At 59.0% G+C, this 114,661-nt stretch carries 108 protein-coding genes and 3 pseudogenes (2 of these 111 cut by a window edge); 70 read left to right on the forward strand and 41 right to left on the reverse strand.

Features of this window, described 5'->3' with window-relative positions:
* The 4 genes from IWW33_RS10860 to prlC all read right to left on the reverse strand — a co-directional run.
* Nucleotides 1-500 carry the start of a PA0069 family radical SAM protein gene (locus tag IWW33_RS10860; RefSeq protein WP_174141089.1) on the reverse strand. The gene continues 559 nt to the left of window position 1, outside the view, so only the first 500 of its 1,059 coding nucleotides appear in the window; the start codon lies at nt 498-500; its stop codon lies off the left edge, out of view.
* Between the two features lie 65 nt (nt 501-565).
* Nucleotides 566-2,560, reverse strand: coding sequence for a M3 family metallopeptidase (locus IWW33_RS10865; protein WP_174141090.1), 1,995 nt, complete (start codon nt 2,558-2,560; stop codon nt 566-568).
* A gap of 100 nt (nt 2,561-2,660) precedes the next feature.
* Complete coding sequence (locus IWW33_RS10870) at nt 2,661-2,942, reverse strand: YheV family putative zinc ribbon protein (RefSeq protein ID WP_046786820.1); 282 nt, start codon at nt 2,940-2,942, stop codon at nt 2,661-2,663.
* Nucleotides 2,939-4,990 carry an oligopeptidase A gene (prlC, locus tag IWW33_RS10875; RefSeq protein WP_196997265.1) on the reverse strand — a complete coding sequence of 684 codons (2,052 nt, stop codon included), beginning with the start codon at nt 4,988-4,990 and terminating at the stop codon, nt 2,939-2,941. Before prlC ends, IWW33_RS10870 begins: the two co-directional genes overlap by 4 nt.
* 102 nt (nt 4,991-5,092) lie before the next feature.
* Here prlC and IWW33_RS10880 point away from each other — a divergent pair, with 102 nt between their 5' ends.
* On the forward strand, nt 5,093-5,641 hold the full coding sequence (locus IWW33_RS10880) for a gamma carbonic anhydrase family protein (protein ID WP_039603776.1): 549 nt from the start codon (nt 5,093-5,095) through the stop codon (nt 5,639-5,641).
* 20 nt (nt 5,642-5,661) lie between these two features.
* Nucleotides 5,662-6,312 (forward strand): HAD family hydrolase, encoded by a 651-nt coding sequence (locus IWW33_RS10885; RefSeq protein ID WP_174141117.1) that lies wholly within the window; start codon nt 5,662-5,664, stop codon nt 6,310-6,312.
* A 54-nt stretch (nt 6,313-6,366) separates the two neighbouring features.
* On the opposite strand, the gene IWW33_RS10890 is transcribed toward IWW33_RS10885, so the two are convergent.
* Nucleotides 6,367-7,440 (reverse strand): aminopeptidase, encoded by a 1,074-nt coding sequence (locus tag IWW33_RS10890; protein ID WP_119689104.1) that lies wholly within the window; start codon nt 7,438-7,440, stop codon nt 6,367-6,369.
* Between the two features lie 84 nt (nt 7,441-7,524).
* Here IWW33_RS10890 and IWW33_RS10895 point away from each other — a divergent pair, with 84 nt between their 5' ends.
* A complete protein-coding gene (locus tag IWW33_RS10895) occupies nt 7,525-7,938 on the forward strand; it encodes a hypothetical protein (protein WP_046786819.1) in 414 nt (137 codons plus the stop codon).
* Nucleotides 7,939-7,993: 55 nt separating this feature from the next.
* On the forward strand, nt 7,994-8,407 hold the full coding sequence (locus tag IWW33_RS10900) for a lipoprotein (RefSeq protein ID WP_046786818.1): 414 nt from the start codon (nt 7,994-7,996) through the stop codon (nt 8,405-8,407).
* A 40-nt stretch (nt 8,408-8,447) separates the two neighbouring features.
* Here the strand turns inward: IWW33_RS10900 and IWW33_RS10905 are convergent, their stop codons facing one another.
* Together IWW33_RS10905 and IWW33_RS10910 are read right to left on the reverse strand one after the other, a co-directional pair.
* On the reverse strand, nt 8,448-8,678 hold the full coding sequence (locus tag IWW33_RS10905) for a DUF1161 domain-containing protein (RefSeq protein ID WP_046786817.1): 231 nt from the start codon (nt 8,676-8,678) through the stop codon (nt 8,448-8,450).
* Between the two features lie 73 nt (nt 8,679-8,751).
* Entirely contained in the window at nt 8,752-9,177 is a 426-nt protein-coding gene (locus tag IWW33_RS10910; RefSeq protein WP_012312059.1) for an OsmC family protein, read from the reverse strand.
* Nucleotides 9,178-9,331: 154 nt separating this feature from the next.
* On the opposite strand from IWW33_RS10910, the gene IWW33_RS10915 reads away from it, so the two are divergent.
* The gene (locus tag IWW33_RS10915) at nt 9,332-10,336 is read left to right on the forward strand and encodes an LLM class flavin-dependent oxidoreductase (protein WP_125924435.1); all 1,005 of its coding nucleotides are present in this window, start codon (nt 9,332-9,334) and stop codon (nt 10,334-10,336) included.
* Between the two features lie 97 nt (nt 10,337-10,433).
* Here the strand turns inward: IWW33_RS10915 and IWW33_RS10920 are convergent, their stop codons facing one another.
* The gene (locus IWW33_RS10920; RefSeq protein WP_046786815.1) at nt 10,434-10,655 is read right to left on the reverse strand and encodes a DUF1161 domain-containing protein; all 222 of its coding nucleotides are present in this window, start codon (nt 10,653-10,655) and stop codon (nt 10,434-10,436) included.
* Between the two features lie 102 nt (nt 10,656-10,757).
* The gene (locus tag IWW33_RS10925) at nt 10,758-10,973 is read right to left on the reverse strand and encodes a dodecin (protein WP_012312056.1); all 216 of its coding nucleotides are present in this window, start codon (nt 10,971-10,973) and stop codon (nt 10,758-10,760) included.
* Nucleotides 10,974-11,123: 150 nt separating this feature from the next.
* Between IWW33_RS10925 and IWW33_RS10930 the strand changes: the two genes are divergently transcribed.
* The gene (locus IWW33_RS10930) at nt 11,124-11,447 is read left to right on the forward strand and encodes a DUF883 family protein (RefSeq protein WP_012312055.1); all 324 of its coding nucleotides are present in this window, start codon (nt 11,124-11,126) and stop codon (nt 11,445-11,447) included.
* Here IWW33_RS10930 and IWW33_RS10935 read toward each other — a convergent pair.
* Nucleotides 11,444-12,340, reverse strand: a complete 897-nt coding sequence (locus tag IWW33_RS10935; RefSeq protein ID WP_046786814.1) for a LysR family transcriptional regulator — start codon at nt 12,338-12,340, stop codon at nt 11,444-11,446. The genes IWW33_RS10930 and IWW33_RS10935 overlap by 4 nt on opposite strands.
* 110 nt (nt 12,341-12,450) lie before the next feature.
* Between IWW33_RS10935 and trpB the strand changes: the two genes are divergently transcribed.
* Nucleotides 12,451-13,668, forward strand: a complete 1,218-nt coding sequence (gene trpB / locus IWW33_RS10940) for a tryptophan synthase subunit beta (protein WP_174141091.1) — start codon at nt 12,451-12,453, stop codon at nt 13,666-13,668.
* Nucleotides 13,665-14,474 carry a tryptophan synthase subunit alpha gene (gene trpA, locus IWW33_RS10945; RefSeq protein ID WP_115273221.1) on the forward strand — a complete coding sequence of 270 codons (810 nt, stop codon included), beginning with the start codon at nt 13,665-13,667 and terminating at the stop codon, nt 14,472-14,474. Before trpB ends, trpA begins: the two co-directional genes overlap by 4 nt.
* 48 nt (nt 14,475-14,522) lie before the next feature.
* Here trpA and IWW33_RS10950 read toward each other — a convergent pair whose 3' ends face one another.
* On the reverse strand, nt 14,523-14,855 hold the full coding sequence (locus IWW33_RS10950; RefSeq protein ID WP_012312051.1) for a DOPA 4,5-dioxygenase family protein: 333 nt from the start codon (nt 14,853-14,855) through the stop codon (nt 14,523-14,525).
* Nucleotides 14,856-14,908: 53 nt separating this feature from the next.
* Between IWW33_RS10950 and IWW33_RS10955 the strand changes: the two genes are divergently transcribed.
* Entirely contained in the window at nt 14,909-15,457 is a 549-nt protein-coding gene (locus IWW33_RS10955) for an NAD(P)H-binding protein (RefSeq protein WP_046786812.1), read from the forward strand.
* Between the two features lie 93 nt (nt 15,458-15,550).
* On the opposite strand, the gene IWW33_RS10960 is transcribed toward IWW33_RS10955, so the two are convergent.
* Entirely contained in the window at nt 15,551-16,450 is a 900-nt protein-coding gene (locus IWW33_RS10960) for a LysR family transcriptional regulator (RefSeq protein ID WP_115273220.1), read from the reverse strand.
* Nucleotides 16,451-16,559: 109 nt separating this feature from the next.
* Between IWW33_RS10960 and betC the strand changes: the two genes are divergently transcribed.
* From betC to IWW33_RS10975, 3 genes are all read left to right on the forward strand, one after another.
* Nucleotides 16,560-18,077, forward strand: a complete 1,518-nt coding sequence (betC, locus tag IWW33_RS10965) for a choline-sulfatase (RefSeq protein WP_196914266.1) — start codon at nt 16,560-16,562, stop codon at nt 18,075-18,077.
* Nucleotides 18,078-18,091: 14 nt separating this feature from the next.
* Nucleotides 18,092-19,015, forward strand: a complete 924-nt coding sequence (gene choX / locus IWW33_RS10970; protein ID WP_115273218.1) for a choline ABC transporter substrate-binding protein — start codon at nt 18,092-18,094, stop codon at nt 19,013-19,015.
* 153 nt (nt 19,016-19,168) lie between these two features.
* Complete coding sequence (locus IWW33_RS10975) at nt 19,169-20,734, forward strand: SulP family inorganic anion transporter (protein ID WP_196914267.1); 1,566 nt, start codon at nt 19,169-19,171, stop codon at nt 20,732-20,734.
* Between the two features lie 91 nt (nt 20,735-20,825).
* Here the strand turns inward: IWW33_RS10975 and aroE are convergent, their stop codons facing one another.
* Together aroE and hemF are read right to left on the reverse strand one after the other, a co-directional pair.
* Nucleotides 20,826-21,650: a shikimate dehydrogenase gene (gene aroE / locus IWW33_RS10980; protein ID WP_046786807.1), complete on the reverse strand. Its 825-nt coding sequence runs from the start codon at nt 21,648-21,650 to the stop codon at nt 20,826-20,828.
* Nucleotides 21,651-21,675: 25 nt separating this feature from the next.
* The gene (gene hemF / locus IWW33_RS10985; RefSeq protein ID WP_046786806.1) at nt 21,676-22,587 is read right to left on the reverse strand and encodes an oxygen-dependent coproporphyrinogen oxidase; all 912 of its coding nucleotides are present in this window, start codon (nt 22,585-22,587) and stop codon (nt 21,676-21,678) included.
* A 134-nt stretch (nt 22,588-22,721) separates the two neighbouring features.
* On the opposite strand from hemF, the gene IWW33_RS10990 reads away from it, so the two are divergent.
* Nucleotides 22,722-23,699, forward strand: a complete 978-nt coding sequence (locus tag IWW33_RS10990; RefSeq protein ID WP_174141094.1) for an NADPH:quinone reductase — start codon at nt 22,722-22,724, stop codon at nt 23,697-23,699.
* A 107-nt stretch (nt 23,700-23,806) separates the two neighbouring features.
* Here IWW33_RS10990 and IWW33_RS10995 read toward each other — a convergent pair whose 3' ends face one another.
* The 3 genes from IWW33_RS10995 to dprA form a co-directional block, all read right to left on the reverse strand.
* Nucleotides 23,807-24,109, reverse strand: coding sequence for a hypothetical protein (locus IWW33_RS10995; protein WP_046786804.1), 303 nt, complete (start codon nt 24,107-24,109; stop codon nt 23,807-23,809).
* Between the two features lie 383 nt (nt 24,110-24,492).
* The gene (locus tag IWW33_RS11000) at nt 24,493-25,050 is read right to left on the reverse strand and encodes an L-threonylcarbamoyladenylate synthase (protein WP_012312041.1); all 558 of its coding nucleotides are present in this window, start codon (nt 25,048-25,050) and stop codon (nt 24,493-24,495) included.
* 38 nt (nt 25,051-25,088) lie between these two features.
* Nucleotides 25,089-26,186, reverse strand: coding sequence for a DNA-processing protein DprA (gene dprA, locus IWW33_RS11005; RefSeq protein WP_174141095.1), 1,098 nt, complete (start codon nt 26,184-26,186; stop codon nt 25,089-25,091).
* A 206-nt stretch (nt 26,187-26,392) separates the two neighbouring features.
* Between dprA and def the strand changes: the two genes are divergently transcribed.
* Genes def through IWW33_RS11030 form a run of 5 tightly spaced genes read left to right on the forward strand, consistent with a single transcriptional unit; the run spans nt 26,393 to nt 30,915 of the window.
* Nucleotides 26,393-26,899, forward strand: a complete 507-nt coding sequence (def, locus tag IWW33_RS11010; RefSeq protein WP_012312039.1) for a peptide deformylase — start codon at nt 26,393-26,395, stop codon at nt 26,897-26,899.
* A 59-nt stretch (nt 26,900-26,958) separates the two neighbouring features.
* Nucleotides 26,959-27,891, forward strand: a complete 933-nt coding sequence (gene fmt / locus IWW33_RS11015) for a methionyl-tRNA formyltransferase (RefSeq protein WP_039603240.1) — start codon at nt 26,959-26,961, stop codon at nt 27,889-27,891.
* Entirely contained in the window at nt 27,888-29,198 is a 1,311-nt protein-coding gene (gene rsmB / locus IWW33_RS11020) for a 16S rRNA (cytosine(967)-C(5))-methyltransferase RsmB (RefSeq protein ID WP_125925171.1), read from the forward strand. Before fmt ends, rsmB begins: the two co-directional genes overlap by 4 nt.
* Before the next feature lie 23 nt (nt 29,199-29,221).
* Nucleotides 29,222-30,595 carry a Trk system potassium transporter TrkA gene (gene trkA, locus IWW33_RS11025; protein WP_012312036.1) on the forward strand — a complete coding sequence of 458 codons (1,374 nt, stop codon included), beginning with the start codon at nt 29,222-29,224 and terminating at the stop codon, nt 30,593-30,595.
* A gap of 11 nt (nt 30,596-30,606) precedes the next feature.
* Nucleotides 30,607-30,915, forward strand: coding sequence for a tetratricopeptide repeat protein (locus tag IWW33_RS11030; RefSeq protein WP_046786802.1), 309 nt, complete (start codon nt 30,607-30,609; stop codon nt 30,913-30,915).
* A gap of 332 nt (nt 30,916-31,247) precedes the next feature.
* On the opposite strand, the gene IWW33_RS11035 is transcribed toward IWW33_RS11030, so the two are convergent.
* A complete protein-coding gene (locus IWW33_RS11035) occupies nt 31,248-32,135 on the reverse strand; it encodes a lysophospholipid acyltransferase (protein WP_012312034.1) in 888 nt (295 codons plus the stop codon).
* A 41-nt stretch (nt 32,136-32,176) separates the two neighbouring features.
* Nucleotides 32,177-32,728, reverse strand: a complete 552-nt coding sequence (locus tag IWW33_RS11040; protein ID WP_115273214.1) for a DNA-3-methyladenine glycosylase I — start codon at nt 32,726-32,728, stop codon at nt 32,177-32,179.
* 83 nt (nt 32,729-32,811) lie between these two features.
* Between IWW33_RS11040 and glyQ the strand changes: the two genes are divergently transcribed.
* Genes glyQ through IWW33_RS11060 form a run of 4 tightly spaced genes read left to right on the forward strand, consistent with a single transcriptional unit; the run spans nt 32,812 to nt 37,169 of the window.
* Nucleotides 32,812-33,759, forward strand: coding sequence for a glycine--tRNA ligase subunit alpha (gene glyQ / locus IWW33_RS11045; RefSeq protein WP_012312032.1), 948 nt, complete (start codon nt 32,812-32,814; stop codon nt 33,757-33,759).
* On the forward strand, nt 33,756-35,807 hold the full coding sequence (gene glyS, locus IWW33_RS11050) for a glycine--tRNA ligase subunit beta (protein WP_039604196.1): 2,052 nt from the start codon (nt 33,756-33,758) through the stop codon (nt 35,805-35,807). The genes glyQ and glyS overlap by 4 nt, the downstream gene beginning before the upstream one ends.
* Nucleotides 35,808-35,810: 3 nt before the next feature.
* Entirely contained in the window at nt 35,811-36,338 is a 528-nt protein-coding gene (gene gmhB, locus IWW33_RS11055; RefSeq protein WP_046786800.1) for a D-glycero-beta-D-manno-heptose 1,7-bisphosphate 7-phosphatase, read from the forward strand.
* Between the two features lie 60 nt (nt 36,339-36,398).
* The gene (locus IWW33_RS11060; RefSeq protein WP_046786799.1) at nt 36,399-37,169 is read left to right on the forward strand and encodes a lysophospholipid acyltransferase family protein; all 771 of its coding nucleotides are present in this window, start codon (nt 36,399-36,401) and stop codon (nt 37,167-37,169) included.
* A 177-nt stretch (nt 37,170-37,346) separates the two neighbouring features.
* On the opposite strand, the gene IWW33_RS11065 is transcribed toward IWW33_RS11060, so the two are convergent.
* Together IWW33_RS11065 and IWW33_RS11070 are read right to left on the reverse strand one after the other, a co-directional pair.
* The gene (locus IWW33_RS11065) at nt 37,347-38,966 is read right to left on the reverse strand and encodes an MFS transporter (RefSeq protein WP_046786798.1); all 1,620 of its coding nucleotides are present in this window, start codon (nt 38,964-38,966) and stop codon (nt 37,347-37,349) included.
* Between the two features lie 97 nt (nt 38,967-39,063).
* Nucleotides 39,064-40,710, reverse strand: coding sequence for a GMC family oxidoreductase N-terminal domain-containing protein (locus IWW33_RS11070; RefSeq protein ID WP_174141096.1), 1,647 nt, complete (start codon nt 40,708-40,710; stop codon nt 39,064-39,066).
* A 126-nt stretch (nt 40,711-40,836) separates the two neighbouring features.
* Here IWW33_RS11070 and IWW33_RS11075 point away from each other — a divergent pair, with 126 nt between their 5' ends.
* Nucleotides 40,837-41,724, forward strand: a complete 888-nt coding sequence (locus tag IWW33_RS11075) for a LysR family transcriptional regulator (protein ID WP_046786796.1) — start codon at nt 40,837-40,839, stop codon at nt 41,722-41,724.
* On the opposite strand, the gene IWW33_RS11080 is transcribed toward IWW33_RS11075, so the two are convergent.
* The 3 genes from IWW33_RS11080 to IWW33_RS11090 are packed head-to-tail and all read right to left on the reverse strand — an operon-like array spanning nt 41,713 to nt 44,723.
* Nucleotides 41,713-42,531, reverse strand: a complete 819-nt coding sequence (locus tag IWW33_RS11080; protein WP_119689102.1) for a sulfite exporter TauE/SafE family protein — start codon at nt 42,529-42,531, stop codon at nt 41,713-41,715. The genes IWW33_RS11075 and IWW33_RS11080 overlap by 12 nt on opposite strands.
* The gene (locus IWW33_RS11085) at nt 42,528-43,799 is read right to left on the reverse strand and encodes an FAD/NAD(P)-binding oxidoreductase (RefSeq protein ID WP_174141097.1); all 1,272 of its coding nucleotides are present in this window, start codon (nt 43,797-43,799) and stop codon (nt 42,528-42,530) included. The genes IWW33_RS11080 and IWW33_RS11085 overlap by 4 nt, the downstream gene beginning before the upstream one ends.
* A gap of 39 nt (nt 43,800-43,838) precedes the next feature.
* Complete coding sequence (locus IWW33_RS11090) at nt 43,839-44,723, reverse strand: MBL fold metallo-hydrolase (protein ID WP_046786793.1); 885 nt, start codon at nt 44,721-44,723, stop codon at nt 43,839-43,841.
* Nucleotides 44,724-44,946: 223 nt separating this feature from the next.
* Between IWW33_RS11090 and IWW33_RS11095 the strand changes: the two genes are divergently transcribed.
* From IWW33_RS11095 to IWW33_RS11105, 3 genes are all read left to right on the forward strand, one after another.
* The gene (locus IWW33_RS11095; protein ID WP_174141098.1) at nt 44,947-46,251 is read left to right on the forward strand and encodes a sigma 54-interacting transcriptional regulator; all 1,305 of its coding nucleotides are present in this window, start codon (nt 44,947-44,949) and stop codon (nt 46,249-46,251) included.
* A gap of 134 nt (nt 46,252-46,385) precedes the next feature.
* Nucleotides 46,386-46,811, forward strand: coding sequence for an RcnB family protein (locus IWW33_RS11100; RefSeq protein WP_115273209.1), 426 nt, complete (start codon nt 46,386-46,388; stop codon nt 46,809-46,811).
* Nucleotides 46,812-46,926: 115 nt separating this feature from the next.
* A complete protein-coding gene (locus IWW33_RS11105) occupies nt 46,927-48,204 on the forward strand; it encodes a DUF2254 domain-containing protein (protein WP_174141099.1) in 1,278 nt (425 codons plus the stop codon).
* A 53-nt stretch (nt 48,205-48,257) separates the two neighbouring features.
* Here the strand turns inward: IWW33_RS11105 and gyrB are convergent, their stop codons facing one another.
* From gyrB to dnaA, 4 genes are read right to left on the reverse strand one after another with little or no spacing between them, the layout of a single operon-like run.
* Nucleotides 48,258-50,678, reverse strand: coding sequence for a DNA topoisomerase (ATP-hydrolyzing) subunit B (gene gyrB, locus IWW33_RS11110; protein WP_046786790.1), 2,421 nt, complete (start codon nt 50,676-50,678; stop codon nt 48,258-48,260).
* A gap of 4 nt (nt 50,679-50,682) precedes the next feature.
* Nucleotides 50,683-51,786: a DNA replication/repair protein RecF gene (recF, locus tag IWW33_RS11115; RefSeq protein WP_115273207.1), complete on the reverse strand. Its 1,104-nt coding sequence runs from the start codon at nt 51,784-51,786 to the stop codon at nt 50,683-50,685.
* 15 nt (nt 51,787-51,801) lie between these two features.
* A complete protein-coding gene (dnaN, locus tag IWW33_RS11120; RefSeq protein WP_012312006.1) occupies nt 51,802-52,905 on the reverse strand; it encodes a DNA polymerase III subunit beta in 1,104 nt (367 codons plus the stop codon).
* A gap of 40 nt (nt 52,906-52,945) precedes the next feature.
* Complete coding sequence (dnaA, locus tag IWW33_RS11125) at nt 52,946-54,481, reverse strand: chromosomal replication initiator protein DnaA (protein ID WP_046786788.1); 1,536 nt, start codon at nt 54,479-54,481, stop codon at nt 52,946-52,948.
* A 583-nt stretch (nt 54,482-55,064) separates the two neighbouring features.
* On the opposite strand from dnaA, the gene rpmH reads away from it, so the two are divergent.
* The 25 genes from rpmH to IWW33_RS11250 all read left to right on the forward strand — a co-directional run bounded on the left by rpmH (nt 55,065) and on the right by IWW33_RS11250 (nt 81,600).
* Nucleotides 55,065-55,199, forward strand: a complete 135-nt coding sequence (gene rpmH, locus IWW33_RS11130; protein WP_003253163.1) for a 50S ribosomal protein L34 — start codon at nt 55,065-55,067, stop codon at nt 55,197-55,199.
* 13 nt (nt 55,200-55,212) lie between these two features.
* Nucleotides 55,213-55,617, forward strand: coding sequence for a ribonuclease P protein component (rnpA, locus tag IWW33_RS11135; RefSeq protein WP_080516507.1), 405 nt, complete (start codon nt 55,213-55,215; stop codon nt 55,615-55,617).
* Nucleotides 55,610-55,855: a membrane protein insertion efficiency factor YidD gene (yidD, locus tag IWW33_RS11140; RefSeq protein WP_174141100.1), complete on the forward strand. Its 246-nt coding sequence runs from the start codon at nt 55,610-55,612 to the stop codon at nt 55,853-55,855. The genes rnpA and yidD overlap by 8 nt, the downstream gene beginning before the upstream one ends.
* A 2-nt stretch (nt 55,856-55,857) precedes the next feature.
* Complete coding sequence (gene yidC / locus IWW33_RS11145; RefSeq protein ID WP_012316956.1) at nt 55,858-57,540, forward strand: membrane protein insertase YidC; 1,683 nt, start codon at nt 55,858-55,860, stop codon at nt 57,538-57,540.
* 86 nt (nt 57,541-57,626) lie between these two features.
* Nucleotides 57,627-58,997: a tRNA uridine-5-carboxymethylaminomethyl(34) synthesis GTPase MnmE gene (gene mnmE, locus IWW33_RS11150; RefSeq protein WP_115273205.1), complete on the forward strand. Its 1,371-nt coding sequence runs from the start codon at nt 57,627-57,629 to the stop codon at nt 58,995-58,997.
* A gap of 514 nt (nt 58,998-59,511) precedes the next feature.
* Nucleotides 59,512-61,404, forward strand: a complete 1,893-nt coding sequence (gene mnmG, locus IWW33_RS11155) for a tRNA uridine-5-carboxymethylaminomethyl(34) synthesis enzyme MnmG (RefSeq protein WP_174141101.1) — start codon at nt 59,512-59,514, stop codon at nt 61,402-61,404.
* The gene (gene rsmG / locus IWW33_RS11160) at nt 61,401-62,051 is read left to right on the forward strand and encodes a 16S rRNA (guanine(527)-N(7))-methyltransferase RsmG (protein WP_119688003.1); all 651 of its coding nucleotides are present in this window, start codon (nt 61,401-61,403) and stop codon (nt 62,049-62,051) included. The genes mnmG and rsmG overlap by 4 nt, the downstream gene beginning before the upstream one ends.
* 18 nt (nt 62,052-62,069) lie before the next feature.
* Nucleotides 62,070-62,861, forward strand: coding sequence for a ParA family protein (locus IWW33_RS11165; protein WP_012316952.1), 792 nt, complete (start codon nt 62,070-62,072; stop codon nt 62,859-62,861).
* Nucleotides 62,862-62,870: 9 nt separating this feature from the next.
* Entirely contained in the window at nt 62,871-63,743 is an 873-nt protein-coding gene (locus IWW33_RS11170; protein WP_046786784.1) for a ParB/RepB/Spo0J family partition protein, read from the forward strand.
* 149 nt (nt 63,744-63,892) lie between these two features.
* Nucleotides 63,893-64,300, forward strand: a complete 408-nt coding sequence (locus tag IWW33_RS11175; RefSeq protein ID WP_012316950.1) for a F0F1 ATP synthase subunit I — start codon at nt 63,893-63,895, stop codon at nt 64,298-64,300.
* Between the two features lie 16 nt (nt 64,301-64,316).
* On the forward strand, nt 64,317-65,186 hold the full coding sequence (gene atpB / locus IWW33_RS11180) for a F0F1 ATP synthase subunit A (protein WP_003260030.1): 870 nt from the start codon (nt 64,317-64,319) through the stop codon (nt 65,184-65,186).
* A gap of 143 nt (nt 65,187-65,329) precedes the next feature.
* Nucleotides 65,330-65,587: a F0F1 ATP synthase subunit C gene (gene atpE, locus IWW33_RS11185; RefSeq protein ID WP_003097235.1), complete on the forward strand. Its 258-nt coding sequence runs from the start codon at nt 65,330-65,332 to the stop codon at nt 65,585-65,587.
* A gap of 56 nt (nt 65,588-65,643) precedes the next feature.
* Nucleotides 65,644-66,114, forward strand: coding sequence for a F0F1 ATP synthase subunit B (locus IWW33_RS11190; protein WP_003253189.1), 471 nt, complete (start codon nt 65,644-65,646; stop codon nt 66,112-66,114).
* Between the two features lie 12 nt (nt 66,115-66,126).
* Nucleotides 66,127-66,663, forward strand: coding sequence for a F0F1 ATP synthase subunit delta (locus IWW33_RS11195; protein WP_003253191.1), 537 nt, complete (start codon nt 66,127-66,129; stop codon nt 66,661-66,663).
* Between the two features lie 21 nt (nt 66,664-66,684).
* Nucleotides 66,685-68,229: a F0F1 ATP synthase subunit alpha gene (atpA, locus tag IWW33_RS11200; RefSeq protein WP_021785310.1), complete on the forward strand. Its 1,545-nt coding sequence runs from the start codon at nt 66,685-66,687 to the stop codon at nt 68,227-68,229.
* Nucleotides 68,230-68,277: 48 nt separating this feature from the next.
* On the forward strand, nt 68,278-69,138 hold the full coding sequence (gene atpG, locus IWW33_RS11205; protein ID WP_046786783.1) for a F0F1 ATP synthase subunit gamma: 861 nt from the start codon (nt 68,278-68,280) through the stop codon (nt 69,136-69,138).
* A gap of 27 nt (nt 69,139-69,165) precedes the next feature.
* Nucleotides 69,166-70,542 (forward strand): F0F1 ATP synthase subunit beta, encoded by a 1,377-nt coding sequence (gene atpD / locus IWW33_RS11210; RefSeq protein ID WP_016489910.1) that lies wholly within the window; start codon nt 69,166-69,168, stop codon nt 70,540-70,542.
* A gap of 43 nt (nt 70,543-70,585) precedes the next feature.
* Complete coding sequence (locus tag IWW33_RS11215; RefSeq protein WP_012316945.1) at nt 70,586-71,005, forward strand: F0F1 ATP synthase subunit epsilon; 420 nt, start codon at nt 70,586-70,588, stop codon at nt 71,003-71,005.
* A 120-nt stretch (nt 71,006-71,125) separates the two neighbouring features.
* Nucleotides 71,126-72,493 carry a bifunctional UDP-N-acetylglucosamine diphosphorylase/glucosamine-1-phosphate N-acetyltransferase GlmU gene (gene glmU / locus IWW33_RS11220; RefSeq protein ID WP_174141102.1) on the forward strand — a complete coding sequence of 456 codons (1,368 nt, stop codon included), beginning with the start codon at nt 71,126-71,128 and terminating at the stop codon, nt 72,491-72,493.
* 214 nt (nt 72,494-72,707) lie between these two features.
* A complete protein-coding gene (locus tag IWW33_RS11225) occupies nt 72,708-73,484 on the forward strand; it encodes a DeoR family transcriptional regulator (RefSeq protein WP_039602579.1) in 777 nt (258 codons plus the stop codon).
* 2 nt (nt 73,485-73,486) lie between these two features.
* Nucleotides 73,487-75,322, forward strand: coding sequence for a glutamine--fructose-6-phosphate transaminase (isomerizing) (glmS, locus tag IWW33_RS11230; RefSeq protein ID WP_046786781.1), 1,836 nt, complete (start codon nt 73,487-73,489; stop codon nt 75,320-75,322).
* A 269-nt stretch (nt 75,323-75,591) separates the two neighbouring features.
* Nucleotides 75,592-76,491, forward strand: coding sequence for a TnsA endonuclease N-terminal domain-containing protein (locus IWW33_RS11235; protein WP_049798467.1), 900 nt, complete (start codon nt 75,592-75,594; stop codon nt 76,489-76,491).
* Nucleotides 76,484-78,652 carry a Mu transposase C-terminal domain-containing protein gene (locus IWW33_RS11240; protein WP_196914268.1) on the forward strand — a complete coding sequence of 723 codons (2,169 nt, stop codon included), beginning with the start codon at nt 76,484-76,486 and terminating at the stop codon, nt 78,650-78,652. Before IWW33_RS11235 ends, IWW33_RS11240 begins: the two co-directional genes overlap by 8 nt.
* Nucleotides 78,649-80,097: an ATP-binding protein gene (locus IWW33_RS11245; RefSeq protein WP_104886850.1), complete on the forward strand. Its 1,449-nt coding sequence runs from the start codon at nt 78,649-78,651 to the stop codon at nt 80,095-80,097. Before IWW33_RS11240 ends, IWW33_RS11245 begins: the two co-directional genes overlap by 4 nt.
* A 24-nt stretch (nt 80,098-80,121) precedes the next feature.
* On the forward strand, nt 80,122-81,600 hold the full coding sequence (locus IWW33_RS11250; protein ID WP_013974897.1) for a TniQ family protein: 1,479 nt from the start codon (nt 80,122-80,124) through the stop codon (nt 81,598-81,600).
* Here the strand turns inward: IWW33_RS11250 and IWW33_RS11255 are convergent.
* Nucleotides 81,572-82,495 (reverse strand): TniQ family protein, encoded by a 924-nt coding sequence (locus IWW33_RS11255; protein ID WP_196914269.1) that lies wholly within the window; start codon nt 82,493-82,495, stop codon nt 81,572-81,574. The two genes, IWW33_RS11250 and IWW33_RS11255, sit on opposite strands and share 29 nt — an antisense overlap.
* A 173-nt stretch (nt 82,496-82,668) precedes the next feature.
* On the opposite strand from IWW33_RS11255, the gene IWW33_RS11260 reads away from it, so the two are divergent.
* The 3 genes from IWW33_RS11260 to IWW33_RS11270 all read left to right on the forward strand — a co-directional run bounded on the left by IWW33_RS11260 (nt 82,669) and on the right by IWW33_RS11270 (nt 83,940).
* Nucleotides 82,669-83,139 (forward strand): antitoxin Xre/MbcA/ParS toxin-binding domain-containing protein, encoded by a 471-nt coding sequence (locus IWW33_RS11260; protein WP_044047197.1) that lies wholly within the window; start codon nt 82,669-82,671, stop codon nt 83,137-83,139.
* A gap of 143 nt (nt 83,140-83,282) precedes the next feature.
* Nucleotides 83,283-83,615, forward strand: a complete 333-nt coding sequence (locus tag IWW33_RS11265) for a DUF2790 domain-containing protein (protein ID WP_044047196.1) — start codon at nt 83,283-83,285, stop codon at nt 83,613-83,615.
* A 136-nt stretch (nt 83,616-83,751) separates the two neighbouring features.
* Nucleotides 83,752-83,940, forward strand: a complete 189-nt coding sequence (locus IWW33_RS11270) for an AbrB/MazE/SpoVT family DNA-binding domain-containing protein (RefSeq protein WP_016489899.1) — start codon at nt 83,752-83,754, stop codon at nt 83,938-83,940.
* Between the two features lie 105 nt (nt 83,941-84,045).
* Here the strand turns inward: IWW33_RS11270 and IWW33_RS11275 are convergent, their stop codons facing one another.
* The 6 genes from IWW33_RS11275 to IWW33_RS11300 all read right to left on the reverse strand — a co-directional run bounded on the left by IWW33_RS11275 (nt 84,046) and on the right by IWW33_RS11300 (nt 89,220).
* Entirely contained in the window at nt 84,046-84,501 is a 456-nt protein-coding gene (locus IWW33_RS11275; protein WP_196914270.1) for a DUF411 domain-containing protein, read from the reverse strand.
* Nucleotides 84,491-85,273, reverse strand: coding sequence for a cytochrome c (locus tag IWW33_RS11280; RefSeq protein ID WP_129931852.1), 783 nt, complete (start codon nt 85,271-85,273; stop codon nt 84,491-84,493). The genes IWW33_RS11275 and IWW33_RS11280 overlap by 11 nt, the downstream gene beginning before the upstream one ends.
* A 10-nt stretch (nt 85,274-85,283) precedes the next feature.
* Nucleotides 85,284-86,399, reverse strand: coding sequence for a copper resistance protein B (locus IWW33_RS11285; protein WP_129931851.1), 1,116 nt, complete (start codon nt 86,397-86,399; stop codon nt 85,284-85,286).
* Nucleotides 86,389-86,712, reverse strand: a complete 324-nt coding sequence (locus tag IWW33_RS11290; protein ID WP_196914271.1) for a hypothetical protein — start codon at nt 86,710-86,712, stop codon at nt 86,389-86,391. The genes IWW33_RS11285 and IWW33_RS11290 overlap by 11 nt, the downstream gene beginning before the upstream one ends.
* Before the next feature lie 14 nt (nt 86,713-86,726).
* Nucleotides 86,727-88,832 carry a copper resistance system multicopper oxidase gene (locus IWW33_RS11295; protein WP_196914272.1) on the reverse strand — a complete coding sequence of 702 codons (2,106 nt, stop codon included), beginning with the start codon at nt 88,830-88,832 and terminating at the stop codon, nt 86,727-86,729.
* Nucleotides 88,833-89,013: 181 nt separating this feature from the next.
* Nucleotides 89,014-89,220 carry a co-regulatory protein PtrA N-terminal domain-containing protein gene (locus tag IWW33_RS11300; RefSeq protein WP_060519770.1) on the reverse strand — a complete coding sequence of 69 codons (207 nt, stop codon included), beginning with the start codon at nt 89,218-89,220 and terminating at the stop codon, nt 89,014-89,016.
* A gap of 165 nt (nt 89,221-89,385) precedes the next feature.
* Between IWW33_RS11300 and IWW33_RS11305 the strand changes: the two genes are divergently transcribed.
* From IWW33_RS11305 to IWW33_RS11335, 7 genes are all read left to right on the forward strand, one after another.
* On the forward strand, nt 89,386-90,063 hold the full coding sequence (locus IWW33_RS11305) for a heavy metal response regulator transcription factor (protein WP_129931848.1): 678 nt from the start codon (nt 89,386-89,388) through the stop codon (nt 90,061-90,063).
* On the forward strand, nt 90,063-91,469 hold the full coding sequence (locus IWW33_RS11310) for a heavy metal sensor histidine kinase (protein WP_196914446.1): 1,407 nt from the start codon (nt 90,063-90,065) through the stop codon (nt 91,467-91,469). Before IWW33_RS11305 ends, IWW33_RS11310 begins: the two co-directional genes overlap by 1 nt.
* Nucleotides 91,470-91,938: 469 nt before the next feature.
* The gene (locus IWW33_RS11315) at nt 91,939-93,189 is read left to right on the forward strand and encodes a TolC family protein (protein WP_129931846.1); all 1,251 of its coding nucleotides are present in this window, start codon (nt 91,939-91,941) and stop codon (nt 93,187-93,189) included.
* Entirely contained in the window at nt 93,186-94,649 is a 1,464-nt protein-coding gene (locus tag IWW33_RS11320) for an efflux RND transporter periplasmic adaptor subunit (RefSeq protein WP_129931845.1), read from the forward strand. The genes IWW33_RS11315 and IWW33_RS11320 overlap by 4 nt, the downstream gene beginning before the upstream one ends.
* Nucleotides 94,646-97,804 (forward strand): efflux RND transporter permease subunit, encoded by a 3,159-nt coding sequence (locus IWW33_RS11325; RefSeq protein ID WP_196914273.1) that lies wholly within the window; start codon nt 94,646-94,648, stop codon nt 97,802-97,804. Before IWW33_RS11320 ends, IWW33_RS11325 begins: the two co-directional genes overlap by 4 nt.
* Complete coding sequence (locus IWW33_RS11330; RefSeq protein WP_129931843.1) at nt 97,801-98,154, forward strand: copper-binding protein; 354 nt, start codon at nt 97,801-97,803, stop codon at nt 98,152-98,154. The genes IWW33_RS11325 and IWW33_RS11330 overlap by 4 nt, the downstream gene beginning before the upstream one ends.
* A 160-nt stretch (nt 98,155-98,314) precedes the next feature.
* On the forward strand, nt 98,315-98,641 hold the full coding sequence (locus tag IWW33_RS11335) for a four-helix bundle copper-binding protein (RefSeq protein WP_196914274.1): 327 nt from the start codon (nt 98,315-98,317) through the stop codon (nt 98,639-98,641).
* A gap of 1,321 nt (nt 98,642-99,962) precedes the next feature.
* Here the strand turns inward: IWW33_RS11335 and IWW33_RS11340 are convergent.
* The gene (locus tag IWW33_RS11340; protein ID WP_129931841.1) at nt 99,963-100,637 is read right to left on the reverse strand and encodes a heavy metal response regulator transcription factor; all 675 of its coding nucleotides are present in this window, start codon (nt 100,635-100,637) and stop codon (nt 99,963-99,965) included.
* Between the two features lie 490 nt (nt 100,638-101,127).
* Entirely contained in the window at nt 101,128-102,471 is a 1,344-nt protein-coding gene (locus IWW33_RS11345) for an OprD family porin (protein WP_013974881.1), read from the reverse strand.
* A 402-nt stretch (nt 102,472-102,873) separates the two neighbouring features.
* On the opposite strand from IWW33_RS11345, the gene IWW33_RS11350 reads away from it, so the two are divergent.
* The 6 genes and pseudogenes from IWW33_RS11350 to IWW33_RS26890 form a co-directional block, all read left to right on the forward strand.
* Entirely contained in the window at nt 102,874-104,145 is a 1,272-nt protein-coding gene (locus IWW33_RS11350; RefSeq protein WP_080563836.1) for a TolC family protein, read from the forward strand.
* 69 nt (nt 104,146-104,214) lie between these two features.
* The gene (locus IWW33_RS11355; protein ID WP_129931840.1) at nt 104,215-105,495 is read left to right on the forward strand and encodes an efflux RND transporter periplasmic adaptor subunit; all 1,281 of its coding nucleotides are present in this window, start codon (nt 104,215-104,217) and stop codon (nt 105,493-105,495) included.
* Nucleotides 105,496-105,519: 24 nt separating this feature from the next.
* On the forward strand, nt 105,520-108,681 hold the full coding sequence (locus tag IWW33_RS11360) for a CusA/CzcA family heavy metal efflux RND transporter (RefSeq protein ID WP_196914275.1): 3,162 nt from the start codon (nt 105,520-105,522) through the stop codon (nt 108,679-108,681).
* Nucleotides 108,682-108,841: 160 nt separating this feature from the next.
* Entirely contained in the window at nt 108,842-109,165 is a 324-nt protein-coding gene (locus IWW33_RS11365) for a DUF2790 domain-containing protein (protein ID WP_196914276.1), read from the forward strand.
* A gap of 206 nt (nt 109,166-109,371) precedes the next feature.
* Nucleotides 109,372-109,560, forward strand: a pseudogene (locus tag IWW33_RS11370) (hypothetical protein); the annotation flags it as partial.
* Nucleotides 109,548-110,019: pseudogene (locus IWW33_RS26890) on the forward strand (phospholipid carrier-dependent glycosyltransferase); the annotation flags it as partial. The pseudogenes IWW33_RS11370 and IWW33_RS26890, both read left to right, overlap by 13 nt.
* 86 nt (nt 110,020-110,105) lie before the next feature.
* Here the strand turns inward: IWW33_RS26890 and IWW33_RS11380 are convergent.
* A complete protein-coding gene (locus IWW33_RS11380) occupies nt 110,106-110,327 on the reverse strand; it encodes a hypothetical protein (protein WP_104886864.1) in 222 nt (73 codons plus the stop codon).
* A gap of 258 nt (nt 110,328-110,585) precedes the next feature.
* Here IWW33_RS11380 and IWW33_RS11385 point away from each other — a divergent pair, with 258 nt between their 5' ends.
* Nucleotides 110,586-110,909 (forward strand): hypothetical protein, encoded by a 324-nt coding sequence (locus IWW33_RS11385; protein WP_177410001.1) that lies wholly within the window; start codon nt 110,586-110,588, stop codon nt 110,907-110,909.
* A gap of 2 nt (nt 110,910-110,911) precedes the next feature.
* Nucleotides 110,912-111,061: a hypothetical protein gene (locus IWW33_RS11390; protein ID WP_177410002.1), complete on the forward strand. Its 150-nt coding sequence runs from the start codon at nt 110,912-110,914 to the stop codon at nt 111,059-111,061.
* Nucleotides 111,062-111,228: 167 nt separating this feature from the next.
* On the opposite strand, the gene IWW33_RS11395 is transcribed toward IWW33_RS11390, so the two are convergent.
* Both IWW33_RS11395 and IWW33_RS11400 read right to left on the reverse strand, forming a co-directional pair.
* Nucleotides 111,229-112,620, reverse strand: a complete 1,392-nt coding sequence (locus IWW33_RS11395) for a heavy metal sensor histidine kinase (protein WP_129931837.1) — start codon at nt 112,618-112,620, stop codon at nt 111,229-111,231.
* Nucleotides 112,617-113,291, reverse strand: coding sequence for a heavy metal response regulator transcription factor (locus IWW33_RS11400; RefSeq protein WP_104886866.1), 675 nt, complete (start codon nt 113,289-113,291; stop codon nt 112,617-112,619). Before IWW33_RS11400 ends, IWW33_RS11395 begins: the two co-directional genes overlap by 4 nt.
* 698 nt (nt 113,292-113,989) lie before the next feature.
* On the opposite strand from IWW33_RS11400, the pseudogene IWW33_RS26895 reads away from it, so the two are divergent.
* A pseudogene (locus tag IWW33_RS26895) lies at nt 113,990-114,322 on the forward strand (DUF2790 domain-containing protein).
* Between the two features lie 27 nt (nt 114,323-114,349).
* On the opposite strand, the gene IWW33_RS11410 reads toward IWW33_RS26895, so the two are convergent.
* On the reverse strand, nt 114,350-114,661 hold the 3' portion of the coding sequence (locus tag IWW33_RS11410) for a DUF3147 family protein (protein ID WP_129931836.1). 39 nt of this gene lie beyond the right edge of the window; 312 of the gene's 351 nt are visible here — the last part of the coding sequence; its start codon lies off the right edge, out of view — the gene reads right to left on this strand; its stop codon occupies nt 114,350-114,352.

Here is a 114,661-nt window from a genome sequence, read left to right on the forward strand (position 1 = left end):
ACCAGCGAACCTTTGGTGACGATGGTCACCGGGTGGCGAAAACGCAACAACACTTCCAGCAAGCGCCGGGTCAATAGGTGCTCACGTTCGATCGGCTGGTAGGGGTCTGTGTTGGCACCCAGGTTGATGGGGGCGCACACATAGCCCGGCTTGCTGAGTTGCTCGGCAAGCACCTCGGCGGCATTGGTCTTGGCGATCAGTTTGGTTTCGAAATCCAGCCCTGGGGACAAGTCCCAATAGGCGTGCGAGGGGCGGGCATAGCAGTAGATGCAACCATGCTCGCAGCCTCGGTAGGGATTGATGGAGCGATCGAAGGGCAGGTCGGGTGAGGTGTTGCGGCTGATGATCGTCTTGGCCGTTTCAACCCGCACCTCGGTGCCTTGGGTCAATGGAACCTCCTGATGCCAGCCGTCATCCTCAGCCACCGAATGGCTCGGGGCGAAGCGGTTGTGTGGATTATGCGCCGTCCCACGGCCTTTCTGTGGTGCTGGAGGATTCATCGCCAAGCCCTATGCTGTATATATGAACAGTATAGGGGCAAGGCTCATCTTGCCAGCACCTCCGGTCAGGCCAGCCCGTGCCAACTCAGGTAGGGGGCATGGCTTGGGGCGCGCCCAAGGAAGGCTTCAAGGCCCTCGCGCAGTGGCCGCGAAGCGCCGGGCTCGAACAATGCCTGCGCAAGCGCCTGGCCCGTTGCGCGGTCAAGCAAACCGTTCGTTTCAAAACGGGTAAACAGGTCAAACGCGTGCACATCGGCCCACAGGTAAGCGTAATAGCCAGCATCGTATCCGCTGACCAGATGGTCGAAGGCATGCGCGGGGTGCTCGAAATCTGCCAATGGCCAATAGCCGCATCGCTCCCGGGCATCGTCGAGCCGCTGCTCGAGCGTTCTGCCGTCATACGGCGTGCCGTGCAGGTCCAGGTCGAACAGCGCCAGGCTCAGGTCGCGGCCAATTTCCTCGATCCCCTGCTGCTTGAACTGTTTCAGGTACGCTGCAGCGCCAGCCGTGCTCAGTCTACTGCCAGACTGGTCCGGCACGGCGATGCTGGCCAGGTAGCCTGCATCCCACACCCAGCGCTCCACCAACTTGCCGAACAGTTCCATGCCATCGGTGCCCAGCTCCGAAACATTGGACATGACATTGTTGCTGGTGCGGACCAGCAAGTGATGCAAGGCATGGCCAAACTCGTGATAAAGCTTGCGCAATGCCAGGTGGTCCAAAAGCGGCTCACTCTCGCCCAACGCTGCGGGGATGTCACTGTTCACCACCACCACCGCTGCATGGTAGATACCCTCGGCATCAATACGCCGGTTGCGCACGTACGTGGTGAACACGGCGTCAGCCTGTTTCCCGGCGTGTTGCACGGCGTCCAGATAGAACAGGCCGATAGGCGCTTGGTCTTGCCAGACTTCGAAGGTCTGCACGCTGGCATCCCAGGCAGGCATTCGGGCTGGACGCAGCTCAAGCCCAAACAGCTGCTGCGCCAGCCGGGCCAGTGCAGTGACCACGGCACTCAAGGGGAAGTGCTCGCGAAACACCTCACTCGGTTGCGCATGCGCCGGCAATGCCTGCAGGTGAATGACATCCCAAGGCTGCACGCGCGTGAGGCCCTGCACGAGCGCCTTCTGCCCAACGCCCTCACGCCATCGTTGCAGGGCGGGTCGTACGCTGGCTGCGAGGGTTTGCAGAAAACCCCGAACAGCGCTGACCGAGCCGGCACTTTTGGTACTCAGGCTCAGCTCGAGGTGGCTGGCAAAGCCGAGCAGGCGGGCTTTGTCATCCAGCAGTTCGGCCAAACGCTGCAAACGCGTACCGTTGTCCTCCTGCAGGTCATTATCGACCCCACGGGTGTGGAAGGCGCGGTAGAGCTTTTCGCGCAGGGGGCGGTGCTTCGCTTGCCGAAGCACCGCCTCGGTTGGGGCGCTTTCACAGGCAACCAGCCAACCTTGCAAACCAGCCTCGCTGGCCCGGGCGGCCAGCTCATCTCGCAACCGTTGCGAAAGACCAATCAGTTCGCCCTCGTCCTCGATCAGCAACCCCGGCCGGTCGATATCGCGCACAAAGGCCTCCCGCAACGTACCGATCTGCGCTTGCAGCTCGGCGAGGCGGGCTTTGTCGTGTTCGTCCAACGCTGCGCCACTGGTTGCAAACCTGTCGAGATGCCAGCGCAAGGTAGCGCGCTTCATCGCGGCCAGGTTGATGCCGATGTCACTGCGCGCCAACCGTTCATACAAGGCATGCAGCCTGCTGTCGGTATCTTTCTGCTCGAAACGCGCAACTGTTCTGCCATAGAACCCCAGAATGGATTCGGCCCAGTCCTGGTCCCGGCCCACGAGCGGGATGACGGTATACAACGTGCCCGACAACTGCGCGTCCAGCTCATCCACGGCGAGCACCAGGTCGTCCCAGGTGGGCTGTGCCTGCTGTCGTTCGATGATGCGCGCGATACCTTGCTCATGCGCCGAAAGCACATGGTCGAAAGCAGCGGCCATGTTTTGCAGGGTTATCGAAGGGAAATCAATAGGGGCGTTGCTGCTTTGCAGGAGGGGATTGTTCATGGTGCATCGCCTTGCTCAGGTTCATGAGCGGGCGAGCATGCCTGCCTGGCGGAGCGGTAGAGGCTTGAATATCTACCACCCCGACGCAGGCGGGCAGGCCTTACTCGGCCGGTTTCTTGAGCTTCGGGTTGGGGAAGAACTGCACCGTCTGCACCTTGGCCGGCGCCGCCTTGGGCGCCAGGTGGTTGACCCGCGTCCCAAGTTCCTTGGGTACCGACAGGCCCTGTTCATTCAAGGTGTCGGTGAAGCCGCAGGCTACGCACTCACGGTGCGGCACGTCGTCTTCGCTCCACATCATCAGCTTGTCCGGCTCACTGCACGCCGGGCAGACCGCGCCGGCGATGAAGCGCTTCTTGGTTTTGTTCACAGCTACCTCGCTCATGCCGCCGCGTCCTCACTCAGCCCACAGTGGCGCAGCAATGCATCGATGGAAGGCTCACGGCCACGGAAGTCGACGAACAGCACCATCGGCTCGCGCGAACCGCCACGGGCCAGAATGGCCTCGCGGAAGGCGCGGCCTGTCTCGGCGTTGAGCACGCCTTCTTCCTCGAACCGTGAGAAGGCATCAGCCGACAGTACTTCGGCCCATTTGTAGCTGTAGTAGCCCGCCGCGTAACCGCCAGCGAAGATGTGCGCAAAGCTGTTCGGGAAGCGGTTGTACGCCGGTGGGCGCATGACCGTCACCTCGTCGCGCACGCCTTCAAGCACCTGCAGCACACTGCGGCCGTCGCCGTGGCTGGCGTGCAGCTCGAAGTCGAACAGCGAGAACTCCAGCTGGCGCACCATCATCATGCCGGACTGGAAGTTCTTCGCCGCCAGCATCTTGTCCAGCAGGTCCTGGGGCAGGGCAGCCCCCGTTTCGTAATGGCCGGAGATCAGTGCCAGGCCTTCCGGCTCCCAGCACCAGTTTTCCATGAACTGGCTCGGCAACTCGACCGCATCCCAAGCCACGCCATTGATGCCAGACACGCCAGCATGCTCGATACGGGTCAGCAGGTGGTGCAGGCCGTGGCCGAATTCGTGGAACAGGGTCGTGACTTCGTCGTGGGTCAGCAACGCAGGCTTGCCAGGCGCAGCGGGCGTGAAGTTGCACACCAGATTGGCCACCGGGCTTTGCAGCTCACCACCAGCGGTACGGCGACGGTCGCGGGCACCATCCATCCAGGCACCGCCACGCTTGTTGGCGCGGGCATAGAGGTCGAAGAAGAAGCGGCCGACGTGCTGGCCGTTTTCCTTGATTTCGAACAGGCGTACGTCCGGGTGCCAGCTGTCGAAACCCTTGAGCTCGGCGATTTCGATGCCGTACAGGCGCTGGACGATGCTGAACAGGCCGGACAGCACCTTGTCGATCGGGAAGTAGGCGCGCAGGGTTTCCTGGGACACGCTGTAGCGCTGCTCGCGCAGCTTCTCACCGAAGTAACCGGCGTCCCAACTGGCCAGCTCGGGGCAACCTTGCTCGGCGGCATAGGCCTTGAGCTGCGCCAGGTCCTGGGCGGCAAACGGCCTGGAACGCTTGGCCAGGTCGCGCAGGAAGCTCAGCACCTGATCGCTGGACTCAGCCATCTTGGTGGCCAGGCTCAGCTCGGCGTAGTTCTTGTAGCCCAGCAGCCCGGCCAGTTCCTGGCGCAGGTCGAGGATCTCGCGCATCACCGGGCCGTTGTCGAACTGGCCGGCATTCGGGCCCTGGTCGGAGGCGCGGGTGCAGTAGGCCGCGTACAGCTCTTCACGCAGGGCGCGGTCACTGGCGTAGGTCATCACCGCATAGTAGCTGGGGAATTCCAGGGTGATCAGCCAGCCATCGAGGCCTTTGGCCTGGGCGGCAGCAGCCATCTGCGCCTTGGCCGAATCGGTCAGGCCGGCAAGCGCGGCTTCGTCGGTAACGTGCTTGGTCCAGGCCTGGGTGGCGTCGAGCAGTTGGTTGGAGAAACGGCTGCCCAACTCGCTGAGCTTGCTCTGCACTTCGGCGTAACGCTGCTGCTGGGCGGGTGGCAGGTCGATGCCCGACAGGCGGAAGTCACGCAATGCATGCTCGAGGATGGTTTTTTGCGCCACATCGAAACCTGCGGCCTCAGGGCTGTTGGCCAGTGCCTCATAGGCCTCGAACAGCGCACGGTTCTGGCCCAGTTCGGTAGAGTAGGCACTGAGCGCCGGCAGGCAGGACTCGTAGGCCTCACGCAGCTCCTTGCTGTTGCACACCGCATTGAGGTGGCTGACCGGGCTCCAGGCAGCGCCCAGGCGGTCATTGAGCTCGTCCATGGCCAGCACCAGGCCGGCCCAGGTGGGGTTCTTGCCTTGCTTTTCGAGGATCTGGGCAATGGCTTTACGGTTATCGGCCAGGATCTCTTCGATCGCCGGCAGCACGTGTTCGGCACGGATCGCCGAGAAGGGCGGCAGATCATAAGACTGCAGAAGCGGGTTGTTCGCACTCACGGTTTGGCTACCTTGGCAGAAGAAACACTGCCCCATCTTAATTACAATCGACGCCGACCGCAGCAGGCAGCCTGCCTATCGGCACAGATGAGAGACCCTATCATGGCCATTCGTAGCTTCCAGCAACACACTCCGAAAGTTGGCCCACGGGCCTTCGTCGACCGTTCGGCAGTGGTTCTGGGTGACGTGGAAATCGGTGAAGACAGCTCTGTATGGCCTTTGACGGTGATTCGCGGCGACATGCACCGCATCCGCATCGGTGCAAGGACCAGCGTGCAGGACGCCAGTGTGCTGCACATTACCCACGCCGGCCCGTTCAACCCGGACGGCTTCCCGCTGATCATCGGCGACGAAGTGACCATCGGCCACAAAGTCATGCTGCATGGCTGTACCCTGGGCAACCGCATTCTGGTCGGGATGGGCAGCACGATCATGGATGGCGCCATCGTCGAAGACGAGGTGATCATCGGTGCCGGTAGCCTGGTGCCGCCCGGCAAGCGCCTGGAGAGCGGCTACCTGTATGTGGGCAGCCCGGTAAAGCAGGCACGGCCACTGACCGACAAGGAACGCGCCTTTTTCCCTTACAGCGCCGGTAACTACGTGAAGCTCAAGGACCAGCACCTGGCCGAAGGCTACGACCGCCCGGAATGAACCTGACTACCGAGACCACCATGCACCAGCAGAATATCCTTTTCGACCTTGACGGCACCCTGACCGACCCGCGCCTGGGCATTACCCGTTCGATCCAGTACGCCCTGGCCAAACTGGGCATCGACGAGCCGGACCTGGCGCGCCTCGAGCACTTCATCGGCCCACCCCTGCTACAGGCCTTCATGCAGTTCTACAGCTTCGATGAAGCCAAGGCGTGGGAGGCGGTGAATTTTTACCGGGAGCGCTTCCGTGTCACCGGCCTTTACGAAAACCTGGTCTTCGAAGGTGTGCCGGAACTGCTCCAGGCCCTGAACGGTCAGGGCCGCACGCTTTACATCGCGACGTCCAAGCCCTGGGAGTTCGCCCGTGAGATCGCCAGGCACTTCGCCTTCGATCATCACTTCAAGGTGATTTACGGCAGCGAACTGGACGGCACCCGCACCAACAAGGTCGAGCTGATTCGCCACCTGCTGGACGAGGAAGGGCTGGACGCGGCGCAGACCCTGATGATCGGCGACCGCAAGCACGACCTGATCGGGGCGCGCAGCAATGGGTTGCAGGCAGTGGCAGTGGGGTATGGGTTCGGCAGCGAAGAAGAACTGAAGGCCCACACGCCTGAATTCCACTACGCCACCTTGGCTGAGATGCATCAGGCGTTCATCAAGGCCTGAGCGCGTATGTAAGGGCCGGCTTGCCGGCGATGGGCCGCTAAGCGGCCCCAGCGCTCACTGACTCGCCACCAATCGAGCCAACACCGCCTTGCGCTGTTCGGCCGGCAACCGTCCTAGCGCTTCTACCTTCCGATAGAAGCGTACCCAATCCCCACCAACCTCGCGAAACACCGCCGCAAACGCCGGCACCCATTGGTCATACAGCCCAAACGGCAATAGCTTGGCATTGCTCATCGGCCCATACATCCAGGCGTCATAACGCTTGTCCCCAGCCCACTGGCTATCCCGAACCTGGCGATAATCGCGCCTCAACCGGTCGAATTCTGCCTGTTTGGCCGCACGTTTGTGCGCATCATCCAGCGGCCCGGCATAGAGCGCCTGCAGCCGCTCGCGGCTGGCCAGAATCAGCCGTATGAACTGGTCACGCTGCAGGCTCTGCTCACCCTGAGTCGCTTCAAGCCCACGAGCGGCGCGCCATTGCCGCGTTCCTTCCTGCTCGACGAACGTGGCGAAGGACTCGTTGAACTCCGTGTCGTCCTGCACATAGACGCGCTGATGCGCCAGTTCGTGGAAGATCAACGTGGCCAGGCGCTCATCACCCCAGCCGACCATCGACGACAGGATCGGGTCGTCGAACCAGCCAAGCGTCGAATACGCCTCGACGCCGCTCACATAGACATCCATGCCCGCCTGGCGCATCACCGCCGCCGCGCCGCGGGCCGCGCCCTGCTGGTAATAGCCGCGGTAGGCGACGCAACCGGCAACAGGGAAACAGTGCGTCACCGGTTGCAGCGAGAGCTCAGGGGTAGCAAACACATTCCACACCACATAGGGCCGCCCAAGGTCGGCATACACCCGATAGCTGCCGTTGTCCGGCAGGCCCAGTCGTTTGCTGGCGAACAGCCGCGCCTGCTCGGCGTGTTGCAGACGGGCCCGCAACTGCGGGCTGGTGGCCGGGTCGGCGAGTACCCGCTCCACCGGCTGACGTGCACGCAACAGTTGCCACTGGCCATCGGCCAACTGGCCGTAATAGGCAAGGCTGCTGCAACCACTGAGCAGAAAGGCGCCCAGCACGGGAACCAAAGTGCTGAAAACGCGGTCGAGTGGCCCAGGGCCTGAGCGCTTCAAAAGAAAAAACCAGACCATCTTGGGCTATCCATTCGCTCACGGCCGATGCGCTCCAAGACTATCTCGCCAAGGGGGAGTTTCGCCATGCGTGCACTGTTCATCGCCAGCTCAATGCTGCTGATGTCTGCCTGTTCGACCCTGCCCGACCCGGACCCGAACCAGGCATGGATCGACCTCACCCCGCACGACGAAACCTCGCTGCACGCGGTGCAGGTGGACGAGCGCGATTGGGCAGACACCCGCTATTTCGAGGTTCAGCCCGGCAGCCACGAGCTGACCGTCCGCTACCAGTTCCCGGTCACACCCAGCAATATCGGCCCGGTCGGGGAACCGTTGTGGCGCGACTGCCAGCTCAATCTGACCTTCAAGGGCTTCAACGCCGGCCAGCGTTATCAACTGCAAGCAGGCAGCATCGGCTTCCGGCCCTGGATCAAGCTCTATGACCACCAGCAGAAACTGCTCAGCCAAGGCCTGCCGGCGGGCTGCCAACGCACCTGAAGCCCGCAAACGGCGCTATGCTTGTAACTTGTGAATCGCAAGTGGGAGTTTCGCCATGCGCCAGCCCATGATGCTGATGGCCCTCAGTGCATTGGGGGCATGCGCCAGCCCCTTGCCCCCCGTAGACCCCAAGCAGGCCTGGGTCGACCTCTACACCATCACGCCCGGCCGAGTCATCATGGCGGACAAGCTCGATGGCAAGCGCCTGGAGGACGGCCGTTACTTCCAGGTCACACCTGGCAAGCACGAACTGGTGGTGCGCTTCGATTATGAAATCTACGGGGGCGGCATGATGAGCCAGCCCAGGGATCGGACCTGTTACCTGACCGTGCGCTTTGACGATTTCAAGGCAGGCGAACGCTATCGCCTGGAGGCGCGTGCACCAGTAATGGAACCACAGGTGCTGCTGTACGACGCCAACCGCACAGTGGTGGTCAACGAACCCAGCAATGTGTTCTGCATTCCCTGAAACCGGGGGGCTGCTTACCAGCCCCGGTTTCAATTGGCGATCATTCGTTCTTCTGATAAATGATCTTTTTGGTCCCGCCATCACAGCTGCCAACGATCATGTTCTGATCCTTGACCTCACTGTTGGGCACGATCTCCAGCGTGTACGACGGCACACCCTGAGCCTGGATCTTGGCTTCGATCTCGGCCTTCAGTTCCTCACACGGCTTGACCGCCGCCACGGCAGATGTGGCCAACAGAGACGCCAACACGGCGATTGCGACGCGTATCATGGCACGGCTCCTGGATGGGCAGCTGCGCTGCCGATGCTGTTTAGACTACAGCAAACCGAAGCTGTTGCGCCGCTTAGCCCACCAGGGTGGCGTCCAGGCTGATCTTCGCGTTCAACACCTTGGACACCGGGCAGCCTGCTTTGGCCTTGTTGGCAATGTCCAGGAACTGGGCTTCACTCGCGCCAGGAACCTTGGCCTTCAGCACCAGGTGCACAGCAGTGATGGCAAAGCCATCAGGCTGTTTTTCCAGGGTCACTTCAGCGATCGTATCGATACGGTCGGGCGTCAGGCCCGCCTCGCCGAGCATCATCGACAGCGCCATCGAGAAGCAGCCGGCATGGGCCGCGCCGATCAACTCCTCTGGGTTGGTGCCGGGCGAGCCTTCGAAGCGGGTGTTGAAACCATAGGGGTTCTGCTTTAGCGCGCCGCTTTCAGTCGAAATAACGCCTTTGCCGTCCTTCAGGCCACCTTGCCAGATCGCCGATGCAGTCTTTTTCATGATGCCTCCTGGTCACTCGGTTACGTATCTATGGGTTCAGAGGCTACTCACCTTCGGCAAGTTCAGATCAATCGCACCGCAAGCATTGAATCTTCCGAATGTGCCCATACAGAGTTTAAAAGGCCTTCGGCCAATCACTTTTGCGGAGGCTCCAATGACGCAGCTGCGTGACCTGAAAATTTCCACCCTCGACCTGGTGCCAGTGCGGGCCGACTCCGGCCCGGCGCAAGCGTTGCGCAATTCGCTGGACCTGGCCCAGCATGTCGAGCGCTTTGGCTACAACCGCTTCTGGGTTGCCGAACACCACAACATGGACGGCATCGCCAGCTCCGCGACCTCGGTGCTGATCGGTTACCTGGCGGGGGGTACTTCAACCATCCGTGTCGGCTCGGGTGGCGTCATGCTGCCCAACCATGCCCCCTTGGTGATCGCCGAGCAGTTCGGCACGTTGGCCAGCCTTTATCCAGGGCGTATCGATCTGGGCCTGGGCCGTGCGCCGGGCTCCGACCAGATGACCGCACGCGCCCTGCGCCGGGAGCGTTCGGGCAGCGCCGACGATTTCCCGGACGATGTCGAAGAATTGTCGCGCTACCTGGGCCCGCGCACAGATGATCAAAAAGTGATCGCCGTACCTGGCCACGACACCGAGGTGCCGATGTGGCTGCTGGGCTCCAGCCTGTTCAGCGCACAGCTGGCCGGCATGCGCGGCATGCCCTACGCCTTCGCCTCGCACTTCGCGCCGCGCTACATGCATGAGGCGATCCGTATCTACCGCGACCATTTCAAGCCCTCTACCACGCTCGACAAGCCTTACGTGATGCTGGGCATTCCGATGGTGGTGGCCGAAACCGACGACAAGGCCGAGTTCCTGGCCACTTCGGTGTACCAGCGTATTCTTGCCCTGATACGCGGGCAGAGCCTGATGCAGCGCAAGCCGGTACCGAGCATGGATGGGTTGTGGCTGCCACATGAGCGCGATGCGGTGGGTAGTTTCCTGGGCCTGGCGATGATCGGCAGCCCGCAGAAGGTGAGGGCCAAGGTCGAGGTGCTACTGGAGCAGACCGGGGCGGACGAACTGATCTTTACCTGCGACCTGTATGAGCATGAGGACCGGATCAGGTCTTATGAATTGTTGGCGCAAGCCTTGAAATCTGAGTAGGCCCCAATCGCCGGCAAGCCGGCTCCCACTGGGAACTCCAAGGCCGCGAGATATTGGAAACGCAGTGGGGCAGGCTTGCTGGCGGTTGGGCCAGCGCTCAACCACGCCGGTAGACAATTTCCTTGCTGCCACCTTCACAGCTCCCCACAACCTTGCCAGCGGGATCGCCCTTACTGACGATCTCCAGTGTGTAGCCCTTCACACCTTTGGCATCCAGCTTCGCGGCAATCTCGGCCTTGAGCTCCTCGCAAGGCTTGCCCGCCGCCAGCGCGCCACCCGCCAGCATCATCAGGCCCACCGCCAGAATCAGTTTCTTCATCACTCGCTTTCCTTGTGCAGATGAAAATGGGAAGGGGCGCCGGCAAAGGCGCCCCTGTCTGTATAACGCCATCACGCCGGCCGTTGCCAGCCCGACCCTGTTTCAGCTATTGGCGATGCGAAAGCCCACTTTGAGCGTGACCTGAAAGTGCGCCACCTTGTTACCTTCGATGTGGCCACGGGTGTCGACCACTTCGAACCATTCCAGATGCTTGATGCTCTTGGCCGCTTCGGCCAACGCATTGTTGATGGCGTCTTCGATGCTGGTGGTCGAGGAACCTACCAGCTCGATCTTCTTGTAGGTGTGATGATCGGTCATGAGCGCTCTCCTTGGGTGACAGTGAAATTGAGCCTAGCAGTGCCGGCCTGGTTTACCTGCGAGCCGTCAGGCTGGGCGAAAGTTCGATCGCACTTTCGCCCCGGGCCGCAGTCGCAATCCATACAGTCCATACTGCAAAGGAGAGTCACCATGCACCGCAATTCGCTGCGTAAAACATCCCTGGAAAGCATGGAAGCGGAGATCGAAAGCCTCCTTAAGAGCCTGGAGAGCCTCAAGCATGATGCGTCGGAGGAGTCGCAGAAGTCCGTGAAGGCAATCCGCAGCAACGCCGAAAGCGCGTTGAAACACTCGCGCAGCCTGCTTAGCGATGCTTATGAGGAAGTAAAGACCCGCACCCGCCAGACCGGTATCGCAACCCGTGATTATGCTCAGGAGCACCCGGTGACCACTGCTGGCGTAGCCATCGGCGCGCTCGGCCTGCTCGCGGCCTACCTGTTATACCGCCGCAACTAACCTGCCTGCCGCTCCAGTTCGCGGCGCAGCCACTGCGCCAGCTGCTCGGCGCGCCCGTCTGCGGCGCGCCGTGGCACCCACAGCGCCAGCGCCGCTGCAGTAGGGGAAAAGCCCCACGGTGCGCTGAGTCTCCCGGCACGCAAGTCATCCGCCACCAGCGGCTGCGGTGCGATAGCCACCCCCAGCCCTGCCACGGCCGCCTCCAGCAGGTAATACAAATGCTCGAAGGCCTGCCCATACTGCAGTGCAGCCGGGTCCAACCCCTGTTGTCCGGCCCAGGTCGGCCACGCCTGCGGGCGTGAAGTGGTATGCAGCAAGGCTTCGTCCAGCAGCGCCACGGCGGGCGCACTGCGCAACCGCTCGAAACCGGTAAAGTGTGGGCTCAACACAGGCCCGATACGCTCTTCGGCCAGTACATGTACCTGCATGTCCGCAGGCCAAGGGGGTTCGGCATACACCAGCAGCGCATCGAGCCCCGGCCGACGCGGATCAAGGTCGCCTTCCCCTGCTGACAGATGCAGGCGCAGCTCTGGCAAATCCGCCTTCAGGCGCCCAAGCCGGGGAATGAACCATCGCGCCAGCAGGCTACCCGAGCACCCCAGCACGAATGGCGCCTCGCTGACATCCCGGCTGAGTTCGGCGCAGACACTGCGCAGCCTGTCGAACGCCTCACCACTGGCATCACGCAGCCTGACGCCGGCATCTGTGAGTTTGATGCCGCGCCCGTCCTTGACGAACAAGGCCACGCCCAGGTGTTCCTCCAGCACCTTGATCTGCCGGCTCACGGCGCCATGAGTCACATGCAGCGCTTCGGCAGCCTGGCTGACGCTATTGAGCCTGGCGGTGGTTTCGAAGGCCCGCAGGGCGTTCAGGGGAGGGAGGTCGTGGGCCATTTGACGTGTGAGTTTTCCTGACAGGTTTGCGCAATCTTATCGGTTTTCAGCCGGGCTTGCCGTGGTTAGAGTAAAGCCCATCACTCATTCATTACGCCCTGGAGCGCCCCATGACCCAGTCCCAATACCGCCCCGGCCCCGACGCCAACGGCCTGTTCGGCTCGTTCGGTGGCCGCTATGTGGCCGAAACCCTGATGCCGCTGGTGCTGGATCTGGCCCGCGAATATGAAGCCGCCAAGGCCGACCCCAAGTTCCTCGAAGAACTGGCCTACTTCCAGCGCGACTACATCGGCCGCCCCAACCCGCTGTATTTCGCCGAGCGCCTGACCGAGCATTGCGGCGGCGCCAAGATTTTCTTCAAACGTGAAGAGCTCAACCACACCGGCGCGCACAAGGTGAACAACTGCATCGGCCAAGTGCTGCTGGCCAAGCGCATGGGCAAAAAACGCCTGATCGCCGAAACCGGCGCCGGCATGCACGGCGTGGCCACTGCCACCGTCGCCGCACGCTTCGGGCTGCCCTGCGTGATCTACATGGGTGCCACCGACATCGAGCGCCAGCAGGCCAACGTGTTCCGCATGAAGTTGCTGGGCGCCGAGATCGTTCCGGTTACAGCCGGCACCGGCACATTGAAAGACGCCATGAACGAAGCCCTGCGCGACTGGGTCACCAACGTCGACGACACCTTCTACCTGATCGGTACCGTGGCCGGCCCGCACCCGTATCCTGCAATGGTTCGCGATTTCCAGTCGATCATCGGCAAAGAGACCCGCGCCCAGTTGCAAGAGAAGGAAGGCCGCCTGCCCGACAGCCTGATTGCCTGTGTTGGCGGTGGCTCCAATGCCATGGGCCTGTTCCACGAATTCCTCGATGACGAGAGCGTCAAGATCATTGGTGTGGAAGCCGGTGGCCATGGCGTGCACACCGACAAGCATGCGGCCAGCCTCAACGGTGGCGTACCCGGCGTGCTGCACGGCAACCGCACCTACCTGCTGCAGGACGGTGACGGCCAGATCACTGACGCCCACTCGATTTCGGCCGGCCTCGACTACCCGGGCATCGGCCCCGAGCATGCCTACCTGCATGAAGTGAAGCGTGTGGAGTACGTCAGCATCACCGACGATGAGGCCCTCGACGCGTTCCACGCCACCTGCCGCCTGGAAGGCATCATCCCGGCCCTGGAAACCTCGCACGCCCTGGCTGAAGCGATCAAGCGCGCGCCAAACCTGCCCAAGGACCACCTGATGGTCATCTGCCTGTCAGGCCGTGGCGACAAAGACATGCAAACCGTGATGAACCACATGGCCGCCCAGGAGAAACAGGCATGAGCCGTCTTGAACAACGCTTTGCCGAGCTGAAAGCCGAAGGCCGCTCCGCACTGGTCACCTTCGTCACTGCCGGCGACCCTGGCTACGATGCCTCGCTGCAGATCCTCAAGGGCCTGCCGGCGGCCGGTGCCGATGTGATCGAACTGGGCATGCCGTTCACCGACCCGATGGCCGATGGCGTAGCTATCCAGCTGGCCACGCTGCGTGCGCTGGAAGCAGGCCAGAACCTGGCCAAGACCCTGCAGATGGTGCGTGAATTCCGCGTCGACAACCAGGCCACACCGATCGTGCTGATGGGTTACTACAACCCGATCCACCGCTTTGGCGTAGAGAAATTCGTCGCAGAAGCCAAAGAAGCGGGTGTCGATGGCCTGATCATCGTCGACCTGCCGCCGGAGCACGATGCTGAGCTCGCTACCCCGGCCCAGGCCGCTGGCATCGACTTCATTCGCCTGACCACCCCGACCACCGACGATGTGCGCCTGCCACGGGTGCTGGAGCGCAGCTCGGGGTTCGTCTATTACGTGTCGGTGGCAGGCGTGACCGGCGCCGGCTCGGCAACCACCGAGCACGTCACCGAAGCCATCGCCCGCCTGCGTCGGCATACCGACCTGCCGATCAGCGTTGGCTTCGGCATTCGTACGCCAGAGCAGGCCGCAGCGATTGCGCGCCTGGCTGATGGCGTGGTGGTAGGTTCGGCGCTGGTCGACAAGATCGCCCAGGCCAAAGACGCCGATCAGGCTGTTGCCGATGTATTGAGCCTGTGCTCTGCGCTGGCTGAAGGCGTGCGCGGCGCTCGGCGCTGAGCCGTGTGGCTTCTTCGCGGGTTTGTCCGCGAAGAAGCCAACACATCGCTAACCGCCAAAAACCGATAATTTCAAAGGCCGCAAAGCCCCCATCCAGATCGCATGATCGCGGTGATCCGCCAGCTCATCCCCAGTCAGCGGGTGCAGAAACACCACCAACCCCTTGCGATACAACGCCAACCACGGCAATACCACCCCCAACACCTCCGGCCCGAACGCCAGCTGGCAGCTCCAGTCCGGGTGCGGCCCTACCGGCTTCTCATGCATGCGCCCCATGGTCACGGGGAACAGCCGCGCCGCCTCCTCGCACAGCTCACGCGCTTGCTCGATAGTCGATGCGTCGTAATAAACGTGGGCGTGATAGCCCTTGATCCTCTGCACGATGTCTCCTGATTGCGGTCAAACCATCACCCACCCGCAAAGGGAGTGATGCAGTGAAAAATGCCGAAACCCCAGTGTTCAAGCTGGTGCTGTTCGGGGCTCAAAGCAGCCTGGGCAGTGCCCTGATGGTCGAGTTGCTGTCACGTCAGCACGAGGTCACTGCCGTGGTCGATGACCTCAACCGCCATGCGCCGCGCCCGGGCCTGCATTTCAAGCTAGGCGGGCTGGGTGATGCCGACCAGGCGGAGCAGGGCGCAGCAGGGGGCTCGGCGGTGATTGCCCTGTTGTCGGCGCTGGCGCCGGGTGACCTTGCAGCGCAAGGGCAGATGAGCGAAGCGTTGGTGGCCGGGCTTTCTCGCACGACTATACGCCGGGTGCTGCTGGTGGGCGATTTCGATGTGCTGGATGCGCCGGGCAAGTACACCGAAGCAGAACGTGAGTGCGTGGACCAGGTTGTGGATGCGCTGCAACGCAGCCCATTGCACTGGACGCTGATCAATGCGCCACAGGCACTCATGGACCTGGAGCGAATGGCGGCGGGGATGGCCGATATGCTCGAGCTGGATCTGCATCGGGGCGAGCATCTGAACTTCGTGACGTAGAGCACCGGGGCCTACAGGTACTGCGCGAGCTCAAGTCCTGCCACGGACCTGTGGGAGCTGGCTTGCCGGCGATGGGCTGCGCAGCAGGCCCAATCACTGATTCCGCTCATCTTCCAGCCAACCCACAAACCGCTCGATCAGCGCCCCACGCCGCTTGCGCGGCGGCAACACTACGTAATACCCCCGCGTCGAGCGCAAGCTCCCCTCCAGCGGCCGGCACAGCAACCCTTGCTCGACCAGCCCATCGACCAGATGCCGCCAGCCGATCGCCACCCCTTGCCCGGCAATTGCCGCCTGGACCAACAGCGTGTAGTTATCGAACCGTAGCTGCCCGGGCGGCGGCGGGCTTTCCACGCCAAAGCCACGAAACACCCCCGCCCAGTCGAACCAGCGGCTGGCCTGCTCGCCGCGCAGATGAAGCAGTGGCAAACGTTGCAAAGCCACGGCTGACAAGGGTTTGCCACGAGTCAGTCGAGGGCTGCAGACCGGGAATACTTCTTCATCGAACAGCCAGCGGCTCTCGCCTTGATGGAACCGCCCATCCCCAAACAACACCGCCACATCGATGTCCGGCCGCAGCATCCCCTGGCTGCGCTCACCGGTCACCAGGCTAACGTCCACCTGTGGATAAGCCTCGTGAAACCGCTGCAACCGCGGCATCAGCCAGAACGCTGCGAAGGCAAAGTCGGTGGCCACCTGCAGCACCTCGCGCTGGCTGCGCCCGCTGGCCAGGGCAATGCCGTCATCCATGGCCTGCAGGCCTTGATGAACCTGCTCGAACAATACCTGCCCGGCATCGGTCAGCGCGATGCCGCGGTAGATACGGTCAAACAGGCGCGTGTTCAACCGAGCCTCCAGCCGTTTGATCTGCTGGCTTACCGCCGGCTGGGTAGTGCCCAACTCCAGGGCCGCAGCCGTGAAACCACGCAAGCGGGCAGCGGCCTCGAAAACGCGCAGTGCGTCGAGCGACAAGTCGGTCAGGTGATCAAACATAAGCTTAACTAATCCCAGACATTGCCCGCCATGGGCTTTACCCATGTTACTTGCAGTCGCATCTTGATAGGCAAGCTATTCGCATAACCTTCAACGATGGAAGCCAACCATGACGCGCCCGAATATCCTGTTCATCATGGCCGACCAGATGGCCGCGCCGCTCTTGCCGATATATGGCCCTTCACCAATCCAGATGCCCCACCTGAGCCGCCTGGCCGATCAGGCGGTGGTGTTCGATTCGGCCTACTGCAACAGCCCGCTGTGCGCACCCTCGCGCTTTACCCTGGTAAGCGGCCAGTTGCCCAGCCATATTGGCGCCTACGACAACGCTGCCGACTTCCCGGCCGATATCCCGACCTACGCCCACTACCTGCGCCGGCTCGGCTACCGCACCGCGCTGTCGGGCAAGATGCATTTCTGCGGCCCGGACCAATTGCACGGCTACGAAGAACGCTTGACCAGCGACATCTACCCCGCCGACTACGGCTGGGCAGTTAACTGGGATGCCCCGGACGAGCGCGCAAGCTGGTATCACAACATGTCATCGGTATTGCAGGCCGGCCCTTGCGTGCGTACCAACCAGCTGGATTTCGACGAAGAAGTGGTATTCAAGGCCCGTCAGTACCTTTACGACCATGTCCGCGAGAACGATGGTCGGCCGTTCTGCCTCACCGTGTCCATGACCCATCCCCACGACCCGTACACCATCCCCAAGCGCTACTGGGATCGCTACGAGGGTGTGGATATCCCCATGCCCCGCGCCGAGTTCGGCCAGCACGAACTCGACCCGCACTCACAGCGCCTGCTCAAGGTGTACGACCTGTGGAACAAGCCCCTGCCTGTGGACAAGATCCGCGATGCACGCCGTGCCTACTTCGGTGCCTGCAGCTACATCGACGACAACATCGGCCAGCTGTTGCAGACCCTGGAGGAGTGCAACCTGGCCGACGACACCTTGGTCATTTTCTCTGGCGATCACGGCGACATGCTTGGCGAGCGCGGGCTCTGGTACAAGATGCACTGGTTCGAGATGTCGGCGCGGGTGCCGCTGCTGGTCCACGCGCCCAAGCGCTTCGCCCCGGCCCGGGTCAGTGCCTCGGTATCGACCTGCGACCTGCTGCCGACGCTGGTCGAGCTTGCCGGCGGTACTGTGGATAAAAGTTTGCATCTGGACGGCCAATCGCTGCTCGGCCACCTGCAAGGGCAGGGTGGCCACGACCAAGTGATCGGCGAGTACATGGCCGAGGGTACCGTCGGGCCACTGATGATGATCCGCCGCGGCCCATACAAGTTCGTGTACAGCGAAGACGACCCGTGTTTACTCTATGACCTGAGCCGCGACCCGCACGAGCGGGAGAACCTCACCGGCAGCCCGGACCATCAGGTGCTGCTGCAGGCAATTGTCGACGAAGCACGCCAGCGCTGGGATATCCCCAGCCTGCGCCAGCAGGTACTGGCCAGCCAGCGGCGCCGCCGCCTGGTGGCCGAAGCGCTGGCCATCGGCAAACTGAAAAGCTGGGACCACCAACCGCTGGTGGACGCCAGCCAACAGTACATGCGCAACCACATCGATCTCGACGACCTCGAGCGCAAGGCACGTTATCCACAGCCCGCACCCCTGGATTGAGAAGAGAAGCCGCCATGCAGAAGTTCTCCACCATCGTGTTCGCCCTGGCCCTGAGCCTGGGCACCGCCACGGCCCACGCCGAAGACGCGCAATGCAGCACCGTAAGGATGGCCGACCCCGGCTGGAGCGACATCGCCACCACCAACGCCATCGCCCGCTTGCTTCTGGAGAGCCTGGGCTACCAGGTGAAGATCGACAGCCTGGCGGTGCCGATCATCTACGGCGGCCTCAAGGACGGTAAGGTCGATGCCTTCCTGGGTAACTGGATGCCGGCGCATCAGGGTTTTCATGACAAGTTCGTTGCCAATGGCGATGTGCAGCAGCTGTCGCGCAACCTTGAAGGCACCGAGTTCACCCTGGCGGTGCCCGATTACGTGTGGGATGCCGGCGTGAAAAGCTTCGCCGACCTGCAACAGCATGCCGATCAGTTCGACAAGAAGCTGTACGGAATCGGCTCAGGCGCGCCCGCCAACCTGTCGCTGAAGGAAATCATCGACAAGAATGAATTCGACCTCGGCCAATGGAAGCTGGTCGAGTCGAGCGAACAGGCAATGCTGGCGCAGGTAGACCGCGCCGTGAAGAAGAAGCAGTTCATCACCTTCCTGGGCTGGACCCCGCACCCGATGAACGTAAAACTGAAGATGCATTACCTGACGGGCGGGGAGAAGTGGTTTGGCAGCAAGGGTGAGGTCTATACCCTGACGCGCAAAGGTTATCCACAAGCCTGCCCTAACCCCGCAAAATTGTTGGGAAACCTGACATTCACCCTGGACATGGAAAACAGCATCATGGCGGAGGTTGTGGATAAAAAGATCAGTTTCGATGAAGCGGCCAAGGCGTGGGTCAAGGCGCATCCAGATCTGCTTCAAAAATGGCTTGATGGAGTGACCACCACTTCTGGCGGCGATGCCAAAGAGGCTGTCAACGCCAAACTCTGATTGGTTTATCTGTTAGGTTGCTGGGGCCGCGTTGCGCCCCATTCGCGACGCAAGGCCGCTCCTACACGCAGGGTACGATTTGGCGTAGGAGCGGCCTTGTGTCGCGAAACGAGGGCAAAGCCCTCGCCTGCGCTCTTGAATCAGGAACTGCCCATGCCCCGCTTAAACCACCTGCTGCCCTTCTTGACCTGGCTGCCCCGTCAATCGGGCCGCAGCCTGCGCGAGGACCTGCTGGTCGGTCTGAGCGGTGCCATCCTTGCCCTGCCACAATCCATCGCCTACGCCCTGATCGCCGGCCTGCCTGCCGAATACGGTCTTTATGCGGCCATCGTGCCGGTACTGGTTGCCTGCCTGTGGGGCTCGTCCTGGTACCTGATTTGCGGGCCGACCGCCGCCATCTCCATCGTCCTTTACGCCAGCATCAGCCTCTTGGCGGTAGCCGGTAGTGCCGATTACGTGACCCTCGTGCTGCTGCTGACCTTCCTCGCTGGCATCTTCCAGTTGCTGCTCGGGCTGCTGCGCTTCGGCGCACTGGTCAACTTCGTTTCCCATTCGGTGGTGCTTGGCTTCACCCTGGGCGCCGCCATCGTCATTGCCCTCGGCCAGTTACCCAACCTGCTGGGTATGGATTTGCCGAGCCAGGCCACGGCGTTTAAAACAGTACAAGACCTGGCAAGCCATGCTGGTGAGGTCGACTTGCCGTCCCTGATCCTGGGCTTGGGCACCGTCCTTGTCGGTGCGGCCTTCAAACTTTGGCGGCCACGCTGGCCGAGCCTGTTGATAAGCCTCATCGTAATCAGCCTGGTGGCCTGGTCGCTGCCTGGTTTCTTTGGCCATGTACCGCGGGTGCCAGCGTTCACCGGCCAGCTCCCCCCACTCAGCCCACTGCCGCTACTGGATGTGGAGCTGATGCTGCGCCTGCTGCCCAGTGCCGTAGCGGTGGGCATGCTGGGCCTGGTAACCAGCCTGTCGATTGCCCGTTCGCTGTCGGCACGCTCCGAACAGCTGATCGACGCCGACCAGGAAATCCGCGCCCAAGGTATGTCGAACATCGTCGGTTCATTCTTTTCAGGCTACCTGTCTTCTGGCTCCTTCACCCGCTCTGGGCTCAGCTACGACGCTGGCGCCCGTTCGCCCATGGCCGGGGTGTTCTCGGCGCTTTGGGTGGCGCTGTTCGCCGTCACCGGTGCAGGGTTGATCGCACACCTGCCGATACCGGCCATGGCCGGCAGTATCCTGCTGATCTGCTGGGGCCTGGTGGACCACCGGGGCATCCGTGCGCTGTTCAGGGTCAGCCGGTCGGAGTTCCTGGTTATGGCCCTGACCGCTGCAGCAACCTTGCTGCTGGAGCTGCAGACAGCGATTTATGCCGGTGTGCTGGCTTCGCTGTTCTTCTACCTCAAGCGCACTTCACGGCCACGCGTACAGCAGAGCCGCGAAGGGCAGGCCGACGTGCTGCGGGTGGGCGGGTCGATCTTCTTCGGTGCGGCGCACTACCTGCAGGTGCGCCTGCAGCGTTGCCAGGGCCCGCATGTGGTGATCGATGCACGCCAGGTGAATTTCATCGATTACTCGGGTGTGGACATGTTGCACCGCGAGGCACGGCGGTTGCGCCGGGCCGGAGGGAGCCTGACCTTGCTTCGGGCAAGACCGCAGGTGGTCGAGGAATTGCAGAAGCTGGAAGGGGTGGAGCTTTGCCCCATCCAATTTGCGGAGTGATCGTCGGGGCTGCTTGCCAAGGCCTGAGGCCGGCGCTGTACCTGTAGGGGCTGGCTTGCCGGCGATGGGCCGCAAAGCGGCCCCATAAATCTCAGCCCCGAGCGAGCTGCCGGCGTAACTCAGCCAGCACCGGCGCCGTTTCCGGACGTACCCCACGCCAGATGAAGAACGCCTCCGCCGCCTGCTCTGCCAACATGCCCAGCCCATCCAGCACCTTGGCCGCCCCCAGCTTGCTGGCCCACTGGCAGAATGGCGTCGGCTCCTTGCCATACATCATGTCGTAGCACACGGTGCGCCCGGCCTCGACCAGGCTGTCGGCAATCGGCGGCAGCTCGCCGGACAGGCTCGCCGACGTGGCGTTGATGATCACGTCCACCGGCTCGTGCAGCCAGGCGAAACCGCTGGCCATCACCGGCCCCATCTCATCGAACTCGCGTGCCAGCTGCTCGGCCTTTTCCAGTGTGCGGTTGGCAATTACCAAGGACTGAGGGTCATGCGCCAGGATCGGCTCCAGCACGCCGCGCACTGCGCCCCCGGCGCCAAGGATCAGAATACGTTTGCCAGTCAGTTCAACCCCGGCATTCACTGTAAGGTCGCGCACAAGGCCCGCGCCATCAGTGTTATCGCCCCGCAGCGAGCCATCGGCCAGCTTGCTCAAGGTGTTCACCGCCCCGGCCCGTTGGGCGCGCGGGGTGAGGCTGTCACACAGGCGGTAGGCCTCTTCCTTGAATGGCACGGTCACGTTGGCGCCACTGCCTTGCTTGAAAAAGCCCCGGGCGCAGTCGCTGAACTCGTCAAGCGGCGCCAGCAGGGTGGCGTACTCCAGGTCCTGGCCGGTCTGTTCGGCGAACAGGCGGTGAATCAACGGCGACTTGCTGTGGCCGATTGGGTTACCAAATACGACGTACTGGTCCATGAGGGCTCCTCGGTTATCCACAAGCTTACTGTGCAAGCCAATCGCGGTCTTGCAGGAAGTACTCGGTCAGGCGCGCTTCTTCGCTGCCAGGTACGGCCTTCCAGTCGTAGCCCCAGCGCACTTGCGGCGGCAGCGACATCAGGATCGACTCGGTACGGCCACCGGACTGCAGGCCGAAGAGGGTGCCACGGTCATACACCAGGTTGAACTCCACATAGCGCCCGCGGCGGTACTCCTGGAACTCGCGCTGCTCAGCGGTATAGGGCGTGTCCTTGCGGCGCTGGACGATCGGCAGGTAGGCGTCGACGTAGGCATCGCCGATGGCGCGGATGAAGGCGAAGCAGGTATCGAAGCCCCACTCGTTCAAGTCATCGAAGAACAGCCCGCCGATACCGCGCGGCTCGCCACGGTGCTTGATGTGGAAGTAACGGTCGCACCAGGCCTTGTAGCGCGGGTACACGTCGGCGCCGAACGGCGCGCAGGCCTGCTCGGCCACACGGTGCCAGTGGATGCAGTCTTCCTCGTTGCCGTAGTAGGGGGTCAGGTCGAAGCCGCCGCCAAACCACCACACAGCCTCTTCACCTTCTTTTTCGGCGATGAAGAAACGCACGTTGGCGTGGGAAGTCGGCACGTGCGGGTTATGCGGGTGGATCACCAGCGACACGCCCAAGGCCTCGAAGCCACGGCCTGCCAGCTCGGGGCGGTGGGCGCTGGCCGACGGAGGCAGGCCGCTACCGAACACGTGGGAGAAGTTGACGCCGCCTTTCTCGATCAGCTTGCCGTCGCCGATCACCCGCGTGCGGCCCCCGCCACCGGCTTCGCGCACCCAGGCATCCTCGACGAAGCGGGCGCCCCCGTCCTCGGTTTCGAGGGCAGAGCAGATGCGGTCTTGCAGGTCGAGCAGGTAGGCTTTCACGGCCTCGGTGCGGCTAGTCATCGGGTCACCAGGAACGGGCAGGGAAGAATTCGCCGCGTAGCATACCACCGGCAGCTGGCGCGCCGCAGTTGACGGCGATCAAGCAAAGGCGTCCGATAGAAGGCCTTTCCCGATCCCGACAACAGGAGTGCGAGATGGCCAAGCGTATCCAGTTCAGCCAGCATGGCGGCCCGGAAGTATTGCAGCTGGTGGAGTTCGACCCGGCACCGCCCGGGGCGCAGCAGGTTCGAGTGCGTAACCATGCGATCGGCTTGAACTTCATCGACACCTATTTCCGCAGCGGGCTGTATGCCCCGCCTGCGCTGCCTTCAGGCCTGGGCACCGAGGGTGCCGGGGTAGTCGAGGCGGTAGGTGAGGGCGTCACCCGCCTGAAAGTGGGCGACCGCGTGGCCTATGGCGGCGGCCCGCTGGGCGCCTACAGCGAGGTGCACACCTTGCCGGAGGCCAACCTGGTCAAGCTGCCCGACAACATCAGCTTCGAGCAAGCGGCGGCGGTGATGCTCAAGGGCCTGACCGTGCAGTACCTGCTCAAGCAGACCTACGCCGTGCAGCCGGGCGATGTGATCCTGTTCCACGCCGCCGCCGGGGGCGTCGGCTCGCTCGCGTGCCAATGGGCCAAGGCGCTGGGGGCCAAGCTGATCGGTACCGTCAGTTCGGCCGAGAAAGCAGAGCGGGCCAAGGCACTGGGCGCCTGGGAGACCATCGACTACAGCCGCGAGGATGTGGCCAAGCGGGTGCTGGAGCTGACCGATGGCAAAAAGTGCCCGGTGGTGTATGACGGCGTGGGTGCCGACACCTGGCTGACCTCGCTGGACTGCCTGCAACCGCGCGGCTTGATGGTGAGCTTTGGCAATGCGTCGGGCGCCGTGAGCGGGGTGAACCTGGGGATCCTGGCGCAGAAAGGGTCGTTGTATGTCACACGGCCGACCTTGGCCAGTTATGCCAACAATGCCGAGAACACCCAGGCCATGGCAGATGACCTGTTTGCGGTGATCGCAAGTGGCAAGGTGGTTGTGGATATCCAGCAGCGGTATCCGTTGAGCGAGGCGGCCAAGGCGCAGAGCGAACTGTCGGCGCGGCGGACGGTGGGTTCGACTGTTTTGTTGCCTTGAGTGCCTGGCTTGGCGCTTTTAGAGCCTTTGAGATAGAGCGCCGTGTGGACGGCGCTCGTTCTACGCAACAATGCAAAAACCAAGGCGAGCACCTGCAAGCCTCACAGCTACCTCTGCTGCGCAGGCGCTGACTCGATACCTTCAAGCATCGCCTCTACCAACCCCTCCGCCATCTCGATCGCATGCAGGTTCGACCAGTACATGCCGCGGCCTTCTTCGCGCAGGTAATCGAGCGTCTTGTAGCCAGTCTCGTAGGCACACCGCAGGTAGAGGGCTACATGGACCAAGGCGTCGGCGGCGGAAATGTTGGGGTTTACGCTGAACAGCGCTGAATGGCCGGCGTCGCAGCGGCCGAAGGGGCGGGTGGAAGTGCAGGGAAGTGGTGGATCTGGGACGAGTTTCTTGACCATGGAAAATGCTCCTCAATGCCGCTACCAATCACTACCACGTGAATTGGGTGGCGACTGTCCGCGAGGTGGTAGACCCGGGCATTTTCCAATCCAGGCAGGCTCGAAAGCCTCCCGCGTACAGCCGCCATAGACTGTCATGGAAATGATGCATCCGGGCTACCACACCCGATCGCCAAGTTGTTCGGCGACGGTCTGAAGCCTAGAGACAGGACTTCCCACTGAGAAGGTGATGGTATTCGATGCGGGTTGTAGGAGTTTTCCCAAACTGATGTGCTGGCAGCATTCAGGGCCGCTTTGCGGCCCATTCGCCGGCAAGCCGGCTTACACGCAACCCCTGTGGGAGCCGGCTTGCCGGCGATTCGAGGGCGCAGCCCTCGCCAGCGTCAACCCGGGCGAACGATCTCGCCCGTGGCCAGGTTACGAATCACACTCGGATTCTTCCGCCCACCCAGCGCCCCACCCAGCACCATGTCCAGGTCACCATGGAAATACTGCTCCACTCGCAACCGGCTCTTCGCCGCCGGGCGCCCGCCCGGGTTGCAAGAAGTGGAAATCAACGGCCCGACCAGCGCGCACAACTCGCGCACCTGCGGGTGATCACTGACCCGCAGTGCCACCGTGTCATGCTGCCCCGTCACCCACTCCGGCAACAGGTCCTGGTGCGGCACCAGCCAGGTATTGGGCCCAGGCCAGGTGCTGCCCATGCGGTCGATCCAGTCCTCTGGAAAATCCTCGAACAGGAAGTCGAACTGGCGGATGTTGTCGGCGACCAGGATCAGCCCTTTATCCACAGGCCGCGACTTGAGCGCCAGCAAGCGATACACCGCGTCCTCGTTCCATGGGTCGCAGCCCAGGCCCCAGACCGCTTCAGTCGGGTAGGCGATCACCGCACCGGCCCGAATCTCACGCGCGGCTTGTTGCACACGCCAACTGCTCACCATTTGTGTCTCTCCGCATTTAAGCCATGCGCGCAGTTTACTTAGCCAGCGCGGGCAAACCAACGCCCGGCTTCATTGGTCACCCGGCCCTCGAGCTCCAGCTCGGTCAATTGCGCCAGTACTTGCGCCAAGGGCAGCTCGCTACAAGCAGCCAGTGCCTCGCTGGTCTGCGGTGCAGCATGCAGCAAGGCAAGCAATGGATGGGACGGTTTATCCACAACTGCCGGCGGCAGGTTCTGCCAACCCTGCAAGCTTTCCAGTATCTGCCCCACGCTTTCAACCAGCAGTGCGCCGTCGCGAATCAACTGGTGGCAGCCTTTGGCACCGGGGTGGTGGATCGAGCCGGGAACGGCGTAAACCTCACGGCCTTGCTCGGCGGCCAGGCGGGCAGTGATCAAAGAACCGCTGGCCAGGCTCGCCTCAACCACCAGCACGCCAAGTGACAGGCCACTGATGATGCGATTGCGTCGCGGAAAGTTACCCGGCAGCGGCCCGGCATCGAGCGGGTACTCGGAAACCAGCGCGCTACCGCTGTCGATCATCGCTTTGGCCAGGTCACGGTGGCGCTGTGGATAAAGTTTTTGCAGCCCGGTGCCTAACACACCGATCGTGCCTCCCCCGGCCTGCAATGCGGCCCGATGAGCGGCACCGTCGATTCCCAAAGCAAGCCCACTGGTGATGGTGAAGCCAGCCTGCGAGAGGTAACGGGAAAATGCCTTGGCGGTGTCGAGCGCCGGGGGTGAAGCACGCCTGCTGCCCACTATTGCCAGCTGTGGCCGTTCGAGCAAAGCCGGGTCGCCTGCGACGAAAAGCAGCGGCGGGGCATCATCGATTTCGCCCAGCAGCGCGGGGTAGCCAGGGCTGTCCCACATCAGCAAATGCTGGCCCGGATGCTCTATCCAGGCCATTGCAGCCAGCGCCCCGTCGCGTACTTCGGCACTGCGCCGGGCGTCGATGGTGGCCTGCGCAATGCCCAGCGCACGCCAGGCACCCGCCGGTGCACTGAGCGCTGAAGACGCACTGCCAAAGGCTTGCAGCAAGGTGTGAAAACGACGCAATCCCGTCTCGGGCAGGCGGTGTAGACGTAACCGCGCTTCCAGTTCGGCAGGCGGGCAAAGCGACGAATGGTTGAACGGCATAGAGATCATCCTTGATCGAAACAGGGCCATTTACGTGGCACAACCTGTGGATAAGTTTGTGGGTAACACTTTGAAAAGCTGTCCATTAAATGGACGCTATCAAGCCCATAAACACCCTAGACGAGCTTGCCAGGTGCCGAAATCGTCGATTCCCTTTATTATGTATGCTCAGTTTTCAACCGAACGCACAGTGATTGCCTGACCCTATGGCCATTTTGAACATTCTCGAATTCCCAGACCCGCGCCTGCGCACCATCGCCAAACCGGTGACGGAGTTCGACGACGCCCTGCGCCAGCTGATCGACGACATGTTTGAAACCATGTACGAAGCGCCTGGCATCGGCCTGGCTGCCACCCAGGTCAACGTCCACAAACAGATTGTGGTCATGGACCTGAGCGAAGACCGCAGCGAGCCGCGGGTCTTCATCAACCCGTCGGTCGAAGAGCTGACCCACGACATGGGCCAGTACCAGGAAGGCTGCCTGTCGGTGCCGGGCTTCTACGAGAACGTCGACCGTCCGCTGCGTGTGCGCGTCAAGGCGCAGGACCGTGACGGCAAGCCTTTCGAGCTCGAAGCCGAAGGCCTGCTGGCGGTATGCGTGCAGCACGAGTTCGATCACCTCAACGGCAAGCTGTTCGTCGACTACCTGTCGCAGCTCAAGCGCGACCGGATCAAGAAGAAGCTGGAAAAGCAGCACCGCCAGCAAGCCTGATCCCACCTTCCAGAAGGCTTGCTCCGGCAAGCCTTTTTCTTTTTTGAAGCGAGACCTCCATGCGCATCGTCTTTGCAGGCACTCCAGAGTTTGCCGCCGAACACCTCAAGGCCCTGCTCGACAGCCCCTACGAGATCGTGGCCGTCTACACCCAGCCCGACCGCCCGGCCGGCCGTGGCCAGAAGCTGATGCCAAGCGCGGTCAAAGCGCTGGCGGTGGCCCATGACATCCCGGTGTTCCAGCCGCCAACCCTGCGCAATGAAGATGCACAGGCGGAACTCGCCGCGCTCAAGCCGGACCTGATGGTAGTGGTCGCCTATGGCCTGATCTTGCCCCAGGTGGTGCTGGACATCCCACGCCTGGGCTGCATCAACAGCCACGCCTCCCTGCTGCCACGCTGGCGCGGCGCGGCGCCGATCCAGCGCGCCGTGGAAGCCGGCGACGCCGAGAGCGGCGTGACCGTGATGCGCATGGAAGCAGGCCTGGACACTGGCCCGATGCTGCTCAAGGTCGTCACACCAATCAGTGCCGAAGACACCGGCGGCAGCCTGCACGATCGCCTCGCCGCCATGGGCCCGCCAGCCGTGGTGCAAGCCATCGCCGGGCTGGCCGACGGCAGCCTGCAAGGCGAGGTGCAGGACGACGCCCTGGCCACGTATGCGCACAAGCTGAACAAAGACGAGGCACGCATCGACTGGAGCCGCCCGGCTGTGGAGCTGGAGCGCCTGATCCGCGCCTTCAACCCTTGGCCGGTGTGCCACAGCACTCTGGATGGCGAAAGCGTGAAGGTGCTGGCCGCCAGATTGTCCACAGGTGAAGGCGCCCCTGGCGAGATCCTGTCAGCCAGCAAAGACGGCCTCGTGGTCGCCTGCGGTGACCAGGCCTTGAGCCTTACCCGCCTGCAATTGCCTGGCGGCAAGGCCCTGGCCTTCAGCGACCTGTTCAATAGCCGCCGCGAGAAGTTCGCCACCGGCAAGGTGCTTGGCCAATGAACCCACGCCTCGCCGCCGCCCGTGCCTTGGCCGCTGTGCTCAGTGGCAAGGCCTCGCTGAACAGTTCGCTGCCAGCGCAACTGGACAAGGTCGAGGACCGCGACCGCGGCCTGACCCAGGACCTGGCGTTCGGTACCGCCCGCTGGCAGCCACGCCTGGACCTGCTCGCAGCCCAGTTGCTGCAGAAGCCGTTCAAGGCCGCTGATGCCGATGTGCAGGCACTGCTGCTGGTAGGCCTGTACCAGTTGTTCTACACGCGCATCCCGGCCCACGCCGCCATCGGCGAGACGGTCGGTTGCGCCGACAAACTGAAAAAACCGTGGGCCAAGGGCCTGCTCAACGCCGTGCTGCGCCGCGCCCAACGTGAAGGCGAGGCGCTGCTCGCCGGCATGGAACGCGACCCTGTTGTACGCACCGCCCACCCACGCTGGCTGCAGAAAGCCCTCAAGGCGTTCTGGCCCGAGCAGTGGGAAGCCATTTGCGCGGCCAACAACGCTCACCCGCCAATGATCCTGCGGGTCAACCGCCGCCACCACAGCCGCGATGCCTACCTTGCCCTGCTGACCGAAACCGGCGTTGGCGCCAGCGCCTGCCAGTTCAGCCGCGACGGCATTGTGCTGACTGAGGCCTGCGACGTGCGCAGCCTGCCGGGCTTTGCCGAGGGCTGGGTGAGCGTTCAGGACGAAGCCGCGCAGCTGTCGGCCGACCTGCTTGAACTGGCCCCCGGCCAGCGCGTGCTCGATGCCTGCTGCGCCCCAGGCGGCAAGACGTGCCACCTGCTCGAGGCAGAAGCGGGCCTTGCGCACCTGGTGGCCATCGACCTGGAAGCCAAGCGCCTGACCCGGGTGCGCGAGAACCTCGACCGCCTGCAACTGGACGCCGAACTGATCGCCTGCGACGCCCGTGACACCGCCAGCTGGTGGGACGGCAAGCCGTTCCAGCGCATCCTGCTCGACGCGCCGTGCTCGGCTACCGGCGTCATTCGCCGCCACCCGGACATCAAGCTGACCCGCCAGGCTGACGACATTCCGGCGCTGGCCGCGCTGCAGGGCGAGTTGCTCGATGCCCTGTGGCCGACCCTGGAAGTCGGCGGCATGCTGCTGTACGCCACTTGCTCCAGCCTGCCGACCGAGAATACCGAAGTGATCGAGGCCTTCCTTGCCCGCACGCCGGGCGCCCGTGAGCTGGACCTGGCCACAGAAGCTGGTATCCGCCAGCCCCATGGCCGCCAGCTGCTGGCCCAGGAAGGCGGCCATGACGGTTTCTACTATGCCAAGCTGATCAAGATCGCCGCCTCGCGCGGTTAAGAAAAAAGGTTAGGGAGTAGCGGATGAAGATCATCATCCTTGGCGCAGGCCAGGTAGGCGGTACGCTGGCAGAGCATCTGGCCAGCGAAGCCAACGACATCACTGTGGTCGATACCGACGGCGACCGCCTGCGTGACCTGGGCGACCGCCTGGATATCCGTACCGTGCAAGGCCGCGGCTCGCTCCCGACGGTCCTGCGCCAGGCCGGTGCCGATGACGCTGACATGCTGGTGGCGGTAACCAACAGCGACGAAACCAACATGGTCGCCTGCCAGGTCGCCTATTCGCTGTTCCACACGCCCACCAAGATTGCCCGGGTGCGTGAATCGGCCTACCTCACCCGCGAAGAGCTGTTCGACAACGACCACATCCCGGTGGACGTGCTGATCAGCCCCGAACAGGTGGTGACCAACTACATCAAACGGCTCATAGAACACCCAGGTTCGCTGCAGGTGATCGACTTTGCCGAGGGCAAGGCGCAACTGGTGGCGGTCAAGGCCTATTACGGCGGCCCATTGGTGGGCCAGCAGCTGCGCCAGATCCGCGCGCACATGCCCAACGTCGATACCCGCGTGGCCGCGATCTTCCGCCGTGACCGGCCGATCACCCCACGGGGCGACACCGTGATCGAGGCCGATGACGAGGTGTTCTTCATCGCCGCGAAGAAAGACATCCGCGCCGTGATGGGCGAGCTACGGCGCATCGACGAGACCAACAAGCGTGTGGTCATCGCCGGCGGCGGGCAGATCGGCGAACGCCTGGCAGAGGCCATCGAAAGCCGCTACCAGGTGAAGATCATCGAAATGAGCGCGGCCCGTTGCCGGCACCTCTCCGACACCCTGGAAAGCACCGTGGTGCTGCAGGGCAGCGCCTCGGACAAGGACCTGATGCTCGAAGAGAACATCGCCGATGCCGACATATTCCTCGCCCTGACCAATGATGACGAGGCGAACATCATGTCGTCACTGCTGGCCAAGCGGCTCGGTGCGGGCAAGGTGATGACGATCATCAACAACCCGGCCTACGTAGACCTCGTGCAAGGCGGTGAAATCGATATCGCCATCAGCCCCCAGCTGGCTACCATCGGTACCTTGCTGGCGCATGTGCGCCGTGGCGATATTGTCAGCGTGCACTCCCTGCGCCGCGGTGCGGCAGAGGCCATCGAGGCTGTGGCACATGGCGACTCGAAGTCGAGCAAGGTGATCGGCAAGGCCATCGAAGATATCGCCCTGCCGCCGGGCACCACCATTGGCGCGATCATCCGCGACGAGCAGGTGCTGATCGCCCACGACGACACAGTGATCGAGTCGGGTGACCACGTGATCCTGTTCGTTGTGGATAAAAAGCACATTCGCGACGTGGAGAAGCTGTTCCACGTCGGCTTGAGTTTCTTCTAGGGGAGGCGGGCATGCGCGAATCGCTGGAGAAAATGCTGGCCAAGGGTGTGGATAACCCGCTGCTGCGGTTCGGCCTGGGCAAGGCCTGGCTGGACGAGGGCAACGGCGCCGAAGCGGCAGTGCACCTGGCCAGTTGTGTGGCACAGGACCCCAAGTATTCGGCAGCGTGGAAGCTGCTCGGCAAGGCGTATCAACTGCAGGGCGACCTGACGGCGGCGCGCAAGGCCTGGGAAGACGGGATCGTGGCGGCGCAGGCCCATGGGGACAAGCAGGCCGAGAAAGAGATGGCGGTGTTTCTCAAGAAGCTGAATAAAGCCTGAAATGCCGGGGCTGCTTTGCAGCCCATCGCCGGCAAGCCGGCTCCCACAAGTACAGTGCAGGCCTCAAGAACTGCGCGCTCCCTGTGGGAGCCGGCTTGCCGGCGATAGGGCCGGTAAATCCGATGCAAGACTCAAAGGAAAGCCCCGCAAAGGTAATCCTGGCTAGAAAGTTCGCACGAGCGGCATTCGCCCTGATGAACAATCAGGACGAATAGGTCACCAAAGGCGCGAAAATGGCTTGCTGATAACCATAGAATCTCCCACTGGGTTTGCGCTGAGTTTGAGAGCAGCGGGGTAGCTGTGGGGAAAGGGGCGCAAGGCGCCCCAAAATCTCAGTACCAGCGCGCCTCGCCAGGCGGGCGCTTCTTGAAGCGCTTCATGCTCCACATGTACTGGCTCGGGTATTCGCGCACATAACGCTCGACCACCTTGCTCATGGCCGCCGCCGACACGTTCACATCCGTGCTGTACATTTCTTCTGGCGCAGCTTCGAGAAACACCTTGAAGCCCGAGCCATCCGGCAAGCGCAGGGCATGCAGGAACACCCCTACCGCCTTGCCACCGGCCAGCATGTTCGGCACGAACTTGCTGGTCAGCGCCTGGGTGCCCAGGAACGGCACGAATACACCGGCCGATTCCGCCGGCTCCGGGTCGGCGGGAATCCCCACCTGCCCACCGCGGCGCACTTCCTTGATCACGCTGAGGATGCCTTCCTTGGTCGAAGGCGCCACACGGTTGCCCATCTGCACCCGCTGCTCACGCAGCAGGTCATCCACAGCCTTGAGCTTCGGCGGGCGGTAGAAGATGATCGGTTTGCACTGGTTGCAGTAGAAGTGGTTGAGCACTTCCCAATTACCCAGGTGGCTGGTGATGCCGACCACACCCTTGCCTGAGGCCAGGGCCTGCTCCAGCACTTCCAGGCCGTGCACTTCCTTGACCAGCTCAAGCGAACGCTGTGGCGGCCAGATCCAGGCACAGGCACTTTCGACAAAGGATTTGCCGATGTCTCTCAGCGCACGGCCGACCAGCTGCTCGCGCTCGACCGGGTCCATCTCAGGGAAGCACTTGGCAAGGTTGATGCGCACGACATTGCGCGAACCGTTGGGGACTTTCCACATCAGCCAGCCGATCCCGGCGCCGACGCGCTGTACCGCGCCCCAGGGCAGCTTGGCAAACAGACGCAGCACCCCGACCATCAGGGCGCCCTTGAACTTTTCCACAGGCCAATTCCTTATTTCAGCAAGGCGCGCATTGTAACCCCTCAGCGCAGCAAGGCGGCGTAACGATCACAATCGGTGGTGTGGTCCATGACCATGCCGGTAGCCTGCATGAAGGCGTAGCAGATGGTCGGGCCGACGAATGTAAAGCCGGCTTTCTGCAACGCCTTGCTCATCGCCTTGGCCTCGTCGGTGACCGCCGGCACTTGGCTTCGGGCACTGAAATGGTTGATCTTCGGCTCGCCGCCGACGAACGACCAGAGCCACTCGGCCGGGTTATCCACAGCCAGCCAGGCCTGGGCATTGCGCCGGACAGCCTTGAGCTTGAGGCGGTTGCGGATGATGCCGGCATCGAGCATCAGCTCTTCGATGCGCTCATCGCTCATCTGCGAAAGCTTCACCGGGTCGAAGCCATCCAGCACCTCGCGATAGCGCTCGCGTTTACGCAAGACGGTGATCCATGACAGGCCGGCCTGGAACCCTTCGAGCAAAAGCATCTCGAACAGCAACGCCGGATCACGCTGCGGTGTTCCCCATTCCTGGTCGTGATAGGCCTGGTACAACGGATCGTCGGTACACCAAAAGCAGCGTGGCATAAGGCTCCAATGAGTAGAGGGCGAGGCGAATCAGGTTATACTCCCGCTCTTTACATCCGCATCCCCAGATACAGGTGAATTTCGTGAGCCAGCCTACGCCAGCCGTGCGTACCTTCCAAGACCTGATCCTCGCCCTGCAGAACTACTGGGCAGCTCAAGGTTGTGTGGTGCTTCAGCCCTACGATATGGAAGTAGGCGCCGGCACTTTCCATACCGCTACATTCCTGCGCGCCGTCGGCCCGGAAACCTGGAACGCCGCCTACGTGCAGCCCAGCCGTCGCCCTGCCGACGGGCGGTATGGCGAAAACCCCAACCGCCTGCAGCACTACTACCAGTTCCAGGTGGTGCTCAAGCCCAACCCGGCCAACTTCCAGGAGCTGTACCTCGGCTCGCTGAAAGCCATCGGCCTGGATCCGCTGGTCCACGATATCCGCTTCGTCGAAGACAACTGGGAATCGCCGACCCTGGGCGCTTGGGGCCTGGGTTGGGAAATCTGGCTCAACGGCATGGAAGTGACCCAGTTCACCTACTTCCAGCAAGTAGGCGGCATCGAGTGCTACCCGGTCACCGGTGAAATCACCTACGGCCTGGAGCGCCTGGCCATGTACATCCAGGGTGTCGACTCGGTGTACGACCTGGTCTGGGCCGACGGCCCGTTCGGCAAGGTCACCTACGGCGATGTGTTCCACCAGAACGAAGTGGAACAGTCGACCTACAACTTCGAGCACGCCAACGTCGAGAAACTGTTCGAGCTGTTCGACTTCTACGAAAGCGAAGCCAACCGCCTGATCAAGCTGGACCTGCCGCTGCCGACCTATGAAATGGTGCTCAAGGCCTCGCACACCTTCAACCTGCTCGACGCCCGTCGCGCCATCTCGGTGACCGAGCGCCAGCGTTACATCCTGCGCGTACGTACCCTGGCCCGGGACGTGGCGCAAAGCTATCTGCAAGCCCGTGCACGCCTGGGCTTCCCGATGGCTACCCCTGAACTGCGTGACGAAGTGTTGGCGAAGCTGGAGGCTGCACAATGAGTGCTCAAGATTTCCTGGTAGAACTGGGCACCGAAGAGCTGCCACCCAAAGCCCTGGCCACCCTTGGTGACGCCTTCCTGGCCGGCATCGAAAAAGGCCTGCAGGCCGCCGGCCTGAACTACACCGGCAAACAGGTGTACGCCGCGCCGCGTCGCCTGGCCGTGCTGATTCGCCAGCTGGATGTACAGCAGCCTGACCGCAGCATCAATATCGACGGCCCGCCCCTGCAGGCTGCCTTCAAGGACGGCGAGCCGACCCAGGCTGCCTTGGGCTTTGCCAAGAAGTGCGGGGTAGAGCTGTCGGAAATCGACCAGAGCGGCGCCAAGCTGCGCTTCTCCCAGCATATCCCGGGCAAGGCCACCGCCAGCCTGCTGCCGACCATCGTCGAAGATTCGCTCAACGACCTGCCGATCCCCAAGCGCATGCGCTGGGCCGCCAGCCGTGAAGAGTTCGTACGCCCGACCCAGTGGCTGGTGATGCTGCTGGGCGATCAGGTCGTCGACTGCACCATCCTGTCGCAGCAGGCAGGCCGTGAATCCCGTGGGCACCGCTTCCACCATCCGCAAAACGTGGTCATCACCACCCCGGCCAACTACGTCGAAGACCTGCGCAAAGCCTACGTGCTGGCCGACTTCGCCGAACGCCGCGAGCTGATTGCCAAGCGCACCACCGAACTGGCCATGCAGCAGGAAGGCACTGCCATCGTACCGCCAGCGCTGCTGGATGAGGTGACTGCGCTGGTCGAGTGGCCGGTACCGCTGGTGTGCTCGTTCGAGGAGCGTTTCCTCGAGGTGCCGCAGGAAGCCTTGATCACCACCATGCAGGACAACCAGAAGTACTTCTGCCTGCTGGACAGCGAAGGCAAGCTGCTGCCGCGCTTCATCACCGTGGCCAACGTCGAAAGCCGTGACCCCAAGCAGATCGTCTCGGGTAACGAGAAGGTCGTGCGCCCGCGCCTGACCGACGCCGAGTTCTTCTTCAAGCAGGACAAGAAGCAGCCGCTCGAAACCTTCAACGAACGCCTGAAGAACGTAGTCTTCCAGGCACAGTTGGGCACTGTCTACGACAAGGCCGAACGCGTATCCCGGCTTGCCGCGTACATTGCCCCGCTGATCGGCGGCGACGCCCAGCGCGCCGGCCGTGCCGGGCTGCTGTCCAAGTGCGACCTGGCCACCGAAATGGTCGGCGAATTCCCAGAGATGCAGGGCGTTGCCGGTTACTACTACGCGCTCAACGACGGCGAACCGCAAGACGTGGCCCTGGCGCTGAACGAGCAGTACATGCCGCGCGGTGCTGGCGCCGAGCTGCCACAGACCCTGACCGGTGCTGCGGTAGCCATCGCCGACAAGCTCGACACCCTGGTCGGTATCTTCGGCATCGGCATGCTGCCCACCGGCAGCAAAGACCCGTATGCCTTGCGCCGCGCCGCCTTGGGCGTGCTGCGCATCCTGATCGAGAAGCAACTGGACCTGGACCTGACCCCTGCGGTGGAGTTCGCGGTCAAGCAGTTCGGTGCGAAGGTCAAGGCCGCCGGCCTGGCCGAGCAGGTGCTGGAGTTCATCTTCGACCGCCTGCGTGCACGTTATGAAGACGAAGGCATCGACGTTGCCACCTACCTGTCGGTACGTGCCCTGAAGCCGGGTTCAGCCCTGGACTTCGACCAGCGTGTGCAGGCCGTGCAGGCCTTCCGCAAGCTGCCGGAAGCCGAGGCGCTGGCCGCAGTGAACAAGCGTGTGTCGAACCTGCTGGGCAAAGCCGAAGGCGCCATTGCCGAACAGGTCGAGCCGAAGTACTTCGACAACGCCAACGAGTTCTCGCTGTATTCGGCCATCCAGCAGGCCGACCAGGCTGTGCAACCGATGGCTGCCGCACGTCAGTACAGCGAATCGCTGGCCCGCCTGGCGGCCCTGCGTGACCCGGTCGACGCCTTCTTCGAGGCGGTGATGGTCAACGCCGAGGATGCCAAGGTCCGCGCCAACCGTTATGCCCTGCTCAGCCGCCTGCGCGGCCTGTTCCTGGGCGTTGCTGACATTTCGCTGCTGGGGTAAGCCTTGAAACTGCTGATTCTCGATCGTGACGGGGTGATCAACCAGGACTCCGACGCCTACATCAAGTCGCTGGAGGAGTGGATCCCGATCCCCGGCTCGATCGAGGCCATCGCGCAGTTGAGCAAAGCGGGCTGGACGGTGGCCGTGGCCACCAACCAGTCCGGCATTGCCCGTGGCTACTATTCACTGGCAACCCTCGAAGCCATGCATGCGCGTCTGCGCACGCTGGTGGCAGGTCACGGCGGCGAAGTCGGCCACATCGTGTATTGCCCGCATGGGCCGGACGAGGGTTGTGACTGCCGCAAGCCCAAGCCTGGCATGCTGCGGGCAATCGCCGACCATTATCAGGCCGACCTGCGCGGCGTATGGTTTGTCGGCGACAGTAAAGGTGACCTGGAGGCCGCCCTGGCCGTCGGTGCACAACCGGTGCTGGTGAAAACCGGCAAAGGCGAGCGGACGCTTGAAAAGGGTGTCGCGCAAACCACACTGATTTTCGACGATCTGGCAGCTATCGCCAGAGAACTAATCTAAACAATGCGCCCAAGGGCGCATTTTTATCAGGCGGGCAAGCCCGCAACGGTACATGCCACTATGTCGATCCTGCGGGCGATCAGAATCTTTCTTTTTTACCTGCTGCTGGGCACCAGTTCCCTGCTGTGGTGCTCGCTGAGCTTTTTTATCGCGCCATTTTTGCCGTTTCACAAGCGCTACCGCTTCATCAACGTCTACTGGTGCCGTTTTGCCGTGCTGCTGGCGCGGGTGATTCTGGGTATCCACTACAAGGTCACCGGTGCCGAGAACGTGCCCAAAGAGCCCTGTGTGATTCTGTCCAACCACCAGAGCACCTGGGAGACGTTCTTCCTGTCAGCCTATTTCTCGCCATTGAGCCAGGTGCTCAAGCGTGAACTGCTGTACGTGCCGTTCTTTGGCTGGGCCATGGCCATGCTGCGGCCGATCGCGATCAACCGCGACAACCCCAAGGAAGCCTTGCGCCAGGTGGCGAGCAAGGGTGACGAATTGCTCAAGCAGAAGGTCTGGGTGCTGATCTTCCCGGAAGGTACTCGGGTACCCTTTGGCACCGTGGGCAAGTTTTCCCGTGGCGGTACCGCGCTGGCGGTAAATGCCGGGCTGCCCGTGCTGCCGATCGCGCATAACGCCGGCAAGTACTGGCCCAAGTCAGGGTGGGGCAAGCGCTCTGGCACCATCGAGGTGGTCATCGGGGAGCCGATGTATGCCAATGGTACCGGCCCGCGTGCCATTGCAGAGTTGAATGACCGTGCCGCGGCGTGGAACGAAGCGACTCAGCGCCGCTTGGGCTCGTTGCCACCGGTAGATGAAAAACCACACGAGCAGATTGCCTGACGATCTGTGGATAACGTGTTAGCAATTTTTGGATGAAATGCCTCGTTTGATAGCTAAGTCTATGAATTGCCTATTTATTTTTGTGTATGACATTTTTCTGAAAAGCGTGCATAAGTTTTTTTGAGGCATAAGAAAACCGGCTTTTACAGCCGGTTTTTTTATGGCTTCACGACATCATCAGACCTTGTCGATATCCACATCCTTGGTTTCTTTCAGGCAGAAGATTCCCACCACCAGGCTGATCCCGGTTACCAGCACCGGGTACCACAAGCCGTAGAAGATATCCCCGGTGTACACCACCAGCGCGAACGAAACCGTGGGCAGGAAACCGCCAAACCAGCCATTGCCAATGTGGTAGGGCAGCGACATCGAGGTGTAGCGGATACGCGTCGGAAACAGCTCCACCATCACCGCCGCCAGCGGGCCATAAGTCATGGTTGCGATCAGGATCATTGCAACGATCAGCACCACCACCATCACCTGGTTGACCTGCGACGGGTCCGCCTTGGCCGGGTAGCCCGCCTGCTCGATGGCTGTGCGCATGGCTGTTTCGTCAAACCCGTTGATGGTCTTGTCGCCAATGTTCACCACCACTTGGCTGCCCGCCACATTCACCGAGCTGTACGGCAGGCCCTGTTTGACCAGGAAGGTCTTGACCTTGTCGCACGGGCTGTCGAAACGCGCCTTGCCGACCGGGTCGAACTGGAAGGTACAACCTTGCGGGTCAGCGGTGACCACGATCGGCGCCTGACGGCTCGCTGCGTCGATCTGCGGGTTGGCGTAGTGACTGAGGGCCTTGAACAGCGGGAAGTACAACACCGTGGCCAGCAGCAGGCCGAGCATCAGGATAGGCTTGCGGCCGATGCGGTCGGACAGCCAGCCGAAGAACACGAAGAACGGCGCACCGATCACCACGCTGATGATCAGCAAGGTATTGGCCTGGGCCGGATCCATCTTGAGCATCTGGGTCATGAAGAACAGCACGTAGAACTGCGCCGTGTAGAACGTCACGGCCTGGCCGGCGTTGATACTGAACAGTGCGGTAAGCACCACCTTGAGGTTTGGCCAGGAGGTGAACGACTCGCGGATTGGCGATTTGCTGATCTTGCCCTGGGCCTTCATTTTCACGAAGGCCGGCGACTCATGCATGCTCATGCGGATCCAGGTGGAAATGCCCAGCAGCACGATCGACAGCAGGAACGGCAAGCGCCAGCCCCAGGTTTCGAACTCATCGCCGGTGATGTAGCGGCTGCCCAGCACCACCAGCAACGACAGCAGCAGCCCGAGGGTAGCAGTGGACTGGATGAAGCCCGTGTGGAAGCCGCGCTTGCCGGGCGGTGCGTGTTCGGCCACATACGTCGCCGCGCCACCATACTCGCCCCCCAGTGCCAGCCCCTGCAGCATGCGAAGTACCACCAGGATGATCGGCGCGGCAATGCCGATGCTTGCATAGGTGGGCAGCAAACCAACGGCGAAGGTGGACAAGCCCATCAGCACGATGGTGATCAGGAAGGTGTATTTTCGCCCGATCATGTCACCCAGCCGGCCGAACACCAGCGCGCCGAAGGGCCGTACCAGGAAGCCGGCGGCGAATGCCATCAGGGCGAAGATGAAAGCGGTGGTGTCGTTGACGCCAGCAAAGAACTGCTTGCTGATCACTGCCGCCAGCGCACCGTAGAGAAAAAAGTCATACCACTCGAAAACCGTCCCGAGGGATGACGCGAAAATGATCTTGCGTTCTTCACGACGGCTTGGGCTGCTCGCCGTCGCCCCCTGCTCTTGGATGTAATCCGACATCGTTGCTGTCCTCGGCCCGCAGGCCACAGTGATTATTCTTGTTGTTCCACTGTCGGCAGCTTCTGACCGCAAGCCGCCGGTACTGCACGCACCCGGGTCAGGGCGTCGGTAACGCGTCTTCGTTCAGGTAGGTCTGGGTAGCAGCTCCCTTGAGAATGAGTTGGGCCGCCTTCTCGGCGATCATCAGGGTGGGTGAACAGGTATTGCCGGAGGTGATCTGCGGCATGATTGAAGCATCCGCCACGCGCAGGCCGGGGATGCCGCGTACACGCAGCTGGTTATCCACAACGTCCAGCGGGCCGCTGCCCATACGGCAGGTCCCGACCGGATGGAAGATGGTGGTGCCGATCTTGCCTGCCGCTTCGAACAGGTCTTCCTCGGTCTGCAGGGCAGGGCCTGGCAGGTATTCCTGCGGATCGAAAGCGGCGAGGGCAGGGGCCTGGACGATGCGGCGTGTGATACGGATGGCGTCGGCGGCAACGCGCAGGTCTTCAGGGTCACTGAGGTAGTTGGGGTCAATCAGTGGCGCGCTGTTCATGTCCGAGCTACGGATATCGATGCGCCCACGGCTAACTGGGCGAAGGTTGCACACCGAAGCGGTGAAGGCGGGGAAACGGTGCAACGGCTCGCCGAAGCGTTCCAGCGACAGGGGTTGTACGTGATATTGCAGGTTGGCGGTGGCCTGCTCCGGGCTGGACCGCACGAACGCCCCGAGTTGGCTTGGCGCCATGGCCAGCGGGCCGCTGCGGTCGTAGAGATAACGCAGGCCCATACCCATCTTGCCCCACAGGCTGTTGGCCATCTGGTTGAGCGTTCTGGTGTTGCGGATCTGGTAGATCAGGCGCAATTGCAGGTGGTCTTGCAGATTGCCACCGACACCGGGCATATCGTGCCGTACGCCGATGCCGAGCGTTTCCAGCAACGTGCGCGGGCCAATGCCGGAGCGCTGCAGGATGCCGGGCGAACCCACCGCCCCTGCACACAGGATGATCTCGCGGCGCGCAGCGAACTCGTGCCAGGCACCTTGCCAAAATGCTCTCACTGCGCGGGCGCGGGTGTTGTTCAGCAGCACTTGATCAACCTGCACGCCGGTCAGCACGGTGAGGTTGGAACGGTTATGCACAGGTCGTAAAAAAGCCTTGGATGCATTCCAGCGCACACCGCTGCGCTGGTTGACCTGAAAATATCCACAGCCTTGGTTGTCGCCGGTATTGAAGTCATCGACCTTGGCGATACCGCTCTGCTCGGCGGCATCTCGGAATGCATCGAGGATCGGCCAACTATAGCGCTGGCGTTCCACCCGCCATTCGCCAGTGGCGCCATGGTGATCACTGCCACCTGCAAAGTGATTTTCGCTGGCCTTGAATAGCGGCAGCACGTCCTTCCAGGCCCAACCGTCGTTGCCCTGGGCGGCCCAATGGTCATAGTCCGCAGCCTGGCCACGCATGTAGATCATGCCGTTGATCGATGAGCAGCCCCCCAGCACCTTGCCCCGGGGGTAACCCAGGCTGCGACCACCCAGGCCGATTTGCGCCTCGGTCTTGAAGCACCAGTCAGTGCGTGGGTTGCCGATGCAGTAAAGGTAACCGACGGGGATGTGAATCCAGGGGTAATTGTCGCGGCCCCCGGCTTCCAGCAGCAACACGCGGCGGGACGGGTCGGCGGACAATCGATTGGCCAGCAGGCAACCGGCAGGACCGGCACCCACGATAACGTAGTCGAAGACAGAATCGGCTGATGGCATGTGCAACCTCGCGCCTGATTTTTATTCTTGTCGTCGTACATCTTATTGATTAATTTCGCTGAGGAAACACGAGATTTCGCGCAGCCGTTGTGCGTTTTAGCACAGCGAAAAACAGGGAAAGGATGCATGTTCGACTGGAATGATCTGCGGTTTTTCCTCGAGTTGCAGCGCAGTGGCCGCCTGCTCAGCGCTGCCAAGCGTCTCAACACGACCCATAGCACGGTTGCCCGGCATATCGAGAGCATCGAGAAAAGCCTGGGCACCCCACTGTTCGTGCAACACGCGCAGGGCTACGAATTGACGCCCTCCGGCCAGGCGCTACTCAAGCACGCCGAAGCCATGGAGAACGTCGCGTTGCTGGCGCAGGAAGAAATCACCCAGGCCATCACACCGCTGGGCAAGATTCGCCTTGGGGTCACCGAAGGCATCGGCATCATGTTCTTCACCCCACGCATGAATGCGCTGTTCGATCGGTATCCGGGCCTGGAAGTGGAGCTGGTGGCCGTGCCTCGCTTTGTCAGCATCCTCAACCGCGAGGCGGAAATCAGCATTCACCTGGAACGTCCCAGTGCCGACCTGCTGATTACCCGCAAACTCACCGACTACCGCCTGGCCCTGTATGCCAGCCAGGCTTACCTGGACCGCGCGCCACCTTTACGCAACCGTGAAGATCTGGCCCGGCACAGCTGGATCGGCTACGTCGACGACCTGCTGTTCAGCCAGGAGCTGCTGTTTCTCAACAGCTTCTGCCGGGCGCCCAATGTGGCTTTTCGCAGCACCAGCGTAATCGCCCAGCAAACTGCTGCGCGCGCCGGCCTGGGTATCGCCGTGCTGCCCAACTACATGGCTCGCCACGACCCGACACTGGTGCGCGTACTGCCCAGCGAAACCATCCAGCGCAGCTACTGGATATGCACCCGTCGTGAGTTGCACAAGTCGGTACGCCTGCGGGTGGTCTGGGATTACCTGCTGGCGCTGTGTGCGCAGGAACAGGCCGAGCTGCTAGCCGAGTAGCGCCTTGCCGGCCAGCAGCAGGGCAGCCGCAAAGCCGGCCACCGAGAACAGCTGCTGCAGGCGAGGCCCGGCCAGCCGCGTCGCCAGTGGCCGCGCCAGCAGCAGGCCAAGCACCGCGCCCACGGCAAAAGGTGCTCCCACCTGCCAGTGCATAACGCCGGCCAGGCTGGCACTGACCACGCTACCTGTAGACACCAGGGCGATCACCGCCAACGAGGTCGAGACGATGCTCTTCATACGCAGGTTGGTGTAGCGGTTCAAGGCAGGGATGATCACGAAGCCACCCCCCACCCCCAACAAGCCGGACAACAATCCCGAAAGCGCTCCGGTCATGGCCAGCGCCCGCGCGCAGGGCAGTGTCCAGCGCAAACGGCCCTGCAGCGGGTTGAGCACGCACGGTTCGATGAAACGGTGCGCGTCGTTGGCCTCGCCACGCAGCTCGCTGGCAGCCTTGCGCCAGATGCGCAGGCATGCGTAAACCAGCACGCCGGCGAACACCAAGGCCAAGGGTGTGTCGGGCAGACGATGGGCGAGCATCAGCCCGAGCGGTGCAGCAGCGATGCCGATCAGGGCGATGAACAGCGCGGCGCGATAACGCACCAGCCCTTGGCGCAAGCCGAGGATCGCCCCCACGGCAGCGGCAAGACCTACGGCAAGAAGGCCAATGGGCGCAGCTTCGACCATCGACAGACCAAGGCCAAACACCAGCAGCGGCACCGCCAGGATGCCGCCCCCCGCGCCAGTCAGCGCCAGCACTGCGCCAATGATCGCGCCCAGCCCGGCACCGAGCAGTTGATGTTCGATCACCGTGGTGCCTCGGCCGCCAGCGGTTGCGGCCGTGCCAGCCACTCTCGTCCCTTCAGCATGCCTTGCCAGTACAGCGGCGGCAGCACTCGCGCCTTGAGCAGCCAGGCCAGGCGCGTCGGCTGGCGGCCATCCAGCAACCAGCGCGGGAAGCTCGGCGCAACCTTACCGCCATAGGTGAACTCGGCAAGCACGATCTTGCCGCGCTCGACCGTCAACGGGCAGGAGCCGTAGCCATCGTACTGGGCAAGGTTAGCCAGCCCGCCCAGCGCCACCAGCACGTTGTTGGCAACCACCGGAGCCTGCTTGCGCGCAGCGGCCGCAGTCTTGGCGTTGCTGGTGCTGGCCACATCGCCAAGGGCATGGACATTGGCAAACTGGCGATGACGCAGCGTATGCGGGTCGACATCGACCCAGCCAGCGGCATCGGCCAATGGGCTTTGACGAATGAAGTCCGGGGCAACCTGTGGCGGCACCACGTGCAGCATGTCGAAGGCTTCAGTGCGGGTTTCAGTGCTGCCATCGGCAAAGGTGCGGACAAAGGTGGCGCGCTTGTTCGGGCCATCTACTGCAGCCAGACGGTGGCTGTAATTGAGGTCCACACCGTACCTGTCGATGTAGGCCATCAGGGCCGGCACGTAATCGGGAACACCGAACAGCACTGCGCCGGCATTGAAGAAGCAGGCTTTGATATCGCCCAGCAGCCTCTGGCGCATCCAGTGGTCGCAGGACAGGTACAGCGCCTTCTGCGGCGCACCGGCGCACTTGATCGGCATGGGCGGCTGAGTGAACAGGGCGCGGCCTTGCTTGAGGTTCTGCACAAGCTCCCAGGTGTAGGGTGCCAGGTCGTAGCGGTAGTTCGAGGTGACGCCGTTGCGCCCCAGGGTATCACTGAGCCCGTCAATGGCAGCCCAATCGAGCTTGAGGCCGGGGCAGACCACCAGCTGTTCATAGCTGATGGTGCGACCATCTTCGAGCATGACCAGCTGGCCCAGCGGGTCGAACCCTTGCACGCGCGCCTTGATCCAGCGCACGCCACGGGGGATGGTCGAGGCCATGGTGCGCGCGGTGCTCGGTGCCTTGAACACACCCGCACCGACCATGGTCCAGCCGGGCTGGTAGTAATGGACGTCGGCAGGGTCGATCACCGCGATATCCAGTGACGGGTCGCGGCTGATGAGGCTGGAAGCAGTGGCGATGCCGGCAGCGCCGGCACCGACGATGACCACCTTGTGGTGGTCGGAATTAGCAGGGGACAACAAGGCAGGCATGGCGTAAATCCTGGGAATTCTAATGATGGGGCAGGGCGCTCAGAGCTTGTTCAACGGGATCTTCAGGTAGCTCACGCCGTTGGATTCCGGCTGCGGAAAATGGCCACTGCGCATGTTGACCTGCACCGAAGGCAGGATCAGGACGGGCATCTCGAGGGTCTTGTCACGCGCTTCACGCATGGCGACAAAGCTGTCCTCATCGATGCCCTGGTGAACATGAATGTTGCTGGCGCGCTGCTCGGCAACGGTGGTGACATAACGCATGTCACGCCCGCCCGGCAGGTAGTCATGGCACATGAACAGCAGGGTCTGGTCAGGGAAGGCCAGCAGGCGGCGGATCGATTGGTACAAGGTGCGAGCATCAGCGCCTGGGAAGTCACAGCGTGCGGTACCGTAATCAGGCATGAACAGGGTGTCGCCCACGAACAGTGCTTTTTCTCCCGCATCCTCTATCAGGTAACTCATGCAAGCGGGGGTATGCCCAGGCGTGTGCAACGAGCGGGCGTGCAGGTTACCTATGCGAAAGCCTTCTTCGTCCATGAGCAACACATCGAACTGGCTGCCATCACGGGCGAAGCCCGGCTCGGCGTTGAACAAGTCGCCGAAGACTTTCTGTACCTTGGTTATCTCAGCGCCAATGGCGGTGTGGCCGCCGAGCTTTTCCTTGAGATACGCCGCAGCTGAAAGGTGGTCGGCGTGTACATGGGTTTCCAGAATCCACTGCACCTTGGCGCCCAGGCTCTGTACCCGATCAATCAGACGGTCTGCAGACTCGGTGCAGGTGCGGCCTGACTTGGGGTCATAGTCCAGTACGCTGTCGATCAACGCACACTGGTTGGTCTCGCGGTCCAGTACCAGGTAGCTGATGGTCGAGGTGGCGTCGTCGAAAAAGGCTTCCACCTGAAGGTTGTTGCCGATGATCATCACGTTCTCCAAATAATCCACCCCGCCTTTTAGAGGCGTAGGCAGTGACGGGTGGTTTATCAAGATGCATGCCAGCGGTTTAACCCGTACCAAGGCCAGTGAAATCGGCCCCTGATGGCGCATGACAGCCCGGTGTGGCAGTTGCGCTGGCAGTCGACTGTCAGCCAATGGCAGTGTTTGGCAGTCCTTGTTACCCTCAACGGCTTATCCAATCGGTGCCGTCATGCCTGAATCCCATCCCCTCATCCTAGCTCTGGTTTCCTACCTCGAACACGATGCGTTGCCTACCATCGTGCTGGACACCGACTACAACATCCTCGCAGCCAATGCCGCCTATCGTCGGCAGTTCGGCCGTGACGACCGTGCGCCACTGGGTGAGAAGTGCCACCGGGTTTCCCATCACTACGCCGTGCCTTGCGACCAGGCCGGTGAGCATTGCCCCATGCGCAAGGCCTGGGACAGCAAGCTGCCGGAACGGGTACTGCACATTCATCACACCCCGCGCGGGCCTGAGCATGTGGATGTGGAACTTCGGCCGATCCTCGATGAGCAGGGCAGGGTGGCGGCGTTCGTAGAACGCCTGACCACGGTCACACTGGCCTCGGCGCAACCTCAACAACAGGGCCTGGTCGGCCGGGCGCCAGCGTTCAAAACGGCACTGGCCAGCCTGCAACGTGCGGCCCCCGCACAGATCCCGGTATTGCTCCAGGGTGAATCCGGTACAGGCAAGGAGCTTTTCGCCCGGGCGATCCATATGGGTAGCCCACGGGCGAATGGCCCTTTGGTGGTGGTCGACTGCACCGGCTTGACCGAGTCACTGTTCGAGAGCGAGCTGTTCGGCTATGAGAAGGGAGCCTTTACCGGTGCCAACCAGCGCAAGATCGGCCTGGCAGAAGCGGCCCACGGCGGCACGCTGTTCCTCGACGAGATTGGTGAGGTGCCACTGGCGATGCAGGTCAAATTGCTGCGCCTGATCGAATCCGGCACCTTGCGCCCGGTTGGCAGTCTGCGCACCGTGCATGCGGACTTCCGCCTGGTGTCTGCAACACACAAACCGCTCAAGCAGATGGTTGCCGAGGGTACGTTCCGGGAAGACCTGTATTACCGCATCAGTGGCTTTCCCATCCGCCTGCCTGCCTTGCGCGAACGCGTAGAGGATCTGCCGCTGCTTGCGCAGAGCCTGCTGCAACGCATGGCAGGCAAACCTGCCGCGAGCCTTACTGACGCTGCGCTTCAACAATTGGCCCTGCATACGTTCCCAGGCAATATCCGCGAGCTGCGCAACATCCTGGAACGGGCGCGGCTGTTTGCCGATGATGGGCTGATACGGCCTGAGCATCTGCCGGAAGATGTAGGCCCGCAAATCGCAACCGGTGCGAACAAGGGGCGCGCTCGCAGCGACCTGAGTGATCTGGCACAAGCGCTGGAACAGTTTCAGGGCCCGCGTAGCGAACTGGCGCGCCACTTAGGGATGAGTGAACGTACGCTGTATCGGCGCTTGAAAGCGCTGGGGCTGAATCCGGCTTAGTGCTTGGCGATTCTTTACCGGACCTTTACCTCTTGCCAGGGATTACTCATCGCGAATCACGGTCTGAAGCATTAACCGTAATCGGCGTCTCGTTGAAACCCGCCGGACGTGAACATGCAAAGGATCGACATACGATGAAAAAAAGCCTCTCTGTGCTCTGCGCTACCTTGATGCTCAGCGTACCACTGGCCAGCTTCGCCCAGCCCGGCCCGCCTCAAGGGCACGATGGCGACCGCTCGCATCAGGGCCAAGGTCATCCGCAGCAGAGCAAGCAGCAAGGCCATCCGCAACAACATGGCAAACCCGGCAACGGCCAGGCTCAGTCCTACCGTAATCCGAACTTCCGTCCACAACCGGGGATGCCGGTACCTCACCAGCAATGGAAGCGCGGCCATGTGGTAGACCCGCACTATCGCAATGACCGTTACTGGGTGACCGACTGGCGCGCCCGGCACCTCTCGCCGCCGCCCCGCGACCACCGTTGGTTGTACGTCAACGGCGACTACGTGCTGGTGGCCATTGCTTCCGGGGTGATCGTAAACATCCTCAGCGGTTACTAAGGCCGTATAAAACCAGCCGCCAACAAAAAGCCCGCTTGCGCGGGTTTTTTGCTGGGTTGTGGATTGAAACTTCTAGTCTGTTAACTATTCGATCAGTCTCTTGAAGGTACTGCACATGATTGCGCGTTGGCGTTGGGTAGCGGGTCAACTCACCAAGCGACTCTGGTTCAGAGCCTCTCTGTTCTCCATTCTGGGTGTGGCGACTGCATTGCTTGCCATCCTGTTCAGAGACTTCATCCCGCAAACCTTGCCAGCGCGCATCGGCGCAGATGCAGTGGACAAGATTCTCGGGATCATTGCCTCCAGCATGCTGGCTGTGACCACCTTCTCATTGAGCACGATGGTCACCGCCTACGGGGCCGCAAGTAGCGGGGTGACCCCGCGTGCCACAACGCTGGTCATGGAAGACACCACGACCCAGAACGCGCTGGCCACATTCATCGGTTCGTTTCTCTTCAGCCTGGTTGGCATCATTGCCCTGAGTACCGGCCTCTATGGAAGCCAGGGCCGAGTCGTGCTTTTTGCGGTGACGCTAGCTGTCGTGACGCTGATCATTTACACACTGCTGCGCTGGATAGACCACCTTTCCAAACTCGGACGGGTTGGAGAAACCATTGACCGTGTGGAAAAGGCGGCGATAGAGGCCATGGCTCATCGCATTCGCTGGCCCTATCTGGGAGGCTCAGCGTACCCGGTAGACCTTGTACTACCGCTATCCGCGCAAACCATTGCCAGCAACCAGACTGGCTACGTCCAACATATCGATGTGCAAGCCTTGGGCGCCATTTCCAACGCGCTACAGATCCGGATCTATGTGGAAGTTCTCCCAGGTAGTTTTGTCCACATCGGTATGCCGGTCGCTCGCATTGTGCCTTTGAGTGACAAGCATCCTGATGAGCAAAGCCTCAAGGACACGCTGGCGACGTTGACCATAGGCACCCGAAGAACCTTTGAACATGACCCGAGGTTTGGGCTATGTGTGCTATCGGAAATCGCATCCCGCGCGTTGTCACCAGCGGTCAATGATCCGGGCACTGCTATCGATGTGATTGGCAGGGGCCTTAGAACTTTGACGTACTGGGGGAAAGCACACGCTTGCGAACCGGACCAGGAAACAAGCTGCGAGTGGGTCTACCTGCGAGGGTTGACGGTGGATGATTTGTTCGACGATTTTTTTGCCCCTATCAGCAGAGACGGCGCCGCTCTTCTAGAAATCGACCTTCGGTTGCTCAAGGCACTTGTCAGCCTGGCCCAGATAAACCCCGCGCTTTTCAAGCAGAGTTGCATCAGGCATGGGGAGCAGCTTGTCATGCGTGCAGAGGCGTCACTTACACTCGCGCATGAAAAAGATCAGCTGAGGTCAGTGCACGTGAAGCTCAGGACGATTGAATGACAGCCCAAACCAAAAAGCCCGCTTGCGCGGGCTTTTTGGTAAGAACAACCTGATCAGAAGTCCAGGTTAGAAACCGACAGCGCGTTGCTTTCGATGAAGTCGCGGCGAGGCTCAACCGCGTCACCCATCAAGGTGTTGAAGATCTGATCGGCGGCAATCGCGTCTTCGATGGTGACCTTGAGCATGCGACGTACAGTTGGGTCCATGGTGGTTTCCCACAACTGGTCCGGGTTCATCTCACCCAGCCCTTTGTATCGCTGGATGGTGTGACGCTTGGTGGTCTCGTTCATCAGCCAATCCAGGCCTTCCTTGAACTCGACGATCGCCTTGCGACGCTCACCGCGCTGTACGTAAGCACCTTCACCCAGCAGGCTCGACAACTTGGAGCCAATGTTGACCACCGTGCGATAGTCGTTGCTGCCGAAGAAATCGCGGTTGAAGGTGATGTAGCTGGCCAGGCCGTGCGAGGTGATTTCCACTTCAGGCAGCCACACATTGCGCTCCTTGTCCTCGCGCAGGGTGGCCTTGTACATCAGGCCAGACTTCTGGCTGTTGCTCAGGCGCTCCTGCAGTTTGGCCAACCAGTTCTCCATGACGGCATGGTCGCCCAATTGCTCCAGGGTAACTTCCGGCAGGTAGATGAAGTGCTCGGTCAACTCTTCCGGGTACAAGCGAGACAAACGCTTGAGGGTCTTCATCACACCACGGAACTCGTTGACCAAAACCTCCAGCTGAACGCCGGAAACGGCCGGCGCAGACTCATCCAGGTGCAGGCTGGCATCTTCGAGGGCCGACTGGGTCATGTATTCTTCCATGGCCTCGTCGTCCTTGATGTACTGCTCCTGCTTGCCTTTCTTCACCTTGTACAGCGGTGGCTGGGCAATGTAGATGTAGCCACGCTCGACCAGCTCTGGCAGCTGACGGAAGAAGAAGGTCAGCAGCAGGGTACGGATGTGCGAACCGTCAACGTCAGCATCGGTCATGATGATGATGTTGTGATAGCGCAGTTTGTCGATGTTGTACTCTTCGCGGCCGATGCCACAGCCCAGTGCGGTGATCAGTGTGCCCACTTCCTGGGAGGAGATCATCTTGTCGAAGCGTGCTTTCTCGACGTTGAGAATCTTGCCCTTCAGCGGCAGGATCGCCTGGGTACGACGGTTACGACCTTGCTTGGCCGAGCCACCTGCGGAGTCACCCTCCACCAGGTACAGTTCGGAAAGGGCAGGGTCCTTCTCCTGGCAGTCCGCCAGTTTGCCCGGCAAGCCCGCGATATCCAGCGCGCCTTTACGGCGAGTCATTTCACGCGCTTTGCGCGCCGCTTCACGGGCACGGGCAGCGTCGATCATCTTGCCGACTACCGCTTTGGCTTCGTTGGGGTTTTCCAACAGGAAGTCGGCGAAGTATTTGTTCATTTCCTGTTCCACGGCGGTTTTCACCTCCGAGGAGACCAGCTTGTCCTTGGTCTGCGAACTGAACTTCGGATCCGGCACCTTGACCGAAATGATCGCGGTCAGGCCTTCACGAGCATCGTCACCGGTGGTGGAAACCTTGTTCTTCTTGGCCAGGCCTTCCTGCTCGATGTAGCTGTTCAGGCTACGGGTCAGCGAAGAGCGGAAACCAACCAGGTGGGTACCGCCATCGCGCTGCGGAATGTTGTTGGTGAAGCACAGCAGGTTTTCGTTGAAGCTGTCGTTCCACTGCAGGGCAACTTCAACACCCACGCCATCTTCACGCTGGACGTTGAAATGGAACACCTGGGAGTTGACCGGAGTCTTGTTGGTGTTCAGGTATTCAACGAATGCACGCAGGCCGCCTTCGTATTTGAAGAACTCTTCTTTGCCCGAGCGCTCGTCTTTCAGCAGGATGCCAACGCCAGAGTTCAGGAAGGACAGTTCACGAATACGCTTGGCCAGGATGTCCCAGCTGAAGTGAATATTCTTGAAGGTCTCAGCCGAAGGCTTGAAATGAATATGGGTGCCGGTGGTTTCGCTTTCGCCCACAACGGCCATCGGCGCCTGTGGAACACCATGAACGTAGGTCTGCTCCCAGATCTTGCCGCTACGGCGAACGGTAAGCACCAGCTTTTCCGAAAGGGCGTTTACTACCGAAACACCTACACCGTGCAGGCCGCCGGAAACTTTGTAGGAGTTATCATCAAATTTACCGCCGGCGTGCAGCACGGTCATGATGACCTCGGCTGCAGAAACGCCTTCTTCTTTATGCACGTCGACCGGAATGCCGCGACCGTTGTCGCGCACACTGATGGATTCATCGGTGTGGATAATGACGGTGATGTCATCGCAGTGCCCGGCGAGGGCTTCGTCGATCGAGTTGTCGACCACTTCGAAGACCATGTGGTGCAGGCCGCTACCGTCATCGGTGTCGCCAATGTACATGCCGGGACGCTTGCGCACGGCATCCAAACCTTTCAGCACCTTGATGCTTGAAGAGTCGTACGTTTGATTTTCGCTCATGCCTTCACTCCCGATGGTCGTGGGTCTGGGTGATACGGCCTTGTTCCACGTGGAACAAAGCAACTGGCGTTTCCGTCTGCCAGCCTTCCCTCAGTAATTCGTGATCTACACAGGTGATAAACACCTGGCAGCGTAATTCTTCTAGCAAGCGGCACAGTGCACGGCGATGCTGGTCGTCCAACTCGGACGGCAAGTCATCCACCAGATAAATACAGTGGCCGCGGCGAGCCTGACTAACGAGGTGGCCTTGGGCGATGCGCAATGCACAGACCACCAGCTTTTGCTGACCACGCGACAAGATGTCGGCTGCGTTGTTAGCAGCCAGACGAAGACGCAGATCAGCACGCTGCGGACCGGCCTGGGTATGGCCCATCTGCTGATCGCGAAGGAGAGAAGAGGCGAGTACTTCGTTGAGTTCCCGGTCCTTGTCCCAGCCTCGGTAGTAGCTAAGGGTCAACCCGTCCAGCTCGACCAGTTCGCTCAGGGTTTGCTCGAAGACGGGCTTCAAGGCCTTGATGTAGTTGCGACGGTATTCATCTATTTCCGCGCTGGCCAGGCACAATTCCCGGTCCCAGGCGGCTTGCGAAGCTGGGTCAAGTGTACCATGCCGCAACCATGAGTTCCGCTGCCGCAACGCCTTCTGCAGACGCTGCCAAGCTGGCATGAAGCGAGGTTCCACGTGGAACACTCCCCAATCCAGAAACTGGCGACGGATCTTCGGCGCGCCTTCAAGCAACCTGAAACTGTCTGGGTTGATGAGCTGCAGGGGCAGTAGTTCTGCAAGCTGCGCGGCGCTCTTGGCATTCTGCCCATCGATACGGATAGTGAAGTCGCCCGCCCGCTCGCGCGACACACCCAAGTTGCTGGTGCCGCCTTCGCCCAACTGTACTTCGCCGAAAACCGTACACGCAGCCTGCTCGTACTGAATGACGGGATTGAGTCGGGTACTGCGAAACGATCTGGCCAACCCGAGCAAATGCACAGCTTCCAGCACACTGGTCTTGCCGCTGCCGTTGGCGCCGTAGAGGATATTGATGCGGGGGGAGGGTGAGAGGGTCACCGGGTGCAGGTTGCGCACCGCGGTGACCATGATACGTCGAAGGGACATTTGGCCTGCTACAGGTTACAGGCGCATCGGCATGACAACGTAAGACGAGTCGTCATTGCCGGCTTCCTGCAGCAGAGCACTGCTATTGGAATCGGAGAGAATCAGGCGAACCTGTTCCGTTGTCATCACACCCAATACGTCCAGCAGGTAACTGACGTTGAAGCCAATCTCAAGCGATGCACCGTCATAGTCCACGCTGATCTCTTCTTCCGCCTCTTCCTGTTCCGGGTTGTTTGCCTGGATTTTCAACTGACCGGCAGCCAACTGAAGGCGGATACCGCGGTACTTCTCGTTGGAAAGGATTGCGGTACGGCTGAACGCTTCACGCAAGGCCTGACGATCGCCGATGACCAGCTTGTCACCACCCTTGGGCAGTACACGCTCATAGTCAGGGAACTTGCCATCGACCAGCTTGGACGTGAAGGTGAACTCGCCTGTGTTCGCACGGATGTGGTGCTGGCCCAGGACGATGCTGACCATGCCTTCCGGGTCGGTGAGCAGGCGCGCCAGCTCGAGGATACCTTTACGTGGCACGATGACCTGATGACGCTCATCCTGCTCGATGGCTGCGCTCATGGAGCACAGCGCCAGACGATGCCCATCGGTAGACACGGCACGCAAGGTATTACGCGACACTTCGAGCAGCATACCGTTGAGGTAGTAACGTACATCCTGCTGAGCCATGGCGAAGCTGGTGCGCTCGATCAAACGACGCAGTTTGCTCTGCTCAAGGTTGCAGGTCAGCGAACCTGGGCCTTCTTCCACAGTAGGGAAGTCGTTGGCAGGCAGGGTCGACAGGGTGAAACGGCTACGGCCGGCCTTGACCAACAGCTTCTGTTCGTCGACCTTGATATCGATCAGAACGTCGTTCGGCAGGCTTTTGCAGATGTCCATCAGCTTGCGCGCCGGGACAGTGATTTCGCCAGGCTCGGCCGGCTCTTCCAGTTGGACGCGGCCTACCAGTTCGACTTCCAGGTCGGTACCGGTCAACGACAGCTGCTGGCCTTGCACGACCAGCAGTACGTTGGACAGGACCGGCAAGGTCTGACGGCGCTCGACGACACCGGCGACCAGTTGCAGGGGTTTCAACAGGGCTTCGCGTTGAATGGTGAAATGCATGGTCTAGTCCCTTGCCTTCAATTAGCTGCGCTGGCGGCCATCAGGTGGTGAGCGTGCGCAGCAGGTTCTTGTAGTCCTCGCGGATGTCCGCGTCGGATTCCTTCAGTTCGTTGATCTTGCGGCAAGCGTGCAGCACGGTGGTGTGGTCACGGCCGCCAAACATGTCGCCGATCTCCGGCAGACTGTGGTTGGTCAGCTCCTTGGACAACGCCATGGCCACCTGACGCGGGCGCGCTACAGAGCGCGAACGGCGCTTGGACAACAGATCGGAGATCTTGATCTTGTAGTACTCGGCCACGGTGCGCTGAATGTTATCCACACTCACCAGCTTGTCTTGCAGCGCCAGCAGGTCCTTCAGCGACTCGCGAATCAGCTCGATGGTGATGTCGCGGCCCATGAAGTGCGAGTGGGCGATGACGCGCTTCAATGCCCCTTCAAGCTCACGTACGTTGGAGCGAATACGCTGAGCGATGAAGAAAGCGGCATCGTGCGGCAACTCGACCTTGGCCTGGTCTGCCTTCTTCATCAGGATCGCCACGCGGGTCTCCAGCTCCGGCGGCTCGACAGCCACCGTCAGCCCCCAGCCGAAACGCGACTTCAGTCGCTCTTCCAGACCTTCGATTTCCTTCGGGTAGCGGTCACTGGTGAGAATCACCTGCTGGCCACCTTCGAGCAATGCGTTGAAGGTGTGGAAAAACTCCTCCTGTGAACGCTCCTTGCGGGCGAAGAACTGGATATCGTCGATCAGCAGCGCATCGACCGAACGGTAGAAGCGCTTGAACTCATTGATCGCGTTGAGCTGCAACGCCTTGACCATGTCCGCGACGAAGCGCTCGGAATGCAGGTACACCACCTTGGCATTCGGGTTCTTCTTCAGCAGGTGGTTACCCACAGCATGCATCAAGTGCGTTTTACCCAGGCCCACGCCACCGTAAAGGAACAGTGGGTTGTAGCCATGCTTCGGGTTGTCGGCAACCTGCCAGGCGGCTGCCCGGGCCAACTGGTTCGATTTACCTTCGACAAAGGTTTCGAAGGTGAACGTACGGTTCAGATAACTGGTGTGCTTGAGCGCACCCTCCACCTGAACGTTGCGCTGTTCGGTACGCCCCGGCGCGACAGGTGCCGGAGCGCTGTCCGCCATCGAATCATAGCTGCCTCGCGACGACGCCTCGGCCATGTCGGTGGCCTGCGCAGGTTCAGCAGTGGGCACCGAGACCGGGTCAGCAACAGCCATGACTGGCGCGGCTGCTGGCTGCGCGTGGCTCTGCGCAAGGGACGCAGCCATTGCAGCGCTGACCGGGGCATTGGGCGCGGCCCGCGGTGCGGAGCTGCGACGGCTACCTATTAATAAGGAAAGGGCAGGCGCGATGCCGCTACCGTTCTCACCCAACAGTTCGAGCAGACGGCCGAGGTACTTTTCATTCACCCAATCGAGAACGAAACGGTTAGGCGCATACACGCGCAACTCGTCGCCTTCGGCTTCGACCTGTAGCGGACGGATCCAGGTGTTGAATTGCTGGGCAGGCAGTTCATCGCGCAGAAGCTCCACGCACTGCTGCCAAAGTTCCACTGACACGGATATCCCCTGAGTTTGAAAGCCGGATGAGGCAAAAACAAACGGCCATTGTACCGGTCAAGCGATCAGTTATCCACATGTGGAAACATTATGAGCCATGGCAAAACAGCCATTTAGCGACCAAAACGACCCTGAAGGACTGTGAATAAGCTCTGTGGATAACCCACCATAAGGGCTATGCACAACCCAGGGTCAAGATCTGTTGATAACTCACCTGTGGATAATGAGCCTTTTCATCCACAGGCTGTACGCAGGCCCAGCACAAGCGCAGCACGGGTTGTGGACAATGTTTCTGATCGCTGTACAGCCCGTAATCTTTGGCCTGCAGAAGGTTATCCACAGAAACTTATCCACCTAAGATTTATAAGTTATTCAGAAAAGCTTTTTATATGTCTCTTCTTTTTTTTAGTTTTGTCATCCGTTTGCCTGCCCGACCAGACGCCGCCCCGCTCGATCGCTGAAAGCACCTTCCATAAGGAAAGGCTGGTTGGAAATTGACCTATTGGCTTGCTTTCTCTAGAATCGCCGATCTCTTAAAAAGGGGGCCATTCCGGCCCGTTGTCGACAAACCAGGTAACACGCCATGAAACGTACTTTCCAACCAAGCACCATCAAGCGCGCTCGCACCCACGGCTTCCGTGCCCGTATGGCTACCAAGAACGGCCGTGCTGTTCTGTCGCGTCGTCGTGCCAAAGGCCGTAAGCGTCTGGCCATTTGATTCTTCGGCAAAGGTGGTGAGTCAGGACTTCAGTCGGGAAAAGCGACTGCTTACACCCCGGCATTTCAAAGCGGTCTTCGACTCCCCAACCGGCAAGGTTCCAGGGAAAAACCTGCTGATCCTTGCTCGCGAGAACGGTCTCGATCATCCACGCCTTGGCTTGGTGATTGGCAAGAAGAGCGTCAAGCTTGCCGTTCAACGCAATCGCCTCAAGCGCTTGATGCGCGATTCCTTCCGTCTGCACCAGCAAATGCTCGCTGGCCTGGACATAGTGATCGTCGCGCGCAAGGGATTGGGTGAGATAGAAAACCCGGAATTGCACCAACACTTTGGCAAGCTCTGGAAACGCCTGGCGCGCAGCCGGCCCACTCCAGCGGCTAACGCCGATTCCGCAGGGGTAGACAGTCAAGATGCGTAAACTGGCACTCATTCCGATCCAGTTTTACCGTTACGCCATCAGTCCTCTGATGGCCAGCCACTGTCGTTTCTACCCCAGTTGCTCCTGTTATGCATTGGAAGCCATAGAAACCCATGGCCTCTTGCGTGGCGGGTGGCTAACCGTTCGTCGCCTGGGGCGTTGTCATCCGTGGAACGACGGCGGTTTCGATCCCGTTCCCCCCGCGCCTTCCTCCCGAACTTCTTCGATAGCCGAGTAATCATGGATATTAAACGCACGATCCTGATCGCCGCCCTGGCAATCGTGTCCTACGTCATGGTCCTGAAGTGGAACGATGACTACGGCCAGGCTGCCTTGCCGACTCAGAATACTGCTGCCAGCACTGTTGCTCCGGGCCTGCCCGATGGCGTACCGGCCGCTAACAACGGCGCCAGCGCCGATGTACCGAGCGCCAACGCCGAGTCGAGCCCTGCCGAACTGGCACCTGTTGCGCTCAGCAAGGATCTCATCCGGGTCAAGACCGATGTCCTGGAACTGGCTATCGATCCAGTCGGCGGTGACATCGTCCAGCTGAACCTGCCGAAGTACCCGCGTCGTCAGGATCATCCGGACATTCCGTTCCAGCTGTTCGACAACGGTGGCGAGCGCGTATATCTGGCCCAGAGCGGCCTGACCGGTGCCAACGGCCCGGATGCGCGCTCCACCGGCCGTCCGCTGTACGCTGCAGAGCAGAAGTCCTTCCAGCTGGCTGATGGTCAGGAACAACTGGTGGTCGACTTGAAGTTCAGCGACAACGGTGTGAACTACATCAAGCGCTTCAGCTTCAAGCGCGGTGAGTACGACCTGTCCGTCAGCTACCTGATCGACAACCAGAGCGGCCAGGCCTGGAGCGGCAACATGTTTGCCCAGCTCAAGCGTGACGCCAGTGGTGATCCGTCCTCGAGCACCGCCACCGGTACCGCCACTTACCTGGGTGCTGCCCTGTGGACAGCTGGCGAGCCGTACAAGAAAGTGTCGATGAAGGACATCGACAAAGGTAGTTTGAAAGAAAATGTGTCTGGCGGCTGGGTTGCCTGGCTGCAGCACTACTTCGTAACTGCCTGGATCCCTGCCAAGTCGGACAACAATGTCGTCCAGACCCGCAAGGACAGCCAGGGCAACTACATCATCGGCTACACCGGCCCGGCCATCAGCGTACCGGCTGGCGGCAAGGCCGAAACCAGCGCCATGCTGTATGCCGGCCCGAAGATCCAGTCCAAGCTCAAGGAATTGTCCCCAGGCCTGGAACTGACCGTCGATTACGGCTTCCTGTGGTTCATTGCCCAGCCGATCTTCTGGTTGCTGCAACATATCCACAGCCTGCTGGGTAACTGGGGCTGGTCGATCATTGTCCTGACCATGCTCATCAAGGGCCTGTTCTTCCCGCTGTCGGCCGCCAGCTACCGCTCGATGGCGCGCATGCGTGCCGTGGCGCCGAAGCTCGCCGCACTGAAGGAACGCTTCGGTGACGATCGCCAGAAGATGTCCCAGGCGATGATGGAGCTGTACAAGAAAGAGAAGATCAACCCACTGGGTGGATGCTTGCCGATCCTGGTACAGATGCCGGTGTTCCTGGCCCTGTACTGGGTGCTGCTGGAAAGCGTCGAGATGCGCCAGGCCCCATGGATGCTGTGGATCACCGACCTGTCGATCAAGGATCCGTTCTTCATCCTGCCGATCATCATGGGCGCTACCATGTTCATCCAGCAGCGCCTGAACCCGACGCCGCCGGATCCGATGCAGGCCAAGGTGATGAAAATGATGCCGATCATCTTCACCTTCTTCTTCCTGTGGTTCCCGGCTGGCCTGGTGCTGTACTGGGTTGTGAACAACTGCCTGTCGATTTCGCAGCAGTGGTACATCACCCGCCGTATTGAAGCAGCGACCAAAAAAGCTGCTGCTTGACGGGCTACTGCGCTAGCCTGTGAATAAAAACGCCCCCTCGGGGGCGTTTTTGCTATCTGTCGTTTTTGTCGTAGAGGCTTTCGAGCATGAACACTGTGCGTGAAACCATCGCTGCCATCGCAACCGCACAAGGACGTGGAGGGGTGGGTATTGTCAGGCTGTCCGGCCCATTGGCGGCCAAGGCTGGCCAGCTCATAACCGGCCGCACACTGACACCGCGCCATGCCCATTACGGCCCATTTCGCGACCAGGAAGGGCTGGTGCTGGATGAAGGTATTGCACTGTTCTTCCCCGGACCCAACTCGTTCACCGGTGAGGACGTGCTCGAATTGCAGGGGCATGGTGGCCCGGTCGTACTGGACATGCTGTTGCAACGCTGCGTGCAGGTGGGTTGCCGCTTGGCCCGCCCGGGTGAGTTCAGTGAGCGGGCGTTTCTCAACGACAAGCTCGACCTGGCCCAGGCCGAAGCGATTGCCGACCTGATCGAAGCCAGCTCCAGCCAGGCAGCACGCAACGCCCTGCGCTCGTTGCAAGGGGAGTTCTCCAAACGTGTGCACAGCCTGACTGAAGCACTGATCGCGCTGCGGATCTATGTCGAGGCAGCGATCGACTTCCCCGAGGAGGAAATCGACTTTCTTGCCGATGGCCACGTCCTGTCGATGCTCGACTCAGTGCGTGCCGAGTTGTCCACAGTGCAGCGTGAGGCCGGGCAGGGTGCGCTGCTTCGTGACGGCATGACGGTGGTGATCGCCGGCAGGCCGAATGCAGGCAAATCGAGCCTGCTGAATCAACTGGCCGGTCGTGAGGCGGCAATCGTCACCGACATCGCAGGTACGACGCGGGATATCCTGCGTGAACATATCCACATCGATGGCATGCCGCTGCACGTCGTCGATACGGCCGGTTTGCGCGACACCGACGACCATGTGGAAAAGATAGGCGTCGAGCGCGCACTCAAGGCCATAGGCGAAGCCGACAGAGTGTTGTTGGTGGTCGACTCCACCGCCCCTGAGGCCAGTGATCCGTTCGCCCTGTGGCCGGAGTTTCTTGATCAAAGGCCTGATCCGGGCAAGGTCACACTGATTCGCAACAAAGCCGACCTCAGCGGCGAACCCGTAGGGCTGGAACAGTGCGATGACGGTCATGTAACCATCACCTTGAGCGCCAAAGGTGACGATCAGGGCTTGCTGCTGTTACGCGATCACCTCAAAGCCTGCATGGGTTATGAACAGACTGCAGAGAGTGGCTTCAGCGCACGCCGGCGGCACCTCGATGCCCTGCGCCAGGCCAGTGCTCATCTGGAGCACGGTCGTGCGCAATTGACCTTGGCGGGGGCCGGAGAGTTGTTGGCTGAGGACCTGCGCCAGGCCCAGCACGCGCTGGGGGAAATCACGGGCGCGTTCAGTTCGGATGACCTGCTGGGGCGGATTTTCTCGAGTTTCTGCATCGGTAAGTAGCTTTTAGCCAAACCATTCACGACGCCGCTCTTCCTGGAGCGGCTTTTTTTTGCCTGAGATTTGGGGCTCGGGCGTCTCGGACAGGGTTTTGTAGCTGCAGATTTTTAATCACCGGCCTGAAAAAGCGCTCCTGAGCGCTGTGGAAAAGTCGGCTTCAGCTCCGTTGATAAGCATGCTTTTTTTCTGAGGAAAACCTGCCCTGTGGGTAAGTAGGCATTTCATCCACAGGTTAAATCCGGTTATCCATAGCCCTCATGGCACTCCAACCACAGGGTTTAATTTTCTTCTACATGGCGAATCCAGAGGGATGTAGAACGTTATCCACAGATTGGTGCGTGCATAAGAATAAACATAAAAACAAAGCTTTTTTAAATTTCTTCTCTCTAGTTTCTGTTATCAGCCACTCATCCACAGCCTGGTCAAAATTTGCGCAAAAGGTTTCTTTAGAGGGGGTGAAGTCCCTATACTTGTCCGCTTACCTTCTCTATTCGCAAAAACAGGCACGAGGTGCGTGGTGGATTTCCCTTCCCGTTTTGAAGTGATCGTCATCGGCGGCGGCCATGCCGGTACCGAGGCTGCGCTTGCGTCTGCACGCATGGGTGTGAAAACCCTGCTGCTGACCCATAACGTGGAAACCCTCGGTCACATGAGCTGCAACCCGGCCATCGGTGGCATCGGTAAAAGCCATCTGGTCAAAGAGATCGATGCGCTCGGCGGTGCCATGGCACTGGCCACTGACAAGAGCGGCATCCAGTTTCGCGTGTTGAACAACCGCAAGGGCCCGGCTGTTCGCGCCACCCGTGCACAGGCCGACCGCGCCATCTACAAGGCCGTGGTTCGCGAAATCCTGGAAAACCAGCCAAATCTGTGGATATTCCAGCAGTCCTGTGACGACCTGATCGTCGAGCAAGACCAGGTCAAAGGCGTGGTTACGCAAATGGGGCTGCGGTTCTTCGCCGATTCGGTGGTGCTCACGACCGGCACTTTCCTGGGTGGCCTTATCCACATCGGCCTGCAGAACCATTCCGGCGGCCGCGCTGGCGATCCACCGTCGATTGCCCTGGCCCACCGCATGCGTGAATTACCGCTGCGCGTCGGTCGTCTGAAAACCGGTACACCTCCGCGTATCGACGGTCGTTCGGTGGACTTTTCGGTGATGACCGAACAGCCGGGCGACACACCAATCCCGGTCATGTCGTTCATGGGCAACGCCGCGATGCACCCGCGTCAGGTCAGCTGCTGGATTACCCACACCAATGCGCGTACCCACGAAATCATCGCTTCGAACCTCGACCGTTCGCCGATGTACTCGGGCGTCATCGAAGGTGTCGGCCCGCGTTACTGCCCGTCGATCGAGGACAAGATCCATCGCTTTGCCGACAAGGAAAGCCATCAGGTGTTCATCGAGCCGGAAGGCCTGACCACCCATGAGCTGTACCCCAACGGCATTTCCACTTCGCTGCCGTTTGACGTGCAGCTGGAGCTGGTGCGCTCGATTCGCGGTATGGAAAATGCGCACATCGTGCGCCCGGGCTATGCCATCGAATACGACTACTTCGATCCGCGTGACCTCAAGTACAGCCTCGAGACCAAGGTTATCGGTGGCTTGTTCTTCGCTGGCCAGATCAACGGCACTACCGGTTACGAAGAAGCCGGCGCCCAAGGCCTGCTGGCCGGTACCAACGCCGCACTGCGCGCGCAGGGCCGCGAAAGCTGGTGCCCGCGCCGTGACGAGGCGTACATCGGAGTGCTGGTCGACGACCTGATTACCCTGGGTACCCAGGAGCCGTACCGCATGTTCACTTCGCGGGCCGAATACCGGTTGATCCTGCGCGAAGACAACGCCGACTTGCGCCTGACCGAGAAAGGTCGTGAGCTTGGTCTGATCGACGACCAGCGCTGGGCCGCGTTCTGCGCCAAGCGTGACGGCATCGAGCGTGAGGAACAGCGCTTGAAATCGACCTGGATACGCCCGAATACACCGCAGGGCCAGGCCGTTGTGGATAAGTTCGGTACCCCGCTGAGCCACGAATACAGCCTGCTCAACCTGCTGGCGCGACCGGAAGTGGACTACGCCGGGCTGATCGAAGCGACCGGCGGCGAACAGATCGATCCACAGGTTGCCGAACAGGTCGAAATCAAGACCAAGTACGCTGGCTACATCGATCGCCAGCAGGACGAGATCGCTCGCCTGCGTGCCAGTGAAGACACCTGCCTGCCTGTGGATATCGACTACACCTCGATTTCCGGCCTGTCCAAGGAAATCCAGGGCAAGCTCGGCCAGACTCGCCCGCAGACGCTGGGCCAGGCTTCGCGGATCCCTGGCGTGACACCAGCGGCAATTTCCCTGTTGTTGATACATCTGAAAAAACGCGGCGCTGGCCGCGAATTGGAGCAAAGCGCTTGAGTTCCCTGGTCACCCCGCAACACGCTGAAGAGTTGTCCACAGGTGCACGCCAGCTCGGTGTCGAGCTGAGCGCCGAGCAGCACGAACGGCTGCTTGGCTACCTGGCCCTGTTGATCAAATGGAACAAAGCCTACAACCTGACGGCCGTGCGCGACCCGAACGAGATGGTTTCGCGCCATCTGCTGGACAGCCTCAGCGTAATGGGTTTTATCCACAGCGATCGCGATAGCTGGCTCGATGTTGGCAGCGGCGGTGGCATGCCCGGGATTCCATTGGCTATCCTGCATCCGCACAAACGCGTAACCGTGCTGGACGCCAACGGCAAGAAAACCCGCTTCCTCACCCAGGTGAAGATGGAGCTGAAACTGGACAACCTCACGGTTATCCACAGCCGGGTCGAGGCCTTCCAGCCAGCACAGCCGTTCAGCGGCATCATCTCTCGCGCCTTCAGCAGCATGGAGAACTTCACCAACTGGACCCGCCACTTGGGCGACACCGGGACGCAATGGCTTGCAATGAAGGGGCTGCATCCTGCCGATGAACTGGTAGCATTGCCCGCAGACTTCACAGTGGAAAGCGAGCAGGCCCTGACCGTTCCAGGTTGCCAGGGCCAGCGCCATCTGCTGATACTGCGCCGCAAGGCATGACTGGGAACACACGCAACAATGGCTAAGGTATTCGCAATCGCGAACCAGAAAGGTGGAGTGGGTAAAACCACCACCTGTATCAATCTCGCCGCATCGCTGGCTGCGACCAAGCGTCGTGTGCTGCTGATCGACCTCGATCCGCAGGGCAACGCCACCATGGGCAGCGGTGTGGACAAACACGAACTCGAACACTCGGTCTACGACCTGCTGATCGGGGAATGCGACCTTGCCCAGGCCATGCACTACTCCGAGCATGGTGGCTTCCAGTTGCTGCCGGCCAACCGCGACCTGACTGCCGCGGAAGTGGTGCTGCTGGAAATGCAGGTCAAGGAGAGCCGCCTGCGCAACGCCCTGGCGCCTATCCGCGAGAATTACGACTTCATCCTCATCGATTGCCCACCGTCGCTGTCGATGCTGACGCTCAATGCCCTGGTCGCCTCCGATGGCGTGATCATTCCGATGCAGTGCGAGTATTACGCACTGGAAGGTCTCAGCGACCTTGTGGATAACATCAAGCGCATTGCCGCCCGTCTGAACCCGGAGCTGAAGATCGAAGGGCTGCTGCGCACCATGTACGACCCGCGTCTTAGCCTGAACAACGATGTATCGGCGCAGCTCAAGGAGCACTTCGGCGAGCAGCTTTACGATACCGTCATTCCGCGCAACATCCGCTTGGCCGAGGCACCGAGCTTTGGCATGCCGGCGCTGGCCTACGACAAGCAATCGCGTGGCGCACTGGCCTATCTGGCCCTGGCCGGGGAACTGGTTCGCCGTCAACGCCGTCAATCACGCACTGCACAAACAACTTAAGGAATCCGCATGGCCGTTAAGAAACGGGGTCTCGGACGTGGGTTGGATGCACTGCTCAGTGGTCCTTCCGTCAGCGCGCTCGAAGAGCAGGCTGTCAAGATCGACCAGAAAGAACTGCAACACCTGCCGGTCGAGTTGATCCAGCGCGGTAAATACCAGCCGCGCCGTGACATGGATCCGCAGGCGCTGGAAGAACTGGCGCACTCGATTCGCACGCACGGTGTGATGCAGCCGATCGTGGTGCGCCCGATCGATGGCAACCGCTACGAGATCATTGCCGGTGAGCGCCGCTGGAGGGCCACGCAGCAGGCTGGCCTGGACACCGTCCCGGCGATGGTGCGGGAAGTGCCTGATGAAGCGGCCATCGCCATGGCCCTCATCGAGAACATCCAGCGAGAGGACCTCAACCCGTTGGAAGAGGCCCTGGCCCTGCAGCGCCTGCAACAGGAGTTCGAACTGACCCAGCAGCAGGTAGCCGATGCCGTGGGCAAGTCGCGGGTTACCGTGGCCAACCTGCTGCGCCTGATCTCGCTGCCTGAAGCGATCAAGACCATGCTTGCCCATGGTGATCTGGAGATGGGCCACGCACGTGCTTTGCTCGGTCTTGAAGAAGATCGCCAGGAAGAAGGGGCGCGTCATGTTGTCGCACGTGGGCTGACTGTGCGCCAAACCGAGGCACTGGTGCGCCAGTGGCTCAGTGGCAAACCTGACCCGGTAGAACCGAGCAAACCTGACCCGGATATCGAGCGCCTTGAACAGCGGCTCGCAGAGCGCCTGGGCTCCGCGGTGCAGATTCGTCACGGAAACAAGGGAAAAGGCCAGCTGGTTATTCGCTATAACTCGCTCGACGAGTTGCAGGGCGTCCTTGCTCACATCCGCTGAAACAATTCCAGTTGTAGCGCGCAGTCGGAAATCACTACCCAAGAGTTGAATAGGGGTTAATCCACCCCTATACTCTGCGCGCATTTTGTCGGCACAATTTATGCCAAGTCGTTACTGACTTGTTGGTCGACTTCTGAGGAGCAGTTGTGATGGAAATCCGCACGCCAAACCGCCTGCCTTTCCATCGCTGGGCGGTTTTTCCGGTACTGCTGGCTCAATTTGTCGTGCTGCTGCTGGCAACATTGGTGTTGTGGCAGTGGAAAGGGGCAGTCAGTGGATATTCAGGTCTCTGCGGAGGTTTGATTGCCTGGCTGCCGAATATGTATTTCGCCTGGAAGGCTTTTCGCTTTAGCGGAGCCCGGGCGGCGCAGGCCATCGTCAAGTCGTTTTACGCAGGCGAGGCCGGCAAGATGATTTTGACGGCAGTGCTGTTCGCACTGACCTTCGCAGGAGTGAAGCCACTGGCGCCGTTAGCAGTCTTCGGCGTCTTCGTGTTGACCCTTTTGGTCAGCTGGTTTGCGCCCCTGCTGATGAATAAAAGACTTTCGAGACCTTAGGGCGTTTGAGGCAACCATGGCAGCAGAAACCGCTTCGGGCTATATCCAGCACCACTTGCAGAACCTGACCTACGGTCAACTACCAGACGGCAGCTGGGGCTTCGCCCATTCGGCTGCAGAAGCCAAGGCAATGGGCTTCTGGGCGTTCCACCTGGACACCCTGGGTTGGTCCGTCGCGCTGGGTCTGATCTTCCTGTTCATCTTCCGCATGGCGGCAAAGAAGGCGACCTCCGGCCAGCCTGGCGGTCTGCAGAACTTCGTCGAAGTGATGGTCGATTTCGTCAACGGCAGCGTGAAGGACTCCTTCCACGGCCGTAGCCCGGTGATTGCACCGCTGGCACTGACCATCTTCGTCTGGGTATTCCTGATGAACGCCGTCGACCTGGTACCGGTCGACTGGATTCCTCAGCTGGCCATCCTGATTTCCGGTGATCCGCACATTCCGTTCCGCGCCGTGTCGACCACCGACCCGAACGCGACGCTGGCAATGGCCTTCTGCGTGTTCGCCCTGATCATCTTCTACAGCATCAAGGTCAAGGGCCTGGGCGGCTTCATCGGTGAGCTGACCCTGCACCCGTTCGGCAGCAAGAACATCTTCGTGCAGATCCTGCTGATTCCGGTCAACTTCCTGCTCGAGTTCGTCACCCTGATCGCCAAGCCGATCTCGCTGGCGCTGCGACTGTTCGGCAACATGTACGCCGGCGAGCTGGTGTTCATCCTGATCGCCGTGATGTTCGGCTCCGGCCTTCTGTGGCTGAGCGGCCTGGGTGTGGTGCTGCAGTGGGCGTGGGCTGTGTTCCACATCCTGATCATCACCCTGCAAGCTTTCATCTTCATGATGCTTACCATCGTCTACCTGTCGATGGCTCACGAAGATAACCATTAAGACCGCCTGGCGTGTCTGATAGCCTTCCCCGCTCGTTTGGGGGGAGGGCTTTAAAAGTCCGCAAGGGCAGCTGTTCCAAACGATTTGTTTTACCGCTTCAAACTAAAAACCTAACCAATACGACGTAAAAGTCGGGAGGAAAGATGGAAACTGTAGTTGGTCTGACCGCTATCGCTGTTGCTCTGCTGATCGGCCTGGGTGCTCTGGGTACCGCCATTGGTTTCGGCCTGCTGGGCGGCAAATTCCTGGAAGGCGCTGCTCGTCAGCCTGAGATGGTTCCGATGCTGCAGGTCAAAATGTTCATCGTTGCCGGTCTGCTCGACGCCGTAACCATGATCGGTGTTGGTATCGCTCTGTTCTTCACCTTCGCGAATCCGTTCGTTGGTCAGATCGCCGGCTAATCACTCGTATCCACGAGTTGATGGCTGTATGAATTAAGACCGAGCGAGGTGTTGGCGTGAACATTAATGCAACCCTGATTGGCCAATCCGTTGCTTTCCTGATTTTTGTACTCTTCTGCATGAAGTATGTATGGCCTCCGGTCATCACTGCTCTGCAAGAGCGCCAAAAGAAGATTGCCGACGGCTTGGACGCTGCCAACCGCGCAGCTCGCGACCTGGAGCTGGCCCAAGAGAAAGCGGGTCAGCAACTGCGTGAAGCTAAAGCACAGGCAGCCGAAATCATTGAGCAAAGCAAGAAACGCGCTGCTCAGCTTGTCGAGGAAGCCCGTGAACAGGCCCGCGTCGAAGCTGACCGTGTGAAGGCTCAGGCTCTGGCCGAGATCGAACAGGAACTGAACAGTGCCAAAGACGCCCTGCGTGCCCAAGTGGGTGCCCTGGCCGTTGGTGGTGCTGAAAAGATCCTTGGCGCCACAATCGATCAAAACGCGCATGCGGAGCTGGTTAACAAACTGGCCGCTGAAATTTAAGCGAGGGCGATCATGGCAGAACTGACCACGTTGGCCCGACCTTACGCTAAGGCTGCCTTTGAGCATGCCCAGGCCCATCAGCAACTGGCCAATTGGTCAGCCATGCTCGGCCTGGCTGCTGCGGTGTCGCAAGACGACACCATGCAGCGCCTGCTCAAGGCCCCGCGACTGACGAGCGCAGAAAAGGCCGCCACGTTCATTGACGTGTGCGGTGACAAGTTCAATGCACAGGCACAGAATTTCATTCATGTTGCCGCGGAAAACGACCGTCTCCTGCTTCTGCCGGAGATTGCCGCTCTGTTCGACCTGTACAAGGCCGAGCAAGAGAAATCCGTGGACGTGGAAGTCACCAGTGCCTTCGCGTTGAACCAAGAACAGCAAGACAAACTCGCCAAGGTTCTCAGTGCACGGTTAGGCCAGGAAGTGCGCCTGCACGCGTCGGAGGATGCCAGCCTGATTGGCGGCGTCGTCATCCGCGCTGGTGACCTGGTAATCGATGGCTCTGTTCGCGGCAAAATCGCGAAACTGGCCGAAGCATTGAAATCTTGAGTTTGAAGGGGCAGCAGAGCAATGCAGCAACTCAATCCTTCCGAAATTAGTGAAATCATCAAGGGCCGCATCGACAACCTCGATGTGAGCTCCCAAGCCCGTAACGAAGGTACCGTCGTTTCGGTTTCCGACGGTATCGTGCGGATCCACGGTCTGGCCGACGTCATGTACGGCGAAATGATCGAGTTCCCTGGCGGCGTCTACGGCATGGCCCTGAACCTGGAGCAAGACTCCGTAGGTGCAGTGATCCTGGGTGCCTATGACACCCTCGCCGAAGGCATGAGCGCCAAGTGCACCGGCCGCATCCTGGAAGTTCCGGTTGGTAAGGAACTGCTGGGCCGCGTAGTCGACGCACTGGGCAACCCGATCGATGGCAAAGGTCCTCTGGGCAACACCGAGACCGACGCGGTCGAGAAAGTTGCTCCAGGCGTGATCTGGCGTAAGTCGGTAGACCAGCCTGTACAGACTGGCTACAAGTCCGTCGACGCCATGATCCCGGTCGGCCGTGGCCAGCGTGAGCTGATCATCGGTGACCGTCAGATCGGCAAGACCGCCATGGCCATCGACGCCATCATCAACCAGAAAGACTCCGGTATTTTCTGCGTTTATGTTGCTGTCGGCCAGAAGCGTTCCACCGTTGCCAACATCGTTCGCAAGCTGGAAGAAAACGGCGCCCTGGCCAACACCATCGTGGTGGTTGCCAGTGCTTCGGAATCCGCCGCACTGCAATTCCTGGCGCCATACGCCGGTTGCACCATGGGCGAGTTCTTCCGTGACCGCGGCGAAGACGCACTGATCGTTTACGATGACCTGTCCAAGCAGGCCGTTGCCTACCGTCAGATCTCCCTGCTGCTGCGCCGTCCACCAGGACGTGAAGCGTACCCAGGCGACGTGTTCTATCTCCACTCCCGTCTGCTGGAGCGTGCATCGCGCGTTTCGGAAGAGTACGTCGAGAAGTTCACCAACGGTGCTGTAACTGGCAAAACCGGTTCCCTGACTGCGCTGCCGATCATCGAAACTCAGGCTGGCGACGTTTCCGCGTTCGTTCCGACCAACGTGATTTCCATCACCGACGGTCAGATCTTCCTGGAATCGGCCATGTTCAACTCGGGCATCCGCCCTGCAGTGAACGCCGGTGTTTCGGTATCCCGCGTAGGTGGTGCTGCTCAGACCAAGATCATCAAGAAGCTGTCCGGTGGTATTCGTACCGCTCTGGCTCAGTACCGTGAACTGGCTGCATTCGCCCAGTTCGCCTCCGATCTGGACGAAGCGACCCGCAAGCAGCTGGAGCATGGTCAGCGCGTTACCGAGCTGATGAAGCAGAAGCAGTACGCGCCAATGTCCATCGCGGACATGGCCCTGTCGCTGTACGCCGCTGAGCGTGGTTTCCTGACTGACGTAGAAGTCTCCAAGATCGGCAGCTTCGAGCAAGCACTGATCGCCTTCTTCAACCGTGATCACGCTGAACTGATGGCGAAGATCAATGTGAAGGGTGACTTCAACGACGAAATCGACGCAGGCCTGAAAGCCGGTATCGAGAAGTTCAAGGCCACCCAGACCTGGTAAGCCGCAGCGGGGGCTCAGGCCCCCGCTTGCTAACCTGATAGGTGATACATGGCAGGCGCAAAAGAGATTCGCAGTAAGATTGCGAGCATCAAAAGCACGCAAAAAATTACCAGCGCCATGGAGAAAGTGGCGGTCAGCAAGATGCGCAAGGCACAAATGCGCATGGCTGCTAGCCGTCCTTACGCGGAGCGTATCCGCCAGGTGATCGGTCATCTGGCCAACGCCAACCCGGAATACCGCCACCCCTTCATGATCGAGCGCCCTGTAAAGCGTGCCGGTTATATTGTGGTGAGCAGTGACCGTGGTCTGTGCGGTGGCTTGAATACCAACCTGTTCAAGGCCCTGGTCAAGGACATGAACGCGAACCGCGAACAGGGCGTGGAAATCGACCTGTGCGTGATCGGCAGCAAGGGTGCGACTTTCTTCCGCATCTTTGGCGGCAACGTCGTAGCCGCGATCAGCCACTTGGGCGAAGAGCCATCGATCAACGATCTGATCGGCTCCGTCAAAGTGATGCTGGACGCCTACCTGGACGGCCGTATCGATCGCCTCTGCGTGGTTTCGAACAAGTTCATCAATACCATGACCCAGAAGCCGACGGTCGAGCAATTGGTACCGTTGGTGGCAACCCCGGATCAGGAACTCAAGCACCACTGGGATTACCTGTACGAACCCGACGCAAAAGAGCTGCTGGACGGCTTGATGGTGCGTTACGTGGAGTCGCAGGTATACCAGGCGGTGGTCGAGAACAACGCTGCTGAACAAGCGGCCCGGATGATCGCGATGAAGAACGCCACAGACAACGCCGGTGATTTGATCAAAGAGCTCCAGCTGATCTACAACAAGGCGCGTCAGGCTGCGATCACCCAGGAGATCTCGGAAATCGTCGGCGGCGCTGCCGCGGTTTAACGGTTCACATATTCAGAGGATCCAGCTATGAGTAGCGGACGTATCGTTCAAATCATCGGCGCCGTCATCGACGTGGAATTCCCACGTGACGTCGTGCCGAGTGTATACAACGCGCTGAAAGTACAAGGCGCGGAAACCACCCTGGAAGTTCAGCAGCAGCTGGGCGACGGCGTGGTTCGTACCATTGCGATGGGCTCGACCGAAGGCCTGAAGCGCGGTCTGGATGTCGTCGACACCGGTGCTGCCATTTCCGTTCCTGTTGGTAAGGCCACCCTGGGCCGTATCATGGACGTACTGGGCAACCCGATCGACGAAGCCGGCCCGATCGGCGAAGAAGAGCGTCGCGGTATCCACCAGCCAGCGCCTTCGTTCGCTGACCAGGCAGGCGGCAACGACCTGCTGGAAACCGGCATCAAGGTTATCGACCTGGTTTGCCCGTTCGCCAAGGGTGGTAAGGTTGGTCTGTTCGGTGGTGCCGGTGTCGGCAAGACCGTAAACATGATGGAACTGATCCGTAACATCGCCATGGAACACAGCGGTTACTCCGTGTTCGCTGGTGTGGGTGAGCGTACTCGTGAGGGTAACGACTTCTACCACGAGATGAAGGACTCCAACGTTCTCGACAAAGTAGCCTTGGTCTACGGTCAGATGAACGAGCCACCAGGAAACCGTCTGCGCGTAGCGCTGACCGGCCTGACCATGGCTGAGAAGTTCCGTGACGAAGGTAACGACGTTCTGCTGTTCGTCGACAACATCTATCGTTACACCCTGGCCGGTACCGAAGTATCCGCACTGCTGGGCCGTATGCCTTCGGCAGTAGGTTACCAGCCGACCCTGGCTGAAGAGATGGGCGTTCTGCAAGAGCGCATCACCTCCACCAAGGAAGGTTCGATCACCTCCGTCCAGGCCGTATACGTACCAGCGGACGACTTGACCGACCCGTCGCCAGCGACCACCTTCGCCCACCTGGACGCCACCGTCGTTCTGTCCCGTGACATCGCCTCCCTGGGTATCTACCCAGCGGTCGACCCACTGGACTCGACTTCGCGTCAGCTGGACCCGAACGTGATCGGCAATGAGCACTACGACACTGCTCGTGGCGTTCAGTATGTTCTGCAGCGCTACAAAGAGCTGAAGGACATTATTGCGATCCTGGGTATGGACGAACTGTCCGAGACCGACAAGCAACTGGTAGCCCGCGCTCGTAAGATCCAGCGCTTCCTGTCGCAGCCGTTCTTCGTGGCCGAAGTTTTCACCGGTTCGCCAGGTAAGTACGTTTCCCTGAAAGACACCATCGCTGGCTTCAGCGGCATCCTCAAAGGTGACTACGACCACCTGCCAGAACAAGCGTTCTACATGGTCGGCAGCATCGACGAAGCGATCGAGAAAGCCAAGAAACTGTAATTCCTGCGCCCCGCAAGGGGCGCTATCAGGTTGAGGCAAGCAGATGGCTATGACAGTCCATTGCGATATCGTCAGCGCGGAAGGAGAGATTTTCTCCGGTCTGGTCGAGATGGTGGTTGCGCACGGTAACCTGGGTGATCTTGGTATCGCTCCAGGCCACGCGCCTCTGATCACCAATCTGAAGCCAGGTCCGATCACGCTGACCAAGCAGGGTGGCGCCCAAGAGGTGTATTACATCTCTGGTGGTTTCCTCGAGGTTCAGCCGAACATGGTCAAGGTGCTTGCCGATACCGTGCAACGTGCTACAGACCTGGATGAAGCTCAGGCTCAGGAAGCCCTCAAGGCTGCCGAGAACGCCCTGAGTCTGAAAGGCGCGGACTTCGATTACGGCGCCGCCGCCGCACGTCTGGCCGAGGCCGCAGCTCAGCTGCGTACCGTCCAGCAAATGCGCAAAGGCAAGTAATCGGCCCCGGCTGATCACTGCTGTTGCGATTGAGTAAAAGGGTAGCCTCGGCTACCCTTTTTCTTTTTCCGAATTCCCCCTCGGTCATTTCTCTGACCGCCCAGGATTGGTAGCCAGTCAATGTCACTCGATATCGTTATTCTCGCCGCCGGCCAAGGTACCCGCATGCGCTCGGCGCTGCCCAAGGTGCTGCACCCGGTGGCCGGCAATTCCATGCTCGGCCATGTTATCCACAGCGCACGGCAGCTTCAGCCTCAAGGCATTCACGTAGTGATTGGCCATGGTGCGGAGCAGGTGCGTGAGCGCCTGGCAGCCGACGACCTGAATTTCGTTATGCAGGACAAGCAACTGGGTACCGGGCATGCCGTTGCCCAAGCGCTGCCGGCGATCACTGCCGACACGGTGCTGGTGCTGTATGGCGACGTACCGCTGATTGAAGTGGAAACCCTGCAACGCCTGCTGGCCAAGGCCACCGACCAGCAGCTGGGCCTGCTCACCGTTAACCTGCAAGACCCGACCGGCTACGGGCGCATTGTGCGTGATGCCCAAGGCAAGGTGACTGCGATCGTCGAGCACAAGGACGCCAGCGATGTGCAGAAAGCGATCAAGGAAGGCAATACCGGCATCCTGGCCCTGCCAGCCGCTCGCCTTGCCGACTGGATGGGGCGTTTGTCGAACAACAACGCCCAAGGTGAGTATTACCTGACCGACGTCATCGCCATGGCAGTGGCTGATGGCCTGGTGGTGGCTACCGAACAACCGCACGACCCGATGGAAGTGCAGGGTGCCAATGACCGGCGCCAGCTATCCGAACTCGAGCGCCACTATCAACTGCGCGAAGGCCGACGATTGATGGCACAGGGTGTGACCCTGCGTGACCCGGCTCGTTTCGACGTGCGTGGTGAAGTGACCGTTGGTCGCGATGTGCTGATCGATATCAACGTCATCCTCGAAGGCAAGGTCGTGATCGAGGACGACGTTCAGATTGGGCCTAACTGCGTGATCAAGGACAGCACCCTGCGCAAAGGCGTGGTGGTCAAGGCCAACAGCCATATTGAAGGCGCCGTGATGGGCGAGGGTAGCGATGCCGGCCCGTTCGCGCGCCTGCGCCCGGGCAGCGTGCTGGATGCCAAGGCCCATGTGGGTAACTTTGTCGAACTGAAGAATGCCCACCTGGGTGAAGGCGCCAAAGCGGGTCACTTGAGCTACCTGGGTGATGCCGAGATCGGGGCACGCACCAATATTGGTGCTGGCACCATCACGTGCAATTACGATGGTGCCAACAAGTTCAAGACTGTGATGGGCGAGGATGTGTTCATCGGTTCGAACAACTCGTTGGTGGCGCCTGTGGATATCAAGGCGGGGGCCACAACTGCGGCGGGTTCGACGATTACCCAGACTGTCGAGGCTGGGCAACTTGCCGTGGGACGTGCGCGTCAGCGTAACATCGATGGCTGGAAGCGGCCGGAGAAGATCAAGAAGGGCTGATTATCCACAGCCCGTTCGATCGAAAGCCGACTTGTGTGAATAAGTCGGCTTTTTTATTGGCTGTAAAGGCATCGGAGGGGCAAGCCGCTGCACCGCGATCGGTGGTATTTATTTATCCACAGGCCGGTGATTTTTCAGATCGACAGCCTTGACGAAATCTCTCTCATAGGTTTTGATTGCAATCATTATCTTTCGAATCGAAACTTAAGCGCCCATGTCGAAACGAAATACCCCCCAACGCCGTCACAACATCCTGGCCATGCTCAGCGAGCAAGGTGAGGTCAGTGTGGACGCGTTGGCCAAGCGCTTTGAAACGTCGGAAGTCACCATACGCAAGGACCTCGCGGCCCTAGAGGCCAATGGCTTGCTGCTGCGTCGCTACGGCGGCGCGGTACCGGTTCCGCAGGAGATGCTTGGGGAAACCGCACAGCCAGTGTCTGCCTACAAGAAAGCCATCGCCCGCGCTGCTGTCGGCCGTATCCGTGAACACGCGCGGATCATCATCGACAGTGGCAGCACTACTGCCGCGATGATCCCGGAGCTCGGCCGCCAGCCAGGCCTGGTGGTGATGACCAACTCTTTGAACGTGGCCCGCGCCATTAGCGAGCTTGAGCATGAACCGGTACTGCTGATGACCGGCGGCACCTGGGACCCGCACTCCGAGTCGTTCCAGGGCCAGGTCGCCGAGCAGGTACTGCGCTCATACGATTTCGACCAGTTGTTCATCGGCGCAGATGGCATCGACCTCAACCGCGGCACCACGACTTTCAATGAGCTGCTGGGCCTGAGCCGAGTCATGGCCGAAGTGGCCCGCGAGGTGATCGTGATGGTCGAATCCGACAAGGTCGGGCGCAAGATCCCCAATCTTGAACTGCCTTGGGGCAGTGTCAGCACCCTCATTACAGACGAACGCCTGCCAGCAGCGGCACGCGAACAGATTCAAGCCCGCGGCGTCAACCTGATCTGCGCCGCGATCAGCCAGGAGAAATAATCATGTGTGGAATCGTTGGCGCCGTAGCTGAACGCAACATCACCGCCATTCTCATCGAAGGCCTCAAGCGGCTCGAGTACCGCGGCTACGACAGCGCCGGCCTTGCCGTTTATACCCAGCAAGGTGAACTGCAGCGCCGGCGCCGCATCGGCAAGGTCGCTGAACTGGACGCTGCCAACGCTGCCGACCCGCTGATCGGCCAGTTGGGCATTGCCCACACCCGTTGGGCTACCCACGGCGCACCGACCGAGGGCAATGCGCACCCGCATTTCTCGGGTGAAGAAGTGGCAGTGGTACACAACGGCATCATCGAAAACCATGAAGAGCTGCGCGAAGAGCTCAAAGGCCTTGGCTATGTGTTCGTTTCGCAAACCGATACCGAGGTTATCGTCCACCTGATCCACCATACCCTCAAGACCATCCCGGACCTGGCGGACGCACTGAAGTCAGCGGTCAAGCGCCTGCACGGTGCCTATGGCCTGGCGCTGATCAGCGTGAAACAACCCGATCGTCTGGTTGCCGCGCGCAGTGGCAGCCCGTTGGTGATTGGCCTTGGCCATGGTGAGAATTTCCTGGCTTCCGACCAGTTGGCGCTGCGCCAGGTCACTGACCGCTTCATGTACCTGGAGGAGGGCGACATCGCTGAGATCCGCCGTGACCAGGTGAAGGTCTGGGATCAGGCCGGCAACGCGGTCCAGCGCGAAACCGTGCAGTATCACGAAGGCGCCGAAGCCGCTGACAAGGGCGCATATCGCCACTTCATGCTCAAGGAGATTCACGAGCAGCCGACCGTGGTTCAGCGCACTCTGGAAGGCCGCCTGGGCAAGGACCATGTGCTGGTCCAGGCCTTTGGCCCACAGGCTGCTGAACTGTTCGCCAAGGTGCGCAACGTGCAGATCGTGGCCTGTGGTACCAGCTACCACGCAGGCATGGTTGCCCGGTACTGGCTGGAAAGCTTGGCCGGCATCCCTTGCCAGGTCGAAGTCGCCAGTGAGTTCCGCTACCGCAAGGTGGTGGTCCAGCCGGACACCCTGTTCGTTTCGATTTCCCAGTCTGGCGAAACTGCCGACACCCTCGCTGCCCTGCGCAATGCCAAGGAACTGGGCTTCCTCGGCAGCCTGGCCATCTGCAACGTGGGTATCAGCTCGCTGGTACGCGAATCCGACCTGACCCTGCTGACACTGGCCGGCCCGGAAATCGGCGTGGCGTCGACCAAGGCGTTCACTACCCAGCTGGTATCGCTGATGCTGCTGACCCTGGCCCTGGGCCAGGTGCGTGGCACCCTCGAGGCTGGTGTGGAAGCGGAGCTGGTCGAAGAGCTGCGTCGCCTGCCGGCACGCCTGGGCGAAGCCCTGGCCATGGACCACACCGTCGAAAAGATCGCCGAGCTGTTCGCCGACAAGCACCACACCCTGTTCCTGGGCCGTGGTGCGCAGTACCCGGTTGCGATGGAGGGTGCGCTCAAGCTCAAAGAGATTTCCTACATCCACGCCGAAGCGTACCCTGCGGGTGAGCTCAAGCATGGCCCGCTGGCGCTTGTGGATAACGACATGCCGGTGGTTACTGTAGCGCCGAACAACGAGCTACTGGAGAAGCTCAAGTCGAACCTGCAGGAAGTCCGCGCCCGGGGTGGTGAGCTGGTGGTGTTCGCCGATGAGCACGCCGGTATGAGCAACGGCGAAGGTACCCATGTAATCAAGGTACCGCACATCGCTGACGCGCTGGCACCGATCCTGTACACCATTCCACTGCAGTTGCTGTCGTACTACGTGGCGGTGCTCAAGGGCACTGATGTTGACCAGCCGCGTAACTTGGCTAAGTCGGTGACGGTGGAATAAGCATCGGCGGCCAAGAGGCCAATTGTGTTTTTGAATAATAAAGGTTGTCACAAAACAATAAAGGTTGTCACAACGTAATAAAGGTTGTCACAAGGCAGGCTCTGACCGCACATCGGGCCGGAGCCAGGCCTTGGAGATTCGGGTGACAATCCTCTACCCAACGCTGTGACTGTTGTCCTGGCTTAGCCCGCTCTCTGGGGTGTCCCCTGTGCACGACACCTGTCCTCGTCCCGGTCGAGCGGGTCGCCCAATTTTGAGCGACTCGAACAATGGCATCCATGCCCATAGCTCCGGTCAAGGCTGCACATCGCAAGCTGATGACCCAGGCAAAAATAGATAAGAAAATTCAATCGGGTCGTGGGTGTGGAGTCAGAGATTCCTATAAGCCATGGATCAAAGTGTGGGAGATCAAATCAAAGGGTGTCTCTCATATGATCGCGGGAGTTAAAATTCACCGCACACACCACCTGCTGTCCAATGCAGAGCGAGATTACTTAACTGTACTTGAGCACGATGCCTCGATCATCGATATCCGAGAGCAGTATCCTCTGCTGACACAGGCTGAGACCCAAGCAATTGCCTCAAGTATTAACTGTCGCCACCCTGTATATCCTGGCACGCAAATACCTGTCGTTATGACGACGGACTTTCTCGTTACCTTCTTAGATTCCTCTGGCGAAACAAGGCTAGCTGCTCGATCAGTGAAATACCGAAAAGAGTTTGAGCAAGCTGATCTTCAGGCGCGTAATCGAATAGCAGAAAAGCTAGCCATCGAAGAAAAATACTGGGCAATGAGGGGGGTGGACTGGAAGCTGGTCCTGCATGAAAACCTCTCAAAGATAAAATTAGCGAACCTCAAGATTCTCAGGACATACGCCAGTATTCATCCCTCGTTACCGACGGAGAAGAACATCGGCAATTTGCTTGGATACATTGAGGAGGCAAAGACGGATCAAATACCGTTAAAAATTCTTTTGGATAAAGCGTCTCGTGACCTTTACATTGAATATATGGGGGTAAAGCGCCTCTTCCATCACCTGCTATGGAACGGTCGTTTAGAGTCAGATCTTACCTCGAAAATAATAAGCATGTCGCAGCCGTTGCACGTATGGCCGAATCAAAGGTCAGCGGCTTTGTCTCTGCCAAACGAGGTTTCCCATCATGCTTGATCTTAAAATCAACAGCATTGTCACTCCTGGCGAAGAACCTAGCCTACTAAAAAAAGCGGTTCGGATTTTAGGCATAGATGATGATTCTGTAATTGTGATTGAGCTGAGTACGAATCCCAGCAAGCCGTGGCAGATCGAGCGGTCCGTTTTGATTGACGATATTGACGCAGGGCGCGCAATCTTAAGTCGAGAAATGGTGCCCTTACATCTGCTCAGAAGTGATGATGAAATTAGTGAAAATGAAAAATCGAGCCGAAATCGTAACTGGAGCCTTATAAGAGGGTTAGTAGAAGATCGCTCCGCCTTGGAAATTCTTGGACCGGGTTTTGGAAAGCTGGTTGCTAGGCATGCCCTAGAGGCAGGAGTAGAGCGTAAACAGATATACCGGCTTCTATACCGCTACTGGAGCATGGGGCAGACACCTAACGCGTTTCTATGGAACACTAGTGCTTGCGGTGGTCGGGGAAAGAAAAAGGATCGATCCTCAGGCATTATCCCCGGTAGGCCGCGTAAGTATCGTGGTGTCGTTGTCAATGATGGTGGTGCCATCACGCTCGAACCGCGCCATCTCTCTCATATCCGTTTGGCTTACGGGCGGGTTGCTAGCGGCAAATGCGGCACCCTGAAAGATGCACATAAGTGGATGTTAAACAAATTTTATAGAGAGACTCTGCCAGACGGCTCGAAAGGAAATATTGTACGCGGCAGTTACCCGACTACTACCCAGCTCAGATATCACGGTAAGCTTTTTTTCGATGATCTTTATAAACTTAAGGTGCGTGGCGGTTCTGTTCGATACAACAAAGATCATCGTGCTATCGTTGGCGCAGCTTCCCAAGGCCTGATGGGTGCGACCCATCGATATGAGATAGATTCCACCATCGCTGATGTATATTTAGTGCATCGCGTTAACAGGCTATGGCTCATAGGACGCCCCATACTTTATGTGGTCGTCGATACCTTTACTAGAATGATTGTAGGGATTCACGTGGGCCTTGAGGGTCCCAGTTGGAATGGGGCTCGACACGCGATATACAATGCTTGCACCCCAAAGGTCGATTTTTGCAAGCGATACAATGTTGAAATAGATGAGGCTGACTGGCCGTGCTCGCACTTGCCAGTCGAAATTGTTGCTGACCGGGCCGAACTTCTAAGTGAGGCTGGGGCAACGCTGTCGCAAAGCTTGGGACTAGCGGTGCAAATTTTGCCCCCCTTTAGGCCTGATTGGAAAGGGATCATCGAAAGCCGCTTCCGTCTGATCAATGAACACCTGGACTTGAAATTTGTTCCAGGCGGAGTAGATGCTCGTAAAATGGAGCGTGGTGATAGGGACTACCAACTCGATGCGATTTTGGATATCGACGAGTTCACAGAAATGGTTATTGTAGGGGTCATGGCGCACAATAAGAGCCTACGCATACCACACCTATTAAGTCGCGAGATGATTGCCGACGGTATAGAAGCGACGCCTATAGCAGTTTGGAATTGGTCTAAAGCTAATAGTCCTATCAATTCTAAAGTGGTTTCTCCGGCTGAGTTGAAAATTGCTTTACTGCCCTCTCAAGAGTGTCGTATCAGTCGAGGCGGTATTGTTTTCCAAGGCGTCCAATATACATGTCAAACAGCCTTGCGTGAGGAGTGGTTGGAGCGCTCGCACAATCTGCGGACGAAGTATGTTCGAGTATTCTACGATCCTAACTCTATTGAAAATTGTTGGATCAAGTCCGAAGCAGGTTTTGAGGCTTTAACTATTGTACCGCAGCAACGGCAGAAATATGGTGGACTCCGTATGGAGGAGGTTCTTGATATGGTCCATGTCTTGAACCAAGTATCGCCGGATGCCCGTTATGACAGTGACAATACTGCGGCGCTGGTAAGGGGGCGGCAAGAGGAAATCCTTGACCGGGCCAAAGCCAAACGTGCCGCACAGGGTGACCCGAAATCGAATGCAGATTTCAAGCGGGACAAACGTGCCAAGCGTGCGACCGAAGCTCAGACCGAGCGCGATTCCCATACCGCTGATCTGAATCAGCTACGCGTTGTGGATCACACGCCCCTTGCGGGAGAAAATTCTAGGCCAGTCACCGGCAGGCCCAGTTCCACAAGAAGCGCGGCGTTTCTGAAACTGGTAGTCAGCGAGGGTAGCGAGACAGAGACATGAACGATTTGACCTTCTCCCCCGCAGAATATATTCCTACAGGCATGCCTCAATATGATGGCAACCCGCTGATTGAATGCTTGCCTAGAATTCTCTCGGATGTTGATGTGGTGAGGCGTGTTGGGAACCTTCCGCCGAAGCCCGACGAGGCCGAACGAGCGTTGCCACCGAAGCTTCGCGGCCATGGGATCAACCGGCTCAAAGATGTTGTGGTTCCATTCGAAATCCACTTGCGCCTCGAAGACCTATTCAGCCAGCTGATCCGCTACGGCTATTCGGGCCGCAATCCGCTGTTGGCCTCATCTGTTAGGCATCGATTGCCTTCCTCAGCAGATGCCAAGCGCCATGGATTCATGTCCACCGCTGAGACGATGACCCTGATTGGCTTGAGTGGTATGGGCAAGACCACAGCGCTTAATTCCATAGCAAGGCTTTATCCGCAGGTGATCAGTCACAGCAGATATAAAGACGCGATTCTCATCGAAACCCAGGTTGTGTGGCTAAAGATTGAGTGTCCTCACGATGGCTCGTTGCGCGGTTTTTGCGCAGCATTCTTCTCTGCACTGGACGCTGCGTTAGGTGTCGAAAAATACTCTCGCAGGGGCGGTGCCGCCAACAGCATCAGCGTAATGCTCCAGCACATCAGTCAGCTGTGCAAAACCTTTTTTATCGGTGCTTTGATAATTGATGAAATGCAGCATCTTTGCTCGTCGCGAGGGGGGCAGGATCGGGAAAAGTTACTGAATTTCTTCGTAACTTTATCCAATGATGCGGGCGTTCCGCTTGTCTATGTAGGGACCAACGCAATGCTTCCGCTTTTTTCTGGTGTGTTGCGTAATGCCCGAAGAGCGGCGGGGATGGGACCAATCGCCTTTGACCGTTTCAGCGAAGACGATCCGTTTTGGCATCACTTGGTGTCCCAACTCTGGGCCTATGACTGGACGGAATCTTGCGCTCCCCTGACGAGTGACCTCCTGTCCAAGATCTATGATCTCACCCAGGGCAATACAGATTTCCTAGCGAAACTGCTTATGCTTGCGCAGCGTCATGTTATTTGGGAAGGAATCGACGCCATTACGCCAGCCGTGCTTCAGCAGGTGTATGACAATCAAATGAGGCTTTTGCACAAGCCCATCGAGGCCCTTCGAAGCGGTGATCCTCTTCAGATTGCTGATTTCGAGGACATGATGCCTACAAAAGACCAAATCGCTCAGATGATGAGCTACGACTTGGCTCGCCGGGCGGACCGGGCTCATCTTTCGCTACTTACACAGACCGCGATAGCACCTTCACCTCTAGCAAAGGACAAATCGGTGCCGAAGGCTCCGAGTCGTACGGTCGTACCGGTTGCTGACGGCGCGTTAACTAACGTGCATTTTTCGAAGGACGAAGACCTTCAGGCTCAGCTCGAACAGCGCGGCTGGGTGGATAGGGATTCTTCCTGGTAATTTGACGCAGGGGAGCTCAGGGCAGTGGCTAACCTTCTGTTCTTCCCCCAGCCGTTTCCGGATGAGTCGCTCTATAGCCTGGCCGTGCGCTATCACAAGCTAGCAGCGAATCAGGGATACCGAGCGACCAGCCAAGAGCTGTTCGGTAGCTACTCGCGTACCTGCGGTTCCATCCTGCCGTGCTGCTTAGAGGCTCTGTCTGAACGTCTCAGAGGCGCCTTCTCTGTAGGAGAGCTGATCGAGCGCTTCACGCTTTTACCGCTTTTTCTGCCTTTTTTGGACGACGAGAAGGGCCGCGATGCTGCCGTTCTAATGGGAGGTAATCGAGGTACAGGCCTCAAGATGGCCTTGGGCATTACAGCATCGCGTTTCCTCCAACACGCCTCGTTTAGGTATTGCGAGAGCTGCGTCAGAGAGGACATTCTGGAGTGCGGCTCAGCTTATTGGCATCGTATTCACCAAGCATCGGGCACTTGCATTTGTCCACGCCACAGCGAAGTACTACAGGCGATTAGATTCCCCGGATGGTCAGATTGGCGTTGTATGTTGCTTCCGGGGGAATCTGCTGGAACGCCGGTTATGGACTGTGGTGACCACAGCGGGGCCGTTGCCATTGCCCACATGCAGCTGTGGGGGCTAGACCATCCCAATGAGATGAAAACGATTCTGGCTGGAAATTTGCTCAGGAACCGTTTGGACGAGATGGGTTTTATCAGGTCTGGACGAATTAGAGAGCAGATGCTGAGAGATTTTTTAACCAGGCGACTTCGGTGCAGTCCTAGCGCCGCCGAATTCGAAGAAATGGTTCGATCCGCTGAGTGGGTCTTTCAGATATTGCGGCGACAAGGTCGAACCGTGCAGCCTTTCAAGTTCTATTTTCTCTGCTGGCTCCTTGATCTAGAGCTGGAGCACCTGAAGACCTACCGTCTAGAGGACGTTAATCGCGCTGGTATTGTGGTCCGGCCTGATGAACCGAATAACCTCATCCCTGACGATGACCTTCACGCCCGGCGAATAGCGTTTGCGAAGAGTACGAATCTCAAATGTCATGACAAGCCGGGCTATCAGTGGTTGTACCGCCACGACAGGGAATGGTTGGCCCGTTATGTTGCTGGGAACCCCTACCACAGAGACCGAAGAATTTTGATCGATTGGCAATCCAGGGACTCGGCCCTTGCGTTGGAGCTCGCTAAAGCGAAGACGATGATTCTTTCTGTAGACGGAAAGCCTCAGCAGGTCACCCGCGCTGCTCTATGTAGGCGTGTCCTAAACGCTCATGCTTTCCTCAAGATGCCGGACCACTTTCCGATGAGCACTAGGTTGATGGCGGGTTTACTTGAGTCTACTCATGACCATCAGCTACGTAAAATCCGGTGGGCAATTCGAGAATACTCGCTGACTGAAAACTGTGCGATGAGTGTTTTATACCGTTATGCAGGAATAAGAATATCTCGCGTATCCGAAGATGAAGTCTTTACGCAGATACGTGACGATATGGATTAGTTTTCATGGCTTCGTGCAAAAGTTTATTGAATATGACTGTTTTCTTCTCCCGCAGCACGTCTCGCTCATCCTTATTATTTAGCAAGTTGAAATAATTTTCAGCGGTGTGGCATCCAAGAAACACATAGATAGGATATTTGTCGCTGGTAGAGATACTGGCATGGGTGAGTCTCGAAGTTATGCCCATTTCTTCGTTGATCAGTTTGGAAATATTCAGCTGGGTTTTTTCGAATGCGCTAGTTCGATTTATCATGAGGCTTGCATATGCGACAAAGTCTGCCATTCCATCCTTGATCATAGGGCCGCTATAGTCCAAAAGGTCTGCGACAAATTTGGCATACATATGACGGTTTGATCCGAATTCTCGCTTTTGACGTTTTGACCATGTGTTAAGCTTGCTGCACTTGGCTAGGTGATTAATCTCGTGCTTTTTCATTGGTATTGAGCAGGTCGGACATGTCTCGATTAGAGCGCGGGCATGAGTACTGCACACCTGTACGGAACCCAATACGTGCCTGCGATGAATATAGGGGCTTCCGCAATTATCCAAGTCTTCGCGAACACAATCTGGACAAACCTTTTCCCAAGTTTTCGGTGTGACGATTGCGGTCGCTCGATGACGCCCGAGGGCAGCTATCATAGGATACAAAGTGTGATCGCTTAAGGCTAGGTCCGAAATCTTGTGCTCGTCTAGCAGCTTTGGGTAATAGAATTCTTGATGCGGCCGCCACTCTGTTTGCAACTTCCCCAAAGTCTTATTAATTCCGAACCCAATACGAGGTTTCGCTTTTATATAGAAATCTTCAGTTTTCAACGATTTAATGCCTAGGAGCTCATTGCCGCGCTTAAGCGCAGATGCGATATATTCTCCAGGTAATGGTGTGAAAATTTTCATGCAATGATGTTCTGGAAGACGAGTGGTATGGCATTTTAGTTAGAAGACACCGGTACTGCATACACGTTAGTGATCGTTTTGGGCTAAGGTGTGAAGGTTAAAGGGCGTCGGGCGTGCTTGGGAATCAAATTCGATCTAGTCTGACAGCCAACGCACAAGAGGAGGTCGATGCAATGAATCCTACAAGCACGCCCCCACCTGTTGAATCGCAGGCTTTTGCACCAACGTTCCACTTGGTTCATACCGACCTTGATGAGTTGAGCCAGCTGGAGCTCCTGCGTCTTGTCCAAACAGGATTTTTTTTCAGCGACGTGAAATGCATGGTCGAGTCCTCAAGCCTATTCAAGGCTCGTAACCTCGTCAGGCGAATCACAGGAATATCGACCAGAAGCGTTCACCGTCTGAGCCATTCCGTTCAGGCCCATCGCCTGGATGCCCAGCAGAGCGCGGTGGCGTTTCAATATGCGAAAGGACTGGAGCTTGCGTCGAAGGTATTTGGCTCTCAGATGCTCGCGGAGCAGTGGCTTTGTCGGCCGTGCGGCCGTTTGATGGGGTTTGTACCCTTCGAGATGCTCGACACGTCGCTCGGATTCAGCGTGGTAGCGGACTATCTTGAGCGTCTTCGCCTGGGTGTCTATCAGTAGTGTGCCTGAGGGGAATTGGTATGCCGTGTAGACGCAACGCTACCTCCATCTGCAAGCCGGACTTACAACCTTGTAATCCCCGTATCACTCAATTGACAGCGACAAAATCCTAATCTTCAGTCACGTCTATTGGAGTGATTGAAATGAAAGTCATCAAAAGCATCGCGGCCATCCTGGCCATAGTGGCCTCCTCAACCGCGCTCGCCGAAGGAGGATCCGACCGTCTATACGGGAAGATGATTCAGGCCAATGAGCAAGCTATGCGAGCTTATGCGGCCGTCAATGATATGAAGCCACCGGAGGTGATCCATTATCGCTACGGGATGCGGCTCGACGTGGCAAGAGTAATCAGCATGACATCGACCAAGGCGAGCTGTGACGTGATGCCAGCACAGATGAACTACGAGGATTCCAATGGAGACCTGAAAATCCTTGAGTACCGGACCGCTGGTATCGGTTGCCGGGGCCAGAACTGAGCACTGATCGAGCGGGCAGGACTTACGCTGATAAAAGCCGGGTTGAAGCGTCAATTCCGGCGATTGATCGCCTGGTTACCGGCTTTCATGACTGGTGGAGTACGATGAGAATTGGTAGCTCAGGCAGGACAGCCCAATGACTCAATCAGCGCGCACCACGGTCAAGTGCCTTGATCCCGGCGACGGCTCCGGCGATGTGATTGTGGAACTACCCGACGACATTCTGCGCGAGCTCGGGGTCACGACGGGCGACAGACTCTCCATCGAGCTTATCAACGGCGATATCGTACTCAAGCCAGTCCGCGAGCGCCGTGAATCTGATTAGCTACGCTTTGCAGGCCCTCTGTGTCGTCGTGTTGAGCTGATGAAACTTTCTAGCGGGGATTTATGGGACGGCAGTCAGCCTACTGCCGTCCTTCTGGTCGGTGCGTTATTTGGCTGGATAGTTGGCGACTACTTGGTCCTCGCCGCTTTTGGTCAAACCAATAACCTGGTAGGCATGGCTTACACCATCAACCTCCATGCCTGGGGATCCAGCTGGCATTCCTGGCACGGCGATCCCTACCAGATCGTTCCGCTCCTTGAGTTCTCGAATCTGCTCAGCTGGCACGTGACCTTCAACAAACTTTCCGTCAATCACGGCTGTATGGCAGGACGCTAACCGAGGCGCTACGCCCAGCTTCTGTTTCACTGCGCTCATGTCCGTCTCAACATGGTCGGTCACTTCGAAACCATTGGCTTCTAGGTGAGCGATCCACTTCTTGCAGCAACCGCAGTTCGCATCTCGGTGAACGTCGATGGACAATGGCTCGGCGGCGTAGGCCGCCGAGGCCACCAGCAGCCCAGCGATTGCGGCTAGCCGAACGAGTATCCGGTTAGTTGGCATGAGTGTGCTCCTTACCGTCTTTGTGAACATGCGTCTTTGTCGACGATTTCGGGTGGGCGTCCGAATGGGCTTCGGCCGCATTGTGGTCACCGTGATGATCTGCCGCTTGGGCGGCGCCTGCGGGTGCAGCTCCATGGTCGTGAGCTGTCTGAGCATGGTCGTCATCTGCCGCTTCGTCGTGATCGCCACGCTCGGCATGACCGCTCCCGCCGTGCTGGCCCTCATGATTATGCATATCGCTTTCACCGCCGCCGTGCTGATGGCCGCCGCTCGTGGCCACCAACGCCTTGTACTGCTCAGGATTCATTTGGGGCAGTTGGTCAAGGAACGCGACTATTCCCCAGATGTACTCATCACCCATGCTCTTGCCCCAGGCGGGCATGCCGGTGGCTTTGATGCCGTGCTTGATCGTCCAGAATGCGGCAGCCGGATCGTCTCCGACACCCACCTTGGTGAGGTCAGGTGGCGACGGGTATAGCGCTTGGCTGAGTTCTGTCTTTCCAACGCCAGGGGCGAGGTGGCACCCAATGCACATGGCGTTGTAGTTGCCTGCGCCTGCCTTGATCAACGCAGCATTCTTCAGGTCAGGCACTTCAATGTCTCGCGCTCGAACCTCAATCGACCGGTCGCGAGCCATGGCGAGAAACGAATGGACAGCCGGGAAGTGAGGATCATCGGCGCCGACATTCACCAAGCCGAAATACGCGGTGCCCAATACCGCAGCACTTCCGACAGCACCGGCCACAAGCAGCGTTGTAATTGTTCTTTTCATGTTGGAATTCTCAGAACCACATCCTGATACCGGCAACGAAGCGTGCCTCATCAACATCTCCACCCTCGTCTCGGATGAAGTCAGCGGTTTTGCCGTAGGAGCGGCTCCAGGTAACGCCTATGTACGGGGCAAACTGGCGGACGATTTCATACCGTAGACGCAGCCCGACTTCGGTATTGGCCAGACCCGATCCAACACCGCGCTCAGGATCGTTCTTGCCATAGAAGTTCGCCTCAGCCGTGGGCTGCAAAATCAAGCGATTGGTCAGCAGGATGTCGTATTCGCCTTCAAGACGCGCAGCAGTCTGGCCGTTTTCGCCGATGAACGCCGTAGCTTCGGCCTCGAAGTCATACAAGGCCATGCCCTGAATACCAAAGGCTGCCCAGGTCTGCGGTGATTCCGGTTTGAAATCCTGACGGACCCCGGCGACCACGTCCCACCAAGGACTGACCGAGCGCCCGTATAGCAGTTGCAGCTCAGCATCTTCGGTTACCCCGTTGGTGCGCTCGCCTTCCGACCGAACCCAGAGTCGATTGATGTCGCTACCTACCCAGCCAGATGCATCCCAAGCCAGGGTGCTGCCCTCATCGGCGTCCTGGTATTCGAGCTGGTCCAACAGGAAGAAGCTGTTGATTCCGCTGTCGTGCACCTGGTGGCCACCCAAAGGCGGAAAGGCTGCCTCGCGGTCGGCATCAGTGAGCACTGGAATCGGCGTGCGGCTCGTTGTGGTCGGAGAAGTCGCTGAACCAGGATTCATCTGGGAATGGTCCATGCCCTTCATCGAACCGTGATCCATGCCCTTCATGTTTCCATGGCCCATTTTGCTGTGGTCCATCTTGCTATGGTCCACCGGGCTGGATTTGCTCTGGCTTTGAGCATGCCCCATCTGGCTGTGATCAACAGGGGCAGGCTGTTTCTGCTGTTTGCTCATCCCCATCTTGCTGTGATCCATCGCCGGCATCGATTCGGACGGAGCAGCATCCATTTGCATGGAACCGTGCCCCATTTTCGAATGATCCATGCCCGAGTGATCCATTTCTTCAGCGGCGAAGCTGGGCGTTACGCCCAGCATGCCGATTGAAACAGTCAGGGCCAGCAGCGAAGGCCGCCCAAGGCTATTGACCATCTTTCCCTGCCTTAGCTTTGTCGCTGCCATGCGATTCCATCATTTTGTCGTGGTCCACGCCTTCCATCGAGCCATGGTCCATCCCCTTCATCGAGCCGTGGTCCATACCTTCCATGGACCCATGGTCCATGCCTTCATGGTTCATGCCCTGGCCCTGCTTGTCCTGCGAACCTTCGGCTTTACCGGCCTCGGTGGATTTCTGGGAATGCTGATCGTGGTTGTCGCTAGACCACGACGACGGGGCATAAACAGCCAACATGCCGACCATCGCAGCAGAGAGGAAAAAGGCGCTTCGTTTCATTGGTTTGCTCATCTCAAATCTCCAGTTCATTCGTCCACACGGACTTCTCGGAACATGCCCATTTCCATGTGGAACAGTAGGTGACAGTGATAGGCCCAACGTCCCAAGGCATCTGCGGTGACGCGATAGCTTCGTTTTGAGCCAGGTGGCATGTCGATGGTGTGCTTGCGAACCATGAAGTTGCCGTTCTCGTCCTCCAGATCACTCCACATACCGTGGAGATGGATGGGGTGAGTCATCATGGTGTCGTTGACCAAGGTGATGCGAAGACGCTCGCCATATTTCAACCGCAGCGGTTCAGCGTCGGAGAATTTGATACCGTCGAACGACCATGCGAACTTCTCCATGTGGCCGGTAAGGTGCAGTTCGATTGTGCGTCCAGGCTCTCGACCATCGGGATCGATGAAGGTGCTCCGCAAATCGGCGTAGGTCAGCACTCGGCGCCCGTTGTTGCGCAGGCCAATTCCCGGATCGTTCAGCTTCGGGGTCGGCGACATGGTCTGCATATCGACCAACGGGTTGTTGGTCTCGGAAGTCGGATGGCTCTGCATTGCACCGCTCATGCCGGCCATGCCCTCATGACCCATCCCAGCCATCTTGCTGTGATCCATGCCGGCCATGTTGCCGTGGTCCATTCCAGCCATCTTGCTGTGGTCCATGCCGGCCGTGCTGCCATGGTCCATTCCAGCCATCTTGCTGTGATCCATGCCGGCCATGTTGCCGTGGTCCATTCCAGCCATCTTGCTGTGGTCCATGCCGGCCGTGCTGCCATGGTCCATTCCAGCCATCTTGCTGTGGTCCATGCCGGCCATGTTGCCATGGTCCATTCCAGCCATCTTGCTGTGGTCCATGCCGGCCATGTTGCCGTGATCCATTCCAGCCATCTTGCTGTGGTCCATGCCGGCCATGCTGCCATGGTCCATCCCAGCCATCTTGCTGTGATCCATGCCGGCCATGTTCCCTTGGTCCATGCCAGCCATGCCGCCGTGATCCATTCCGCCCATGCTGCCGTGGTCCATGCCCATATCGCTCATGGCGATGATCGGGCGTGGATCTACCTCCGGTACGGGCGCTTGCAAGCCTTCACGAACCGCCAGGGTGCCTCGGGAGTACCCGGTGCGGTCCATAGATTGCGCGAAGATCGTATAGGCCTGCTCGTTTTCAGGTTCGACGATGACATCGAAGGTTTCGGCAACGGCGATCCGGAACTCATCGACCGATACGGGTTTGACGTACTGGCCGTCGGCAGCCACAACCGTCATCTTGAGCCCAGGAATCCGGACATCGAAATAGGTCATGGCCGAGCCGTTGATGAAGCGCAGACGGATCTTCTCGCCGGGCTTGAAGATGCCCGTCCAGTTGCCGTTCGGCGCTTGGCCGTTCATGAGGTAGGTGTAGGTATACCCACTAACGTCAGCCAGGTCGGTGGGGCTCATCTTCATTTCAGCCCACATCTTCCGATCCGCTACAGCGGCCGACCAGCCTTTCTCGCTCACATCGTCAACGAAGTCGCTAACTGTGCGCTTATGGAAGTTGTAGTAGTCAGATTGCTTCTTGAGTTTGGAGAGCACCCGCGCCGGGTCTTCATCCGTCCAATCGCTGAGCATGACGACATAATCACGGTCGTACACAAACGGCTCCGGATCCTTGGCATCGATCACCAACGCCCCATAGACCCCGGACTGTTCCTGGAGGCCTGAGTGGCTGTGATACCAGTAAGTGCCGTTCTGGTGGACCTTGAACTTGTATTCGTACATGCCATCGGGAGCGATGCCGTGGAAGCTCAAGCCCGGCACACCGTCCATGTTGGCGGGCAGGATGATGCCGTGCCAGTGAATGGAGGTGTCCTGTTTCAGCCGGTTGCGTACGCGCAGCGTCACGGTGTCGCCTTCGCGCCAACGCAGGATCGGCCCTGGCACGGAGCCGTTGATGGCCATGGCCGTACGAGCTGCACCCGTGATGTTGACGGGCAGTTCGCCAATATACAGATCGAAGTCCGTGCCGCTCAGCACGTTCGGTTGGCCAGGGCTTGTCACGGCCCAGACCGGCGCGCGCCACATGCCGAGCCCACCCAGAAGTCCGGTAGCGGCCAGGCCTTTGACGAATGATCGTCTCGTGGTTTTGCTTTGCATGCCGTTGCGTCCAGTCAGGTAGATCGCTGATATCCAGGCTGCTCGATGGCGCAGCCCTTGGGTTCATTGGAGCTCTCACCAGTCTCGTAGACTTTCGCCACTGCGCGAGGCTGATGAGAGGCCGTAGTCTGAAACTGCCATAGTTCAGATTCCGGAGTGATTACATTTCTGTAAGCTCGGATCAGCAGCTTTCGTGGCCGGCATGCTTGCTGGACTGGGCGGCGACTGGCGCCTGCTCTTTCTTCTCCTGCGCAACTTGGAATGCCTGCATGGAGCTTTGGCGAGCCGCTTCCATCCGCGCAAAGGTCCGGTCCGCGCCGCCCTCTGCCAGGGCGATGCCTGCCATGCCGAAGGTAACGACCATCACAATTGCTTTGACCATGTTCATCTGGAGATCCTCAGTGGGTTCTGCGCCTCATGGCGTCAGGTACAGGGTCAAGTTAGCTTCGCGGTGCTGTCAGAAAACTGATCTCGACATTACTTTTCCGTCAGCTTCTGGTTGGACGACTTTTTTCCTGCAAACTGGAGATGCACCCCGCGTGGATGAGAGCAGATGAAATTACTCGTAGCCGAAGATGAGCCAAAAACCGGTGTCTACCTCCAGCAAGGCCTGACAGAAGCTGGCTTCACCGTTGACCGGGTGATGACAGGCACTGACGCCTTGCAACAGGCACAGAGCGAAGCGTATGACTTGCTGATCCTCGACGTGATGATGCCGGGGCTCGATGGCTGGGAGGTCCTGCGCAAGATCCGTGCGGCGGGGCAGGATGTGCCGGTCCTTTTCTTGACAGCCCGAGACGGCGTAGACGACCGCGTGAAAGGCTTGGAACTGGGCGCGGATGATTACCTGGTGAAGCCCTTTGCGTTCTCGGAGCTGCTGGCTCGGGTTCGCACGTTGCTGCGCAGAGGCAACGGTGGTTCTGCTCAAACCACTATGAAGATGGCAGACCTTGAGGTAGACCTGCTCAAGCGTCGAGCTACGCGAAACGGCAAGCGGATTGACCTTACTGCCAAGGAGTTTTCCCTGTTGGAGCTGCTCATGCGCCGTCGCGGCGAGGTCCTCCCAAAGTCGCTGATCGCTTCTCAGGTCTGGGACATGAATTTCGACAGTGACACCAACGTGATCGAGGTCGCGATTCGCCGACTGCGGGCCAAGATTGATGACGACTTCGCGCCAAAGCTCATCCATACCGCCCGAGGCATGGGCTACATGATGGATGTGCCGGAGTGATGCGCCCGCAATCATCGCTCGTCAAGCGACTGACCCTGATGTTCATGTTCGCGGTGACTGCTGTTCTGGTGGTTGCCGGCGTGGCTTTCTACGGGCTCAGTCAGCACCATTTCCGGATGCTGGATGAGCAGGCACTTTCCGAAAAGCTGGAGTCAACGCGTCATATCCTGTCCATCTCAGCAGCGCGAGGCGGGCTCGACGATCAGGAGCAGCAGCTGCGGGCATTGCTCGGCGCACATCAGGATCTATCGGCGAAAATCACCAAGGCTGACGGTACGGTCCTTTTTTCAGACCCCAAAGCCTCCAAAATTCCTCAGCGGTTCGAGCAGGCGCACCGGGGTGCGGTCTGGGAATGGCAGGATGAATCGCAGAACTTTCGCGGCATTACCGCCCAGCTGACCATTGCAGGCGAGCCGGAAACGGTGACGGCCGTGCTGATGCTCAATGTCACCACTCACGCCCATTTCTTTGTCACCCTGCAATGGTGGTTCGGAATTGGCCTGGTGATCAGCGCGATTGTGAGCGCAGGCTTGGGCTGGGTCGTTGCCAAGAGTGGGCTTAGGCCTGTTGGGCAAATCACTAAAGTGGCCACCGGGATGTCGGCAAGATCGCTCCGCGAGCGCATTCCGCTGGAGCCCGTGCCGCTGGAGCTTCAGGAGCTCATCCTGTCTTTCAACGGGATGCTGGGACGGTTGGAGGATGCATTCGTTCGGTTGTCCAACTTCTCTGCCGATATCGCTCACGAGTTGAGAACGCCAGTCAGCAACCTTCTGACCCATACCGAAGTGGTGCTCACCAAGAAGCGTGACCTGGATGCCTATGAGGAAAACCTCTATTCGAACCTGGAGGACCTCAAACGCATGTCGCACATGATCGACGACATGCTTTTCCTCGCCAAGGCGGATAACGGTCTGATCGTGCCCGAGCAGATTGATGTGGAACTCTCCGACCTCGTATCCAAGCTGTTCGAGTACTACCAGTTCCTGGCTGAGGATCAAGGCATCCAGCTGACCCTACACGGGCAGGGTAAGGTTCGTGGCGATCGCCTGATGATTGACCGAGCGCTTTCCAACCTTCTATCCAACGCGTTGCGCTACACCCCGGAAGGCAACGAGATATCAGTGCAGATCGAGCAGACGCCTGAAAGCGTGACGCTTTCCGTGCGTAACAGCGGGGTAACCATCGACCCCCAGCACATTGGCAAGATCTTCGACCGATTCTATCGAGCCGATCCAGCCAGGCGCGAAGGCGGCCCAAGCAATGCAGGCCTGGGGCTGTCGATAACCCACTCTATCATCGAGGCTCATAGTGGACGAATCTGGTGTACTTCAGCGGAAGGTGTCACAACTTTCTTCATCAGTCTCCCAGCCTCCAAGCGGTTGGTTAGTGCAGCCTCAACCCCTTAATGCTGAACTCATCCCGGTAACCTATACTCGCCCATCATGAATCGGTTCATTCGACTGCTCACCATCCTGATGCTTATCGTGGCGCTTCCGCTTAACGGGATGGCGGGCATCGATTCGGCGACTGAACCTTGCCCAATGCAGGCCATGGGCATGGAAACGATGGCGGGTATGGATCATGACTGCTGCCAGGACCAAGACCTGGGTAAGACTGGCGATCACGCCAAATCCTGCAAGGTCGGCCAGGAGTGCAGGACTGCCAGTACCGTACAGCTCAGCTTCCTGACGCCTGGGCTGACCTTTGCTAAGCCACGACCTGCCGATACCTACGCGGTAGGCATAGCGACAGGCTCTCCCCCCGATCCATGGCGGCCTCCCCGCGTCTGATTCCCTCTTAATTTCACACCGTCGTTCCGCCTAGCAGCGGGGCGATGGCACGCGCCTGGGCGCTGATCTTTCGAGGAATCATTTGATGACTCCCCAACGTTTTCAGGGACGGATAACCACGGCCGTCCTGTTAATACTGCTGCCGGCTGTCTCGGCTCAGGCTGCAACGCTGTCGCTGGATGAAGCGCTGCAACTGGCTGAACGCAACGCTCCCTCTCTACAGGCCCGCCAGGAGCAGGCATCAGCTGCGCGCAGCGCGGTCATTCCAGCGGGCGAACTACCCGATCCGCGCCTGAATCTTGGGGTACAAAACCTGCCGGTTGAAGGCGCCGATCGCTGGAGCATGAACAGAGACTTCATGACCATGCAGGTGGTTGGCCTGTCCCAAGAAGTACCGAACCGGGACAAACGCAAAGCTCGCATAGAGACAGCGCAGGCCACGGTCGAGCGAGCCGATGCCGAGGCGAGCTTCGAACGCTTGAAGGTTAGGGCGGCAACCGCACAGGCTTGGGTTACTGCGTACACCGTGCAGCGAAAGCTTGAACAGTTCGACGCTTTCTACAAAGAGAACCAGCTGCTGGCTTCTACGGTACGAGCGCGCCTGGCCGGAGGCGCAGGCTCAACGGCCGATACGTTGGCTCCCAAACAGGAATTGGCACAGTTGGACGAGCAGAAAGATGTTTTGTTGAGTCAAGCAGCTCAAGCGCGAGCCGCGCTGAAGCGCTGGATTGGGCAGGACGCCGAAGTAGGCGCGCCGACCTTCCCTGTCTGGACTGTAGACGCAGCTGAATACCTGCACTCCGTCCATGCCCATCCGGAGCTCAATACCTACAACGCCATGACACGCGAGGCTCAAGCCCAGGTACACCAGGCTCAGGCGGAAAAGAAATCGGATTGGTCCTGGGGAGTGGATTATCAGCGCCGTGGTCCGGACTTCAGCAATATGGTCAGCCTGCAAGTCAGCTTCCAATTGCCATTGTTCACCAGCTCACGGCAAGACCCGATGATTGCGGCACGACGCGCACAAGTTCGCCAATTGGAAGATGAGCAGGACGCTGCCCTACGCGAGCATCAAGCCCAGCTTGAAACAGACCTTGCCGAGTACCAACGCTTGCAACGGGCAGTGCGGCGCAGTCGCGAAACACTTTTGCCCCTGGCCGAGGACCGGGTACGCCTCGCTCTGGCGGACTACCGCGCCGGTAAGTCGCCGTTGAGTGAAGTGCTGTCGGCACGCCGGCAGCGTGTGGAGGCACTGCTACAGGATGTGGACCTGCAAGGACAGTTGGCGGCAACAGCAGCGCGTCTGCATTTCGTTTATGGAGAGGTGCGGGCATGAGGAATAGGTCGATTGGTTTCGTCGTGGCTGCTGCCCTTGCTATTGGGATAGGCGCGGGCTTCTGGCTAGGTGGGAGAGGTGCGTATTCGCCATCGCAGCCAGTAGGTGAGGAAAAAAAAGCGCTGTACTGGTACGACCCGATGTATCCCCAGCAGCACTTCCCGGCGCCCGGAAAATCGCCGTTCATGGACATGCCGCTCGTGCCCAAGTATTCGGATGACACGGCTGGCGAGGAGCAGCCTGCGGTTCAGGTCTCGGCTGGGCTCCAGCAAAACCTTGGGATTCGATTGGCAACGGTGACGGCTGGCCGGCTAGAACGGACCCTAAGTGTGAGCGGCGTTCTGACGTTCGACGAACGCGACTTCAGCGTGTTGCAGGCCCGTACTGGCGGTTACGTCGAACGCGTCTATGGTCGAGCGACGGGCGACATCGTTGCCAAAGGGGCTCCTCTAGCCGATGTGCTGACCCCGGAGTGGGCGGGTTTGCAGGAGGAATACCTGGCGCTGCGGCATTCCGGTGACGCTCAGCTGACGGCGGCGGCACGACAGCGGCTCGTGCTCGCCGGCATGCCGGCCGACCTGATCAACCGGGTCGCGAGCACTGGGAAGGTGCAGCTCTCGGTCACACTCTCCGCACCCACTGCCGGTGTAATCCAGGCTCTCGATTTGCGACCCGGCATGACGCTGACGCCGGGGGCTACTTTGGCAAGGATCAATGGAGTGGCCAACGTCTGGCTGGAAGCGGCTGTGCCGGAAGCCCAGGCTCAAGGCCTTCGCGAAGGCCAGCCTGTGCAGGCGCAATTGCCAGCGTTCCCAGGCGATCCCATACCGGGCAAGTTGACTGCGCTATTGGCCGATGCCGATTTGCAGAGCCGCACGTTGCGCCTGCGTATCGAGTTGCCCAACCGAGATGGGCGGCTTCGTCCTGGGATGACCGCTCAAGTGGCTCTCCATCCCGGCGAGTCTGCCGAGCAAAGCCTCTTGGTGCCTGCCGAGGCGGTCATCCGCACCGGCAAGCGAGACCTGGTGATGCTGGCTGAAGACGGTGGTCGCTTCCGGCCGGTGGAAGTCGTGTTGGGCCAGGAGAGCAAAGGCCAAGTTGCGGTGTTGCAGGGTCTTCAGGCAGGACAGCGCATCGTCGCGTCCGGGCAATTCCTGTTGGACTCCGACGCTAATTTGAAAGGCATCGAGGCGGCGACGGTGCAGGATAGTCAGCCTAATGCGGGGCCAGCCCTGCATGAAGCGGATGGCCGTGTCGTGCAGATAGACGGCACCCAGCTCACCGTTGCCCACGGTCCTTTCATCACCCTGGGCATGCCAGGGATGACCATGACCTTCCCTGTGGCTGAGCAGTCTCTCCTTGATGGCCTCAAGATCGGTGCGCAGATTCGCTTTGGCATACGCGAACGGGACGAGGGCATGGTCGTTGAGCAGATCAAAGTGTTGGAGGGCCAACCATGATTGCCAAACTGATCCGCTGGTCGGTAGGCAACCGTGTGCTGGTGCTCCTCGCCACGCTGTTTCTGGTGGCATGGGGCTTCGTCTCGGTGCGTAGCCTACCAATCGACGCCTTGCCCGACCTGTCGGACGTGCAGGTGATCATCCGCACGTCCTACCCAGGCCAGGCTCCCCAGATCGTTGAGAATCAGGTGACCTATCCGCTGACCACTACCATGCTCTCGGTTCCGGGGGCCAAAACGGTTCGCGGCTTCTCCGCCTTCGGTGACAGCTTCGTCTATGTGCTGTTCGAGGACGGCACCGATCTGTATTGGGCGCGCTCACGGGTGCTTGAGTACCTGAGCCAGGCGCAATCGCGATTACCTGCGGCAGCCAAGCCGGTACTGGGCCCTGACGCCACCGGGGTGGGCTGGATTTATCAGTATGCGTTGGTCGATCGCAACGGCGGCCATGACCTGTCGCAACTGCGCAGCCTGCAGGACTGGTTCCTGCGCTTTGAACTCAAGACGCTGCCGGATGTCGCTGAGGTGGCCACCATCGGCGGTATGGTCAAGCAGTACCAAGTCGTCCTCGATCCGCTGCGTATGGCCAGCCTCGGTATCACCCAGGCTGAGGTGGTGGAGGCTATAGGCAAGGCCAACCAGGAGACCGGTGGCGGTGTATTGGAGCAAGGCGAAGCGGAACTCATGGTACGTGCGGCCGGTTACCTGCGATCGCTGGATGATTTCAGAGCGATACCCCTGCGACTGGCTACCAAGGGCGTGCCGGTGATATTAGGCGACGTCGCTACGGTGCAGATAGGTCCGGAAGCCCGCAGAGGCATAGGCGAACTGGACGGCCTCGGCGAAGCCGTAGGAGGTGTGGTGATCCTGCGCAGCGGGAAGAATGCTCGTGAGGCCATCGCGCACGTCAAGGCCAAGCTGGAAACCCTGAAGAAAGCCCTGCCAGCCGGGGTGGAACTTGTCACCGTCTACGACCGCAGCCAGTTGATAGACCGTGCCGTGGAGAACCTCAGTCACAAGCTGATCGAGGAATTCGTGGTAGTGGCGTTGGTATGCGCAGCGTTTCTCTGGCACCTGCGCTCATCGTTGGTGGCTATCGTGTCGCTGCCCGTGGGAATCCTGATTGCGCTGATCGTCATGCGTCATCAGGGCATCAACGCCAACATCATGTCCCTTGGCGGAATCGCTATTGCCATCGGTGCAATGGTGGACGCTGCCGTGGTCATGATCGAGAACGCCCACAAACGTGTTGAGGCTTGGCATGCCCGGCATCCTGGTCAACCGTTGCGAGGCGAAGCGCATTGGAGGGTAATGACAGAGGCGGCCGTCGAGGTAGGACCGGCACTGTTCTTCAGCCTCATGATCATCACGCTTTCGTTCATCCCGGTGTTCACGCTGCAAGCCCAGGAAGGGCGACTCTTTGCACCCCTGGCGTTTACCAAGACCTACGCAATGGCAGCGGCGGCTGGGTTATCGGTGACACTGATACCGGTGCTGATGGGGTACTGGATCAGAGGGCCACTTCCTGCGGAACAGCGCAACCCGCTCAACCGGGGCCTCATCCGGCTGTACCGTCCGGCATTGGAGGTCGTCCTGCGCCGGCCTCTGGTTACCCTCGCTGGAGCATTGCTCATCCTGCTCAGCAGTCTGTGGCCCTTGAATCATCTTGGGGGCGAGTTCCTTCCTCCGCTCGATGAAGGTGATCTGCTCTACATGCCTTCAGCCTTGCCTGGACTCTCGGCGCAGAAAGCTTCAGAGCTGTTGCAGCGAACGGATCGTCTGATTCGCACCGTTCCCGAAGTGGCCAGTGTCTTTGGTAAAGCCGGCCGCGCCGAGTCAGCTACCGACCCGGCACCGCTGGAGATGTTCGAGACCACCGTTCGGCTCAAGCCCAAGAGTGAATGGCGTCCAGGAATGACCACGGAAAAGCTCATCGAGGAGCTTGACCGCACTGTGCGTGTGCCTGGGCTGACCAACATCTGGATCCCGCCCATCCGCAACCGCATCGATATGCTGGCCACCGGCATCAAGAGCCCAATCGGCGTCAAGGTTGCCGGCAGTGACCTGGACCAGATAGACCGGGCTACCCTCGCTGTGGAGCGGGCAGCGAAAAAGGTACCTGGAGTGACTTCGGCGCTGGCAGAGCGTTTGACTGGTGGCCGCTACATTGATCTGGATATCGACCGCCATGCCGCTGCCCGTTACGGTCTGAACATCACCGACGTACAGGCCATCGTGGCCGGCGCCATTGGTGGCGAAACCATCGGGGAAACGGTTGAAGGCTTGGCCCGATATCCCATCAGCGTGCGCTATCCACGCGAATGGCGTGATTCGGTGGAGGCGTTGCGTCAGCTGCCGATCTACACCTCGCAGGGCGGCCAGCTGACGCTCGGCAGCGTGGCGCGCATACGTATCACCGATGGTCCGCCAATGCTGAAGAGCGAGAATGCTCGCCCCTCGGGCTGGGTGTACATCGATGTGCGCGGCCGGGACCTTTCGTCTGTTGTTGCAGACCTACGCCAAGCGATCGACAGCGAGGTAAAGCTCGATCCAGGTATGAGCTTGAGCTACTCCGGCCAGTTCGAATACCTGGAGCGGGCGAACGCCCGTCTGGCCTGGGTGGTGCCAGCGACGCTGGCCATTATCTTCGTGCTGCTCTACCTGACCTTTGGCCGCCTCGGTGAGGCGCTGCTCATCATGGGCACGCTACCGATCGCGCTAACCGGAGGCGTTTGGCTGCTGTACCTGCTGGGCTACAACCTGTCGGTGGCCACTGGCGTTGGTTTCATCGCCCTGGCCGGCGTAGCGGCGGAGTTTGGGGTGATCATGCTCATCTACCTGAATAACGCTTGGGCTGAGCGTCAGGCCAAAGGCGAAAGCACACGAGCAGCGCTGCTCGACGCGATCCGTGAGGGCGCGGTGCAACGCATCAGGCCCAAGGCAATGACTGTGGCGGCCATCGTTGGAGGCCTGCTTCCCATCCTCTGGAGCAGCGGTACCGGCAGCGAGGTCATGAGCCGCATCGCGGTGCCAATGGTGGGCGGCATGCTCACCGCCCCCTTGCTTTCCCTTTTTGTAATCCCAGCGGCGTACTGGCTGATCCGTCGCCGCGAACTTGCTGTAGCTACCCTCAACCTCTCAGGAGAAATCCAGTGAAAAAGCTAATTGTCATCGCAGGCCTGGTCACCGCTTTCGTCGCCAGTGCGCATGCCCAGGACATGGATGGAATGGACATGAAGAAGATGCCAGCCTCCGCCGAGGGTGGCCAAGGCAGCCAGGCGGCACCCACTGCGCATGCTGAGGGGACAATAAAGGCGCTGGATCCTCAAAGCGGGAAAATCACCTTGGCGCACGGCCCGGTAGCAGAGCTCAAATGGCCGGCGATGACCATGGGCTTCCAAGCTGAGTCTGCACAGCTGAAGGGCTTGAACGTAGGAGACAAGGTGAAATTTGGGTTCCGTATGGAGGGAAGTGTCGCGAAAATCGTGAGCATCCAGAAGCAGTGATTGAAAAGCCTTGGATGATCGGGCACGCCTTCATACCGAGATGATTCGGACAAGCTTACAGAAATGTAATCAATCTTCAGGCCCCCGTCAGGTCGAACGCTACATACCGTCATGAGACGGTGCACTGGCATCTCATCGACCCGATACCGGAGATATGATCATGAACAGTAGCTTTGATGAATGCATCTCGGAATGCATGCGCTGCGCGCTGGCCTGTGAAGTCTGCGCGTCAGCCTGCCTGCAAGAGCAGGACGTAAAAATGATGGCTGACTGCATCAGGCTGGACAGGGATTGCGCAGATATGTGCAAGCTGGCGGCCACCTTGATGACACGAGAAAGCATGCTCGCCAAGGAATTTTGTGCGTTGTGCGCAAGGATTTGCCGCGCCTGCGGGGAGGCGTGCGGTAAGCATAAGGCAGACCACTGTCAGCATTGCGCACAGACCTGTTTGGCCTGCGCTGCATCCTGCGAAGCAATGGCTGCGTAAGCGTTTTCGCCCAGTCAGCTTTCCATGCGCCTGACAAAGGATATGGATACGTCGTTAACCGTCTGGCTAGGGAGACGGGTAGACCGCTGATGTTGAGCATGCGCTCTGGCGGAGCCTAGCTTGGGCAGCCATTCACCAAGGCGCTGCCTTACGGATCTGATGACAAAAAAGCCCGCCTCGGCGGCGGGCTATCAGATGTCTCCCAGGGGAGGCTGTAGGCCAACAAGTCTCGGAGCAAGCATTTGTAGGATACGCCTCTTGGCTCACGCCCACCAGCCAGCTTCGGCCGGAGCGAATGGTTCTACGTCGAGGGCATTGGAAACGGCTTATGTAGGCCCCGTCAATTGGCAGGGCAATCCGCAAAGACAAAGCAGGCCGATTATCCCCTGGCGGTATACCCCCAGGCAGAGTCAAAGGCAAAGCTAGGGGGGAAATCTAGCGGGTACCCCGATTTGAGGGCAGAATCACCAGCTTCACCTACGTTGCACTGGGTTGAGGGGCAGTTTGAAACTGCTATCTAGCGCGACAGCGACCATCGCCGCCATGAGCAAGAGCATCACAGGTGCGCCTTGAGTACTCAGCACAAAGGCCGTAGTAAACGGCCCCGCGGCCTGCGCCAAGACCATTGGGCGAGCTAATGCTCCCATGCGTGCGCGATACCCTTGCCAAACAGCACCAGAGGCAAGATGACTCTGGCAATAGTGAGAATCCCGATGCCGGCGCCCTACAGCGCTGCTGCAGGGAATGCCAGCCAAGGCACGCCAGGAATGAATAAGCAGATGCCGATGAAGCTCACCAACACGCCGGCACGGCCGACCAGGTTGGGTGAAGATGCCGAGCAAGCGAGAACTCCAATACTCTTGCCACCACCTGGGCCGGCCCAATGACCATCCCCACCGCCAACACCGTGACCGTTGGAAGGCCAAGTTCCTTGAGCGAGGTGAGAAGATGCACAGAGAGGGTGGTCATGACGAAGGCAATGACCGTGAGTAGCCCTGCAACGAACCAGAAAAGCCGGCGGGCGCCATCATCGTTGAGCGGCGACTGAGCCTGCTTGGTGCTGTAGTCGGGAAATTAACCTCATCGCCGGCGCACAGTATCAGAGGTAAGCCATGGCGCTGTTAAAAACAATGTCCGCTGAGCGTGCGTCAGCTCTGGCATACGCTTGGCCTTCCGTTACCTGTTGATAATCTATGCTATACCTCATGTCCAGCACACCTCATACGTTTAGTGAGGAAACGCGCGCTAAGGGTCAAAAACAGTATGGCTCGACTTACATGCATGATCCCTGGCTCTGTTTTCATGACTAAGTAGCGGGCGATCAACGCTTCTCAAGCACATAGCCCACACCGCGAAGCGTATGGATCAGCTTCGTCTCGAAAGGGTCATCGATCTTGGCTCTAAGTCTTCGAACCGACACTTCTACAACGTTTGTATCGCAGTCGAAGTTCATATCCCAGACCTGTGAGATGATCTGTGTGCGGCTGAGCACCACGCCGGTATTGCGCATTAGGTAGTGCAGAAGTGCAAACTCTTTCGTCGTCAGATCAATACGCTGGCCGTCCCTGAAGGCCCTGTGACGGCTCTGGTCTAGCTCCAGGTCAGCGACACGAATGATCTCCACAGATGCAGGGTGTTCAGACCTGCGCATTAAGGCGCGAACCCGGGCTAGCAGTTCTGGGAACTCAAATGGTTTGATCAGGTAGTCATCTGCACCGTTCTCCAAACCCCGGACCTTATCTGCCAAACGACTTCTCGCCGTGAGCATCATGATGCGGGAGGGGCAATTCTTACGCCTCAAAAGCTCAAGTACCTGCCACCCATCCATTTCTGGCAGATTGATATCAAGAATAATCAACTCGTATTCGTGTTGCTTGGCTTGGAATAGCCCATCTGACCCGGTATGCACGCAATCGACGACATAACCGCATTCTGTAAGGCCTTGACGCACATATTCCGCAGTTTTTACTTCGTCCTCAATTACCAGAATTCGCATGGGATTTTGTCTCGATATCACTGAGCAATTAACCGCGCACGCGCGCCGGCATTATTGAAAGGAATGGTAAATCAAATTGAGCGGGGTGGGGCCTAAATGACGGATTTGTAATTTCCAGGTAATATGATTGATAGTCTGGAGGTATATCTTTTCGCGGTTTGGGTTTGACAGGTGCGGGCCCTCTCTCCAATAGGTAATTTGACCTTATGAAGTATGTGGTTGTTTTCTTCTTTGTGTTGACTTTGTTCCGTTCAGATGACGGCGAAGTTACTCATGTCGAGGAAACTGGTCATTGGTGCAGCCATGAGTTTCACCGGCATGCAATGCGTACACTCGAACGGTTGATTGAATTTTAGGTAAAAAAAAGGCGCCCAAAGGGCGCCAAATATCCACCTTTTACCAAAGGAGCACTTAAGCCACTCAAGGTGAATTCGTAATGCACATTTTTCTGAAGAGACCAGTTTACGAATAAACTGATCCCCTTAGAGAATCACAGGATCGAAAGCGGGTACTCAATGATCACACGAGTTTCATCCAGATCCGATTCGAATGCAGTGGCACGCGTGGTGGCCTGGCGCAACCGGAAGGACAGGTCTTTTGCTGGACCGGTTTGCACGACATATTTAACCTCTACGTCACGCTCCCAACGTTTCTGATTGGTTAGCGGATCACCGTTGGCGTCGGTGCGCATGTAGAACTGGTTGGCGTTCGAGTAGTCTGCGCCCGAGCCTCTGGCGTAGCGGGTCATGAACGTCAGACCAGGAATGCCATAGCTGGTGAAGTTCAGGTCGTAGCGCAGCATCCAGGAACGCTCTTTCGGTGAGTTGAAGTCGCTGTACTGGATAGAGTTGTCGACGAAAATCGAGTCTGACTGACGCAGGTAGTCGAAATCATCGTCGCCGTTGTTGCGTTGGTGCGACAGGGCCAGGGTGTGAGCGCCGTAACGGACCCCGACCTTGGCACTCCAGATATCGTTGTCAAACTCGCCTAGGCGCTGCTTCCCTTCATCCACGGCTTTGTAATAGTTGAAGCCGCCAATCAGCGCAAGGTCGTCATTCAGTGGATAGGCGAAGCTGGTGCCAGCGTAGTACTGGTTCCAGACTTCTTTCAACTGACTGGCGTATACGCTCACGGTCCAGTTATCGTTGATCGCGTAATCACCGCCACCGTAGCCTACCCAAGGCGAGTTAACCGGGCCACCGTAGAAAGTTGCGAAGTTATCATTCAGATTGCTGGAGACCGGCTGGCTCATCGCATGCAGTCGGCCACCCTGCAGGGTGAGGCCCTGGATGCTGGTGTTCTCAACGGTCACACCGCGGAAGCTTTCAGGCAACAGGCGCGAGTCGCCTGATGCAACAACTGGCGTCGACGGGAAAACATCACCCACTTTCACGACCGTATCAAACAAGCGAACTTTAGCCGCCCCGCCAACCTTGGTGTATTCGTCGCGAGCTTCGCCTTTGTTATCAACAGGCATGACGTCGAATGAACTACGACCGCCGTTGCGCCCGTCACCAGTATCGAGCTTAAGCCCTATCATGGCAAAGGCATCAACACCAACGCCGACCGTCCCTTGGGTAAAACCAGAGTTGAATTTGGTGATGATCCCGTGCGCCCAGGCCTCGGAGTAGCCATTGGTGTTGCCCTTGCCGCTGTTGTAAGTGGGGGCTGAGCTGTCGCGGTTATCACGATTGAAATAGAAGTTGCGGTTGAGCACTGTAAGGCTGCTACCTTCGATGAAACCTTCGGGCTTATCTTCAGCTTGAGCAGTAACTGCATAGCTTCCAGACAGCGCCGAAACTGCCGCCAAATACAGTGGTACTTTGATTTTCATCCGATGCTCCTTTGATTTACGGCAGTTTTTATTATGTTTTCCGGCGCGGGTGTCGTTATAAGTTCTGAGCCGACGGCGCGCCTCGCGTAGCGCCGAGCTCATATTTGCAGGCGGAAGATAACGGGATGGTGATAGGAAAATTACAATTTCGTCATCTGGTCGTTATTTTGGTCATTGACGCCGCATGCTAGCCATCTCTCGCGTTCGCAATGAAATTCGGTGGTTCGACTGTGTCATCAGCGTTTTCGGGCATTACAAGCTTTTCTTACGAAATTGTAATTTTCTAGCCACCCCTCTGATAGCTACCGCTCTTTAGAGTGCCATCACCTAATCCAGTGGGGCTTGGCAGCTATTTCGGCGTTCTGGCCAAGCTAACGAAGTTTGTGCACGAGGACCAAGAAAGTGCTCCGGTATAACCGCAATGTCTTATCCAAGACCTACGTCTCACCGTGGAAAATTGCCGCTCTCTGTGCGGTGATTTCCGGGTTGCTGGCACCCACCGCATTTGCCCAAAGCATCAGCTTGCCCCAAGCGCTGTCGACGGCAATGGATGCCAACCCAGACCTCGCGGCGGCACGTCAGGAAATCGGCATCGCGGACGGTGCGCGCAAGCAAGCCGGGCTGATTCCAAACCCCGAAATCTCGTATGAGATGGAGGACACACGGCGTAACACCAGCACAACGACCGTTACGCTAAGTCAGACCTTGGAGCTCGGTGGTAAGCGGGGAGCCCGCGTAGATGTCGCCACATACGGCCAGAGTGTTGCACAACTGGAACTGGACCGACGCGTGAATGGTCTGCGTGCAGACGTCGTGCAGGCGTTTTACGCTGCATTACGAGCCCAAACCGGACTCGACCTCGCTAAACAGTCCCTTGAACTTACTGAGCGCGGCCTTCGCATTGTCGATGGTCGAGTTCGCGCAGGTAAATCTTCACCTGTGGAGGCTACCCGCGCCCAGGTTCAACTGGCTGAAGCCCGGTTGCAGGTCCGTCGCGCCGAAACGGAAAAAGCGAATGCTTACCAGCAACTCGCCCAAGTCACGGGGAGTTCTGTGACCATATTCGATCGCCTTGAATCACCAACCTTGTCTCCTGGCTTGCCGCCGCGCACTGAAGAGTTGCTGGCAAAGCTCGATCAGACTCCGGAAATGCGGCAGGCAGTGGTGGAGATTGATAAGAGCGATGCCTCGCTTGGCGCAGAAAAAGCTCAGCGTATTCCAAACCTCACGGTAAGCGTGGGTAGCCAGTACGACCGCTCGGTGCGCGAGCGAGTCAATGTCGTTGGTCTGTCCATGCCTTTGCCGCTGTTTGATCGTAACCAAGGCAACATTCTTTCCGCTTCTCGACGTGCCGATCAGGCCCGCGACCTGCGTAACGCTGTCGAGTTGAGACTGCGCGCCCAAACCCAAACCGCGCTGAACCAGTGGTCCACCGCCATGCAAGAAGTTGAGTCCTACGACAAGACCATTCTGCCCTCAGCCCAGCAGGCCGTGGATACCGCAACCCGCGGATTCGAGATGGGGAAATTCGGCTTTATCGAAGTACTGGACGCCCAGCGCACCTTGATCCTTGCTCGTGGCCAGTATCTCGACTCGCTGGCAGCGGCGACCAATGCGCGTGCGCAAGTAGAAAGGGTTTATGGCGAAGTAGGCTCGACCGCCGGCGCACGCTGAACGGGGCATACATTTTTCTCGGCACTCGGCGTTTAAACCTGCCGGTGCCTACGATCAGCAGGAGTAGCAATGGAAAACAAACGCAAGATCGCCCTCGCGGTAGCCGCTGTGGCAATCCTTGGATTTGGCAGCCTCGCCTGGAACAGCAGTTCCGATCAACAAGCGGCGACTAACGCAGAACATGGTGCTGACGATGGTCATGGCCATGACAAGAAGGCCGGATCAGCTAACAAAGAGAACAGTGAAGCGGAGCATAGTGAAGATGGGCACGGTGAAGAAGGTCATGGCGAGGAGGGCCACAGTGAAGAGGGCGGTGAGGAAGAAGGTAAGCTAACCCTTAGTGCTGAACAGATCAAAGCAGCTGGCGTGACTCTGGAATCGGCAGCGCCTCGTGATTTGGGAACCGTCGTGAGCTTCCCGGGTGAGATTCGTTTTGACGAGGACCGCACTGCGCACGTTGTTCCTCGCGTTCCAGGCGTTGTCGAAACAGTCCAGGCGAATTTGGGTGAGTCCGTCAAGAAGGGTCAAGTCCTTGCGGTGATTGCCAGCCAGCAGATCTCTGACCTGCGCAGCGAGCAACAAGCCGCTCAGCGTCGTGTCGAACTTGCGCGCGTGACTTTTAGCCGAGAGAAGCAGCTCTGGCAGGACAAGATTTCTGCGGAGCAGGACTACCTCCAGGCTCGCCAGGCGCTGCAGGAAGCCGAAATCTCTCTGGCCAACGCCAAGCAAAAAGTCAGCGCGATCGGTGCCTCGGTCAATTCGGTAGGCGGTAACCGTTACGAACTCAGGGCTCCCTTTGACGCCGTAGTGGTGGAGAAACACTTGACCGTCGGGGAAGTCGTCAGCGAGGCGACTAACGCCTTTATTCTGTCCGACCTTAACCAAGTTTGGGCCACTTTCGCTGTACCGCCTTCCGATTTGGCCAAGGTCACTACCGGCCGCGCCGTGAAGGTTTCCTCACCTGACATGAACGTGGAGGTCGAGGGCAAGGTGGGTTATGTCGGCAGCCTGTTGGGCGAGCAAAACCGAGCAGCGACCGTCCGCGTTACGTTGACCAATCCCAACGGGGCCTGGCGTCCTGGTCTTTTCGTGAACATCGCAGTCACGTCCCAGACTGATCGCGTGGCGGTGGCTGTCCCGGAACACGCCGTGCAGACCGTTGAGGACAAACCATCGGTCTTCGTACGCACCGCCGAGGGCTTCGACACCCGCCCAGTAAAGCTGGGCCGCCGTGACAGTGGGTACGTGGAAATCACGGACGGCATCGAAGCGGGCGCTCAAGTGGCTACCAATGGCAGCTTCACACTCAAGTCTGAGCTCGGCAAAGCCTCTGCCGAGCACAGTCACTGATGCGAACTGACAGGATGATTTCTTATGTTTGAACGTATCATCAGATTTGCCATTGAACAGCGGATCGTTGTAATGATCGCTGTCCTGATCATGGCCGGTATCGGCATCTACAGCTACCAAAAGCTGCCGATCGATGCCGTTCCTGACATTACCAACGTCCAGGTGCAGATCAACACTGCAGCGCCTGGCTATTCCCCATTGGAAACCGAGCAACGGATCACGTTTCCAGTTGAAACGGCCATGGCTGGTCTTCCAGGTCTTCAGCAGACCCGTTCGCTGTCTCGCTCGGGCCTGTCTCAGGTGACCGTGATTTTCAAGGACGGCACCGACATCTTCTTTGCCCGCCAGCTGATCAATGAGCGGCTACAGGTTGCAAAGGAACAGCTGCCAGAGGGCGTAGATGCCGTCATGGGCCCGGTCTCAACCGGCCTCGGCGAAATTTTCCTGTGGACCGTTGAAGCCGAAGAGGGCGCGGTCAAAGAAGACGGTACGCCCTACACGCCCACCGACCTGCGGGTAATCCAGGACTGGATCATCAAGCCTCAGCTGCGCAACGTACCTGGCGTGGCAGAGATCAATACCATCGGTGGCTTTGCCAAGCAGTTCCTGGTTGCGCCGGATCCGAAGCGCCTGGCTACCTACAAGTTGACCCTGAATGATCTGGTAGCCGCGTTGGAAAGCAACAACGCCAACGTAGGCGCCGGTTACATCGAGCGTAATGGTGAGCAGTTGCTCATTCGTGCACCGGGCCAAGTCGGCAACATCGAAGACATCGCCAACATCGTAATCACCAGTGTGGATGGTGCACCGATTCGCATCAGCAACGTCGCCGACGTCAGCATCGGTAAGGAGCTTCGTACTGGTGCTGCCACTGAGAATGGCCGCGAGGTCGTGCTCGGTACAGTATTCATGCTGATCGGTGAGAACAGCCGCACTGTGTCCCAAGCTGTCGCAGCGAAGCTTGCGGACATCAACCGTACTCTGCCAAAGGGCGTGGTTGCGGTCACCGTTTACGATCGTACCAACTTGGTTGAAAAAGCCATTGCGACGGTGAAGAAGAACTTGGTTGAAGGTGCGATCCTGGTTATCGCCATTCTGTTCCTGTTCCTCGGCAACATCCGTGCAGCGTTGATCACCGCGATGGTGATCCCGCTGTCCATGCTGTTCACCTTCACAGGGATGTTCAATAACAAGGTCAGTGCCAACCTAATGAGTTTGGGCGCACTCGACTTCGGCATCATCGTCGACGGGGCCGTGGTCATCGTGGAGAACGCGATCCGTCGATTAGCACATGCGCAGCACAAACATGGCCGTATGCTCACCAAAACCGAACGCTTCCATGAGGTCTTTGCTGCTGCCCGCGAAGCGCGTCGGCCACTGATCTTCGGGCAACTGATCATTATGGTGGTGTACCTGCCTATCTTCGCCCTCACCGGCGTGGAGGGCAAAATGTTCCACCCCATGGCATTCACCGTTGTGATGGCGCTATTGGGTGCAATGATCCTCTCCGTTACCTTCGTGCCGGCAGCGATCGCCATGTTCGTCACTGGCAAGGTCAAGGAGGAAGAGGGCGTTGTTATGCGCACTGCGCGGCTGCGTTATGAGCCTGTGCTGCAGTGGGTGCTTGGGCATCGGAATATCGCTTTCTCCGCAGCAGTAGCACTGGTCGTTCTCAGCGGTGTACTTGCCAGTCGCATGGGGAGCGAGTTCATCCCAAGTCTCAGTGAGGGGGACTTCGCTCTTCAAGCCTTGCGCGTACCTGGTACTAGCCTCAGCCAGTCGGTGGACATGCAGGAGCGTTTGGAAAAAGCAGTCATCGAGCAGGTACCGGAAGTTGAGCGTATGTTCGGCCGAACCGGTACGGCTGAAATCGCCTCTGACCCAATGCCACCGAATATCTCCGATGCTTACGTCATGCTCAAACCAAAGGACCAATGGGCCGATCCCGACAAGTCGCGGGAGGAGCTCATTGCCGAGGTTCAAAAGGCGGCAGCCAGTGTCCCGGGCAGTAACTATGAACTCTCCCAGCCTATCCAGCTTCGTTTCAACGAACTGATCTCCGGGGTGCGCAGCGATGTTGCGGTGAAGGTTTATGGTGACGACATGGACGTGCTCAACAGCACGGCCAATAAGATCGCCGCAGCGCTCAAAGCGGTACCAGGCTCCTCGGAGGTCAAGGTTGAGCAGACCACAGGTCTGCCAGTGCTGACCATTAACATCGACCGGGAAAAAGTAGCACGCTACGGCCTGAACATTGCGGACGTGCAGAATTCGATCGCGATTGCTGTGGGTGGTCGTACAGCGGGAACGTTGTACGAGGGTGATCGCCGATTCGACATGGTGGTGCGCCTGCCTGAGGCTGTACGCACCGACGTCGCGGGTATGTCTAGTTTGCTGATTCCTGTGCCTGCCAATGCGGCTCAGGGCGCTAATCAGATCGGTTTCATTCCACTTTCGCAGGTCGCTAAGCTGGACTTGCAGTTGGGCCCGAACCAGATCAGCCGCGAGAACGGTAAGCGCTTGGTTATTGTAAGCGCCAACGTCCGGGGCCGTGACCTTGGGTCGTTCGTTGATGAGGCGGCATCTACCTTGTCAACGAAGGTGGAAATTCCAGCAGGCTACTGGACCAGTTGGGGCGGTCAGTTCGAGCAGCTGCAGTCGGCAGCCAAGCGCCTGCAGATTGTGGTTCCGGTAGCCTTACTGCTGGTAATGACCTTGCTGTTCTTGATGTTCAACAACCTGAAGGACGGCATGCTGGTCTTCACCGGTATTCCATTCGCTCTCACTGGCGGGGTCGTGGCCCTTTGGCTGCGTGATATCCCGCTCTCGATCTCGGCAGGGGTAGGCTTCATCGCACTCTCCGGCGTCGCGGTACTGAACGGCCTGGTGATGATTGCCTTCATTCGCGGATTGCGAGAAGAGGGGCGAACGCTCAGGCAGGCAGTCGATGAAGGCGCACTCACCCGACTGCGACCAGTGTTGATGACAGCCTTGGTGGCGTCCCTGGGCTTCATCCCAATGGCCTTGGCCACCGGTACCGGTGCGGAGGTTCAACGGCCTCTGGCTACAGTGGTAATTGGTGGGATCCTTTCCTCCACCGCGCTGACTTTGCTGGTCCTGCCGGCCCTGTATCATTGGGCACATCGCAAGGATGAAGACGGCGACGAGGCAGAAGCCGTAAGCTGATTCCCCCAGATACAAAAAACCCACAACACGCGTTGTGGGTTTTTTGTTTTATATGAAATAGATGCACTTACCTTTCAAAATTGTAAGTTTCTCGTCATGCCGGTGATGCCTCTGCGTTGCTAAAGTTACGCCCGAGATGATTTGAATTTGAGAGGTTCCTATGAAAAAGCTAATCGTTGCTGCTGCACTTGTTATTTTCTCGATGGCTTCGCAGGCTTATACTTACTCTGAAAGCAAGCAGCTGCAATACATCAAGGAGCATCAGACTGCTGTAGCGAATTATGCCGAGAGAAATGGCAAACCGATGCCGGAGATCCAGGACTACAATTACGGCATGAAGATCGATGTTGCGAAATTCGTGCGTCAGTCCCAAGACCCGCGCACCTGCCAAGTTTACCCGCGATTGATGACCTTCGAGGACTCTCAGGGTACGCTTAAGACGGTTCGCTACTCCATGTACTCGCAATGCATCAACAACAAGTAGTAATTGCTGTGAGTAGAATACTTAGAGAATTCATAAATGCCAGGCAGTGCCTGGCATTTTTTATTGAGCTCGATGAACGTCATTTAGGCTAGATGCTTTAATGACTGCCCCTGGGTTAGCTGGGAAATAAATCTCAACTACACAACAGTAATGTCTTCCAACTGCATAGGGCAGTTTATAGTCTTGCCCCCCAGAAGGGACGAGTTATGAAAAGTTCGCTTGAACGCCCAGATGACCAAGCAGAGCATGAAGGGCTGAGCCATGAGCACGACGGCATCTTTGGCATGAACACCGAGCTGGTTTTCGCGCTGATCTGTGGTGCCCTGCTCGGAGCCGGAGCGCTCGCAGGAAAACTAGGGCTGATCGACTGGCTGCCGCTGGTTCTGTACCTGTCTCGGCGTTGCTCCTGTCCGGTCGGATCAATGAGGTTGGCCGAAGGATCACCAGGGCGCCGCCGCGAGCGTTGATACTGCCAATCATCGGCGTCGACATCATCTATGCCGGGGTGTTGATGCAGAGGCCTCAGAACCAGCGAGATGTCGTTCAGGCCTGGTTGAATGTGCTCAATCGGCCCCTCTGATCTACCCTGGTCGCCGCTCGAATTCCTCGGAGTTCTACAGCAGCGAGAAGTCCGAAAACATCCAGTACCCAGCAAAGTGGCCTCGTGACAGCTCATTCTACCTGTCCCGGCGCTTACTCGACAGCAATGCTGAGCTGCCTGCCAACCTGGGTGTGTCGAGATCACCGAAGCGAACGCCAGTCAGCTGTTGCTGTGCCGTTGGAAAGACGCCAAGCAAGGTACCGAAGGTCTGGTCGGAGACAGTAATGCGGAAACGCCTCGTACAAACGAAGGTAAAATTCCAGACACAAAAAAAACCAGGTTTTACCCTGGCTTTTTTGTCGATTGCTTTCGTCATTTAAAGTCCTATTTAACCGCCGTTTAGTTATCAGCTTTTTCCTTACCATTCTTGCTTTCTTTCTTTTGCTCTTGGGCAATTTGTTGTTTGTTCTGATCCGAAGAGTCATCGCTCCATAGGCGAGCCTGTTCATTTCGGAAGTTTTCCTGGAACTGTTTCGCTCGCTCGTAACCACCTTCAGCGTAAGCGGTACTCACGAGACCAAGCAGCAGGCTGCCAATAGCGATAGATTTAGCAAATTTCATTGTGTGCCTCGGTTCTCACTAGGCCTGCCTGACTGGCGGCCTTTGTTGGTTTGTAGTTTAGGAGCGCGAAGCTAACGACAAGGTGAGTCAAGAATTACAATTCCGTAATTTAGGCGGCTGGCGAGATGCGCCAAATCTGCAAACCTGGAAGGATCATGTCTATCTCGCTTGTGTCGAGGGTCACGTTGATATCTAAACAAATAAACCACTGCGGCGTTACCGGCCGCTCGGGGAGATAGCCATGAATGAGATTGAGCCTTGGCTGTTGCCATCGGTGACTTCCGTCGAAGCACTGAAAAACTCACCTTTCAGCTCGATGAGCTGGCTTCCCAAACCAGGGCTTGCAGCGCCGTTCTGGAAAAGTCGAGTGAGCTTGTGGAGGAGGTTGATCTCGTCAGTAGGCAGATTCAGGAGGAGGTGCGAAAGGCTGAGAAAGCCTGGTCCAATGCCGAAGAGGTCGCCATACGCGCTGCTGCAGAGGCATATTCCGCTGCCGCTCGTGGCGTCGAGACCGCCATCCAACCGCTGATTTCGGAGCTTACTGTCGCGACAAATCAGCGGATGCCTCGATCCTGGAGCTAACGGTGCTGGCTAAGCGTTATGTCATGGTAGTGGCGACAGCATTCTTCATACTGGCACTGATCTATGTGTACTCGACCATGCAGTCCATAGAGGCCGCCGGCAGTGTGAGCGCTCAGGAAAAAGTGAATGCCCAATACTTCTCCCACCTGTGAAGAAACGCTAATCCAGAAGAGCAAAAGATTATAAAGTCGGTAATTCTGCGGTCGCCCATGGACCCTGTGGTGCTTAGGCATTGATGCATTGCATCAGACAAAAGGCCCGTCGATTGACGGGCCTTTGCAAGTGAGCGCGGTTCAATCAGCGGTCATTGTTGGCTGCTTTAGCTGGGCTTCGGGAAGTGGAGGTGGAACCAAGTGAAATTTTCCTCGGTCACTTCCACGCTCGCCGAGCCTTGATGTAGGCCCATGATCGACTGCACGATGGCAAGGCCAAGACCGGTCCCCCCTTCGCTTCGTGCTCGGCTCTTATCCACGCGGTAGAACCGTTCAAACAAATGCGCATGGTGTTCCTTGGCGATCCCGCGGCCCGGGTTGCCAACACTCAAGGTCGTGCCGCTACCACCGTGTTGCACTTTCACATAGACCGTACGACCGCGAGGGCAGTAGCGAATCGCATTCGACACCAGATTCGAGACGGCGCGTTGAATCATCAGGCGGTTCCCGCGCACCACGTCATCACTGCCAGAGATCTGCAGCTGGATCTCGCCTTCCTCTGCCGAAATGCTGAAGAGATCGCACACTCGCTTAACCTCGTCGACTAGGGACACGGGTTCAAACTCCACCATGGATGCCGGATGACTGACCTGAGCAAGGAACAGCATGTCGGAAACCATGCGGCTCATGCGGTCTAGCTCTTCTGTGCACGACTCCAGCACCTCCCTGTACTCGGAAAGCGATCGTTCTCTGGTTAGCGCAACTTGGGCTTTACCCATCAGGTTGGAAAGCGGCGCTCGCAGTTCGTGAGCAAGGTCGTCAGAAAACTGCGAGAGCTGCTGAACTCCGTCATCCAGGCGAGCCAGCATGATGTTGATACCGTCGGCGAGCTCTTTGAGTTCTGCCGGCATCCCATTAGTCGGCAGACGATGGTCAAGGCTCTCGGTGGAGATCTTCGAAGCGACCTTCAGGAACTTGGTCAGAGGCAGCAGACTTCTGCGGACTGTCCACCAGCCGATTGCGAGGATCAGCGCGATGATGAGCGGGGAAATCATCAGGGCCCAGGTGAGCAATGCATCAAGCAGCGCTTCATTGGACGACTGGTCCATGGTCATGTAGACACTGACTTCGGTTCCGTCGCCCAAACTCATGGTGCGAGAAGCTGTCAGCAAGGGGCGGTCCTGGGTGTCGCGCCACTCATGCTCCTTCGGCTGTGCGGATGGTTGGAACTTGTGCACCTCCACGTTCACCTGCTTCGAGCCGATCGAGAGAAGAGGCGTTTCACTCTGCGCCGACTCGAAGATGCTGACGTACAGGTTGTTGTGGCCCATCACCAGATCCACAAGCTGATGTGCGTCTGCGTTGACGCCTGAGATGTCGGAGATCATAGACAGGTTGTGAGCCATGCCCGCCATCTTGACTTCCAGGTCACTGCGAGCATTACGCTCTAGCGCCTGGCCTACCATCAGATACCCGAAGGTGGCGAATAGAAGCAGCAACGCTGCGCTCATCAACCCCACTTTTAATCCCAGCTTTGCAGCCAGGCTGAAAGGCCTCATGCGCGTTCCTCAAAAACGTACCCTACGCCACGAAGCGTGTGAATGAGCTTGGTTTCAAACGGGTCATCGATCTTTGAGCGAAGGCGCCGGATAGCGACATCGATGACGTTGGTATCGCAGTCAAAATTCATGTCCCAGACCAACGAAATGATCTGAGAACGAGTCAGCGCTTCGCCCGTCCTGCTCATCAGCAGGTGCAGGAGCGTAAATTCCTTTGTGGTGAGATCGATGCGTGTGCCAGCGCGGAAAACGCGATGGCGCACTGAGTCGAGTTCTAAATCGGCAATTTTTAGCGATCTCTTCTCGACTAATTCATCACCACGCCGCTGCAGCGAACGGATACGAGCGAGCAGCTCTGGGAATTCAAAGGGTTTGACAAGGTAGTCGTCAGCGCCGCCATCCAAGCCTTTGAGCTTGTCGTTGATGCGACCGCGGGCGGTTAGCATGATGATGCGGACCCGGCTGGTTTTCCTGATGGTTTCCAAAAGGTCCCAACCGTCGATGCCTGGAAGGTTGACGTCCAGCAGAACCAATGAATAGACGTTAGTATTGAACAAGTGCAGGGCGTCGACACCATTGTGCACGATATCTACGACATACCCGCTTTCGGATAAGCCCTGCTGAAGATATTCGGCAGTTTTAATTTCGTCTTCCACAACTAGAACGCGCATAACTTATCTCAAGGTGTGAGGAAGGATTTGCCTAATCCGTCAAGACTATGGTTGCAGGCAGTTTGAAGGTTCGGCTGATATGCATGGCATCTGGAAGTCGCTACCTTTGTCCATACGCCGGGGTCACCTGAGGACGCTTGAATCTTAACGCGAAGACGCTGGCCGCGGCGAAATCCTACAAATTTGTAATGTAGCCGCAAGATTGCTGACAGTCATGACGGCTCTCCCTAGTGAGCTTAGCGGATTCTGTGGCCTTCAGCGGTTTGCAGCCTTCACGCCTGACAAGCGAATTCGGCCGAGAGGGGTGGTGTTTCTGCCAAGCTGCTCTGCTTTGTGGCGTTTAATCCTTCAAGCTCAAGCTACGAGTGATGACAAGCCACCGATCATTCTACCCATTGAAACGGGCTTCAACCGGCGATCATGCTTGGCTTTTCATCTTACTTGAGCAAGGATAATTACTTTACAAACTATTACATGTCCAAATTGTAATTTCACAATCATCTTATCGTTAGCCGCTTTTGCTAGTTTAACAACAGCACACAGGCAGCGCTGCTTTGGACCAGTCTCATCTGAAGCAGCATGGCGGGAGTAACGGAACCCTGCTCACGCCAATGCATTCACCTTGGAACCATACGCTCCTTTGGTAAGGTGAATTTTAGCGCCCCGCCATGGGCGCTTTTTTTATTAATGGACTTCTCATGAAAGCAACTATATCGGCTATTGCTGCGTTCATGCTTTCTCTGCACTGCCGAAAAATGCCCAAAGTAGCGTTCAGATCAACGACGATCTTGAGCAGTCTGCCAGAAAGGCCAGAAAGGCTACAGAACGCTATGCTCAGAGCGTGAAGAAACCCATTCCCGAGCTTTAAGACTACGCTTACGGTATGGATTTGGACGCTGGCAAGCTGGTGTATGTCTCGCCTAGCGTTCGGTACTGCGGGAATGTGAGAAGCATGATGACTTACGAGGACTCCAAGGGCGAACTGCACATGGTTCGCTACCTCGTAAGGTGAGTGCATCAACAACCGGTAGCGACACCGAGTGCTTTCTGCACCCGGGTTATAGCAACTCGATGCCAAATCGCCTTAGGAGCAGGGCAAATCCTCCGAAGCTTGCCATAGTGATGAGGATGCTGGTGATAAGTGTCGGCCAGAAGCCCAACTTGGGCAGCAGTGCCGGAAATGCGATAAACATCGGCAGCGTTGGAATCACATACCAGAACGTGTACCACGCATGGTTGGAAATCTTCTCTATGCTTTGGTTGTCCAAGTAAAGCCAGATGAGCGTCAATACGGTGACCAATGGCAGGGCGGCAACCAAGCCGCCCAGCTTGTCACTGCGCTTTGCCAGCTCAGACACGAGCACCACTAT

The organism is Pseudomonas sp. M2 (genome assembly GCF_015751845.1).
Lineage (GTDB): Bacteria > Pseudomonadota > Gammaproteobacteria > Pseudomonadales > Pseudomonadaceae > Aquipseudomonas > Aquipseudomonas putida_E.

Bases quoted from the DNA above. Each gene is read 5' to 3' on its own strand.
- trkA (WP_012312036.1), top strand. From the start codon at position 29,222: ATGAAGATCATCATCCTTGGCGCAGGCCAGGTAGGCGGTACGCTGGCA.
- IWW33_RS11090 (WP_046786793.1), bottom strand. From the start codon at position 44,723: ATGATCATCGGCAACAACCTTCAGGTGGAAGCCTTTTTCGACGACGCC.
- IWW33_RS10915 (WP_125924435.1), top strand. From the start codon at position 9,332: ATGACGCAGCTGCGTGACCTGAAAATTTCCACCCTCGACCTGGTGCCA.
- IWW33_RS11245 (WP_104886850.1), top strand. From the start codon at position 78,649: ATGAACGATTTGACCTTCTCCCCCGCAGAATATATTCCTACAGGCATG.
- yidD (WP_174141100.1), top strand. From the start codon at position 55,610: ATGCGTAAACTGGCACTCATTCCGATCCAGTTTTACCGTTACGCCATC.
- IWW33_RS10900 (WP_046786818.1), top strand. From the start codon at position 7,994: ATGCGCCAGCCCATGATGCTGATGGCCCTCAGTGCATTGGGGGCATGC.
- IWW33_RS10995 (WP_046786804.1), bottom strand. From the start codon at position 24,109: ATGGTCAAGAAACTCGTCCCAGATCCACCACTTCCCTGCACTTCCACC.
- recF (WP_115273207.1), bottom strand. From the start codon at position 51,786: ATGTCCCTTCGACGTATCATGGTCACCGCGGTGCGCAACCTGCACCCG.
- IWW33_RS11085 (WP_174141097.1), bottom strand. From the start codon at position 43,799: ATGCCTGCCTTGTTGTCCCCTGCTAATTCCGACCACCACAAGGTGGTC.
- IWW33_RS11285 (WP_129931851.1), bottom strand. From the start codon at position 86,399: ATGGTCAATAGCCTTGGGCGGCCTTCGCTGCTGGCCCTGACTGTTTCA.
- IWW33_RS11075 (WP_046786796.1), top strand. From the start codon at position 40,837: ATGTTCGACTGGAATGATCTGCGGTTTTTCCTCGAGTTGCAGCGCAGT.
- IWW33_RS11170 (WP_046786784.1), top strand. From the start codon at position 62,871: ATGGCCGTTAAGAAACGGGGTCTCGGACGTGGGTTGGATGCACTGCTC.
- atpD (WP_016489910.1), top strand. From the start codon at position 69,166: ATGAGTAGCGGACGTATCGTTCAAATCATCGGCGCCGTCATCGACGTG.
- IWW33_RS10895 (WP_046786819.1), top strand. From the start codon at position 7,525: ATGCGTGCACTGTTCATCGCCAGCTCAATGCTGCTGATGTCTGCCTGT.
- IWW33_RS11290 (WP_196914271.1), bottom strand. From the start codon at position 86,712: ATGAGCAAACCAATGAAACGAAGCGCCTTTTTCCTCTCTGCTGCGATG.
- IWW33_RS11105 (WP_174141099.1), top strand. From the start codon at position 46,927: ATGATTGCGCGTTGGCGTTGGGTAGCGGGTCAACTCACCAAGCGACTC.
- IWW33_RS10885 (WP_174141117.1), top strand. From the start codon at position 5,662: ATGCACCAGCAGAATATCCTTTTCGACCTTGACGGCACCCTGACCGAC.
- IWW33_RS11235 (WP_049798467.1), top strand. From the start codon at position 75,592: ATGGCATCCATGCCCATAGCTCCGGTCAAGGCTGCACATCGCAAGCTG.
- gyrB (WP_046786790.1), bottom strand. From the start codon at position 50,678: ATGAGCGAAAATCAAACGTACGACTCTTCAAGCATCAAGGTGCTGAAA.
- IWW33_RS11360 (WP_196914275.1), top strand. From the start codon at position 105,520: ATGTTTGAACGTATCATCAGATTTGCCATTGAACAGCGGATCGTTGTA.
- IWW33_RS11065 (WP_046786798.1), bottom strand. From the start codon at position 38,966: ATGTCGGATTACATCCAAGAGCAGGGGGCGACGGCGAGCAGCCCAAGC.
- IWW33_RS10910 (WP_012312059.1), bottom strand. From the start codon at position 9,177: ATGAAAAAGACTGCATCGGCGATCTGGCAAGGTGGCCTGAAGGACGGC.
- IWW33_RS10925 (WP_012312056.1), bottom strand. From the start codon at position 10,973: ATGACCGATCATCACACCTACAAGAAGATCGAGCTGGTAGGTTCCTCG.
- IWW33_RS11195 (WP_003253191.1), top strand. From the start codon at position 66,127: ATGGCAGAACTGACCACGTTGGCCCGACCTTACGCTAAGGCTGCCTTT.
- IWW33_RS11165 (WP_012316952.1), top strand. From the start codon at position 62,070: ATGGCTAAGGTATTCGCAATCGCGAACCAGAAAGGTGGAGTGGGTAAA.
- IWW33_RS11280 (WP_129931852.1), bottom strand. From the start codon at position 85,273: ATGAAAAGAACAATTACAACGCTGCTTGTGGCCGGTGCTGTCGGAAGT.
- glyS (WP_039604196.1), top strand. From the start codon at position 33,756: ATGAGTGCTCAAGATTTCCTGGTAGAACTGGGCACCGAAGAGCTGCCA.
- rpmH (WP_003253163.1), top strand. From the start codon at position 55,065: ATGAAACGTACTTTCCAACCAAGCACCATCAAGCGCGCTCGCACCCAC.
- IWW33_RS11040 (WP_115273214.1), bottom strand. From the start codon at position 32,728: ATGCCACGCTGCTTTTGGTGTACCGACGATCCGTTGTACCAGGCCTAT.
- IWW33_RS11340 (WP_129931841.1), bottom strand. From the start codon at position 100,637: ATGCGAATTCTGGTAATTGAGGACGAAGTAAAAACTGCGGAATATGTG.
- atpG (WP_046786783.1), top strand. From the start codon at position 68,278: ATGGCAGGCGCAAAAGAGATTCGCAGTAAGATTGCGAGCATCAAAAGC.
- IWW33_RS10870 (WP_046786820.1), bottom strand. From the start codon at position 2,942: ATGAGCGAGGTAGCTGTGAACAAAACCAAGAAGCGCTTCATCGCCGGC.
- IWW33_RS10990 (WP_174141094.1), top strand. From the start codon at position 22,722: ATGGCCAAGCGTATCCAGTTCAGCCAGCATGGCGGCCCGGAAGTATTG.
- IWW33_RS11270 (WP_016489899.1), top strand. From the start codon at position 83,752: ATGACTCAATCAGCGCGCACCACGGTCAAGTGCCTTGATCCCGGCGAC.
- atpB (WP_003260030.1), top strand. From the start codon at position 64,317: ATGGCAGCAGAAACCGCTTCGGGCTATATCCAGCACCACTTGCAGAAC.
- IWW33_RS11265 (WP_044047196.1), top strand. From the start codon at position 83,283: ATGAAAGTCATCAAAAGCATCGCGGCCATCCTGGCCATAGTGGCCTCC.
- IWW33_RS11380 (WP_104886864.1), bottom strand. From the start codon at position 110,327: ATGAAATTTGCTAAATCTATCGCTATTGGCAGCCTGCTGCTTGGTCTC.
- IWW33_RS11225 (WP_039602579.1), top strand. From the start codon at position 72,708: ATGTCGAAACGAAATACCCCCCAACGCCGTCACAACATCCTGGCCATG.
- IWW33_RS10865 (WP_174141090.1), bottom strand. From the start codon at position 2,560: ATGAACAATCCCCTCCTGCAAAGCAGCAACGCCCCTATTGATTTCCCT.
- IWW33_RS11325 (WP_196914273.1), top strand. From the start codon at position 94,646: ATGATTGCCAAACTGATCCGCTGGTCGGTAGGCAACCGTGTGCTGGTG.
- IWW33_RS11030 (WP_046786802.1), top strand. From the start codon at position 30,607: ATGCGCGAATCGCTGGAGAAAATGCTGGCCAAGGGTGTGGATAACCCG.
- IWW33_RS10880 (WP_039603776.1), top strand. From the start codon at position 5,093: ATGGCCATTCGTAGCTTCCAGCAACACACTCCGAAAGTTGGCCCACGG.
- IWW33_RS11320 (WP_129931845.1), top strand. From the start codon at position 93,186: ATGAGGAATAGGTCGATTGGTTTCGTCGTGGCTGCTGCCCTTGCTATT.
- fmt (WP_039603240.1), top strand. From the start codon at position 26,959: ATGCGCATCGTCTTTGCAGGCACTCCAGAGTTTGCCGCCGAACACCTC.
- IWW33_RS11305 (WP_129931848.1), top strand. From the start codon at position 89,386: ATGAAATTACTCGTAGCCGAAGATGAGCCAAAAACCGGTGTCTACCTC.
- atpE (WP_003097235.1), top strand. From the start codon at position 65,330: ATGGAAACTGTAGTTGGTCTGACCGCTATCGCTGTTGCTCTGCTGATC.
- IWW33_RS10930 (WP_012312055.1), top strand. From the start codon at position 11,124: ATGCACCGCAATTCGCTGCGTAAAACATCCCTGGAAAGCATGGAAGCG.
- glmU (WP_174141102.1), top strand. From the start codon at position 71,126: ATGTCACTCGATATCGTTATTCTCGCCGCCGGCCAAGGTACCCGCATG.
- IWW33_RS11000 (WP_012312041.1), bottom strand. From the start codon at position 25,050: ATGGTGAGCAGTTGGCGTGTGCAACAAGCCGCGCGTGAGATTCGGGCC.
- IWW33_RS11365 (WP_196914276.1), top strand. From the start codon at position 108,842: ATGAAAAAGCTAATCGTTGCTGCTGCACTTGTTATTTTCTCGATGGCT.
- IWW33_RS11060 (WP_046786799.1), top strand. From the start codon at position 36,399: ATGTCGATCCTGCGGGCGATCAGAATCTTTCTTTTTTACCTGCTGCTG.
- IWW33_RS11255 (WP_196914269.1), bottom strand. From the start codon at position 82,495: ATGAAAATTTTCACACCATTACCTGGAGAATATATCGCATCTGCGCTT.
- IWW33_RS11240 (WP_196914268.1), top strand. From the start codon at position 76,484: ATGCTTGATCTTAAAATCAACAGCATTGTCACTCCTGGCGAAGAACCT.
- IWW33_RS11395 (WP_129931837.1), bottom strand. From the start codon at position 112,620: ATGAGGCCTTTCAGCCTGGCTGCAAAGCTGGGATTAAAAGTGGGGTTG.
- dprA (WP_174141095.1), bottom strand. From the start codon at position 26,186: ATGCCGTTCAACCATTCGTCGCTTTGCCCGCCTGCCGAACTGGAAGCG.
- hemF (WP_046786806.1), bottom strand. From the start codon at position 22,587: ATGACTAGCCGCACCGAGGCCGTGAAAGCCTACCTGCTCGACCTGCAA.
- IWW33_RS10920 (WP_046786815.1), bottom strand. From the start codon at position 10,655: ATGAAGAAACTGATTCTGGCGGTGGGCCTGATGATGCTGGCGGGTGGC.
- choX (WP_115273218.1), top strand. From the start codon at position 18,092: ATGCAGAAGTTCTCCACCATCGTGTTCGCCCTGGCCCTGAGCCTGGGC.
- IWW33_RS11400 (WP_104886866.1), bottom strand. From the start codon at position 113,291: ATGCGCGTTCTAGTTGTGGAAGACGAAATTAAAACTGCCGAATATCTT.
- IWW33_RS11175 (WP_012316950.1), top strand. From the start codon at position 63,893: ATGGAAATCCGCACGCCAAACCGCCTGCCTTTCCATCGCTGGGCGGTT.
- IWW33_RS11095 (WP_174141098.1), top strand. From the start codon at position 44,947: ATGCCTGAATCCCATCCCCTCATCCTAGCTCTGGTTTCCTACCTCGAA.
- IWW33_RS11295 (WP_196914272.1), bottom strand. From the start codon at position 88,832: ATGCAAAGCAAAACCACGAGACGATCATTCGTCAAAGGCCTGGCCGCT.
- IWW33_RS11355 (WP_129931840.1), top strand. From the start codon at position 104,215: ATGGAAAACAAACGCAAGATCGCCCTCGCGGTAGCCGCTGTGGCAATC.
- IWW33_RS11315 (WP_129931846.1), top strand. From the start codon at position 91,939: ATGACTCCCCAACGTTTTCAGGGACGGATAACCACGGCCGTCCTGTTA.
- IWW33_RS10960 (WP_115273220.1), bottom strand. From the start codon at position 16,450: ATGTTTGATCACCTGACCGACTTGTCGCTCGACGCACTGCGCGTTTTC.
- mnmE (WP_115273205.1), top strand. From the start codon at position 57,627: ATGAACACTGTGCGTGAAACCATCGCTGCCATCGCAACCGCACAAGGA.
- trpB (WP_174141091.1), top strand. From the start codon at position 12,451: ATGACCCAGTCCCAATACCGCCCCGGCCCCGACGCCAACGGCCTGTTC.
- IWW33_RS11310 (WP_196914446.1), top strand. From the start codon at position 90,063: ATGCGCCCGCAATCATCGCTCGTCAAGCGACTGACCCTGATGTTCATG.
- IWW33_RS11260 (WP_044047197.1), top strand. From the start codon at position 82,669: ATGAATCCTACAAGCACGCCCCCACCTGTTGAATCGCAGGCTTTTGCA.
- trpA (WP_115273221.1), top strand. From the start codon at position 13,665: ATGAGCCGTCTTGAACAACGCTTTGCCGAGCTGAAAGCCGAAGGCCGC.
- IWW33_RS11345 (WP_013974881.1), bottom strand. From the start codon at position 102,471: ATGAAAATCAAAGTACCACTGTATTTGGCGGCAGTTTCGGCGCTGTCT.
- def (WP_012312039.1), top strand. From the start codon at position 26,393: ATGGCCATTTTGAACATTCTCGAATTCCCAGACCCGCGCCTGCGCACC.
- rsmB (WP_125925171.1), top strand. From the start codon at position 27,888: ATGAACCCACGCCTCGCCGCCGCCCGTGCCTTGGCCGCTGTGCTCAGT.
- glmS (WP_046786781.1), top strand. From the start codon at position 73,487: ATGTGTGGAATCGTTGGCGCCGTAGCTGAACGCAACATCACCGCCATT.
- yidC (WP_012316956.1), top strand. From the start codon at position 55,858: ATGGATATTAAACGCACGATCCTGATCGCCGCCCTGGCAATCGTGTCC.
- IWW33_RS10975 (WP_196914267.1), top strand. From the start codon at position 19,169: ATGCCCCGCTTAAACCACCTGCTGCCCTTCTTGACCTGGCTGCCCCGT.
- IWW33_RS11215 (WP_012316945.1), top strand. From the start codon at position 70,586: ATGGCTATGACAGTCCATTGCGATATCGTCAGCGCGGAAGGAGAGATT.
- aroE (WP_046786807.1), bottom strand. From the start codon at position 21,650: ATGGACCAGTACGTCGTATTTGGTAACCCAATCGGCCACAGCAAGTCG.
- IWW33_RS11335 (WP_196914274.1), top strand. From the start codon at position 98,315: ATGAACAGTAGCTTTGATGAATGCATCTCGGAATGCATGCGCTGCGCG.
- dnaN (WP_012312006.1), bottom strand. From the start codon at position 52,905: ATGCATTTCACCATTCAACGCGAAGCCCTGTTGAAACCCCTGCAACTG.
- IWW33_RS10935 (WP_046786814.1), bottom strand. From the start codon at position 12,340: ATGGCCCACGACCTCCCTCCCCTGAACGCCCTGCGGGCCTTCGAAACC.
- IWW33_RS11070 (WP_174141096.1), bottom strand. From the start codon at position 40,710: ATGCCATCAGCCGATTCTGTCTTCGACTACGTTATCGTGGGTGCCGGT.
- IWW33_RS11300 (WP_060519770.1), bottom strand. From the start codon at position 89,220: ATGAACATGGTCAAAGCAATTGTGATGGTCGTTACCTTCGGCATGGCA.
- IWW33_RS11275 (WP_196914270.1), bottom strand. From the start codon at position 84,501: ATGCCAACTAACCGGATACTCGTTCGGCTAGCCGCAATCGCTGGGCTG.
- atpA (WP_021785310.1), top strand. From the start codon at position 66,685: ATGCAGCAACTCAATCCTTCCGAAATTAGTGAAATCATCAAGGGCCGC.
- IWW33_RS10905 (WP_046786817.1), bottom strand. From the start codon at position 8,678: ATGATACGCGTCGCAATCGCCGTGTTGGCGTCTCTGTTGGCCACATCT.
- IWW33_RS11100 (WP_115273209.1), top strand. From the start codon at position 46,386: ATGAAAAAAAGCCTCTCTGTGCTCTGCGCTACCTTGATGCTCAGCGTA.
- betC (WP_196914266.1), top strand. From the start codon at position 16,560: ATGACGCGCCCGAATATCCTGTTCATCATGGCCGACCAGATGGCCGCG.